At 39.5% G+C, this 115343-nt stretch carries 107 protein-coding genes and 1 tRNA gene (1 of these 108 running past the window's edge); 25 read left to right on the forward strand and 83 right to left on the reverse strand.

Annotation, left to right across the window (positions count from 1 at the left end):
• From GM920_RS11425 to sucD, 8 genes are all read right to left on the reverse strand, one after another.
• On the reverse strand, positions 1-900 hold the 5' portion of the coding sequence (locus GM920_RS11425) for an agmatine deiminase family protein (protein ID WP_182957199.1). Its footprint begins 153 nt before the window's first position; the window shows 900 of its 1053 coding nt (coding positions 1-900); it begins with the start codon at positions 898-900; the stop codon falls past the left edge of the window.
• Complete coding sequence (locus GM920_RS11430; protein ID WP_182957202.1) at positions 884-1759, reverse strand: carbon-nitrogen hydrolase; 876 nt, start codon at positions 1757-1759, stop codon at positions 884-886. The genes GM920_RS11425 and GM920_RS11430 overlap by 17 nt, the downstream gene beginning before the upstream one ends.
• Positions 1760-1840: 81 nt before the next feature.
• Complete coding sequence (locus tag GM920_RS11435; RefSeq protein ID WP_182957204.1) at positions 1841-2044, reverse strand: cysteine-rich CWC family protein; 204 nt, start codon at positions 2042-2044, stop codon at positions 1841-1843.
• 526 nt (positions 2045-2570) lie between these two features.
• On the reverse strand, positions 2571-4949 hold the full coding sequence (locus GM920_RS11440; protein WP_182957206.1) for a ribonucleoside-diphosphate reductase subunit alpha: 2379 nt from the start codon (positions 4947-4949) through the stop codon (positions 2571-2573).
• A 108-nt stretch (positions 4950-5057) separates the two neighbouring features.
• Positions 5058-6032: a ribonucleoside-diphosphate reductase small subunit gene (locus GM920_RS11445; protein WP_182957209.1), complete on the reverse strand. Its 975-nt coding sequence runs from the start codon at positions 6030-6032 to the stop codon at positions 5058-5060.
• Positions 6033-6416: 384 nt separating this feature from the next.
• The gene (locus GM920_RS11450; RefSeq protein WP_235964504.1) at positions 6417-6914 is read right to left on the reverse strand and encodes a septal ring lytic transglycosylase RlpA family protein; all 498 of its coding nucleotides are present in this window, start codon (positions 6912-6914) and stop codon (positions 6417-6419) included.
• A 10-nt stretch (positions 6915-6924) separates the two neighbouring features.
• Positions 6925-7410, reverse strand: coding sequence for a methionine-R-sulfoxide reductase (locus tag GM920_RS11455; RefSeq protein WP_182957583.1), 486 nt, complete (start codon positions 7408-7410; stop codon positions 6925-6927).
• Between the two features lie 141 nt (positions 7411-7551).
• Positions 7552-8424 carry a succinate--CoA ligase subunit alpha gene (gene sucD, locus GM920_RS11460; protein ID WP_182957212.1) on the reverse strand — a complete coding sequence of 291 codons (873 nt, stop codon included), beginning with the start codon at positions 8422-8424 and terminating at the stop codon, positions 7552-7554.
• Between the two features lie 238 nt (positions 8425-8662).
• Between sucD and GM920_RS11465 the strand changes: the two genes are divergently transcribed.
• The gene (locus GM920_RS11465) at positions 8663-9094 is read left to right on the forward strand and encodes a hypothetical protein (protein WP_182957214.1); all 432 of its coding nucleotides are present in this window, start codon (positions 8663-8665) and stop codon (positions 9092-9094) included.
• Between the two features lie 195 nt (positions 9095-9289).
• On the opposite strand, the gene GM920_RS11470 is transcribed toward GM920_RS11465, so the two are convergent.
• Positions 9290-11062 carry an ABC transporter ATP-binding protein gene (locus GM920_RS11470; protein ID WP_182957217.1) on the reverse strand — a complete coding sequence of 591 codons (1773 nt, stop codon included), beginning with the start codon at positions 11060-11062 and terminating at the stop codon, positions 9290-9292.
• 1 nt (position 11063) lies between these two features.
• Positions 11064-11831 carry a tRNA pseudouridine(38-40) synthase TruA gene (truA, locus tag GM920_RS11475; protein ID WP_235964505.1) on the reverse strand — a complete coding sequence of 256 codons (768 nt, stop codon included), beginning with the start codon at positions 11829-11831 and terminating at the stop codon, positions 11064-11066.
• 84 nt (positions 11832-11915) lie between these two features.
• Here truA and GM920_RS11480 point away from each other — a divergent pair, with 84 nt between their 5' ends.
• Both GM920_RS11480 and GM920_RS11485 read left to right on the forward strand, forming a co-directional pair.
• A complete protein-coding gene (locus tag GM920_RS11480; protein WP_182957223.1) occupies positions 11916-12377 on the forward strand; it encodes a DUF4293 domain-containing protein in 462 nt (153 codons plus the stop codon).
• A gap of 84 nt (positions 12378-12461) precedes the next feature.
• Positions 12462-14369 carry a DEAD/DEAH box helicase gene (locus GM920_RS11485; protein WP_182957226.1) on the forward strand — a complete coding sequence of 636 codons (1908 nt, stop codon included), beginning with the start codon at positions 12462-12464 and terminating at the stop codon, positions 14367-14369.
• A gap of 81 nt (positions 14370-14450) precedes the next feature.
• Here GM920_RS11485 and GM920_RS11490 read toward each other — a convergent pair whose 3' ends face one another.
• The 4 genes from GM920_RS11490 to GM920_RS11505 all read right to left on the reverse strand — a co-directional run bounded on the left by GM920_RS11490 (position 14451) and on the right by GM920_RS11505 (position 18745).
• Positions 14451-14774 carry a hypothetical protein gene (locus GM920_RS11490; protein WP_182957229.1) on the reverse strand — a complete coding sequence of 108 codons (324 nt, stop codon included), beginning with the start codon at positions 14772-14774 and terminating at the stop codon, positions 14451-14453.
• Positions 14775-14825: 51 nt separating this feature from the next.
• Positions 14826-15824, reverse strand: a complete 999-nt coding sequence (locus GM920_RS11495) for an NAD(P)H-dependent glycerol-3-phosphate dehydrogenase (RefSeq protein WP_182957231.1) — start codon at positions 15822-15824, stop codon at positions 14826-14828.
• 75 nt (positions 15825-15899) lie between these two features.
• Positions 15900-17246, reverse strand: a complete 1347-nt coding sequence (locus tag GM920_RS11500) for an efflux RND transporter periplasmic adaptor subunit (protein ID WP_182957234.1) — start codon at positions 17244-17246, stop codon at positions 15900-15902.
• A gap of 44 nt (positions 17247-17290) precedes the next feature.
• Positions 17291-18745, reverse strand: coding sequence for a TolC family protein (locus tag GM920_RS11505; RefSeq protein WP_182957236.1), 1455 nt, complete (start codon positions 18743-18745; stop codon positions 17291-17293).
• 85 nt (positions 18746-18830) lie between these two features.
• On the opposite strand from GM920_RS11505, the gene GM920_RS11510 reads away from it, so the two are divergent.
• Positions 18831-19448: a polysaccharide deacetylase family protein gene (locus tag GM920_RS11510; RefSeq protein ID WP_182957238.1), complete on the forward strand. Its 618-nt coding sequence runs from the start codon at positions 18831-18833 to the stop codon at positions 19446-19448.
• 276 nt (positions 19449-19724) lie between these two features.
• Positions 19725-22001, forward strand: a complete 2277-nt coding sequence (locus GM920_RS11515; protein ID WP_182957241.1) for an aconitate hydratase — start codon at positions 19725-19727, stop codon at positions 21999-22001.
• A 171-nt stretch (positions 22002-22172) separates the two neighbouring features.
• Here GM920_RS11515 and GM920_RS11520 read toward each other — a convergent pair whose 3' ends face one another.
• Both GM920_RS11520 and GM920_RS11525 read right to left on the reverse strand, forming a co-directional pair.
• Positions 22173-23510, reverse strand: coding sequence for a GH1 family beta-glucosidase (locus GM920_RS11520; RefSeq protein ID WP_182957242.1), 1338 nt, complete (start codon positions 23508-23510; stop codon positions 22173-22175).
• A gap of 103 nt (positions 23511-23613) precedes the next feature.
• Positions 23614-25428 carry a MutS-related protein gene (locus GM920_RS11525; protein ID WP_182957244.1) on the reverse strand — a complete coding sequence of 605 codons (1815 nt, stop codon included), beginning with the start codon at positions 25426-25428 and terminating at the stop codon, positions 23614-23616.
• Between the two features lie 130 nt (positions 25429-25558).
• On the opposite strand from GM920_RS11525, the gene rlmH reads away from it, so the two are divergent.
• Complete coding sequence (gene rlmH, locus GM920_RS11530; RefSeq protein WP_182957246.1) at positions 25559-26032, forward strand: 23S rRNA (pseudouridine(1915)-N(3))-methyltransferase RlmH; 474 nt, start codon at positions 25559-25561, stop codon at positions 26030-26032.
• 332 nt (positions 26033-26364) lie between these two features.
• Here the strand turns inward: rlmH and GM920_RS11535 are convergent, their stop codons facing one another.
• Both GM920_RS11535 and GM920_RS11540 read right to left on the reverse strand, forming a co-directional pair.
• On the reverse strand, positions 26365-26904 hold the full coding sequence (locus tag GM920_RS11535; protein ID WP_182957248.1) for a DUF5606 family protein: 540 nt from the start codon (positions 26902-26904) through the stop codon (positions 26365-26367).
• Between the two features lie 26 nt (positions 26905-26930).
• The gene (locus GM920_RS11540; RefSeq protein ID WP_062550399.1) at positions 26931-27392 is read right to left on the reverse strand and encodes a peptidylprolyl isomerase; all 462 of its coding nucleotides are present in this window, start codon (positions 27390-27392) and stop codon (positions 26931-26933) included.
• A 200-nt stretch (positions 27393-27592) separates the two neighbouring features.
• On the opposite strand from GM920_RS11540, the gene GM920_RS11545 reads away from it, so the two are divergent.
• Positions 27593-28819: an asparagine synthetase B gene (locus GM920_RS11545; protein ID WP_235964506.1), complete on the forward strand. Its 1227-nt coding sequence runs from the start codon at positions 27593-27595 to the stop codon at positions 28817-28819.
• 86 nt (positions 28820-28905) lie between these two features.
• Here GM920_RS11545 and GM920_RS11550 read toward each other — a convergent pair whose 3' ends face one another.
• From GM920_RS11550 to lpxK, 3 genes are read right to left on the reverse strand one after another with little or no spacing between them, the layout of a single operon-like run.
• Positions 28906-30951: a putative porin gene (locus tag GM920_RS11550; RefSeq protein WP_182957252.1), complete on the reverse strand. Its 2046-nt coding sequence runs from the start codon at positions 30949-30951 to the stop codon at positions 28906-28908.
• Positions 30951-31766 carry a purine-nucleoside phosphorylase gene (locus GM920_RS11555; protein WP_182957254.1) on the reverse strand — a complete coding sequence of 272 codons (816 nt, stop codon included), beginning with the start codon at positions 31764-31766 and terminating at the stop codon, positions 30951-30953. Before GM920_RS11555 ends, GM920_RS11550 begins: the two co-directional genes overlap by 1 nt.
• Positions 31738-32799, reverse strand: coding sequence for a tetraacyldisaccharide 4'-kinase (gene lpxK, locus GM920_RS11560; protein ID WP_182957256.1), 1062 nt, complete (start codon positions 32797-32799; stop codon positions 31738-31740). The genes GM920_RS11555 and lpxK overlap by 29 nt, the downstream gene beginning before the upstream one ends.
• Before the next feature lie 112 nt (positions 32800-32911).
• On the opposite strand from lpxK, the gene pruA reads away from it, so the two are divergent.
• The gene (pruA, locus tag GM920_RS11565; RefSeq protein ID WP_182957258.1) at positions 32912-34546 is read left to right on the forward strand and encodes an L-glutamate gamma-semialdehyde dehydrogenase; all 1635 of its coding nucleotides are present in this window, start codon (positions 32912-32914) and stop codon (positions 34544-34546) included.
• A gap of 119 nt (positions 34547-34665) precedes the next feature.
• Here the strand turns inward: pruA and can are convergent, their stop codons facing one another.
• The 3 genes from can to GM920_RS11580 form a co-directional block, all read right to left on the reverse strand.
• Positions 34666-35346, reverse strand: a complete 681-nt coding sequence (gene can / locus GM920_RS11570; RefSeq protein WP_182957260.1) for a carbonate dehydratase — start codon at positions 35344-35346, stop codon at positions 34666-34668.
• A gap of 6 nt (positions 35347-35352) precedes the next feature.
• Positions 35353-36957 (reverse strand): SulP family inorganic anion transporter, encoded by a 1605-nt coding sequence (locus GM920_RS11575; RefSeq protein ID WP_182957262.1) that lies wholly within the window; start codon positions 36955-36957, stop codon positions 35353-35355.
• A 79-nt stretch (positions 36958-37036) separates the two neighbouring features.
• Entirely contained in the window at positions 37037-37378 is a 342-nt protein-coding gene (locus GM920_RS11580) for a hypothetical protein (protein WP_182957264.1), read from the reverse strand.
• 198 nt (positions 37379-37576) lie between these two features.
• Between GM920_RS11580 and GM920_RS11585 the strand changes: the two genes are divergently transcribed.
• The 7 genes from GM920_RS11585 to GM920_RS11615 all read left to right on the forward strand — a co-directional run bounded on the left by GM920_RS11585 (position 37577) and on the right by GM920_RS11615 (position 45984).
• The gene (locus GM920_RS11585; protein ID WP_182957266.1) at positions 37577-38815 is read left to right on the forward strand and encodes a porin; all 1239 of its coding nucleotides are present in this window, start codon (positions 37577-37579) and stop codon (positions 38813-38815) included.
• A gap of 158 nt (positions 38816-38973) precedes the next feature.
• Positions 38974-40515, forward strand: a complete 1542-nt coding sequence (locus tag GM920_RS11590; RefSeq protein ID WP_182957268.1) for an acyl-CoA carboxylase subunit beta — start codon at positions 38974-38976, stop codon at positions 40513-40515.
• 2 nt (positions 40516-40517) lie between these two features.
• A complete protein-coding gene (locus GM920_RS11595) occupies positions 40518-41681 on the forward strand; it encodes an MFS transporter (RefSeq protein WP_202986092.1) in 1164 nt (387 codons plus the stop codon).
• A 5-nt stretch (positions 41682-41686) separates the two neighbouring features.
• Entirely contained in the window at positions 41687-42106 is a 420-nt protein-coding gene (locus GM920_RS11600) for a GNAT family N-acetyltransferase (RefSeq protein WP_182957269.1), read from the forward strand.
• An 80-nt stretch (positions 42107-42186) separates the two neighbouring features.
• The gene (locus GM920_RS11605; RefSeq protein ID WP_182957271.1) at positions 42187-43299 is read left to right on the forward strand and encodes a M42 family metallopeptidase; all 1113 of its coding nucleotides are present in this window, start codon (positions 42187-42189) and stop codon (positions 43297-43299) included.
• Between the two features lie 133 nt (positions 43300-43432).
• Complete coding sequence (locus GM920_RS11610) at positions 43433-44983, forward strand: helicase HerA-like domain-containing protein (RefSeq protein WP_182957273.1); 1551 nt, start codon at positions 43433-43435, stop codon at positions 44981-44983.
• 101 nt (positions 44984-45084) lie between these two features.
• Positions 45085-45984 carry a nucleotidyltransferase family protein gene (locus GM920_RS11615; protein WP_182957275.1) on the forward strand — a complete coding sequence of 300 codons (900 nt, stop codon included), beginning with the start codon at positions 45085-45087 and terminating at the stop codon, positions 45982-45984.
• Between the two features lie 177 nt (positions 45985-46161).
• On the opposite strand, the gene dnaK is transcribed toward GM920_RS11615, so the two are convergent.
• Both dnaK and GM920_RS11625 read right to left on the reverse strand, forming a co-directional pair.
• A complete protein-coding gene (gene dnaK / locus GM920_RS11620; RefSeq protein WP_182957278.1) occupies positions 46162-48072 on the reverse strand; it encodes a molecular chaperone DnaK in 1911 nt (636 codons plus the stop codon).
• A gap of 179 nt (positions 48073-48251) precedes the next feature.
• A complete protein-coding gene (locus tag GM920_RS11625) occupies positions 48252-49463 on the reverse strand; it encodes a class I SAM-dependent methyltransferase (RefSeq protein ID WP_182957280.1) in 1212 nt (403 codons plus the stop codon).
• A gap of 57 nt (positions 49464-49520) precedes the next feature.
• On the opposite strand from GM920_RS11625, the gene GM920_RS11630 reads away from it, so the two are divergent.
• Positions 49521-50078 (forward strand): 2'-5' RNA ligase family protein, encoded by a 558-nt coding sequence (locus GM920_RS11630; protein WP_182957283.1) that lies wholly within the window; start codon positions 49521-49523, stop codon positions 50076-50078.
• A 56-nt stretch (positions 50079-50134) separates the two neighbouring features.
• On the opposite strand, the gene rplQ is transcribed toward GM920_RS11630, so the two are convergent.
• The 31 genes from rplQ to GM920_RS11785 form a co-directional block, all read right to left on the reverse strand.
• Positions 50135-50644 carry a 50S ribosomal protein L17 gene (rplQ, locus tag GM920_RS11635; RefSeq protein ID WP_182957286.1) on the reverse strand — a complete coding sequence of 170 codons (510 nt, stop codon included), beginning with the start codon at positions 50642-50644 and terminating at the stop codon, positions 50135-50137.
• Positions 50645-50736: 92 nt separating this feature from the next.
• Positions 50737-51729, reverse strand: coding sequence for a DNA-directed RNA polymerase subunit alpha (locus GM920_RS11640; protein WP_062550419.1), 993 nt, complete (start codon positions 51727-51729; stop codon positions 50737-50739).
• 78 nt (positions 51730-51807) lie between these two features.
• The gene (rpsD, locus tag GM920_RS11645) at positions 51808-52416 is read right to left on the reverse strand and encodes a 30S ribosomal protein S4 (RefSeq protein ID WP_062550420.1); all 609 of its coding nucleotides are present in this window, start codon (positions 52414-52416) and stop codon (positions 51808-51810) included.
• A 63-nt stretch (positions 52417-52479) separates the two neighbouring features.
• Positions 52480-52869 carry a 30S ribosomal protein S11 gene (rpsK, locus tag GM920_RS11650; protein ID WP_041878538.1) on the reverse strand — a complete coding sequence of 130 codons (390 nt, stop codon included), beginning with the start codon at positions 52867-52869 and terminating at the stop codon, positions 52480-52482.
• A gap of 21 nt (positions 52870-52890) precedes the next feature.
• Positions 52891-53268 carry a 30S ribosomal protein S13 gene (rpsM, locus tag GM920_RS11655; protein ID WP_062550421.1) on the reverse strand — a complete coding sequence of 126 codons (378 nt, stop codon included), beginning with the start codon at positions 53266-53268 and terminating at the stop codon, positions 52891-52893.
• 81 nt (positions 53269-53349) lie between these two features.
• Positions 53350-53466 carry a 50S ribosomal protein L36 gene (gene rpmJ, locus GM920_RS11660; protein ID WP_073232286.1) on the reverse strand — a complete coding sequence of 39 codons (117 nt, stop codon included), beginning with the start codon at positions 53464-53466 and terminating at the stop codon, positions 53350-53352.
• 1 nt (position 53467) lies between these two features.
• A complete protein-coding gene (gene infA / locus GM920_RS11665) occupies positions 53468-53686 on the reverse strand; it encodes a translation initiation factor IF-1 (protein WP_008244555.1) in 219 nt (72 codons plus the stop codon).
• A 71-nt stretch (positions 53687-53757) separates the two neighbouring features.
• On the reverse strand, positions 53758-54543 hold the full coding sequence (gene map / locus GM920_RS11670) for a type I methionyl aminopeptidase (RefSeq protein WP_182957289.1): 786 nt from the start codon (positions 54541-54543) through the stop codon (positions 53758-53760).
• A gap of 8 nt (positions 54544-54551) precedes the next feature.
• On the reverse strand, positions 54552-55889 hold the full coding sequence (secY, locus tag GM920_RS11675) for a preprotein translocase subunit SecY (RefSeq protein WP_182957291.1): 1338 nt from the start codon (positions 55887-55889) through the stop codon (positions 54552-54554).
• Between the two features lie 13 nt (positions 55890-55902).
• Positions 55903-56349 (reverse strand): 50S ribosomal protein L15, encoded by a 447-nt coding sequence (gene rplO / locus GM920_RS11680; protein WP_182957294.1) that lies wholly within the window; start codon positions 56347-56349, stop codon positions 55903-55905.
• Positions 56350-56457: 108 nt separating this feature from the next.
• Positions 56458-56637 carry a 50S ribosomal protein L30 gene (gene rpmD / locus GM920_RS11685; RefSeq protein WP_062550424.1) on the reverse strand — a complete coding sequence of 60 codons (180 nt, stop codon included), beginning with the start codon at positions 56635-56637 and terminating at the stop codon, positions 56458-56460.
• A 4-nt stretch (positions 56638-56641) separates the two neighbouring features.
• The gene (gene rpsE / locus GM920_RS11690) at positions 56642-57160 is read right to left on the reverse strand and encodes a 30S ribosomal protein S5 (protein WP_062550425.1); all 519 of its coding nucleotides are present in this window, start codon (positions 57158-57160) and stop codon (positions 56642-56644) included.
• Between the two features lie 18 nt (positions 57161-57178).
• Positions 57179-57532 (reverse strand): 50S ribosomal protein L18, encoded by a 354-nt coding sequence (rplR, locus tag GM920_RS11695; RefSeq protein ID WP_062550426.1) that lies wholly within the window; start codon positions 57530-57532, stop codon positions 57179-57181.
• Between the two features lie 5 nt (positions 57533-57537).
• Positions 57538-58095, reverse strand: a complete 558-nt coding sequence (gene rplF / locus GM920_RS11700) for a 50S ribosomal protein L6 (RefSeq protein WP_182957297.1) — start codon at positions 58093-58095, stop codon at positions 57538-57540.
• Positions 58096-58113: 18 nt separating this feature from the next.
• Positions 58114-58512, reverse strand: coding sequence for a 30S ribosomal protein S8 (gene rpsH / locus GM920_RS11705; RefSeq protein WP_062550428.1), 399 nt, complete (start codon positions 58510-58512; stop codon positions 58114-58116).
• Positions 58513-58626: 114 nt separating this feature from the next.
• On the reverse strand, positions 58627-58896 hold the full coding sequence (gene rpsN, locus GM920_RS11710) for a 30S ribosomal protein S14 (protein WP_055130472.1): 270 nt from the start codon (positions 58894-58896) through the stop codon (positions 58627-58629).
• Positions 58896-59465, reverse strand: coding sequence for a 50S ribosomal protein L5 (rplE, locus tag GM920_RS11715; protein ID WP_182957299.1), 570 nt, complete (start codon positions 59463-59465; stop codon positions 58896-58898). Before rplE ends, rpsN begins: the two co-directional genes overlap by 1 nt.
• A complete protein-coding gene (gene rplX, locus GM920_RS11720; protein ID WP_202986093.1) occupies positions 59465-59803 on the reverse strand; it encodes a 50S ribosomal protein L24 in 339 nt (112 codons plus the stop codon). The genes rplE and rplX overlap by 1 nt, the downstream gene beginning before the upstream one ends.
• A gap of 1 nt (position 59804) precedes the next feature.
• Positions 59805-60173: a 50S ribosomal protein L14 gene (gene rplN, locus GM920_RS11725; protein ID WP_062550431.1), complete on the reverse strand. Its 369-nt coding sequence runs from the start codon at positions 60171-60173 to the stop codon at positions 59805-59807.
• A 1-nt stretch (position 60174) separates the two neighbouring features.
• Complete coding sequence (rpsQ, locus tag GM920_RS11730) at positions 60175-60429, reverse strand: 30S ribosomal protein S17 (protein ID WP_048907439.1); 255 nt, start codon at positions 60427-60429, stop codon at positions 60175-60177.
• Positions 60430-60442: 13 nt separating this feature from the next.
• Positions 60443-60655 (reverse strand): 50S ribosomal protein L29, encoded by a 213-nt coding sequence (rpmC, locus tag GM920_RS11735; RefSeq protein ID WP_182957301.1) that lies wholly within the window; start codon positions 60653-60655, stop codon positions 60443-60445.
• A 75-nt stretch (positions 60656-60730) separates the two neighbouring features.
• Positions 60731-61153: a 50S ribosomal protein L16 gene (rplP, locus tag GM920_RS11740; protein WP_062550433.1), complete on the reverse strand. Its 423-nt coding sequence runs from the start codon at positions 61151-61153 to the stop codon at positions 60731-60733.
• A 38-nt stretch (positions 61154-61191) separates the two neighbouring features.
• The gene (gene rpsC / locus GM920_RS11745; protein ID WP_062550434.1) at positions 61192-62040 is read right to left on the reverse strand and encodes a 30S ribosomal protein S3; all 849 of its coding nucleotides are present in this window, start codon (positions 62038-62040) and stop codon (positions 61192-61194) included.
• 5 nt (positions 62041-62045) lie between these two features.
• Positions 62046-62408: a 50S ribosomal protein L22 gene (rplV, locus tag GM920_RS11750; protein ID WP_062550435.1), complete on the reverse strand. Its 363-nt coding sequence runs from the start codon at positions 62406-62408 to the stop codon at positions 62046-62048.
• Positions 62409-62415: 7 nt separating this feature from the next.
• The gene (gene rpsS, locus GM920_RS11755; RefSeq protein WP_182957304.1) at positions 62416-62682 is read right to left on the reverse strand and encodes a 30S ribosomal protein S19; all 267 of its coding nucleotides are present in this window, start codon (positions 62680-62682) and stop codon (positions 62416-62418) included.
• On the reverse strand, positions 62682-63506 hold the full coding sequence (gene rplB, locus GM920_RS11760) for a 50S ribosomal protein L2 (RefSeq protein WP_182957306.1): 825 nt from the start codon (positions 63504-63506) through the stop codon (positions 62682-62684). The genes rpsS and rplB overlap by 1 nt, the downstream gene beginning before the upstream one ends.
• 21 nt (positions 63507-63527) lie before the next feature.
• Entirely contained in the window at positions 63528-63818 is a 291-nt protein-coding gene (gene rplW / locus GM920_RS11765; RefSeq protein WP_062550438.1) for a 50S ribosomal protein L23, read from the reverse strand.
• A gap of 1 nt (position 63819) precedes the next feature.
• The gene (gene rplD, locus GM920_RS11770) at positions 63820-64449 is read right to left on the reverse strand and encodes a 50S ribosomal protein L4 (RefSeq protein ID WP_182957309.1); all 630 of its coding nucleotides are present in this window, start codon (positions 64447-64449) and stop codon (positions 63820-63822) included.
• 4 nt (positions 64450-64453) lie between these two features.
• A complete protein-coding gene (gene rplC / locus GM920_RS11775; RefSeq protein ID WP_182957310.1) occupies positions 64454-65071 on the reverse strand; it encodes a 50S ribosomal protein L3 in 618 nt (205 codons plus the stop codon).
• A gap of 182 nt (positions 65072-65253) precedes the next feature.
• Complete coding sequence (locus GM920_RS11780; protein WP_182957313.1) at positions 65254-65649, reverse strand: DUF1634 domain-containing protein; 396 nt, start codon at positions 65647-65649, stop codon at positions 65254-65256.
• Entirely contained in the window at positions 65646-66482 is an 837-nt protein-coding gene (locus GM920_RS11785) for a sulfite exporter TauE/SafE family protein (protein WP_182957316.1), read from the reverse strand. Before GM920_RS11785 ends, GM920_RS11780 begins: the two co-directional genes overlap by 4 nt.
• Before the next feature lie 173 nt (positions 66483-66655).
• Here GM920_RS11785 and GM920_RS11790 point away from each other — a divergent pair, with 173 nt between their 5' ends.
• On the forward strand, positions 66656-67258 hold the full coding sequence (locus tag GM920_RS11790) for a hypothetical protein (RefSeq protein WP_182957318.1): 603 nt from the start codon (positions 66656-66658) through the stop codon (positions 67256-67258).
• A 100-nt stretch (positions 67259-67358) separates the two neighbouring features.
• Here the strand turns inward: GM920_RS11790 and rpsJ are convergent, their stop codons facing one another.
• From rpsJ to GM920_RS11815, 5 genes are all read right to left on the reverse strand, one after another.
• Positions 67359-67664 carry a 30S ribosomal protein S10 gene (gene rpsJ / locus GM920_RS11795; protein ID WP_008244591.1) on the reverse strand — a complete coding sequence of 102 codons (306 nt, stop codon included), beginning with the start codon at positions 67662-67664 and terminating at the stop codon, positions 67359-67361.
• Between the two features lie 59 nt (positions 67665-67723).
• On the reverse strand, positions 67724-69838 hold the full coding sequence (gene fusA, locus GM920_RS11800) for an elongation factor G (RefSeq protein WP_182957320.1): 2115 nt from the start codon (positions 69836-69838) through the stop codon (positions 67724-67726).
• Positions 69839-69856: 18 nt separating this feature from the next.
• Complete coding sequence (rpsG, locus tag GM920_RS11805; RefSeq protein WP_062550444.1) at positions 69857-70324, reverse strand: 30S ribosomal protein S7; 468 nt, start codon at positions 70322-70324, stop codon at positions 69857-69859.
• A gap of 16 nt (positions 70325-70340) precedes the next feature.
• Positions 70341-70754 (reverse strand): 30S ribosomal protein S12, encoded by a 414-nt coding sequence (rpsL, locus tag GM920_RS11810; protein ID WP_029278631.1) that lies wholly within the window; start codon positions 70752-70754, stop codon positions 70341-70343.
• 447 nt (positions 70755-71201) lie between these two features.
• Positions 71202-71423: a VF530 family protein gene (locus tag GM920_RS11815; protein WP_182957323.1), complete on the reverse strand. Its 222-nt coding sequence runs from the start codon at positions 71421-71423 to the stop codon at positions 71202-71204.
• Positions 71424-71531: 108 nt separating this feature from the next.
• Here GM920_RS11815 and GM920_RS11820 point away from each other — a divergent pair, with 108 nt between their 5' ends.
• The 3 genes from GM920_RS11820 (at position 71532) to GM920_RS11830 (ending at position 74734) form a co-directional block, all read left to right on the forward strand.
• Complete coding sequence (locus GM920_RS11820) at positions 71532-72173, forward strand: hypothetical protein (RefSeq protein WP_182957327.1); 642 nt, start codon at positions 71532-71534, stop codon at positions 72171-72173.
• A 159-nt stretch (positions 72174-72332) separates the two neighbouring features.
• Positions 72333-73391 (forward strand): PQQ-dependent sugar dehydrogenase, encoded by a 1059-nt coding sequence (locus tag GM920_RS11825; protein WP_202986094.1) that lies wholly within the window; start codon positions 72333-72335, stop codon positions 73389-73391.
• Between the two features lie 71 nt (positions 73392-73462).
• A complete protein-coding gene (locus GM920_RS11830; RefSeq protein ID WP_182957333.1) occupies positions 73463-74734 on the forward strand; it encodes a mechanosensitive ion channel family protein in 1272 nt (423 codons plus the stop codon).
• Between the two features lie 83 nt (positions 74735-74817).
• Here the strand turns inward: GM920_RS11830 and GM920_RS11835 are convergent, their stop codons facing one another.
• The 3 genes from GM920_RS11835 to GM920_RS11845 all read right to left on the reverse strand — a co-directional run bounded on the left by GM920_RS11835 (position 74818) and on the right by GM920_RS11845 (position 77998).
• A complete protein-coding gene (locus tag GM920_RS11835; protein ID WP_182957335.1) occupies positions 74818-76776 on the reverse strand; it encodes a M1 family metallopeptidase in 1959 nt (652 codons plus the stop codon).
• A gap of 81 nt (positions 76777-76857) precedes the next feature.
• Positions 76858-77583, reverse strand: coding sequence for a hypothetical protein (locus GM920_RS11840; protein WP_182957338.1), 726 nt, complete (start codon positions 77581-77583; stop codon positions 76858-76860).
• Positions 77584-77650: 67 nt separating this feature from the next.
• Positions 77651-77998, reverse strand: coding sequence for an arsenate reductase (locus tag GM920_RS11845; RefSeq protein WP_182957341.1), 348 nt, complete (start codon positions 77996-77998; stop codon positions 77651-77653).
• Positions 77999-78214: 216 nt separating this feature from the next.
• Between GM920_RS11845 and GM920_RS11850 the strand changes: the two genes are divergently transcribed.
• From GM920_RS11850 to GM920_RS11860, 3 genes are read left to right on the forward strand one after another with little or no spacing between them, the layout of a single operon-like run.
• The gene (locus GM920_RS11850) at positions 78215-81688 is read left to right on the forward strand and encodes a hybrid sensor histidine kinase/response regulator (protein ID WP_182957344.1); all 3474 of its coding nucleotides are present in this window, start codon (positions 78215-78217) and stop codon (positions 81686-81688) included.
• Position 81689: 1 nt separating this feature from the next.
• Entirely contained in the window at positions 81690-82517 is an 828-nt protein-coding gene (locus GM920_RS11855) for a CheR family methyltransferase (RefSeq protein ID WP_182957347.1), read from the forward strand.
• Between the two features lie 35 nt (positions 82518-82552).
• On the forward strand, positions 82553-84139 hold the full coding sequence (locus GM920_RS11860; RefSeq protein WP_182957376.1) for a response regulator: 1587 nt from the start codon (positions 82553-82555) through the stop codon (positions 84137-84139).
• 23 nt (positions 84140-84162) lie between these two features.
• Here GM920_RS11860 and pth read toward each other — a convergent pair whose 3' ends face one another.
• From pth to GM920_RS11880, 4 genes are all read right to left on the reverse strand, one after another.
• A complete protein-coding gene (gene pth, locus GM920_RS11865; protein WP_182957379.1) occupies positions 84163-84723 on the reverse strand; it encodes an aminoacyl-tRNA hydrolase in 561 nt (186 codons plus the stop codon).
• A gap of 111 nt (positions 84724-84834) precedes the next feature.
• The gene (locus tag GM920_RS11870; RefSeq protein WP_182957382.1) at positions 84835-85413 is read right to left on the reverse strand and encodes a 50S ribosomal protein L25/general stress protein Ctc; all 579 of its coding nucleotides are present in this window, start codon (positions 85411-85413) and stop codon (positions 84835-84837) included.
• Between the two features lie 25 nt (positions 85414-85438).
• Positions 85439-86380 (reverse strand): ribose-phosphate pyrophosphokinase, encoded by a 942-nt coding sequence (locus GM920_RS11875; protein WP_182957385.1) that lies wholly within the window; start codon positions 86378-86380, stop codon positions 85439-85441.
• A gap of 71 nt (positions 86381-86451) precedes the next feature.
• Positions 86452-86522, reverse strand: a tRNA-Gln gene (locus tag GM920_RS11880).
• A gap of 473 nt (positions 86523-86995) precedes the next feature.
• On the opposite strand from GM920_RS11880, the gene GM920_RS11885 reads away from it, so the two are divergent.
• Positions 86996-90025, forward strand: coding sequence for a glycosyltransferase family 117 protein (locus tag GM920_RS11885; protein WP_182957388.1), 3030 nt, complete (start codon positions 86996-86998; stop codon positions 90023-90025).
• 167 nt (positions 90026-90192) lie between these two features.
• Here GM920_RS11885 and GM920_RS11890 read toward each other — a convergent pair whose 3' ends face one another.
• The 10 genes from GM920_RS11890 to GM920_RS11935 all read right to left on the reverse strand — a co-directional run bounded on the left by GM920_RS11890 (position 90193) and on the right by GM920_RS11935 (position 106693).
• A complete protein-coding gene (locus tag GM920_RS11890) occupies positions 90193-91155 on the reverse strand; it encodes an acetyl-CoA carboxylase carboxyltransferase subunit alpha (protein WP_182957391.1) in 963 nt (320 codons plus the stop codon).
• A gap of 128 nt (positions 91156-91283) precedes the next feature.
• On the reverse strand, positions 91284-92633 hold the full coding sequence (locus tag GM920_RS11895; protein WP_182957394.1) for an MFS transporter: 1350 nt from the start codon (positions 92631-92633) through the stop codon (positions 91284-91286).
• Between the two features lie 13 nt (positions 92634-92646).
• The gene (locus GM920_RS11900; protein WP_235964507.1) at positions 92647-94416 is read right to left on the reverse strand and encodes an alpha-amylase family protein; all 1770 of its coding nucleotides are present in this window, start codon (positions 94414-94416) and stop codon (positions 92647-92649) included.
• A gap of 11 nt (positions 94417-94427) precedes the next feature.
• Positions 94428-96743 carry a glycoside hydrolase family 65 protein gene (locus GM920_RS11905; RefSeq protein WP_182957396.1) on the reverse strand — a complete coding sequence of 772 codons (2316 nt, stop codon included), beginning with the start codon at positions 96741-96743 and terminating at the stop codon, positions 94428-94430.
• Between the two features lie 141 nt (positions 96744-96884).
• Complete coding sequence (gene pgmB / locus GM920_RS11910; protein WP_182957399.1) at positions 96885-97553, reverse strand: beta-phosphoglucomutase; 669 nt, start codon at positions 97551-97553, stop codon at positions 96885-96887.
• Positions 97554-97571: 18 nt separating this feature from the next.
• Positions 97572-99416, reverse strand: a complete 1845-nt coding sequence (locus GM920_RS11915; protein ID WP_182957402.1) for a glycoside hydrolase family 13 protein — start codon at positions 99414-99416, stop codon at positions 97572-97574.
• A gap of 81 nt (positions 99417-99497) precedes the next feature.
• On the reverse strand, positions 99498-100514 hold the full coding sequence (locus tag GM920_RS11920) for a SusE domain-containing protein (protein ID WP_182957405.1): 1017 nt from the start codon (positions 100512-100514) through the stop codon (positions 99498-99500).
• A 19-nt stretch (positions 100515-100533) separates the two neighbouring features.
• Positions 100534-102045 (reverse strand): RagB/SusD family nutrient uptake outer membrane protein, encoded by a 1512-nt coding sequence (locus tag GM920_RS11925; protein ID WP_317171541.1) that lies wholly within the window; start codon positions 102043-102045, stop codon positions 100534-100536.
• Between the two features lie 86 nt (positions 102046-102131).
• Entirely contained in the window at positions 102132-105113 is a 2982-nt protein-coding gene (locus GM920_RS11930; protein WP_182957410.1) for a SusC/RagA family TonB-linked outer membrane protein, read from the reverse strand.
• A gap of 566 nt (positions 105114-105679) precedes the next feature.
• Positions 105680-106693, reverse strand: coding sequence for a LacI family DNA-binding transcriptional regulator (locus GM920_RS11935; RefSeq protein ID WP_182957413.1), 1014 nt, complete (start codon positions 106691-106693; stop codon positions 105680-105682).
• A gap of 183 nt (positions 106694-106876) precedes the next feature.
• On the opposite strand from GM920_RS11935, the gene GM920_RS11940 reads away from it, so the two are divergent.
• The gene (locus GM920_RS11940; RefSeq protein ID WP_182957416.1) at positions 106877-108043 is read left to right on the forward strand and encodes a fatty acid desaturase family protein; all 1167 of its coding nucleotides are present in this window, start codon (positions 106877-106879) and stop codon (positions 108041-108043) included.
• Between the two features lie 9 nt (positions 108044-108052).
• Here GM920_RS11940 and GM920_RS11945 read toward each other — a convergent pair whose 3' ends face one another.
• The 4 genes from GM920_RS11945 to GM920_RS11960 all read right to left on the reverse strand — a co-directional run bounded on the left by GM920_RS11945 (position 108053) and on the right by GM920_RS11960 (position 115246).
• Entirely contained in the window at positions 108053-108961 is a 909-nt protein-coding gene (locus GM920_RS11945) for a glycerophosphodiester phosphodiesterase family protein (protein ID WP_182957418.1), read from the reverse strand.
• Between the two features lie 80 nt (positions 108962-109041).
• Entirely contained in the window at positions 109042-110457 is a 1416-nt protein-coding gene (locus GM920_RS11950) for a calcineurin-like phosphoesterase C-terminal domain-containing protein (protein WP_182957420.1), read from the reverse strand.
• Positions 110458-110460: 3 nt separating this feature from the next.
• Complete coding sequence (locus GM920_RS11955; protein WP_182957422.1) at positions 110461-111921, reverse strand: SusD/RagB family nutrient-binding outer membrane lipoprotein; 1461 nt, start codon at positions 111919-111921, stop codon at positions 110461-110463.
• 64 nt (positions 111922-111985) lie between these two features.
• Positions 111986-115246 (reverse strand): SusC/RagA family TonB-linked outer membrane protein, encoded by a 3261-nt coding sequence (locus GM920_RS11960; RefSeq protein ID WP_235964508.1) that lies wholly within the window; start codon positions 115244-115246, stop codon positions 111986-111988.
• Positions 115247-115343 lie beyond the last annotated feature (97 nt).

Genomic DNA, 115343 nt, shown 5'->3' on the forward strand with positions numbered 1-115343 from the left:
GATCACTGCGGCATTGGCAATATAAAAGTTAGCATAAGAAGCCGGCAAGCGCGTATCCTCATGAATCACTGGCGAAGGCATCGGTAATTTCACAATGTTCAACGGTCTGCCGTCTAACAATCGCATCTCTTTTAATGCTTCCAGGTTTTCCTGTAAAAGGATATAATTTTCATCCAATGGATTACTTTCTACCACTGTAAGCACGGTATCTTCATTTACAAAGCGGGTAATATCATCGATATGACCATCGGTATCATCACCAACAATACCATCGCCTAACCAAAGGATTTGTTCCGCACCATAGAACTCCATTAAATATTGTTCTATTTGTTCTTTCGTCAAATGCGGGTTTCTGTTCTCATTTAACAAGCAAGCAGTGGTCGTTAAAATTGTTCCTGCACCATTAAATTCTACCGATCCACCCTCCATTACTATTTCAGGAAGATAAAGTGGTAAGTCAAAATGCTTGGCAATCTTGGTTGGAATCACATCATCCAGGTCAAATGGCGGATATTTACCACCCCAGGCGTTATAGCCCCAATCCACTACCACTTTTTGATCTTTTGCTTCGTTCAATAAAAAAGCCGGGCCATGATCTCTGCACCAGGCATCGTTAGTTGGGTTCATAAAAAACTCCACCTGACTTAAGTCTGCGCCTACTTTTTCCAGTTCAGCAATGGCAAAAGCTTTAGTTTCTTCATCGTTGATGTTGATTCTTACCTTTTCGCCTGTGGCTACTATTTTGATAAACTCGCAATACGGACGGTAAATGGTTTCCAGTTTACCTGGCCAGGAGGCTTCCTTATGTGGCCAGCTCAACCAGGTTGCTTCGTGTTTTGCCCATTCTGCAGGAAAACTGAATCCTGCTTTTTTCGGGCTATTGTTAAATAGATTCGTCATCTATATATCTTTTGGTGATTTGTGAATAACTATCGATACGTCTGTCGCGTAAAAACGGCCAATGCGTCCTGTAGCTGTCAGATTTTGACAAGTCAAGTTCAACAACTTTCAGTTCTTCTTTACTATGGTCTGCCTGATACAACAAGGTTCCGAAAGGGTTGGATACGAATGATCCGCCCCAGAAAGCAACGCCTGCCTCTTCACCTACGCGGTTGATGCTCACTACAGGAACACCGTTTGCGATCGCATGAGAACGCTGAATCATTTGCCATGCATTGTATTGTTCTACATTGGTGGCTTCATCCTGTGTGGTTGCCCATCCGATTGCCGTTGGGTAAACCAGGAAGTCTGCACCCATTAACGCAGTTAAGCGGGCAGCTTCAGGATACCATTGATCCCAACAGATCAATACCCCAATTTTAGCAAATTTAGTTTTGAATACTTTATAGCCTAAATCACCAGGCGTAAAATAGAACTTCTCATAAAATCCTGGATCATCCGGGATGTGCATTTTGCGATATTTACCCAGGTAAGCACCATCTGCATCTAATACTGCAGTGGTATTGTGGTAAAGGCCTTCTGCTCTTTTCTCGAATAAAGAGGCAACGATGACTACATTTAACTCTGCAGCTACTTTCGAGAGCACATCTGTTGATGGGCCTGGAATAGCCTCTGCAAGCTTAAAGTTCTCATAATTCTCTTCATCGCAGAAATACAATGAAGTAAATAATTCCTGTAGACACACAACCTGTGCACCCATAGCGGCGATTTCCCTGATCTTAACGATCGCCTTATCTAAATTCTCTTGTTTATTACCGGTACAACTCATCTGCACCAATCCAACCTGTACTTTAGCCATTCTATGAAATTTTGTGATACAAAGTTAACAGAAAATAATTTCTGCTCTAATTGTTATTTGAAAGATATGTGGGCCATGAAATTAAGCAGATACGATCTCCTTATATTCCTGCTGAAGTTCGAATAAACATTTGGCGCAAAGACAGCTTTCAAACTGTTCGCTGATGTATTGTACTTCATTCAGGTTCAATTGCACCACGCTACACTGACATTTTGTGTAGGAGTTGGCCTTACACTCTATAGGTGTACCGCAACGCTCGCATGGAATTATTTCGTGTTTGGCCATTATTTGACAAAGATACGAGATCGTATATTAAGGTGTATAAACGTTAATAAATATGACAAATGACTTATTTACAAGCAAAAAGCATGTGGATAACCCTGTGTAGAACCTGTGGGAAACCCGTTAGTAACCTGTTAATAGACCGTGGAAAAGCTGTTTGTAACCCATAGCACTGCTGTGGGAAACCTGTGAGCAACTTTTTATCTTGGTGGATAAGTTGGCATCAGCTGTGGGAAACACGTGGATAACTAAGCATACAAACCTCCATGCCTACCCTCTTTTATGTGGATAACCCTGTGTAAAACCTGTTGGTAAGCTGTGGGTAACACGTTAGGAACCTGTGGGAAATCGATCAGAAAACGTGGACAACAGTGGATAATGGCGGTTCAAATGTGTAAAACAACGTCATAACCTGTGGACAAGCTGTGCAGAACCACAAATAAAAATGTGGATAACCCTACAAAAAAGGGCATTAAAAAAGGGGCAGGAATGAACCTTACCCCTTATGGTTTATGCGTTTAGATTGGAATTAACCAGAGCAACTAATGCAACCTTCTTCCATTGAACAAACCGGACCATCAGTAATTTCTTCTACAACCTGATCGATATGCTCAGGAATTACTGGCTCCATGTTTTTACCGGCTTGATTCTCTACTGTAAATTTAACCGCTTGAGAAGCAGCTTGTGTACGTAAGTAGTACATACCGGTTTTCAATCCTTTTTTCCATGCATAGAAGTGCATTGAAGTAAGTTTCGAAGTATTTGGTGCATTGATAAACAAGTTTAGGGATTGCGATTGACAGATGTAAGCACCTCTATCGGCAGCCATATCAATGATGCTACGCATTTTGATCTCCCAAACTGTTTTGTACAATTCTTTGATATAATCAGGAATCTCAGCGATGTCCTGAATCGAACCATTCGCTAGAATAATTCTGTCTTTCATTGCTGGAGTCCATAGTCCTAAAGCAACAAGGTCTTTCAATAAGTGTTTGTTTACCACAACGAACTCACCACTCAATACCCTTCTGGTGTAGATGTTAGAAGTATAAGGCTCAAAGCACTCATTGTTTCCTAAGATCTGAGAAGTAGAGGCCGTAGGCATTGGAGCTACTAAAAGCGAGTTATATGCCCCATTTTTAACTACATTCTTACGTAGTGATTCCCAATCCCAACGGTTGCTGTCTGGTTTCACATTCCATAGGTCGAACTGGAACTTACCTTTAGACAAAGGAGAACCTTTGAAAGTCTCGTAAGGACCATTCACTACCGCAAGATCATGAGAAGCAGTCATGGCCGCGAAATAAATCGTTTCGAAGATTTCTTTATTCAATTGACGAGCACCCTCACTTTCGAAAGGTAAACGCATTAAGATAAAGGCATCTGCTAATCCCTGAACACCCAGTCCAATTGGTCTGTGACGCATATTAGAGTTCTGAGCTTCAATTACAGGGTAATAGTTATAATCGATGATCTTGTTCAGGTTTAAAGTTGCCTGATAAGTAACATCATATAATTTCTGGTGGTCAAACTCACCATTAATCACGTATCTAGGTAATGCTAAGGAAGCTAAGTTACATACGGCAACCTCATCTTTAGAAGTATACTCAATGATCTCTGTACACAGGTTAGAACTCTTAATCGTTCCCAGATTTTGCTGGTTAGATTTGCTGTTTGCAGCATCCTTATACAAAAGGTAAGGCGTACCTGTTTCGATTTGTGAATCCAGGATGGCGAACCATAGTTCCTGAGCTTTGATCGTTTTACGTGCTTTTCCTTCTCTTTCATAACGCTCATAAAGCGCATTAAATTCTTCGCCAAAGCAATCTGCTAAACCTGGTGCTTCATGTGGACAGAATAAACTCCATTCCCCATCTTCTTCCACACGTTTCATGAATAAATCACAAATCCATAGTGCATAGAACAAATCACGCGCACGCAACTCTTCTTTACCATGGTTTTTACGCAGGTCAAGGAAGCTGAATACATCTGCATGCCAAGGCTCTAAATAAATCGCAAAGGCACCTTTACGTTTACCTCCACCCTGATCTACATAACGTGCAGTATCATTGAATACTTTTAGCATTGGAACGATACCATTACTTGTACCGTTTGTACCACCGATATAAGAACCTGTAGCACGTATATTGTGAATGCTTAGTCCAATACCACCAGCACTTTGAGAAATTTTAGCCGTTTGTTTCAACGTATCATAAATTCCTTCAATACTATCATCCTGCATCGTTAATAAGAAACAAGAAGACATCTGAGGTTTTGGTGTAGCGGCATTAAACAAGGTTGGTGTAGCATGTGTAAACCAACGCTCACTCATTAGGTTATATGTTTTGATCACACTGTCGATATCCCCTTTATGAATACCAACAGAAACGCGCATGAACAAATGCTGAGGACGTTCCACGATCTGACCTTCGATTTTCAACAGGTATGATTTTTCCAGTGTTTTAAAACCGAAGTAATCGAAACCAAAATCTCTGTCATAGATAATGGTGCTATCCAGGATATCAGCGTGTTCTTGAATCACTTCCCACACATCATCTGCGATCAGGGAAGCGGATTTTCCAGTTTTAGCATCGATATACAAGTATAAACTTTCCATCGTTTTTGAGAACGACTTCGTCGTGTTTTTATGTAGGTTCGATACCGCAATACGAGAAGCTAGCAAAGCATAATCAGGATGTTTCGTAGTTAAAGATGCGGCGGTTTCTGCTGCAAGATTATCCAGTTCAGAGGTAGTTACCCCATCATATAAACCTTCAATTACCTTTTTGGCAACATCAATCGGATCTACCAGTTCGACATTAAAACCATAACATAACTTCTCAATCCGAGCCGTTATCTTATCAAATCTAACCGCTTCTTTACGGCCATCTCTTTTTATTACAAACATATTTTTCAGCTTTTTAAAGGTGCTGATCGGGAGGTGGTAAAGATCCCGGCAAAGGCACCGAATTTCAATTATTTATTTAGGTCACTTTCTGTAAAAAGCAGAAAGTATTTAAAAGTCGTCATCTAAAGAGAAAGCTGCTGCTTTATCTTCTGCTGAAGTCAGGACACCGCTCTTTTGGTAATCACCTACTCTTTTTTCAAAGAAATTGGTTTTTCCCTGTAGAGAGATCATCTCCATAAAATCGAATGGGTTAGTGGCATTATAGATTTTGGTATAACCCAATTCCTGCAACCATCTATCTGCAACGAATTCTATGTATTGAGACATCAGTTTGGCATTCATTCCGATCAGTGCTACCGGCAAAGCATCCGTTACGAATTCTTTCTCGATTTCTACTGCATCACGAATAATCCCATGTACCTGTTCTTCGCTTAATCTGTTTTTCAACATACCGTACAACAGACAGGCAAACTCACAATGCGATCCTTCATCCCTGGAAATCAACTCATTACTGAAAGTCAACCCTGGCATCAGGCCACGTTTCTTTAACCAGAAGATCGAACAGAAGCTACCACTGAAGAAGATACCTTCTACTGCTGCGAAAGCAACTAAACGCTCTGCAAAGCTACCATTTTCGATCCACCTTAACGCCCACTCTGCTTTTTTCTTCACACAAGGAACGGTATCAATGGCATGGAATAACCTGTCTTTTTCTTCAGGATCCTTGATATAAGTATCGATTAGAAGCGCATAGGTTTCGGAGTGAATGTTTTCCATCATGATCTGAAAACCATAGAAGCAACGTGCTTCCGGAAGTTGCACTTCACTCATGAAGTTTACAGCAAGGTTTTCATTAACAATACCATCACTGGCGGAGAAGAAGGCTAAAATATGAGAGATGAAATGTCTTTCGCCATCATTGAGGTTGTCCCAGTGTTTCTGGTCATCAGAAAGATCGATCTCTTCCGCAGTCCAGAAGCTGGCTTCACTCTTCTTATACATTTCCCAGATTTCAGGATATTTAATCGGCAAAAGAACAAAACGATCTTTGTTTTCTCTTAATAATACTTCTTCTTCTTGCATGAGCATCTTTTTAATAAGGATAAATGTATAGAATAATTTAAAAGCGTTCCTAGGCTCCAACCGCCAGATAATCCATACTTAGTTAAAGAAAGATGAAAAAGAAAAATAATCCTAACAACCTTAAACTACTAAATATTAAACATTTAACTGAAAATTCGGATGTGATTCACTAAAGAACTCTGCGTTAACAAATATAAAGTTTGGCGCTAGGATTTGGTTACAATAGTTGTTAACAAGCGGTCATATTTATCAACACGCGGAGAAGAAATTGACACACTAATTACCTTGAATTTTGATTTTAATTTCTTTTTATCGATTAATAAGTTAGCTGACTATGTTAATAAATAGACCTGAACTTATTTCAATCGGGAGATTTTACTTGCTTTATTCTGAGTACAACTGATAGCTGATTTCTACTTTTGAATGTCCTTTGCTGTAAAAGCCTAATTTTTTGGCTGCGCCGGCGGAAAGATCGATGATGTATTTTTTACTGTGAGGACCTCTGTCGTTGACCTTCACATCTACAGTTTTACCGTTAGATAGGTTTTTTACTGTGACAATTGTACCGAAGGGTAAGGAAAGGTGGGCTGCTGTCATTTTATGTGCCCGGTACCTGGTACCACTGGTGGTACGGCGTCCTTCAAATCTCCTGGCATAATACGTAGCATAACCTGTTTTTGTGCGTACCGTTGTATCCGCTTTTATTGTTTCGTTGGGGTTATCTACCTCGGCAGAAATGCCTGTGAAAGACAACATCAAACATAAAAATAAGCAATACTTCATATTTACAATTGTTGGTGAAGCGACAAACATAAGCAAACTCTTTCCGGATAAACAAGAAATGCCCAGCAAGTTATCACTGAGCATTATAGTAATTTCCAAAAAAATTCGATTATTTCTTATCAGGAACAAAGGCCATAGAAATTGAGTTCACACAGTTCCTGGTATTTTTGCTGGTGAAGCCTTCGCCAATAAACACGTGACCTAAATGTGCCTTACAATTTGCACATACAATTTCGGTACGCATTCCATCTGCATCAGGAATTCGCTCTACCGCTCCTTTGATTTCATCATCAAAACTTGGCCAGCCACATTCTGATTCAAATTTATTCTCCGACCGGAACAAAGGGGCACCACAACGCCTACATACATAGGTTCCTTTTTCTTTATTATTCAGCAGTTTTCCAGTCCCCGGATATTCCGTTCCTTTACGAACGATCACATCTTCTTCTTCTTTGGTTAATTTGTTCCACTCCATAGGATTTTTGCTTGTTTTTGGGAATACTTGTTCTTTTTTATCTTTTTGCGCGCAGGCGGCTAAGCTAGTGATCACTAACAAGCCTGCCAATATAAATGTTTTATTGATCAGGGCTTTCATATGCATCTCCTCTATTTTATACAATATACGGCTAAATGCATTTTAAAGTTTTCCTTTAATGCCATAATACGGTCATTGTTAAATAAAAAAAGCTCCGATGAAAAATTCACCAGAGCTTTTGATTTATACAAGAAGATCTTATTATTTCTTCAATAAAGCAGCCATTGCTTCACCGATTTCAGCAGGACTTTCTACTACACGGATACCGCATTCAGCCATAATTTTCATCTTTGCAGCAGCAGTGTCATCTTCACCACCAACGATTGCACCAGCATGCCCCATTCTACGTCCCGGAGGCGCAGTTTGACCAGCGATGAAACCAACAACAGGCTTAGTACCATGTTCTTTGATCCATAGCGCAGCTTCAGCTTCCATACCACCACCAATTTCACCAATCATGATGATACCTTCAGTTTCTGGATCGTTCATTAACAATTCAACCGCTTCTTTAGTAGTTGTTCCGATGATTGGGTCACCACCGATACCAATAGCAGTAGTAATACCTAAACCTGCTTTCACTACCTGGTCAACTGCTTCATAAGTTAAAGTACCAGATTTTGAAACCACACCTACTGTACCTTTTTTGAAGATAAAGCCTGGCATGATACCGATTTTTGCCTCATCAGCGGTAATGATACCTGGACAGTTTGGACCGATTAAACGGCAATCTCTGTCAGAAATATATTCTTTTACCTGAATCATATCCTTTGTAGGGATACCTTCAGTAATACAAACGATCACTTTAATACCTGCTTCAGCAGCTTCCATAATGGCATCTGCAGCGAAAGCTGGCGGAACAAAAATGATAGATACATTAGCACCGGCTTTATCAACCGCATCCTTTACCGTATTAAATACGGGCCTTTCCAAATGAGTCTGGCCACCTTTGCCTGGGGTTACACCACCAACAACGTTAGTTCCGTAATCTATCATTTGAGAGGCATGATAAGTACCCTCATTTCCAGTAAAACCCTGAACAATAACTTTTGAATCCTTATTTACTAAAACACTCATGTATCTAATTTTTTTTGTGCAAATCTAAGCTAATTGAAATGGATTGTCAAATTCATTACCATATTTATTACAATCGTTTTTGATTTTATCTGACAATCTATTTTCTTTTCTTTTGAAACATCAAATAAACAACATTTCATAGCTAATAAACGACAATTAATCCCAGAAACTCATCATTGTCACAAATTTTTTGTTAGTCATCACAATTACCCCTTTCTTTACAAAAAACAATCAGTTCATGAAGCCACTTAGTATCATTTTCAAAATCACAAACATCGGAAATGGAAAATTCCAGACCAGCAAAAACGAAGTAAGCAACCTGATTGTCGACCTGATCAATAGAAATCCCACGCAGCCTTCTTCTATCTTAAGGCAACTGGCCATTAAAGAATTCCAAGAGGCACCTGCAGCAAAAAAGGTATTGACCAGCAATGCATATTTTTTCATTGACCGGATCAGTGATGTAGAAATTGCGATTACCTATTTACCTCAGGAAAAAGAGCTTGCAGAGCAATTTTACACCCAATGGAGATTTGTGCAATGTTCAGAACCCTACAGGCTCATCCAATACTTAGACGAGAATAAAGTAGTGGTATACAGCGAGAGGACAAAAGTAATCCATACCATTAAACTGGATAAGACCATTAGTGTGGTCGTAAACGAAGATTAACAACGCTTCAAAAACGCCTGAATGATCGCTCGTACTCCTCAGCCTTATCGGTAATTTTATAAAGCTCTGCTCAACCCTTTAGGGGCTTCCCCTTGGGCACCAAAGCGAACCAGGGGCCTAGATGAGCCCTAGCAAGGCCCTAGCAATGCTGCTGCACCCTACTTCAGAATAGAACCTATTACATTTTATTTCAACTTAAGCGGATACAATTCCGCCGGAGTTGAATTGAAGATCGTACAGGCGTTTATAATAGCCATCTAATTTCAATAATTCCTGATGCGTTCCCATCTCTTTAATCTCCCCTTTATCCAGCACCAGAATCTGATCTGCTTTTTGGATGGTAGACAAACGATGCGCAATCACGATAGAAGTTCTTCCTTTCATCAGGTTCTCTATGGCGCGCTGGATCAGCATTTCTGTTTCTGTATCTACAGAAGAGGTGGCTTCATCCAACACCAAAATTGAGGGGTTATAAACTAATGCGCGGATAAATGAAATCAATTGTGCTTGTCCGGCAGAAAGCGTTGCTCCCCTTTCCATTACATTATATTGATAACCACCTGGCAGTCGTTCGATGAAATCATGGGCGCCTACTTTTTTAGCTGCATCAATCACTTCATCCATTCCGATTTCGGGATTGTTTAAAGTGATGTTGTTAAAGATCGTATCGGAAAACAGGAAGACATCCTGTAATACCGTAGCAATATTCTTCCTTAGGAAATCCAGTTTATAATCCTGAATCCTTCTCCCATCAATTTTAATTTCGCCTTTTTGAATCTCATAAAACCGATTCAGAATATTAATCGTAGAAGATTTTCCAGCACCGGTAGCCCCCACAAGTGCAATGGTTTTTCCTGCTTTTACTTCAAAAGAGATGTCTTTCAACACATAGTTTTCATCCGTATAGGCAAACCACACCTTTTCAAAAGAAATAGCTCCAGACATTTTTGCTGGTGCATAAGTCCCTTTGTCCTCGGTTACTTCATCTGTATCTAAAACTTTAAATACCCTCTCTGCACCTACCATTCCCATTTGCAGGGTATTGAATTTATCAGCAAGCTCTCTGATCGGGCGGAACAACATACTTATATACAGAATAAATTCCGCAATGGTACCCGGAGTGACATCCATTGGTTTCGCCAAAATACTCTTAGAGCCATACCAAACGAGTAAACCTAATGACATGGCGGAAATGATCTCCACCACTGGAAAAAATATAGAATAATACCAGTTAGAACGAATGTTGGCATCACGGTAACGTGCATTAATCTTAATGAATTTTTTATACTCTTGTTGTTCTCTGGCAAAATACTGGATGATAGAAACACCGGAAATGTGCTCTTGCAAATACGTATTCAGGTTTGAAACTTCTGTTCTGATTTCTTGAAATGCAGATTTGATTGCTTTTTGAAAAACTGAAGTTGCAATCATCAGCAAAGGCATCGGTAGCAGCACCACAAAAGTAAGCGACCAGTCCCTGTAAATCATGACAGCAATAATTACGATCACCATCAGGATATCGCCAATGATGACAATTAATCCTTCGGAAAAAATCTCAGCAATGGTTTCCAGGTCGGATACCGTACGGGTGATGAGCTGTCCGATTGGGGTATTGTCGAAATATTTTAACCGCAATTTAGTAATGTGGTTGAACACATTGATCCTTAAATCTCGGATCGCCGATTGCCCCAATGTATTTGTCAGTAGCGTTTGGGAAAACTGAATCCCAGCCTGTACCACCAGCAACACCAACATCAGAATGGTCATATTGAGCAAACCACCGTACTCCCCTTTCATGATGTAATGGTCTAGGGTATATTGGATCAGAAAAGGTCTTGCCGGCGCAATTAAGGCTAGTAATATCGTGAGTATAATTGCCCAGATAAAGATATTGCGGTAAGGTTTTACATATTGAAAAACTCTTTTCAACAGGCCAACATTTAACGCATCACCACTTATTTTAGACATATCAATAGGTTACATAAGGATAAACAACACTGACGAGGTATAAGCCACAGGCAGGAACCGACTGCCCGGCATTACTTCTACTTTTTTGTTCCATAATTTCCTGAAAATCTTGCTTGTTAATTTCTTTCTTTCCCACTCTGATTAAAGTACCAACTACTGCACGCACCATATTTCGGAGAAAACGATCTGCAGAAATGGTAAATTTCAGTCCCCCTGGTATTTCTTCAAAATAAGCAGCAGTTACTTTACAATTGTTGGTAAAGGTTTGGGTATTCGATTTACTGAAGCAAGAAAAATCAGTATGTTCCAGAATCAGCTTTGCGGCATCATTCATAGCAGCAACATCCAATTCGCCTTTAAACAACCAGGAACGATCCAATTTAAACGGATCTTTATGAAAATGGAGGTAATAATGATAAGCTCTTTGAGTTGCGTCGAAACGGGCATGTGCGTCCGCTGCAACCGCAAAAACCCTTTTAACTGCGATTTGATAAGGCAGTAAAGAATTGATTCCGGCTATGGATTTTTCCACATTGACAGGTTTCTCCGGAAGGATTTCCAGGTCAAAATGAGCAAAAAATTCCGTTGCATGAACGCCTGCATCGGTACGTCCGCAGCCTAAAGAAGCAATCGGCTGTCGGAAATACACGGATAATGCTTTATCCAGTCGTTCCTGTACAGTGATGGCATTCGGTTGGATCTGCCAACCGTGAAATGCGGTCCCGTTATAGGACAGTTCAATAAAATATCGTTGTATGTTCGGTTTCAATAGGGCAAATTTAATCTTTTGAATCAAGATATTGATTGGTAAGTATAGCCCTTTTAATATATTTGTTGAAATTATTGAACTGATATGATACAAAGAGTACAATCTATCTGGCTCCTATTAGCGAGCTTAACTATATTACTTTTATTGTTTGTGCCAATTGTGAACAGCCACCAGCCTGATGGTTCGGAATATTGGGTCCTTGCGACTGGCTTATACTTGAAATCGGATAGTCTTTCCGGAAAAGTAACTTACTTCCAACCTTTATTTCTAAATACAGTGGCGGTATGTATGTTGTTATTTGCGACGATATTCACTTTTAAAAAGAGATCGGGACAAAAGCGATTAATTATTTTCGCGATGATTTCGACGCTTTTTTTGGGCTTCTGGATCTTCGATGCAGCTAAAAATATACCTGGTGGAATTGCTTCGGTAAACCTAGGTGTTGGTGCATTCCTTCCCCTTATCAGCCTAATATTTTGCGCATTAGCACTCCGTGGAATCCAAAAAGATGAGCAATTACTGAGGTCTGCCGACAGGCTCCGATAATTAATTACCTGATTATTATTTGGTTACACACCTGTGAAATGCCAATAATTAACTGTATCTTTGCGGCTTAATTAATATATATACATGATAAACCCATTTAAATTATTGGGGATAAGTGATGACGTTGTTAATGCTGTAAAGGATTTAGGTTTCGAAAATCCAACACCTATTCAGGAACAAAGTATTCCTGTACTGTTAGAGGGCAATAACGATTTTGTTGGTTTGGCCCAAACAGGAACAGGGAAAACAGCCGCATTCGGCTTGCCGCTGTTAGAATTGATAGACTTTAAAAGCAATAAGCCTCAGGCATTGATTTTATGCCCTACGAGAGAGCTTTGCTTGCAGATTACTAATGACATCAAGAATTTCTCAAAAAACATCTCTGGTGCTAGTGTAGTTGCCGTTTACGGTGGCGCTAACATTATGCAACAGTTGCGTGAGATTAGAAACGGTGTACAAATTGTTGTGGCTACACCTGGTCGTATGTTGGACATTATTGGCAGAAAAGCTATTGATTTCACGAATGTGAAATACGTAGTTTTAGATGAAGCTGATGAGATGTTGAACATGGGTTTCCAGGAAGACATCAACGACATTTTGTCTACCACTCCTGACGACAAAAAAACTTGGTTATTCTCCGCTACTATGCCTCCTGAGGTTAGAAGAATAGCGAAAAACTACATGGACTCTCCAGTAGAGTTAACCATGGGTACCAAAAACACAGGTAACGTAAATATTGAGCACGAGTACTATATTGTACGTGCTAGAGATAAATACGCTGCTTTAAAACGTATCGTAGATTTTAACCCTGAGATCTTTGCGGTAGTGTTCTGTAAAACCAAAATGGATACACAGGACGTTGCTGAGCACTTGATCAAAGATGGTTACAATGCGGATGCTTTACACGGAGATTTATCTCAACAACAACGTGATAAAGTAATGCAGCGTTTCCGTGAACGTAACATGCAATTGTTAATTGCTACTGACGTTGCGGCACGTGGTATTGATGTTCAGAACGTGACACACGTAATCAACTATTCATTACCTGACGAAATTGAAAGTTACACCCACCGTTCTGGTCGTACTGGCCGTGCTGGTAAAACAGGTGTTTCTATCTGTATCGTTAACTCTAAAGAACTTGGAAAAATCCGTCAGATTGAAAGAATCATTGGTAAGCAATTTACTAAAGCTTCTTTACCTACAGGTTTTGACGTTTGTGAGAAGCAATTATTTGCTTTGGTACACAAGGTTCACAATGTAGAGGTTAACGAATCACAAATTGAGCAATACATCCCTAGAATTATGGATGAGTTCGCTGAATTGAGCAAAGAAGAAGTGATCAAACGTTTTGCATCTTTAGAGTTTAACCGCTTTTTAGAGTACTACAAAAACGCTCCAGATCTGAATTCTTCGGCTGATGATCGCGGTGAGAGAGGTGAACGTGGCGAGCGCGGTGAAAGAGGTCCTAGAAACAGTGAAGGTTACACACGTTTGTTTATCAACTTAGGTTCGGTAGATGACTTTACAAGAGGTGATTTATTATCTTTTGTTTGTAACAACGGTAAAATCAGTGGAAAAAGCATTGGCAAAATCGACTTAAAAGGTGTGTATTCATTCTTTGAAGTAGAAGATGCAACTGTAGAATCTTTATTCAGTAACTTCAAAGGTGTTGAATTCAACAACCGTGGTGTTAGAATCGAGAAAACTGCTGATGGAGACGGTGGCGGCGAACGTCGTGGTGGCGGTGAGCGTCGTGGCGGATTCGGTGGCGGTGGCAGACGCGAAGGCGGAAGTTACGGTGGCGGAAGAAGCGGCGGTGGCGATAGAAGAAGCAGCGGTGGTGGCGGCAGACGCGAAGGCGGAAGCGGCGGCGGTGGTTTCAGAGATTTCTCTGGAAGAAGTCGTGACGATCGTGGTGGAAGCGCTGGTGGTGCAGGCAGACGCGAAGGCGGAAGCGGTGCTGGTAGCGGCGACAGAAGACGTAGATCTTAATCCCATATCATACGAAAAAGGCGGTTTCTATATAGAAACCGCCTTTTTTTTTGAACAGGTTTTTCAACCTTTATCTTTAGCCTATTTGTGTTTCTTTTCAGGTCTGTTTCTGATTTGTGATTCTTTCAGATAAATCCTATTTCCTTTTTTATTAATATAGTATTTTTTGTTTTCACCATTGATGTATACATCAGTACCATCTGGTGCTATCTTTCCTTTGTAGGTCTTATCTGCAACCTTTGAAGCTCCTTTTACAGCTACCTCTGCTGTTTTATTACCTACTTTTTTTGCGGTTTTACCAATGGCCTGTCCAACGGATTCCTTTTTTTCCTGTGCCCCGGCATTAAACGCGAATGCAGTGAAGCATGCCAATGCAAACCCGGCAACTAAAATTTGTTTTCTCATAGCGCTATATAGTTGTTATAAACTGATAACAAGCGTTTTGAAAAATTGTTTTTAATTGAGATGTTCAGTCAGTAAGGCCATTTCCTGCTGTGGAGAATGCTGTTCATAAAGAATCGCATATACTGCCCTGCTGATTGGCATATCCACTTTATACTTTAGGTTGATGTGGTGCATACATTTCACCGCATAGTAACCTTCAGCAACCATGTTCATTTCCAGCTGCGCTGACTTAACGGTATATCCTTTCCCTACCATATTCCCAAAAGTCCGGTTTCTACTGAACTGTGAATAGGCCGTGACTAATAAATCACCCAGATAGGCAGATTCTTTAATATCACGATCTATAGGATGTACGGCATCTACAAACCTTTTGATCTCTCTGATCGCATTAGAGATCAATACAGCCTGAAAGTTATCCCCATAACCTACGCCATGACATATGCCACTGGCTACTGCATAAATATTTTTCAATACCGCAGCATACTCCGTTCCGAAAATATCGTCAGACACATTGGTTTTGATATATCTATTTCGAAGTAATCCAGCAAAATAGGCAGATAGCTCCTCCTCTAAACAGGCAATCGTCAGGTAAGATAATTTTTCCAGTGCCACTTCTTCTGCATGACAAGGCCCGCTAATCACGACGATATCCTTCAATGGCACCTGATATTTCTGTTGCAAGAATTCCCCTATAATCTGATTCTCATCCGGAACAATCCCTTTGATGGCAGAAATCACCTTCTTTCCTTTTAAAAGTTCTGGTGTAACCTCTTTCAGCGTTTCTTTTAAAAATGCCGCAGGTACGTTTAAAATGATATAATCTGATTGTTGAATGATATGTACGATATCATTTGAGATATGACTATCCGGAAGTCTGATTTCTACAGAACTCAGGTAGTTTGGATTGTGTTTGTATTTTTTTAAGTGATCGATGGCTTCCTCATTGCGCATCCACCAATAGATTTCTTTTGGTGTCTCATTGTCTGAAAGCATTTTTACAATAGCAGTAGCCCAACTACCCCCACCAATCATTGCAACTTTAGGTATCATACAGTATTAAATAAAAAAACCCCGGTTATTGTTTTAACCGGGGCAATTTACTCATTTAAAAATGATTGAAAAAGTTTACTTTTTATCAGGGTTGACAAACAATTGATCTTTAGTCGTTTTCTCTACTTTCATGCCATCTTTCAGTTTATTCTGAATGGCAGAGTATGGACCAGACACCACTTCTTGTCCAGCTTTAAGACCCGTTTTAATAATGATATACTGATCATCTTGAATTCCGGTAGTTACTGCTACCTTTTTCACGGTTCCATTATTGAAAATATAAACGAATTGTTTAACCGTTTTATCCGTCAATTTAGTTTTCTGTTTATCAGTACTCTCTTCATTGCCACTGGTTTTATCATCGGACTTTTTGCTTTCTGTAAATACCGACTGGATTGGAACGGCCAGGCCTTTTTCCGACTGACTTTGAATATCTACTGTAGCCGATAAACCTGGTCTGAATGGAGAAGGAAGGTCTTTCGCCCCACCTTTAACACCTTCATAAGAATCCGCAAGAATTCTGATTTTCACGACGAAATTGGTTACCTGGTCTACAGAGGTAGTGGTAGATCCTATATCTTTAGAAGAACTGGCGATTTCTGTAACTACTCCTTTGAATTTTTTATCTGCAAAAGCGTCTACTTCAATTTTAGCGCTATCGCCAACATTTACTCTGTTAATGTCGTTCTCATTTACATCTACGTTTACTTCCATAGTTGTCAGGTTGGAGATCCTCATGATTTCCGTTCCTGCCATTTGTGCAGTACCTAAAATACGATCGCCCAACTCTACAGATAATTTCGAGATCACGCCATTAACCGGTGCGTAAATCGTTGCTTTAGCTAGGTTGGCATTAGCTTCCTGCACGTTTGCTCCGGATTGTTCCAATTGGAATTTAGCCGCAGTATAGTCTTCTTTAGACCTGGCAAGGTTTGTTTTTGCAGTTAAGTAAGCAGCTTTAGCGGCGTCAAATTCTGAAGCAGAAATTACTTTCTTTTTGAAAAGTTCTACATTACGTTTATAAGTTGCATCTGCATTTACAAAATTACCTTCATTCTGTTTCATCACCTGCAAGGCAGAAGCCACACTTGCTTTTTGTGAGCTGTAAGAAGCTACGGCTCTATCATAACCCGATTTCAATACATCCGGACGAACTTTAATCAACAACTGGCCTTTTTTAACCACGTCGCCTTCTTTCACTAATAGTTCAGTCACCTCACCGGAAACCTCAGAACTTAATTTCACTTCGGTTTCAGGCTGCACCTTTCCACTGGCTGTTACCGTTTCTGTTACGGTACGTTCTGCAGCTTTCTCGATCGTCACTTTTTCAATCTTCTCACCACCAATAACGCCCGTAAGCTTTAAAATAACTACAACAGCAATCAGGATGCCTAATGTAATGAGTATGGGTTTTAGTTTCATTTGTTTTTGTTTATATATTTATATCAATCGGGTCTTGTGATGGTCTAAAAAACGATCTGTTTTCCCAGGTAGTAATCAATTACTTTGGCTCTGAATATTAAGTCATATTTCGCCTGGATCATGTCGACCTCAGCTTTATTCATATTGGATTGCGAGGTACTGAAATCTAAAGAATTCACCAAGCCAACTGCATAACGTTGTTCAATTACATGAAAGGCATCTTTTTGAGCAAGGAAAGTATTGGTTGTCGCACTTAAACGGCCTTCCGCAGCTTTCAAATCGGCCACAGCCTGATAAATCACTTTGTTCAGGTTATTTTTTGCCAATTGCTCGGTAGCAAGGCTTTGTAAATGGCTAATCTTTGCTTTTCTTACAGATGATCTCGCCTGGAAGCCATTAAAGATTGGTATTTGAAGAGAAACACCAACATATTGACCAAAGTTATCACGAAGCTGATCACCAAAATGATATTTCTCTGTGATATTTCGGTATATCGGTGTATTTACGATCGCACCAGTACCTTCCACTACCCCAACTGGCAACAGTCCAATCACTTCACTAGTACGCGTGGATTGCAGTCTACCACTTGACCAGTTTGTATTCAAACCCGCTCCAAAAGACAGGGTAGGAAAGTAGTTTCCTTTAGCCACCTCAATACTTCTCGCTGCAGCCTCGGCGCGTAAAGTTGCCAGTTTAATATCTGGAAAAAGCTTCATTGAAGACTCATAAATTTCCTCGGCATTGCCATTTGAGGCAGCAGGGGTAATCATATTAGACAATGGCGCCTGGACTTCATATTGTGTTGCAGAAGGCACATCCATCAATTGAGCCAGCGTTAAGTAAGAAATACTAAGCGCATTAACAGCATTAGTCACCGTCAAATCAGCGGTAGCCAATTGAGATTTTGCCTGGGAAAGATCTGCAAGGGTTTTATTCCCTACATCCAATAATTGTTGTTCTCTATCCAACTGTATTTTAGCTACTGATTGTTGCTCTTTTGCGGCCTTTAAGAGGTCTTTGTTGTATAGAATCTGAAGATAACCAGTGACTACTTGTAGAACCAGGTCATTTTTAATTTTTTCGGTATTGGTTTGATCAGCACTTAGCAATAGTTTATTTTGCTTGATCTGATTCAACTTCTGAAAGCCTTGAAAAACATTCACTCCTGCGGATACCCCTCCATTTAAAGAAGAGAACTGGGAGCTATTGAAAGCGTTTGTGGATGGATCCACGCTACGTCCGAAGTTGATATTGTAACTGCTATTACTATTTAAAGTAGGCAGTAAAGCATATTTAGATTGCTTCAAATTCTCTTCAGATAAACTCTCACTAAATTTAGATTGTTTTACTTGAAGGTTGTTATTCAAAGTCTTTTCAATCGCATCCTGAATGGTGATCACTTCCTGCGCATCAGAGTTTTGCACGAAACCTGTAATCAATGCTAATGAAAAAACTAAGCTGAGCTTGGGTAACGCATTAAAAGTGGTAAACTTTCTCATAATTTTAATTTCACAATAATAATATAAACAACTAACTGATTTTGCAAAAAATCAGATACAACAAAGTATTTTTCTACTTTTGGGCATGTATCTGGTTAAATCTCCGTTATTATTGAAATGGTATTATCCATCTCTGGTTTGGCACAAAACCCGAGCTCAAAGTGTTGTTTATTTAACCTTTGACGACGGACCCATACCGGATGTTACAGACTTCGTACTAAAAACTTTAAAAAGCTTCAATGCGAAAGCCACCTTTTTTTGTATTGGTGACAATATTCAAAAGCATCCAGCGATCTTCGATCAGTTGAAAGCGGATGGGCATCGCATCGGCAACCACACCTTTAACCACTTAAAGGGTTGGAAAACGGATGATGAGACTTACCTTGAAAATTTCCGACAATGTCAGAAACTCACCAATACCAATTTATTTCGCCCACCTTACGGCAGGATTAAAAAATCACAAATCGCGAGCCTTCGGGCGGAGTTCCCTGAGCTTGAGATTATCATGTGGGATGTGCTGAGCGGCGATTTCGACGTCCAGCTCGCTCCCGAAAAATGTTACGAGAATGTGATTAAACACACCCGTAACGGGGCCATTATTGTTTTTCATGATAGCCTGAAGGCTTTTGACCGCCTGAAATATACTTTACCTCGTGCTTTACAATATTTCAGCGAACAGGGCTATCATTTTGCAACTTTATAATGCTTGCTCCTTATTAAGCCAAGCTTAGGCCAAGAATAAAATCTGGAGTATTTCGCTGTTTATCTGCAACTTATTAAAGATTTTATTTTTTCTACTGTTCATTACCGAACAGCGTTGTTCATAAATGACCAGTATCGGGTATTGGTCGGATCGCTTTACATTATTTAGAATATGTATAAATAATATAATGATCCACAGATGATGACTAGCACCTGTTTTTTTTCGTAAATTCGCTACAAATAATAAAAATACTTACCCTTTTAACACATATTATCAATGGCTTTTGATATAGAAATGATCAAAAAGGTGTATGCAAACTTTGGCCCCCGTGTAGAGGCGGCTCGTAAATTAGTAGGCAGACCTTTAACACTTTCAGAAAAAATTCTTTACACCCACCTTTGGGATGGTAATACAAATACTTCTTACGTAAGAGGTACTGATTATGTAGATTTTGCTCCTGACCGTGTGGCCATGCAAGATGCTACTGCACAAATGGCTTTATTGCAATTTATGCAAGCGGGAAGACCAAGAGTAGCTGTTCCTTCAACAGTTCATTGCGATCACTTAATTACTGCAAAATATGGTGCTGAGGTCGATTTACCAGCAGCAAATACAGAAAGTAAAGAGGTTTTTGACTTCCTTGCTTCAGTTTCAAACAAATATGGTATTGGCTTCTGGAAACCAGGTGCTGGTATTATTCACCAGGTTGTATTAGAAAACTATGCTTTCCCAGGTGGTATGATGATCGGTACTGACTCTCACACTGTAAACGCAGGTGGTTTAGGTATGGTGGCGATTGGTGTAGGTGGTGCTGATGCATGTGATGTAATGGCAGGCTTACCATGGGAGCTTAAATTCCCTAAATTAATCGGTATCAAATTAACCGGTAAATTGAGTGGATGGGTTTCTGCGAAAGATGTTATCCTTAAAGTTGCGGGTATCCTTACTGTAAAAGGTGGTACTGGTGCAATTGTAGAATATTTTGGTGAAGGTGCCAGCAGCATGAGCTGTACTGGTAAAGGAACCATTTGTAATATGGGTGCTGAAATTGGCGCAACAACCTCTACATTCGGTTATGATGAGAGCATGGAGCGTTATTTACGTGCAACCAACAGAGCAGATGTTGCTGATGCAGCAAATGCAATTAAAGAACATTTAACAGGTGATGCAGAAGTTTATGCAGAGCCGGAAAAATATTTCGACCAGATCATTGAGATCAATTTATCAGAACTTGAGCCTTATTTGAACGGCCCTTTCACTCCGGATTTGGCTACACCAATTTCTAAAATGAAAGAAGTGGCTGCTGCAAACGGATGGCCAATGAAAATTGATGTTGGTTTGATCGGTTCTTGTACGAACTCTTCATATGAAGATATTTCTCGTGCAGTGAGTATCGCGAAACAGGTTGATGAAAAAGGCTTAACAGCAAAATCAGAATACTGTATCAATCCAGGATCTGAGCAAATTCGTTTCACAATTCAACGTGATGGTTTCTTAGACGTATTCGAGAAAATCGGCGCTAAGGTATTCACGAATGCTTGTGGACCATGTATTGGTATGTGGGACAGAGTTGGTGCTGACAAACAAGAGAAAAACACAATTGTTCACTCTTTCAACAGAAACTTTGCGAAACGTGCAGATGGTAACCCAAACACTTTTGCTTTTGTAGGTTCTCCTGAATTGGTAACTGCATTGGCTATCGCTGGTGATTTGAGCTTTAACCCATTAACAGATACATTAACGAATGCGAATGGTGAACAAGTTAAATTAGATCCACCACAAGGATTTGAATTGCCTCCAAGAGGATTTGATGTGGATGATGCAGGTTACCAAGAGCCAGCTGCCGATGGTAGTGGTGTTGAGGTATTGGTTTCTCCAACTTCTCACAGGTTGCAATTGCTTGATCCATTCAAAGCTTGGGAAGGTACAGACCTTAAAGGCTTGAAGTTATTGATCAAAGCAAAAGGCAAGTGTACAACGGATCACATCTCTATGGCTGGTCCATGGTTGAAGTTCCGTGGTCACCTGGATAACATTTCTAACAATATGTTGATCGGTGCGGTGAACTATTTCAACGAGAAAACTGACAACGTTAAGAATGAATTGACAGGCGAATACGGTCCTGTTCCAGCAACTCAACGTGCTTATAAAGCAGCAGGTATCGGTACTATTGTGGTTGGTGATGAAAACTATGGTGAAGGATCTAGTCGTGAGCACGCGGCAATGGAACCTCGTCACTTAGGTGTTCGCGCGGTATTGGTGAAATCTTTTGCCCGTATCCATGAAACCAACCTTAAAAAACAAGGTATGCTTGGTTTGACTTTCGCAAACAAAGAAGACTACGATAAAATTCAGGAAGATGATACTATTGATATCGTTGGATTGACAACTTTCAGTCCTGATGTTCCATTGACATTGGTATTAAACCATGCAGATGGCACTAAAGAAGAAATCGTTGTTAACCATAGCTACAATGCTCAACAGATTGAATGGTTCAAAGCAGGTGGTGCATTAAACATCATCCGTAAGGAAGCAGCAGAGAAAAACGCTTAGTTTTCTAGCTTAATATAAAACGGGCTGGTCATTTCAAATGATCAGCCCGTTTTTTTATATGTTAATTTTATGGTTTTATACTTCTTGGTTGTTATTCATCAAGTTCATGCCCACAGTCTAAACCATGATCGATTTAATACCATGAAAATAAGTTAAGGACAATTTGAGGTTTTAACAAGTTAAGAATTGCTGCCACCAATAGCCAGAATCTTTTATCGTTCTGGTTTGTGTTTTAAAATCATTGTGAACGAGTCCAAACCGGGCATTAAAGCCTTCAGCCCATTCGAAGTTATCCATTAATGTCCAGGCCATATAACCACTGATGTTCAGTCCTTCATTTTTAGCTTTGAGTACAGCCGCCAGATATTCCTGAAAATAAGCGATACGTTCGGGATCATGTACTGCTCCGTCCGTAATTTTATCTGCAAAAGCAGCCCCATTTTCCGTGATCACTATGCTTTTAATCTTTGAATAAGCTGCAAATTGCTTGAGAATTTGATATAGCCCATTTCCATTGATCTCCCAGCCCATCGCTGTATAAGGTACTTTACGGCTTTTGGCTTTTACCTCCCAGGCTTGTATCACCGGAATAAATGCGTTGTATTTAATGGTGAGGGGAAAGTAATTCTGAATTCCGATAAAGTCGAAATCGAAACTTAGGCGTTCAGTATGTCGCCAGGTGGAGTGTTGAATAGAGAATTTCTCCATGACTTCCCAATCGGTGCCAGGATAGCCCATCCCTAAAGTTGGTTCTATAAACAAACGGTTCATCAGGCAGTCTACACGCTGTGCGGCCAGTAAATCGGATTCACTTTGGGTATAGGGGATAACTTCGCAACAGGAAAAACTAGTTCCGATATTGGCATTGCTCACTTCTGCCCTCAATATCCTTCCGCCATCGGCTTGTGCAATAGCCGCATGGTGAACAGCAGAAAAGAAGTTGGTTAGTCCGGTTTTACCGGGCGCATGGATACCCAGCATATAGCCCAAAGAAGTAAAGCCGAAAGGTTCGTTGAGTACGATCCAATTTTTCACTTTATCTCCATAAGTTTTCGCGCAGATATGGACAAAGGCATTAAAGGCGCTATTGATTCCAAAGGCTGTCCAGCCTCCCTCCGCTTCCAATGCTTCAGGAAGGTCCCAATGATATAAGGTGATGTATGGCGTAATCCCCTGTCTCAGGCATTCGTCAATCACTTCATGGTAAAAACGAATACCTTCTTCATTGACCAGGCCTTCCCCGTAAGGTAAAATTCTTGGCCAGGAAATAGAAAAGCGAAACACAGAAAAGCCCAGTAGTTTAACCAATGCAATATCCGTTTTATACTGATGATAAAAATCACAGGCAATGGCTGGTGTATGTCCTTTTTTTATTTTACCTGAACGAAGAGAAAAGGTATCCCAAATGGAGGGTCCTTTACCATAGGTGTCTGCTGCACCTTCTATTTGAGCCGCAGCGGTTGCCACACCCCAGGAAAAATCTGGTCCAAAATCTGATGCTTTAATCATAGTTTTCCTTTAAGAGGTTCTCCGTATTTCCATTGAAACAAGAAATAAATAAGGATTTCAGTTGAAATCCTTATTTAATAAAGGCTAATATGGTGATAAGCTATTAATTTAACGTTAAGCCTATCTGCTTTAATAGTAAAGCGGCATTAAAAGTGGTACAAGGGCCGTGTTTTAATTTATAATCAAAGTTCATTTCTCCTTCATTGATCTGAATGTCAAAATGATAATTTCTAACCTGCTCTGGATAATCGGCAATCATCTCTGAAAGTTGTAAATCATGGGTAGCGAATAAGGCCGGTGTTTTTTGTTCGATTAACTTTTCAATGAAAACCTTAGAGCCAAGGTATTTGTCGCGGCTATTGGTTCCTCTTAGCATTTCATCAATCAATACAAGTGCATTTGAAGAAGTAGCGATGCCATCAAGAATCATTTTCAGCCTGTTCAGCTCTGCTTTAAAGGTAGAGGTCTGATCATTTAAAGAGTCTTTAATGCGCATGTAAGAAAGCAAATTGAAAATGGAAAGTGACATTTTATCTGCGCATACCGGAGCTCCTGCAAAGGCAAGCACCATATTGATACCCACTGTTCTAAGAAATGTGCTTTTTCCGGCCATATTAGAGCCTGTTACAATATCTACTGTTGGTTGGTTGTTTAACTGAAAATCGTTTAACACGCGCGTGCTTTTAGGGATTAGCGGATGTCCAAGTGCCTTGGCCTCTAAATGAAAACTATCTGCCAACACAGGATACGTCCAATCGGGCTGATTATAGGCCAGGGTGGCGCATGAAATCAGTTCTTCAAATTCACTAATACGCGTTAGTCCTTTCAGCACAGGTGTTGAATATTGACTGTGCCATTTACTGAGGTACATGCAGCATTTCAGATCCCATAAAAAGAATAGGTTTAGCAGTGTGCCTAACAGCACATTTAAACGCGCATCGAAGGCCTGAATAATTTTTACCAATTGTTTAATTTGGCCGCTTACAGGCAATCCGTCAGCTTCTTCTGTAAACAGGTTTTTAATGTAGACGCTGTTCCATTTCACTTCTTCCGTCCATTTGATAGTTCCAGAGAAGGATGCTAAAAGGTTTGCCCCACCCGTAAAACCATGATAAACCTGATTGATACTTTTTAAGTTCCAGAACGTTAGTCCAGCGTGAAAAACAGCATACAAGGCAAAGATCTGCCATATCGCTCCGCCAACAATAATCGCAGTTGCCAACAACACCATCGATAGATAAGGAACTACTTTTACATAAGCCTTTAGCAAGGAGTTATTCGTAAAATGTAACTGTTCCGGTAAACTATGGATGAGTTTTCGTTCAATTACGCGCAGCAGTTCTGACTCATGGTTTTGAAGTTCCGCTCTAAAATGGAAAGTCTGATCGATGTGACTAGTCAGCTCTTTAATCGCTTCCTGACGAGCTAAAATAGTCGCCTTATCATTTGGTTGACCCAGGTTTTCAGCCAAAAGATTTAATCCTTTTTCAGTTTTACAACGGTTTATAAATGCGTATAAAGAACCTGCGCCATAAATATCCAGGTCTGAGGCGTAAGGATGTTGTTCGTCTTGATAATGTTCGCCGCTATCATAACCATTCTTTCCGCTTAGGATCTGATTGGCTTCATTCTGATAGACCCATAAAAGCTGTCCGGCATAAGTTAGTTCTCCCTGAACGGCACTTTGCTTCTTTACCAGTACCAGGAACAATAAAAATGGAATCACTAATAGGCCAGTTAACACGGCGTTAAAACCAATATTGATGATCGCCGCAATGATCAGAATCTCTGCGAGAAATAAGCCTAATCTTGAAAAAGAGATGTTGTTGAGTTTCTTTTTAAGGCTCGAAATCCGTGTTTCCTGAGCCGCGATGTTATTTTGGTACTCCTTTAAAATACTATTTTTTGTTTTTACCATTATCTTTGGATGTTCTCTTATTGGATAAATATAGGGAATAGTAACATACACTAAGGAAGGCAAGCGCAGAACAAATCAAAATGCGATGGCAACTGTATGGCTTTCATGAAGATAAAACAAGGTTAAGCGAATGAAAATTACATTACTGGTTGTAGGAAAAACCGAAGACAAATACCTGATCGAAGGGATTGATAAATATCTGAAAAGGCTAAAACATTATATTGGCTTCAACCTGGTTGTGATTCCCGATGTTAAAAACACAAAAAACCTAACGGAAGCACAACAGAAAAGCAAGGAAGCGGAGCTTATTTTGAAGCAGGTAAGTAATTTGGACACCGTGATTCTGATGGATGAGAAAGGAAAAAAATACACTTCGGTTTTATTTTCCAATTACCTGAATAAACAGATGATCGGCAGTGTGCAGCATATTATTTTCATTATTGGCGGTCCTTATGGCTTTGATGATAGTGTATATCAAAGAGCAAATGGTAAGATATCTTTATCTGACATGACGTTTTCTCATCAGATGGTACGCCTTTTCTTTGTAGAGCAATTGTACCGTGCTTTTAGCATTTTAAAAGGAGAACCTTATCACCACGAGTAAATCAAACCGATTTATGGAAATCCAGTTTGTTCATCATCATTATAAAAAGTAGTTATTATGCAATTGCCAAGTGATTTTAAGAGAAAATACAAATACAAAAGCAATCCTAGAAAGGATCGTTTGAATTACATCATTGCGATCATCATCTCCATTGCTGCATTTCTTTATATATGGTTCTATTTGTAGATTTTGTCCAATAGCGCATTCTATTTCAGCTGGAGTAATGGTAGGGTTAGTCCATTACATTTAATATAAATGAACCTATTAAAAAGCAAAAGCCGGATCTGTTAAAGATCCGGCTTTTGTATAACAAATTTCGTTCAATATAAAGACTAAACGCCTTTTTTGCTCGTCATGTTGGCTTTTTTAGCCGGTTGAGCAGTTTTGCTTGGGGCTTTAGCATTAGATGGTTTCGGGCTGGCTTTCACCTTTTTCTCCGATTTATCTTCAATTTTAACACCATCCTGGTCTACTACTGCTTCTGGAGCCGCTTCACTGAAAAGAGGAAGTTCCTTTAACAAGTGGTACCAAGAAACAATTTTCTTCATATCAGAAGTATAAACTTTTTCCTGATCATGACCTGGAGCTACTTCTAAAAAGAAAGCTTTCAAATCTTTTGCATCAGCTTTTGTATCAGGAACATTTCCTTTAGCAGCAACGATATTTGCAAAAACATCCAATAACTTCAAATCGTCATCTTCGCCGTATACGGTAATGTCTTCTAATGACGCCAGTTTAGTTGTAGTAATGTTGGCTACAATTTTAACTTTTTGAGCATCCAGACTTTCTAAAACGTATCCGCCTTTATTTTGTCCTACCAGCTTAAATAGACCTGGTCTTCCAGATACTGCAACGATTCCTCTTAAATTCATAATATTTTGTTTTTGAGAAGTAAGAACTAGTCTTCAATTACTTCTATCCCTATAATCTTATCTCCTTGTTTGATATCGTCAACAATATCAACATTTTCTATTACTTTTCCGAAACAAGTGTGTACTCTATCTAAATGAGCCGTATTATCTCTACTGTGACATACAAAGAATTGTGAACCACCAGTGTTTCTACCAGCATGTGCCATAGACAATACACCACGATCATGGTATTGGTTTTCACCTGTCAACTCACAATCAATTTTGTAACCTGGGCCACCAGTACCTGCTAAATGTGCTTTAGATGGGTCTTTAGAGTTTGGACATCCACCTTGGATTACGAAATTAGGAATTACCCTGTGAAAAGTAACGCCATCATAGAATCCTTCTGAAGCTAATTTCTTAAAGTTAGCAACGGCATTAGGTGCATCCTGATCGTAAAACTGAACAGTCATGTTACCTTTATCTGTTTTTATTATTGCTTTGCTCATGATAATTTTTTGTAAATGCCAAATTTAGTAAATTGAAATGACTCCTGAATATTAATTACTGCTAAAAAAGCCATGGATACTGATTATCGTCTATAAACGTTTATTCAGTACAATAATTTTATTATAGGTTCAAAAAAATTACATTCGCATATACACAGAAAAGTATGTCCCTGAAAAAAGTATACCTCTTGTCATGTTTAATGGTTTTAAGCATAGGCTTAAAGGCTTCTTCTATTCTTGTTTATATGGATGAGGACCAGAAGAACCACCTTAAAGCTTATGGAATTGCATATTGGAGCATCCAACAAAAGGCAGAGGTAAGTTGGTTACTAAACTATCGCGGCGGAAGTTTTCTGCTGCAGTATCATAAAAATATCGAAGATGAGTGTAAAACACGTGGGGTTTCGTATCAAATACTGGCAGATGGCAAGGTAACGGCTATCCTCAACGAGATTAGCGATCCGGAAGTAAATATGGAGGTGGTAAAGTTGGAAAAATCTCCAAAAATCGCAGTGTACTCCCCTAAAAGCAAATTGCCATGGGATGATGCGGTGACGATGGTACTTCGCTATGCGGAAATCCCTTATGAAGTAGTTTATGATGATGAGGTGTTAAAAGATAAGCTTTCGGGTTATGACTGGTTGCATTTACACCATGAAGATTTCACCGGCCAGTATGGGCGTTTCTGGAGTAGTTTTCGCAATGCAGGTTGGTACCGGGAAGATGTTAAAAATCAAGAGGCTACCGCCAAAAGAAATGGTTTTACTAAAGTATCAGAAATGAAACTAGCGGTGGCTAAAAGAATTAAGGAGTTCTGTGCTGGTGGCGGTTTCTTATTCGCTATGTGTTCCGCAACGGACAGCTATGATATTGCTTTGAGTGCCGAAGGTGTAGACATTTGTGAAAGTATGTTTGATGGCGATGCTGCGGATCCACAGGCACAATCAAAATTAGACTACAACAAAACCTTTGCTTTCAAGAATTTCAAATTGGATACCAATCCCAATAATTACGAGTTCTCAGATATTGATGCCACACAGACCAGAACGTTAATCCAGAGCAACGATTTTTTCACGCTTTTTGATTTTTCTGCAAAATGGGATCTGGTTCCTAGTATGCTTACCCAAAACCATGAAAAAGTGATCAAAGGATTTATGGGCCAAACCACATCTTTCCGGAAATCAGTAGTGAAGCCAAACATTACTGTATTGGGAGAAAACAAAGGGGCGGAAGAAGTAAGGTACTTGAATGGGGAAATTGGAAAGGGGCAGTTTACTTTTTATGGTGGTCATGATCCGGAAGATTACCAGCATGCGGTAGGTGATCCGCCAACAGACTTGAATCTACATCCCAATTCACCGGGCTATAGACTCATTCTGAACAATGTGTTGTTTCCTGCGGCAAAAAAGAAACCGCAGAAAACATAAAGCGGTGATTAAAAAACAGAACCCTTGTAAAAAGGAAGATTCATTCCCCCTTTACAAGGCCACGTTTTGACAAAGAAACATTCAGCTTAGTCGTAGAAACTCCAGCTTACCCCAAATTTGATCAACACTCTGTCCATCATAGGATAACGGTTTACCGAATAATATCCTTTAGACAACAGCCCTTGATTGGCATAATCAGTTTTCACGAATATATTGGCTTTTCTCAAACTGGCTTTCACCCAAACGTCCAGAATTGGTGTGGAATCAAAAGTTGTACCTTGTCCGACATAAAACTGTCCTGCAGGTGCAGAATAAGAATAGTTTTTATAGGGCGTATTGTAACGGACATCAAACCCTACATTTGTTTTTAAGGCTTTAAAGAAGGTATGATCCAGGAAGAAACTGGCAAAGGCATACAACTCTGGTGTCCTCAAAATATTCGGATTGTCAGTTTTTTGATAAACCAGGTAACTATCTAGATTAAATTTTCCAAATTTCAACTTTTTACCTACGGTAATTTTCAACAGGTTAATACTCCCAAGTTGTGCTGGTACAATATTATTTGCATTTAATGCGTAGAAAGCACTATCAAGGACTCCATTATCTGGAGTTGGTGTTGTGAAATATAAGTAATCACTGATTCGGAAATATTCTGCTCCAGCTTCAAAATTCAATCGGTCATTCAGGTATTTAAAAGAAAGGTTAATGGTTTTTGTACGGTTAAAATCTCTTTTCCAATTGTAATGGTTTCCAAAATACCGGGTAAAAACTTCCTCTGGTGATTTATTCTGAAAATACCCTCCCAAAACAATCCGTCCTACCGATTTACTCAATAAAACATTACTTTTTGCTTCGTATAAAAAATCGCCACTGTTTCTTCCTTGAAATATTTGCTGTAAATCTACATTGAGGTCTACACGATTACTAAACCTATATCCTGCAGATCCTAGCAGCGTTACGTTTTGAAAAGTGGAGTTATAATCGTAATAAGTGTCTACTTTATTTGGATAATATACACCTTGATGGTACTTATAAAAGTCATGTCTGATTCCAGCATCCAATTTTAACTCATTCTTGATGATAGAATTGCCTTTTCCACGAAGAAAAAAGCTATACATAAATTCATTCTGCACATTCATATAGCGGGTACTGTCATAAGTAAATGACAAATCTGCTATACCTGAAGGAATAGCCGTATGATCATCCGCTGAGGTTTTATGAAAAGTGTAGGAGTTTACATCATATTTAAATGTATAGGCTATTTTATTAGTAGGTAAAATCTTGTCTGAAATCTCCTGAGCCAGACTATCAATCCTACCAACAAAATAAGTTTGCTTGATCATGAAAGAATTTGAACGGTAGATATGTCCTGCATCCACTAGTCTAACTGGCTCTGATAAATGGTCTAATCCAACCGCTGTCTGAGGTACATTATCATATATTTTTGTATTATAGATAGACCCATTCTCACGGGCTTTTAGGGTATTAAAAATTGCAGCAACCCATAAATTATATCGTTTATTCGGGCTTTGATACCAAGAAAAAATATCTGCATTTAAGTGATCACCTCTTTGCCTTGGATAATACCCATTGGCACCAATTCTATTGTAATTAGCGCCAATATTCCAGTTTCTTTTGATATTCTGAGAGTGGGTAACTTTAAAGATTGCCTCAGTTTCTCCTGCGGAAATAAAATAGAGATTGGTATATGGGGTTCTGGCCTGATAATATTTGATATCATTCTGACCAATGGCATAAAAATCCAGGGAATGAAATCCAGCATCAAATCCAATTGTTTTTGAAGGTTCAAACAGCATTGGCATCGCTGCCAAACCAAGGTTTCCTGTACCGACAGTTGGTCTTCTCGGCTGAGCAATCATACTGAAATTCTGGAAACCAGCGAGCGTGGTATCTAAAGGTAGGGTTTGAATACTATCTTTAGTAAGCTTCAAAGTGGTATACCTGATAAATTTGGAAGTAAAAATAACAGAATCCAATCCTGCTTCTTCTTTCTTTCTTAACGAATCCAATAATTTATTATCATTTACCGTCGTCTTTAAATCTTGGGCAAAAGACTGCCCACTCCCCAATAGGAAAAAGCAAAAAACAAATAAGGCAATGCTTTTATACATTATAAAGTAGAGATTAATTGGCTCAGTATTTTTGTCATTCTTGGCTCTGCAATTCTTGCCGTTTCAATGATCTCTTCCAGACTCACTGCTTGTAATTCTTCTGGAAAACCTTCATCAGTTAATACGGAAATGGCAAATACCGGGATGCTCATGTGTTTGGCTACAATGACCTCAGGAACGGTACTCATTCCAACTGCATCACCACCAATGATGCGTAAGTATTTATATTCTGCTTTAGTTTCCAAATTTGGACCAGTAACCGCAACATATACCCCTTGATGGCAAACAATATCATTGTCTTTTGCAATTTCTAAGGCGGTTTTAATCAAAGATCGTTGATATGGCTGACTCATATCCGGGAAACGGGGTCCCATATCAGCATCATTTCTTCCCCTAAGCGGACTTTCAGGTTGCAAGTTAATATGGTCGTTGATGATCATCAAATCGCCCTTTTTGAAATCAGGGTTTAAAGACCCAGCTGCATTAGAAACGAAAAGATGCGCAATTCCTAGGGCTTTCATCACCCGTATCGGAAAAGTAATCTGCTGCATGTTATAACCTTCATAATAGTGAAGTCTGCCTTGCATGGCAACTACCTTTTTTCCGTTTAATGTACCAAATATCAATTTACCTGAATGAAATTCCAAGGTAGAGATTGGGAAATTAGGAATATTAGAATACATCAACTGATGTGCTATTTCTATTTCACCCACCAATCCACCTAGACCAGTTCCCAAAACGATGCCAATTTCTGGTTGGAAATCATTCGTTTTACGTTTAAGATATTCAACGGTTTCGTGTATGACTTGAAACATAAGCTATAATTTTTTGATCAAATATAATTTTATCTTTTGCGCTTAACCCAATTTTCACAGGTAAATAAAAGATTGGTAAATTTAACAGTAATTCTTTTAAAGTACCACCTAATAAACGTTGCGCATCCTTTTCTGTTGTGATGATTATTTTTTCTGGAGCAGGGTCTTTTTTAAAGGCCTTTACCAGTTCCTGAATATCTGCAGTGGTAAAGCGGTAATGATCCGGATAGTCATGGTGTTGAATGTTATCGGTATATGCCCCTAAATACTGCAACAGTGGCTTTGGATTGGCTATTCCAGTTAACAAAAACACGCTTGTATCTTTAGTAATCGAGTTACATAATCGGTCTTCTCCCAAGATCATCGGGACCAAAGATTGGTAAACCAGACCAGAAAACAAGGCATTTTCTTTCCATTTATCCTCAAATTTATTTAAACACTTTTCGGCCATTCCCCCTGGGATTACTTCCGGAGATTTAGTAATCAGGATTGATTCTGCTCTTTTATATCCAGAAAAACTTTCCCTCAGGTTTCCTGCAGGCAATAGAAACTGTGGTTTCAATAACTTTTCAAATTCAAATAAGAGAATATGATATCCGGCACGAATAGCGCGGTGCTGATAGGCATCATCCAGAATAATCAGGTCATGATCTTTCTGTAACTTCCTTGCCCCAACTACACGATCTTCACAAACAGCGACGGTAATTTGGGGGAATTTTCGATAAAACTGCATCGGTTCATCACCAATCGTTTCAGCTGTTGCCTGATTATCCGCCAAGATAAAACCTTTGGTTTTACGGCCATAACCTCTGCTCAATATGGCAATTTTACGGTCTGGAAAAAGACGCACCAGGTATTCCGTCACCGGGCTTTTACCTGATCCACCAACCACCAAATTCCCAACACAAATCACCGGAATATCAAAACCAATAGCTTTAAACATACCGATATCATATAGCTTGTTTCTTACAAAAACTACGATGCCATAAAGGATGGAAAAAGGAAATAACAGATAGCGTAAGTATTTTATCATGTTGCGCTTCAAAAATAAGAATTATAGCGCGTAATGCATGAAGTTTATACATATTGAGGGTTACCGGGCAACAAAATAAAAGGCTATCTTTGTACAAACAATATTTTATATCATGCTTAAAGGATTTTTTAACGTACCAACTCCGGTTAATGAGCCTATTTTAGGTTACGCCCCGGGAAGTAAAGAACGTGAACTTTTGAAGGCCGCAATTGCCGAAGCCCGCTCTAAAAAAATTGACATCCCGATGTACATCAACGGAAAGGAAGTTCATACTGAAAATAAAGGAACCACAACTCCTCCTCACGACCATCAGCACATTCTTGCTGAATACAGTAAAGGAACGAAGGAACATGTTAGTCAGGCTATTGATGCTGCTTTAGCAGCGAAATCAAAATGGGAAAATTTAGCATGGGAACACCGTGCAGCGATCTTCCTGAAAGCAGCTGATCTTATTGCAGGTCCATACCGCTATAAATTAAACGCAGCTACAATGCTGGGTCAATCGAAAAATGCTTACCAGGCAGAGATTGATGCTGCTTGTGAGCTGATCGACTTCCTTCGTTTTAACGTAAGTTATATGTCGGAAATCTATAAACAACAACCTCCGGTTTCTCCTAAAGGTTCATGGAACAGAGTAGAACAACGCCCATTAGAAGGTTTTGTATTCGCTTTAACGCCATTTAACTTTACTGCAATCGCTGGTAACCTACCTACTTCAGCAGCAATGATGGGGAACGTAATCGTTTGGAAACCTGCAAATACACAGATCTATTCTGCGAATGTATTGATGCAGATTTTCAAAGAAGCTGGTTTACCTGATGGGGTTATTAACTTAGTATATGTTTCCGGACCGGAAGCAGGTGAAGTAATCTTTAACCATCCTGATTTCGCTGGTATCCACTTTACAGGTTCTACTGGCGTATTCCAGGACATCTGGAAAACGATCGGAAATAACATTCATAAATTCAAAACTTACCCACGTATTGTTGGAGAAACAGGTGGTAAAGATTTTATCCTTGTTCATGGTTCAGCGGAAGCAGAATCTTCCAGCACAGCGATCATCCGTGGTGCATTCGAGTACCAAGGACAAAAATGTTCGGCAGCTTCACGTGTTTACGTGGCAAAGAGCATCTGGCCTAAAGTAAAAGAATACATGCTCCGTGATCTTGCTGAATTCAAAATGGGCGGTACTGAAGATTTCGGTAACTTTATCAATGCGGTAATTGATGGGAATTCTTTCGACAAATTAGCGAAATACATTGATGAAGCTAAAAAAGATAGCAGTGTAGAAATTATTGCTGGTGGTAACTACGACAAATCTAAAGGATACTTTATTGAGCCTACTGTATTGGTAGTTCAAGATCCTAAGTACGTAACAATGTGCGAAGAATTGTTCGGCCCGGTATTGACCTTATTTGTTTATGATGATGATAAATTCGATGAAATTTTAGACATCGTTGACAGCACTTCAATTTATGCCTTAACAGGTGCCGTAATTGCACAGGATCGTTATGCAATTGAAAAAGCAACACAACGTTTGAGAAATGCAGCAGGTAACTTCTACATCAATGATAAATGTACAGGTGCCGTTGTTGGTCAGCAGCCTTTCGGTGGCGCCAGAGGTTCTGGTACCAATGACAAAGCAGGTTCAATGATCAATCTTCTTCGTTGGGTTTCTCCACGTACGATCAAAGAAACTTTCGATCCACCTAAAGATTTCCGTTACCCATTTTTGTCTAACGACTAGTCTTACTTATTTTGATCGATCTGTGGATCGATCAAACGATCATAAAAAAAGCGGAGGCCCTGAAAAGGAGCCTCCGCTTTTTGTGATCACAAACTGCTCATCACAGCCAGTTGTTCTAGCTATTTCAATTTTTCAATCCCATCCATTCTGAACACAGAATTCATGTTGCTGTTGTTGTCACAGGTAACACCAAGATCTGAAATAAAGCCATTTTCCAGACTATAAGCCCAGCCATGTAAGCCTAGCTTTTTACCATTAGCCCATCTGTTCTGAACGATAGATGTTTTGCTCAGGTTAAAAACTCCCTCAATTACATTCAGCTCAACTAGTCTTTCGCTTCTCTTCTTTTTATCAGAGATCATATCCAGTTCATGGTAATGCAACCTGTAAGTATCTTTAATATTTCTTAACCAGTTGTCGATAATTCCATACTGCTTATTACCCATAGCTGCTTCAACTCCACCACAACCATAATGACCACAAACAATCACGTGCTCTACTTCTAATACATTAACCGCATAATCGAGTACACTTAACATGTTCATATCAGTATGTACCACTACATTGGCAATGTTACGGTGAACAAAGATGTCTCCAGGATTGGTATTCGTAATCTGATTTGCAGGAACACGACTGTCAGAACAACCTATCCATAAGATTGGCGGTTTTTGTCCGGCTGATAAACGTTCGAAAAATTTAGGATCTTCTGCTAAAGTGGAAGCCACCCAGTCTTTGTTTCCTTGTAATAATCCTTCGTAAGTAATTTGACTGCTATCTTGTTTTTCTAATTTTGCGCACATAATAATTTAATTATTAATTTCTTCTATAATTTTACTGTCCAACTTTGGCACAGTATACTGTTTCTTAATGTTCTCTAATATTACTATCGTTCCTTTTGTAAAAGCATTGTGCTTAAAGTTGAAAATCGTTTCCAACACATCCGGATCAATATATCGGGAATTTGTTCCATCGATAATGACAGTTGTTTCTTTAGGGATATTATTCAGCATGACCTGAATGGCTGCTTTATTTAAAAATGAAACCTCTTCCGCTAATTTGATGCGAAGATTTTTCTTGGTTCCTTCCTCCTGAATTTTGTAAAAGAATGGATTACGCATATTGGTACGTAACAGGTAGAAAATAGAGAATAACATTCCTACTGCCACACCTTTTAACAGGTCAGTCAATAACACGGCAATAATCGTAATCACAAACGGTACAAACTGGTCCCAGCCTTTATGGTACATATGTTGAAATAAAGCAATACGTGTTAATTTATAACCGGTTACCAATAAGATTGCTGCCAAACAGGCTAATGGAATCATATTGATGACACCTGGAATAAATAAGAAGGACAAAAGTAACCATACGCCGTGAAAAATCGCAGACATTTTAGTTCTTCCTCCTGCATTTACGTTTGCAGAACTCCTTACAATTACTGATGTTAGGGGTAAACCACCTAGCATACCGCTAGCCATATTACCTACACCCTGAGCTAATAACTCTCTATTTGTTGGAGTCGTTCTTTTTATCGGGTCAATTTTATCTACCGCTTCAATACTCAATAAAGTTTCTAAACTGGCTACTACTGCAATTGTCGCAGCAACAATCCAGACTTTACTATCGGTGATCGCAGAAAAATTTGGCATAGTAAATAAGCCAGTCAATTCCGACCATCCATTAACCACAGGAATTTCCACCATTTGCGTTGCATTCAATGCATACCCTGTCCCCTGGAAAGCGATACTTAATATAATACCTAAGGCTACCACGATAAGTGGCGCAGGAATTACATTCACTTTTTTCAACTTCGGCCAATACAATAACACCGCAATAGACAATCCACTGATCACAATCGCTGCTAGCGTAAAATGACTAAAGGCATTTCCTATAGCTGAAAACGTATTTTGGTTGTCCGTTTGAAAAAAACTCATATCTCCAAAGAAATCTGAATCTACACCTAAGGCATGAGGGAGTTGCTTCAGGATTAAAGTAACCCCAATTGCGGCCAACATTCCTTCGATGACGCTGGAAGGGAAGTAATTACCGATCATACCACCTTTCAATAATCCCAATACGATCTGCATAGCCCCAGCCAGCACTACTGCCAGTAAAAACGTCTGATAACCGCCTAATTGACCAATCGCACCAAGCACGATTGCAGTTAGCCCAGCGGCAGGACCACTCACACTCAATTGAGAACCACTAAGACTTGCAACGACAATACCTCCAACAACACCAGTTACTAGACCGGCAAACAACGGTGCACCTGAGGCCAGGGCCACACCTAAACATAAAGGTAAAGCCACCAAAAATACCACGATACTGGAAGGCAAATCACGCTTTAAGTTCTTTTTTAATATATACTTCTTCACTTCCAATCTTGAAAAGATTGAGTTCCCATTTTGCATAAAACAATGTTTTAATTCTTGTAAACTAATTTAAAAAATTGCACAGCTATCCTTACAACAGGTTAGTTATGCGAATAAATTAGACCAAGTTAGGAGGAGGTGTAGGAACGGAAGGATGGAAAGGATCGACATGTCTCTTAAAGTGATCAATATAACTGTTGCTGATACCAAAATGGCTCAAGACAGCATTAAAGTCCATGGTATAAGGAAAATCAATCATTTTATAATCCAGGAGGTTCACCTTGGCCTTACCACTCTCGCCGTCGGCACTGTGTTCAACTTCGATCTGCATGATCACCAATTGAATACTTTCCTTCTGGATATCACTAAAAAATACGGGTGCGCCAGAAATCATCATCTTTACACAAAAGATGCCTAAAAAGGTAATGATGATTAAAAGACGGTATTTCCGTAATGACATTTTGATTATTTAGTTCATGCTTAACTGTTCAAAAATAACTCCAAAATAGCCGAACTAGCAAATTGTCATGTAAAAAAAATGTAATTTAGTTCATATTCAACTAAAAAACAGGCTCTTAAATTTAAAACCAAACCTATTTCATAGAAAAACGAAGCATTAAACGTAATTTAGGCCACTCAAAATACCCTTACCTTATTCATGAGAAAATTATTACTATTTATCGTCATGCTGGTTCCTTTCTCGGTTCTAGCGCAAAGCAATAACGCCCCCTCTTCTTATGCTCCGCATGAAATAAACATCACCGGATATCTTCAAACGCAATTTCAGTGGGCACAATCTGCAGGAATAAATTCTTTTTCAGGTGGAGATTTCAGCAAGAATTCTGACTCTCGTTTTATGATTAGAAGGGGCCGTTTGAAGATAGACCGTGCCGATAAATATTCTAGTATTGTCTTCCAGATTGATGCCACACAAAATGGGGTAAATTTGATGGATGCCTTTATCCAGTTTCACCAGGAAAACACCAAGCAATTTCTTTTTACTGCCGGATTATTTAACCGACCATTTGGGTATTCCATCGTATATTCTTCGGGATACAGGGATTTTCCAGAACGTGCAAGGGTATTTCAAACCTTAATGCCTAGAGAACGTGACCTTGGCGCAATGATCTCATTTAAACCAGATTATAAACCTTTAAGCTTTTTAACCGCAGATATTGCAGTAATCAATGGAAGTGGATTAACCGCCAGAGATTATGACTCAAAAAAAGATATTGTTGCAAGCTTAGGTTTCAAATTTGACAGCCTTTCTAATAAAAAATTAAACTTGGGTTTCGGGGCTTCCTACTATAAAGGTTACGTACGCAGTGACACAGAAACATTTTTTGTCAAAAATGGCAGTGGTTTTGTCAAAGACACCAATCCAAGTCATGTGAATGCATATGCTAATCGTGATTATTATGGCGCCAACCTACAAGTACAGTATGACAATTCCTTTGGTACAACCTCATTTAAGGCAGAATATGTAGCGGGAAAACAACCTGGAATAGCCGCTACTGCAGACATCACTGGCCCTGTTGCCAGCACAAGCTTCTCTGCTCAACCAAAAACAGACCTTTACCTGCGTGATTTTAATGGCTATTATTTTTGGCTAACTCAACGAATTGGAAAATCTAAGTTTAATGCTTTGCTTGCTTATGATGTTTATGATCCAAATGTTCATGTGTCAGAAAAAGAAATCGGTGCGCCAAACAGCAATACTACTGCCGGAGATATTAAGTTCAGTACCCTGGGTTATGGACTTACTTATATGGTGAATGGACGTCTAAAATTTACCTTGTATAACGAGCATGTAGTTAATGATGACACACAGCTACCACAATACACCAAAGACATTAAGGATGATGTATTTACTGCCCGCCTACAGTATCGCTGGTAATTAGGATCTATTTAATAAATATTGCTATTTTACGAAATCATTATAGCGGAATCACAATCTCAGTTAAATGATGACCTTAAAATCTACATTTAACTGAGATTGTGCTTTCCGGCCAACCCAAAAGACAATCAACCATACGAAAAACCAAAAATATTCTAATGAAAACCAAAATAGAGTTACTTCAGGATAAAGTTAAACAAGCGCATACTGGTGGTGGAGCTGTAAGAATCGAAAGCCAACATAAAAAAGGAAAACTGACTGCAAGAGAAAGAATTCACTTCTTAATGGACGAAAACTCCTTTGAAGAAATCGGCATGATGGTGACTCATAGAAGTACCGATTTTGGGATGGAAAGAGAAAAATATCTTGGCGATGGTGTAGTGACGGGATATGGAAATATCAATGGTCGTTTGGTCTACGTGTTTTCCCAGGATTTCACAGTTTTTGGTGGCTCGCTTTCAGAAACTCATGCCGAAAAGATCTGCAAGATCATGGATATGGCCATGAAAAATGGTGCTCCGGTAATCGGCTTAAACGATAGCGGTGGCGCACGTATTCAAGAAGGTGTCGTTTCCCTGGGCGGTTATGCCGATATCTTTTACAGGAATGTGCAGGCTTCAGGGGTAATCCCGCAATTGTCTGCCATTATGGGGCCATGTGCTGGCGGCGCAGTGTACTCTCCTGCCATTACCGATTTTATCTTGATGGTAGAAAACACTTCATATATGTTTGTAACCGGCCCTAACGTGGTAAAAACAGTGACACATGAAGTGGTGACTTCTGAAGAATTGGGTGGTGCAAGTACCCATGCAACCAAATCTGGTGTCACTCACTTTGCTTGCAGCAATGAACTGGATGCCATCAACCATGTTAAAAAACTACTGAGCTATATGCCTCAGAATTGTGAGGAGACACCGGCCTTACTTCCTTATGAAACGACAAATGAGGAACGTATTTCATTAAATACGCTGATGCCTGTAAATGCTAATCAACCTTATGATGTAAGAACTGTGATTGATGAAGTAACAGATGCAAACAGCTTCTTGGAAGTACATAAAGAATATGCAGAGAATATTGTGGTCGGTTTTGCACGTCTGGCGGGAAGAAGTCTTGGTATTGTTGCCAATCAGCCTGCCTACCTTGCTGGTGTATTAGACAACCATGCCTCAACTAAAGCAGCCCGTTTTGTTCGCTTTTGCGATTGTTTCAACATCCCTTTATTGGTATTTGAAGATGTCCCAGGTTTCCTTCCAGGTACCGATCAGGAATGGAATGGAATTATCAATAATGGAGCAAAATTGCTATATGCCTTTAGTGAAGCAACTGTTCCACGGATTACAGTGATCACCAGAAAAGCTTACGGTGGCGCTTATGATGTGATGAATTCCAAACACATCGGAGCGGATATGAATTACGCCTGGCCTACTGCAGAGATTGCGGTAATGGGTGCTAAAGGGGCCGCTGAAATCATTTTCAAGAAAGAAATCTCTACCGCAGAAAATCCGGAAGAAAAATGGCTGGAAAAAGAAAAGCTCTACTCTGATACTTTTGCTAATCCTTACCGCGCCGCTGAACGTGGTTTTGTAGACGAGGTAATCGAGCCTGCGCAAACCAGAATAAAATTGATCAAAGCATTTAAAATGCTGGAAAATAAAGTGGTGAACGCACCACGTAGAAAACACGGAAATATACCCTTATAATAATGAAATTGAGTCGTACAGATGTCTTGCTCATGGCCTTTTGTACTGGTCTTATTGTAGCAAACATTTATTATTGTCAGCCACTGGTGATTCTGGTGGCCCAAGAATTTAAAGTAACGGAAAGTCATGCTGGTATGATCACTTACCTTACCCAGGCAGGTTATGCACTGGGTTTATTTCTAGTGGTTCCACTCGGTGATATGTTTGAGCGCCGGAAACAGATCTTAATGATTACCGGGTTAGCGGTAGCATCCTTACTCCTTGCCGCCATGTCTTCTAGTTTTTTATGGTTACAAATCGCCAGTGTGCTGATTGGTGCAAGTTCCGTTGTTCCCCAATTAATTTTACCGATGGCTGCCAATTTAAGCTCAGACGAAAAACGTGGAGAAACAATAGGCATCATTACAAGCGGCTTACTGATAGGAATTCTGGCTTCCCGATCCATCAGTGGCAGTGTTGGCTTTTTATGGGGATGGAGAAATATGTATTTTATCGCCGCCGGTATCTGTGCACTGTTAATGCTGCTGATGGCAAAACGTTTCCCGCTAAGCAGGCCTTCGTTTACAGGAACTTACCGGGAATTGATGGCTTCTATGTGGCATTATGTAAAAACTGAATCTGTATTGAGAGAAGCTTCCATGATCAATTTCCTGGCTTTCGCGGTGCTTAGTGCATTCTGGACAACCATGGTCTTGTTTCTGGCAAACCCACCCTTCAACTTTCAAACCATGCAAATCGGTCTGTTTGGAATTGCCGGCGCTGCGGGGGCCTTAGCTGCTCCCTTGGTTGGCAAATTGAGTAGTGGCCAAAATCCCCGTAAAAATATTTTGATCGGCCTGATATTACAAGTTGGAAGTCTAGTCGCTTTTTACTTTACCGGTAGTCAATTATACCTATTTGTAACAGGGATTATTTTAATTGATATTGGCCAGCAGGCCATTCATGTAACCAACCAGACCCGGATTTATGCCTTAATACCTGAAGCGCGCAATCGCCTCAATACGGTGTTTATGTCGTTCAGCTTTGTCGGTGCAGCTGTTGGATCTGCAATTGGATTATGGCTTTGGGATAAAGGACAATGGCCAGTGTTTTGTATTGGAACGACTGCGATAATCCTACTCAACATTTTCATCTATAAATTTTTCAGTAATAAGGTCAGAAATTAAACCCGATGGAAAAAATTCATATTGAACAGATCAGACCTGACCTTACCTGGCGAATCAGGCATATGGCAATGTATCCGGAGCTGCCATACCAAACCATAAAGCTAGAAAACGATCATGATGGCCTCCATTTTGGCTTATTCGCCGGTGATCAATTAGTTTCTGTTGTTTCTCTATTTAATGAAGAAACGGTTTACCAGTTTAGAAAGTTTGCGACCATACCCGAATTTCAGGGAAGAGGTTATGGCAGCCTACTGCTTCAACACCTAATCAATTATGTGAGTCCATTGGGAGCCTCCATGCTATGGTGTAATGCCCGTAGTACTGCCATAACATTTTATGCGAAGTTTGGCTTTTCAGAAACTGAGGATCGCTTCAGCAAAACCGGCCTGGAATTTGTCATCATGCAGTTACAACTCAACAATTAACTTGTTGCTTCCACCCGAGTTTATATATTTGTTCTGGTAAAGCACAATACAGCTTATTATACGTTTTAAAGAAACATTAAATGACAAAAAAGAAAGACGATAAACAGAAACACGTTTCTGTAGTTACTAAAAAGTCACTCCAATTTTTTGAAGAATATATCAATAATCCATCGCCTACAGGCTTCGAATATCCTGGTCAAAAGTTATGGTTAGACTACCTAAAACCTTATATTGATGAAAGTTTCATCGACAATTACGGTACTGCAGTAGGTGTAATTAACCCTAAAGCAGAATACAGAGTAGTAATCGAAGCTCATGCTGATGAAATCTCCTGGTTTGTAAATTACATTACTCCGGAAGGTTTAATCTATGTGATCCGCAATGGTGGATCTGATCACCAGATTGCTCCGTCGAAAAGAGTGAATATCCATACCGATACGGGAATGGTAAAAGCAGTCTTTGGATGGCCAGCAATCCACACCAGAAGTGGTGAAAAAGAAGAAGCTCCAGCATTAAAAAACATTTTCCTTGACTGTGGCTGTACTTCTAAAGACGAAGTGGAAGCATTGGGTATCCATGTAGGTTGTGTGATCACCTATGAAGACGAATTCATGGTGTTAAATGACCGTTACTATGTGGGAAGAGCGCTAGACAACAGAGCTGGTGGTTTCATGATCGCAGAAGTTGCCCGCTTATTAAAAGAAAACAAACAAAAACTTCCTTTCGCTTTATACATTGTTAACTCTGTGCAGGAAGAGATCGGTCTACGCGGCGCCGAAATGATTGCCGACAGGATTAAACCACATGTAGCCATCGTTACAGACGTTACACATGACACCAGCACGCCGATGATCAATAAAATCACACAGGGTGATTTAGCTTGCGGTAAAGGACCTGTCGTTTCTTATGCCCCAGCGGTACAAACCAACCTGAATAAATTACTGATTAAAACGGCAGAAAAAAATGATATTCCATTCCAACGTCAGGCTTCATCAAGGTCTACCGGTACAGATACGGATGCATTTGCTTATTCTAACGGTGGTGTTCCATCTGCTTTAATCTCTCTACCACTGCGCTATATGCACACTACAGTGGAAATGATTCATAAGGAAGATGTAGACAATGTGATCAGCTTGATTTACCATGCTTTATTGAACATCGAGAAAAACCACGATTTCAAATACAATAAATAAATTCTTTCCATTTTTGCGATAAAGCTAAGGGGTGTCTGCTAAAATCAGATACCCTTTTGTTTTGCTTTAAATTTCCTATTTTTAGGAAAGTATGGGGAGCAAATCCAGCTCAACACCTATAAATTTTCTAACTATGAGCGATCAAACCCAAAATTTTATAGAAAAAGTCAAAGCAGCATACCCAGCCCAAGGAGCCTACATTTATTTAGGCGCCGGAATTTTAAATGCTGAAGTATTGGCAGATGCTGAAGTAAATCTCTATTTACACATGATGAACCGTCATGGGCTCGTTGCAGGAGCTACAGGAACTGGAAAAACCAGAACGTTACAACTGCTTGCTGAGCAACTTTCGGATGCGGGAGTCCCTGTTTTTATGCTGGATGTAAAAGGTGATCTTTCCGGCTTATACCAGCCAGGAGAAAGCAACCCGAAAATTGAAGAAAGAGCAAAAATACTGAACAGACCCTTTGTACCAACTGCATACCCTATAGAACCATATTCGCTTTCTGGGAAATTAGGGGCACAAATGAGAGCAACCATTCTCGAGTTCGGACCTACTTTACTCGCAAAAATTTTGGATCTAAATGATACCCAGACTGGTGTGTTATCAGTAATTTTCAAATATGCTGATGACAACAAGCTTCCTCTTATCGACCTGAATGATCTGAAAAAACTAATTTCCTACCTGTCTGATGGTCCTGGAAAAGACGAAATAAAAGCCGATTATGGGAGTATATCTTCATCAACCTCGGGAACTATCTTAAGAAAAATTGTCACCATAGAACAACAGGGACTCAGTCAGATTTTTGGAGAACCATCTTTTGATATCGAAGACCTATTGCAGAAAACAGATGGAAAAGGAACAATTTCCCTTTTAAATATCTCAGACGTTCAGAACCAACCGAAATTATATTCCACTTTTTTACTCAGTTTATTGGCCGAACTTTTCTATAATCTACCTGAAGTAGGTGACCTGGATCAACCTAAGCTAGTATTCTTTATTGATGAGGCTCATTTGCTATTTAAAGAGTCTTCAAAGGCCTTTTTAGAGCAGATTGAAACAATTATCAGACTCATCAGATCCAAAGGTGTAGGCGTCTTCTTTTGTACGCAGTCGCCTACAGATATCCCTGAAAGCGTTCTTTCGCAATTGGGAAACCGTATCCAGCATGCACTAAGGGTATTTACACCTAATGATGCAGACGCCTTAAAGAAAACAGTGAACACCTACCCTACTTCTACCTTTTATAAAATTGATAAAGTACTCACCTCTTTAGGGACGGGACAAGCGCTGATTACGGTATTAAATGAAAAAGGAATTCCGACCGAAGTCACGGCCACCATGCTTACGCCACCTAAAGCGGTAATGGGACCTTTAAATTCATCCGACTATGAGCAACTGGTTTTGTCCAGTCCGATGAACAAAAAGTACGGAACTACCATTGATCCGGAAAGCGCTTATGAAATATTAACCAAACGACTCAATGATCAGCAGTCTGCCCCATCATCAGTAACAAAATCCTCAGAAACGAACAGTAAGAAAGAAGAAAAAAGCGTGATCGAACAAATCATGGGCGCGAGCATCACCAAACAGATTGGCAAGGAAATTGTACGGGGGCTGTTCGGAATGTTAAGCGGCAAAAAAACCAGAAATACTGGCGGAAAGGGAATATTTGGATTCTAAATCAACCATAATCTACCTATAATTCGGGATATTGCTGTTTAAATTTGAAAAAACACCCATTTTCTTACCTTGAATTTAAACATATTAATTATTTTAGTCCCATGAAACCAACCTTATTAATCTTAGCAGCTGGTATGGCGAGTCGCTACGGCAGCATGAAACAAATTGACGGGTTCGGCCCGAACAACGAAACTATTATTGATTATTCTATATATGATGCTATAAAAGCCGGATTCGGTAAAGTTGTATTTATTATTAAAGAAGAGTTTTTAGAGGATTTCAAAGAAATTTTCGAAGCAAAGTTAAACGGAAAAATTGAAACAGATTACGTTTTTCAGGACTTCAATATTAAACAATTTGGTGTAGATATCGAAATTGAAAGATCAAAACCTTGGGGAACTGCACATGCAATTCTTGCTGGTAGAACAGCTATTAATGAGCCTTTCTGTGTGATCAACGCAGATGATTTCTATGGTTTAGATGCTTATCAGAAAATGGTTAAGTTTTTAACTACAGAGGTTAGCGACAGTAATTATTCAATGATCGGATACGAAATCGGCAAAACATTGTCTGAGTATGGATCTGTTTCCAGAGGTGTTTGCCAGGTTAATGCTGACGGTATCTTAGAAGAAGTTGTAGAACGTACAAAGGTATTAAAGAACGGTGACGCGATTGTTTTCGAAGAAGGCGACACTCAATATCCTTTAACACCAGATACACGTGTATCGATGAACTTCTGGGGCTTTACTCCTGCAGTATTTAAAATTGCAGAAGAACTATTCAGAGATTTTGCTGTTCAAAATAAAGAAAATCCTAAATCGGAATTTTTCATTCCATTAGTAGCGGAATACCTGGTAAAATCAAGAATTGCTAATTTCAAAGTAATTCCTACAGATAGCCAGTGGTTCGGTGTAACTTATAAAGAAGATAAACCGATTGTTCAGGCGAGTATTGATCAATTGATCAAAGACGGAGCTTACCCTTCAAATCTTTGGGATTAAGTATCCTCAAATCATTTAAACAAAAAAGGGATTCACAATGTGGATCCCTTTTTTGTTTAACAAGGCCTATACAGACGCGCTAGGCTTAATTAAACCGTTCAAGACAATAAAATAGCCTGTATAAAAAAAGGTGTTCTGAATTAACAGAACACCTTTTCTTTTAAATAAGCTTAACGCTTATTTTTTATCATCTTTCACTTCTTCGAAGTCTACATCGGTAACGTCGTCACCACCTGCAGGTGCATCTTGTGAAGCACTAGCAGCACCTTCTGGTTGAGCACCATCTTGTCCTGCTTTGTACATATCTTCAGAAGCTGCATTCCATGCATTTTGTAATTCTTCTTGAGCTGCATCGATATCAGCGAAGTTTCTAGCTGCATGCGCATCTTTCAGTTTTTTCAAACCTTCTTCGATAGGCGCTTTTTTATCCGCTGAAATTTTCTCACCAAATTCTTTCAATTGTTTCTCAGTAGAGAAGATCAAAGCATCAGCACCGTTGATTTTATCAGCTTCTTCTTTAGCGATTCTATCAGCATCTGCATTTTGCTCAGCTTCTTCTTTCATCCTTTTGATTTCTTCGTCAGTTAAGCCTGAAGAAGCCTCAATACGGATTTTTTGCTCTTTACCAGTAGCTTTATCCTTAGCAGAAACATGTAAGATACCGTTTGCATCAATATCAAATGCTACTTCTACCTGAGGAACTCCGCGTGGAGCTGGTGGAATACCATCTAAGATGAAACGACCAATCGTACGGTTTTGAGCAGCCATTGGACGCTCTCCTTGTAAGATATGGATCTCTACTGAAGGCTGGTTATCAGCTGCTGTAGAGAAAGTCTCTGCTTTTTTAGAAGGAATAGTTGTATTGGCTTCAATTAATTTAGTCATTACACCACCCATAGTCTCAATACCTAAAGAAAGAGGAGTAACATCTAATAACAATACATCTTTAACTTCACCTGTTAATACACCACCTTGGATTGCAGCACCGATTGCTACTACCTCATCAGGATTAACACCTTTAGAAGGGTCTTTACCGAAGAAAGCTTTAACAGCATCCTGGATAGCAGGAATACGAGTTGAACCACCAACTAAGATGATCTCATCGATATCGCTAGTTTTTAAACCTGCATTTTTCAATGCTGATTTACATGGGTCAATAGTACGTTTAATTAAATCAGCAGCCAATTGCTCAAATTTAGCACGGCTTAAGTTTCTAACCAAGTGTTTAGGACCAGTTGCATCAGCAGTGATGTAAGGTAAGTTGATCTCAGTTGAAGTGGTGCTTGAAAGCTCAATTTTAGCTTTCTCAGCTGCTTCTTTCAAACGTTGTAAAGCCATTGGATCTTGATTCAAGTCCATACCATACTCGTTTTTGAATTCAGCTGCTAACCAATCAATAATAACGTGGTCAAAGTCATCACCACCTAGGTGAGTATCACCGTCAGTTGATTTTACTTCAAATACGCCATCACCTAACTCTAATACTGAAACGTCATGAGTACCACCACCACAGTCAAACACAACAATTTTCATGTCTCTCTGTGCTTTATCCAAACCGTAAGCTAAAGCAGCTGCAGTTGGCTCATTGATGATACGTTTCACTGTTAAACCAGCAATTTCACCAGCTTCTTTAGTAGCTTGACGTTGTGCATCATTGAAATAAGCAGGAACAGTAATAACTGCTTCAGTTACCTCATGACCCAAAAAGTCTTCAGCTGTTTTTTTCATTTTCTGCAAAATCATCGCAGAAATTTCTTGTGGTGTGTATTTACGGTCGTCAATTTCTACACGTGGTGTATTGTTGTCGCCCTTAACTACTTTATAAGGTACACGACCAGCTTCTTTAGACACTTCAGCAAAGCTGCTGCCCATAAAGCGTTTGATCGAATAAATTGTTTTTGTTGGGTTAGTAATTGCCTGGCGTTTTGCCGGCTCACCTACCTTGCGCTCACCATTCTCTGCAAAAGCAACAATGGATGGCGTAGTACGCTTACCCTCACTGTTGGCTATAACTACAGGTTCGTTACCTTCCATTACGGATACGCAAGAATTTGTTGTTCCTAAGTCTATACCAATAATTTTTGACATGCTATTTATCTCTATTTATGTTTATGAATCTTATTATTTATTTCTAATTATTTCTTGTTTAACAAGCAATGTGCCAATTAAGTTTTGGCAGAATTTTTTGTTATTTGTCCAGTATAAAGTAATTTTCTGTCCGAATCTTGTTACAAAAATGTGACAGGATGACAGAATTACGATGTCTTTTACTGATCCAACTTCAGTAAACGTTCCAAATGGTGGTAGCCAATTCCAAAATAGGCTTTAGTTTCTTGGAGCTTCTGCTTAATTTCTGCTTGTTTCTGTTCCAATGCTTTTGTTGAAACATTAGCCGACTTCAGCCCTACTACCAATACATTTTTAGGCGTATGTGCATCAGAAATAAATTCAAAGACTTTCGTCTTATAACCAAAATATTCCAGGATCAACGCACGAATCGCGTCAGTTACCATTTCTGCCTGTCGTTCCATAAAGATACCATACTTGGTCAATACCGAAACTTCATTTCTAACCTTATGTTTATCCATTTCACGTCTAATCTGTTTATGGCAGCAAGGAGCTACAACAATTAAACTCGCATTCGCCTTTATTCCTTTATAAATAGCATCATCCGTTGCTGTATCACAGGCGTGTAAGGCGATCAACAAATCAATAGTGTCTACCTGATAATCTTGAATCGTTCCAGGCACAAAATCCAGGTCAATAAAGCCTGAGCTTTTCGCAATCCCATTACATAAACTCACCAAGTCATCCCTGTATTCTACCCCTGTAACTTTCGTTTCCAGTTTCAATACCTGATGTAAATAATCATACAAAGCAAAGGTCAGATACCCTTTTCCAGAACCCATATCCACTACTTTCTTAATGCTATTTTCCGGCAATTCTTTAATCAGGGAACTCAGGATCTCTACATACTGGTTGATTTGTTTATACTTATCCTGGGCGTTTTTAAATACATTTCCCTCCCCGTCAGTAATCTTCAATTCTTGCAAATAAGGCTTACCAGCAGGCTGAATCAGTCGCTTCTTCTCCTTATTATGCGCTAAGCTAGGTACTGTTTTACCATCACCATTCAAGATTCTTTCCCGCATTGCGATCACATGATTCTTACCGTGCTCCAAAATCACTTCCTTCTCCGTAGTGAACAAAGTACAGGCTTTAAAATCATTACTGATAAAATGAGTAACCATCGTGATTCCATCTGGAATCGGAAAATTCTTAACGATGTCTCTGGTCTTATTGCGGTAGGTAAAAGAAAGCATATCTGCTCTTTTAATTTTCACCCTGCGGACGTAAACATTTTTTAATTCTTTATCATTTCCCTGATAATTGCCCAGGGAAACTTTTAGAAAAGTATTCGAGGAAAGACTTTCCGCGAGTTGTTCTTGAAAACGCTGTAAATGGAGTTGATTTGACATGAAATTGAATTACGACACAAAGATACCCTTTTGAAAAAGGAATAGTAAATTAGCTTTATGAAACATCGTTATTTAATTGCCATTCTTCCGCCAAAAGAGCTGGCCATTGAAATTGATAACATCAGACAACTGTGTTCCCACAGGTTCAATGTATTTAAGGCGTTGAGACCGCCAGTCCATATCACACTAAGGTACATTGATGAGCTTGAAGAAAGCTATGAACCAAAACTGATAACCAGCCTTTCAGCAGCCAGAAATTTTAAACCTTTTATCCAGCATCTTCACAATTTTTCAGGTTTCCAGAAAGCTAAAGCTATCTATGTCGCAGCAACGGCAAACAAACAAATTGACAATTTGTACACGCAAATAATAAACCATACTAAACCTTTCTGTAAAAATGCAAGTGGCGGTCGAACACCACATATAACGATTGCCTACAGAGACGTTACGCCAGACCTTTACCTTGAAATAATGGAATACTATAAAAAACAAACCTTTCAGGCAGATTTCGAAGTTAATCAATTCAGTTTGTTAAAGCATGATGGTATCCGTTGGAATGTACTAAAACATTATCATAGTCTACCAGGTTCGGAACAATTACAAATTCCCCTATAAAGAAAAAACCCCATCCAAAACGGACAGGGTTTTCCTTATAATGATGAGGGAATAAATTATTCTCCTTTATCTTCAGTTTTAGTTTCAACTGCTGCTTCTTCAGTAGCTGGAGTAGCTGCAACTGTAGTATCGTCAGCTTTTTTAGCTTTAGTTCTACCACGACGTGTAGTTTTCTTCTCAGCAGATTCCACTTCTTTACCGTAAACTTCATTGTAATCAACCAATTCGATTAAAGCCATTTCAGCGTTATCACCTAAACGGTTGTTTAATTTAATGATCCTTGTGTAACCACCTGGACGATTTGCAATTTTAGCTGCAACATCACGGAACAATTCAGTAATGATTTCTTTATCTTGTAAGTAACTAAAAACGATACGACGAGAGTGTGTAGTATCAGTTTTAGATTTAGTCAAAAGAGGCTCAACATACATACGCAAAGCTTTTGCTTTTGCTAAAGTAGTTTGAATTCTCTTGTGTTTAATTAACGATGAAGCCATGTTAGCCAACATCGCCTTACGATGTGAATCTGTTCTTCCTAAGTGGTTATTTTTTTTACCGTGTCTCATTTTGATTTTATTCAGTGTATACCGTCTCGTTGATTATTATCTGAGGGAATTATACACGATTAACAATATTGTTATTTAAGGGTAGTATTGGTTTACTCTTCGTCAAGTTTGAATTTCGATAAGTTCATACCGAAAGATAAGCTTTTAGATTTCACCAATTCCTGAATCTCAGTCAATGATTTTTTACCGAAGTTTCTGAATTTTAACATATCAGCAACATCATAAGAAACCAGGTCAGCTAAAGTACGGATATCAGCTGCTTTAAGGCAGTTTAATGCACGCACAGAAAGATCTAAATCAACCAATTCAGTTTTAAGAATTTTACGCATATGCAAAATTTCTTCATCTACTTCTTTAGTTTCTTCTTTAGCTTGAGATTCTAATACTAAATTCTCATCAGAGAACAACATAAAGTGCTGGATTAAGATTTTCGCAGCTTCTTTTAGTGCTTCTTCAGGGTGGATAGATCCATCTGTAGAGATATCTAGAATTAATTTTTCATAATCTGTCTTTTGTTCAACACGATAATTTTCAATCGAGTATTTTACATTTTTCATTGGGGTAAAAATCGAATCGATTGCGATTACACCAACTACAGCATCATTGATTTTATTTTCTTCAGCTGGAACATAACCGCGTCCTTTATTGATAGTTAATTCTACCTCTAAAGTCACTGTTTTTTCCATGTTACAAATAACGAAATCAGGGTTAAGAACCTCGAAGTTGTTAGAGAATTTTGTAATATCTCCAGCGGTAAACTGATCTTGCCCGTTTACTAAAATGAAAACTTTTTCAGAATCACCAGAATCACCAACTTTCTTAAAACGTACTTGTTTCAAGTTAAGGATGATTTCCGTCAAATCTTCTACAACACCTTTCATTGTAGAAAACTCGTGAGATACGCCAGAAAAACGAATACTTGTAATGGCATAACCTTCTAAAGAAGAAAGTAAAATTCTTCTTAGGGCATTACCAATTGTTACACCGAAACCGGGCTCTAAAGGACGAAATTCAAATATACCATCGAAATCTGTTGATTTCTGCATGATTACCTTATCGGGTTTCTGAAATGCTAAAATTGCCATTTATAATGTTTTTAGATCGTTATTAAAATTATGTAATGAAATAAAGTGAATTGCCCAGAAGGCAATTCACTAAATATATTACTTAGAGTATAACTCTATTATAAGGTTCTCTTTGATATTTTCTGGGATCTCATCACGGTTAGGATAAGTTAAGAACTTACCTGACAATTCACTTGCATTCCAGTCTAACCAATTGAATTTATTGATTACTCTGCCTGCTACTGAATTAGTAATCGCTTCTAAAGTCTTAGACTTTTCGCGAACTGCAACAACATCACCAGCTTTTAATTGATATGAAGGAATATTTACTACTTCACCGTTAACTGTTACGTGTTTATGGCTAACTAACTGACGTGCAGCTGAACGTGTTGTAGCAATACCTAATCTGTATACTGTGTTATCTAAACGAGCTTCTAATAATTGCAATAAGTTATCACCAGTGATACCTTCACGAGAAGATGCTTTAGTGAATAAGTTACGGAATTGACGTTCTAATACACCATAAGTATATTTAACTTTCTGTTTTTCCATTAACTGTACTGCGTACTCGGATTGTTTACCTCTTCTTTTGGAAGCACCGTGCTGTCCAGGAGGATAATTTTTTCTATCTAATACCTTATCAGGGCCGAAAATTGGCTCTCTGAATTTACGGGCGATTTTGGACTTTGGTCCTGTATATCTTGCCATTGTTTTTTGTTTAAAGTATCGTGTAGCCTTAAGCTACAGACTCTTAGCTTTAAAAATTAATTATTATACTCTTCTCTTTTTAGGAGGACGACATCCGTTGTGCGGAAGCGGAGTGATATCTTTGATAGAGGTTACTTCGATACCTGAAATCTGCAATGTTCTAATTGCTGACTCACGACCTGAACCTGGACCTTTAACAAAAACTTCTACTTTACGAAGACCTAAGTCAAATGCTACTTTACCGCAATCAGATGCTGCTTGACCTGCTGCATAAGGAGTGTTCTTTTTAGAACCCTTGAATCCCATTTTACCTGCAGAAGACCATGAAATAGTTTGACCGTTGTTATTTGTTAAAGTAACAATGATATTGTTAAAAGTAGCATTGATGTGCGCCTGACCAACAGGCTCAATTACAACAATACGCTTTTTGGTAACTTTTTTACTCTTAGCCATAATTCTTATTCAGTACTAATTTTATTTAGTAGCTTTTTTCTTGTTAGCAACTGTTTTTCTCTTGCCTTTACGTGTACGAGAGTTGTTCTTAGTACGTTGTCCACGTACCGGCAAACCTTTTCTGTGACGTAATCCACGGTAACAACCGATATCCATTAAACGTTTAATGTTCAACTGAACTTCTGAACGTAAAGCACCTTCTACTTTTACGCCGTCGTTGATGATGGTACGGATAGCCGATAACTCATCGTCAGACCAATCCTGTACTTTCTTGTTAAAATCGATACCTGCTTCCGTTAAAATACGTTGAGCAGTTGATCTACCTACTCCGAAGATGTACGTTAGACCAATTTCGCCTCTTTTGTTTCTTGGTAAATCAATACCTGATATCCTTGCCATATTTGTACTAAATGTTTGATTAACTGAATGAACGAGATTGAGTATCCTGTACATTCAATCTTCATCACAATCAATAATTTCTTAACCTTGACGTTGCTTATATTTTGGATTTTTCTTGTTAATCACGAAAAGTTTACCTTTACGACGAATAATCTTGCAATCAGCGCTACGTTTTTTAATTGATGACCTAACTTTCATTTTATTTATATCTATAAGTAATCCTGCCTTTTGATAAATCGTAAGGCGACATCTCTAATTTGACTTTGTCTCCAGGTAAAATCTTGATGTAGTGCATCCTCATTTTACCCGAAATATGAGCTATTATCTCATGACCATTCTCTAGTTCCACTCGGAACATGGCATTGGATAGTGCTTCTCTTATTACACCGTCTTGTTCAATTGAGGCTTGTTTAGCCATATAATATTGATATTTACTTAATTAGCTGCTACTAAACAGGGTTGCAAAATTAAATAAAAAAATTTAATAAATTACCTTTTTTTATTTAAAACTTCCTCAATAACTGAAAAAGTTGATAAAACATCTGCATTACCCTTTTTAACTGCCACCGTATGCTCAAAATGAGCTGATGGCCTATTGTCCTTACTGGTTACTGTCCAGCCGTCCGACCAGAACTTAACACCCGCTGTACCTGCATTGATCATAGGCTCTATAGCGATCACCATTCCCTCTTCCAGTTTAATTCCACTTCCCCGCTTACCATAATTTGGTACTTCAGGTTTTTCGTGTAATTGAACGCCAACTCCGTGACCTACTAATTCCTTCACTACACCAAATCCATTCGCCTCCGCATGCGCCTGTACAGCATAGCCTACATCTCCGATCCTTGATCCTACGACAGCCTTCTCTATGGCAAGTCTTAAACACTCTTTAGTCACCTCTACTAACTTCTGTTTCTCTGCGTCTACTTCTCCAATAGAAAAAGTATAAGCCGAGTCACCAAAGTATTTATTTAGAATGACCCCACAGTCGACGGAGATCAAGTCCCCCTCCTGTATCACATATTCACCTGGAAAGCCATGAACAACTTGCTCATTTGGCGAAATACATAGTGAATACGGGAAGCCGTTATAGTTTAAAAAAGCCGGGATTGCTCCGTGGTCTTTAATAAACGTTTCAGCCAGGTCATTCAATTTTTTTGTAGTGATGCCCGGACCAATCACTTTAGCTACTTCAGCCAAAGTTTTAGATACGAGTAAAGAACTCTCTCTTATTAACTCGATCTCCTCAGGAGATTTGTAATAGATCTTAGACATACTATATTTTAGATCACTGCGTTGCTACCAGTTGTTGCAGCAGGAATTCCTGTGCGACCGGTAACTCTACCTGTTTTCATTAAACCATCATAATGACGCATTAACAAATAACTTTCAATTTGTTGCAAAGTATCTAATACTACACCTACCAGGATCAACAAAGAAGTTCCACCATAGAAATGGGCAAATTCTGACTTGATACCGAATTTAACGGCTACTGAAGGAAGTACTGCGATGATGGCAAGGAAAACTGCACCTGGGAAGGTGATCTTCGAAATTACATCATCTATGAAGCTTGAGGTAGCCAAACCTGGTTTGATACCAGGAATAAATCCACCGTTCTTCTTCATGTCGTCCGACATTTGTGTAGGGTTAACGGTAATTGCAGTATAAAAGAATGTAAATGCAATAATTAAAAATCCAAAAGTTAAGCTATACGCTAATGAAGTATAGTCACTGAACTGAATCAACCAGGTGTTCTGTAAAGAAGGAAAGAACTGAGGAATGAATCCAGGGATAAACATCAATGCCTGAGCAAAGATAATCGGCATAACACCGGCAGCATTCACTTTTAAAGGAATGTACTGTCTTACCCCACCAAATTGTCTGTTACCAACAATCCTTTTTGCATATTGAACTGGTACTTTACGTACACCTTGAACAATCATGATGGTAAACATCACTACTGCAAATAAGGCCACAATCTCAAGAACAAGGGCGATTAAGCCACCTTCCCCAACGAACCTAGAAGTAATCTCCTGGTATAAAGCGATTGGTAATCTGGCAATAATACCAACCATAATGATTAGTGAAATACCATTTCCAATACCTTTATCGGTGATTTTCTCACCCAACCACATCACGAATAAAGTACCTGCTGCCAACACGAATGTTGCCATCACATAAAATAAAGCATGATCAATAACAATTGCTTCTGTAGGAACTTGTGTTTTAACATAACCAACAGCTTGAACAGCGGTAATGGCTACGGTTAGATAACGCGTAATCTGATTTAGTTTCTTCCTGCCACTTTCACCCTCCTTTTGCATTTTCTGGAATGAAGGAACAGCAATACCTAATAGCTGAACTACAATTGAGGCAGAAATATAAGGCATAACACCCAAGGCAAGGATAGATACCCGTGAAAACGAACCTCCGGCAAACATATCCAAGAGACCTAAAAGACCAGACTTTTCATTATTGCCTAAAAGAGTTGCGTCAACACCTGGTAGCACCACATGAGATACAAATCTATAAACCAAAAGAATCATGAGCGTAAATACAATACGCTCTTTCAATTCTTGAATTTTCCAAATATTACTTAAAGTAGTAAACAGCTTCTTCATTAATTACAATTAATTACAATTTTTCGATTGAGCCTCCAACAGCCTCAATAGCTTGTTGTGCGGTAGCAGAAAAGGCGTGTGCTTTAACTTCTAACTTCGCTTTAACTTCACCACGAGCAAGGATTTTTACCAGGTCATTTTTGTGAGCTAAACCATGGTCTTGCAATGTAGCAAAATCAATTGTAGTTAAGTTAAATTTCTCAGCTAGTTCTTGTAATACGTCTAAGTTTACACTTACGTATTCTACGCGGTTAATTGGTTTGAAACCAACCTTTGGTACGCGACGTTGTAATGGCATCTGACCACCTTCAAAACCAATTTTGGTTTTGTGACCAGAGCGAGATCCAGCACCTTTGTGACCACGTGTTGATGTTCCGCCACGTCCAGAACCAGTACCACGACCAATTCTTTTTACATTTTTTGTAGAACCTTTTGCAGGTTTCAGATTACTTAAGTTCATTTTTTGAAACTTATGTTGCCCTTCGCTTTCACTAATCAGGGCAACGGTTAAACATATTTAAAGGTTGCAAATGTAATTATATAAACCACATTTACAACCTTTAAAAATTTATATACTCTCTATAGCAACTAAGTGATTCACTTTTCTCACCATACCGATGATGGCAGCGTTAGCTTCCACTTCTACACTTTGGTTCATTTTAGTTAAACCTAATGCTTTCATCGTTCTTTTTTGGCGTTCGCTTCTATCGATAATGCTTTTTACCTGGGTTATTTTGATCTTAGCCATAATATTATCCGTTAAAAACTTTATTTAAATCAATACCACGTTGTTGAGCGATGGTATAAGCATCACGCATCTTAGTTAAAGCATCTACTGTTGCTTTTACCACGTTGTGAGGATTTGATGAACCTTTAGACTTTGCTAATACGTTGTGTACACCAGCACTCTCTAGAACTGCACGCATTGCACCACCAGCAATAACACCTGTACCTACTGCAGCTGGTTTGATTAATACAAAACCACCAGAGAATTTACCGATTTGCTCATGAGGAACAGTACCGTTTAATAGAGGAACTTTTACCAAGTTCTTTTTAGCGTCATCGATACCTTTAGCGATTGCTTCAGTTACCTCTTTTGCTTTACCTAATCCGTAACCTACGATTCCGTTTTCATCTCCAACAACCACAATGGCTGAGAAGCTGAAAGTACGTCCACCTTTGGTTACTTTGGCAACACGTTGTATGCTAACTAAACGATCTTTTAATTCGATCTCGCTAGTCTTAACTCTTTTTATATTGATAGTTGACATTCTTATCCTATTTTCAGATTAAAATACTAAACCAGCTTCGCGAGCACCTTCTGCCAACGATTTAACACGTCCATGGTACAAATAACCATTTCTGTCGAAAACTACTTCTTTAATCCCAGCTGCAATAGCTTTTTCAGCTACTAATTTACCTACAGCTACTGATTGTTCAGATTTGTTTCCAGTTCCAGAAAAGTCTTTTGATAAAGACGAAGCTGATACAATTGTATTACCGGTTACGTCGTTAATGATTTGAGCATAAATTCCTTTATTGCTTCTATATACCGATAGACGTGGACGGCTTTCAGAACCTGTTAATCTTTTTCTGATTCCTTTTTTTATACGATCTCTACGAGATAATTTTTTTCCTGCCATTTTGATTATTTTTTAGAAGCTGATTTACCTGCTTTTCTTCTTAACACTTCACCTACAAACTTGATACCTTTACCTTTGTATGGCTCAGGAGTACGTAACGAGCGGATTTTTGCTGCTACCTGACCGATCAATTGTTTGTCAATACTTTCTAAAATGATTTTAGGAGTCTGACCTTTTTCTGAGGTTGTTGTTACCTTAATTTCTTCCGGTAATTGGAATACATAGTGGTGAGAGTAACCCAAAACTAAGTCTAAAGTGTTGCCTGTGTTTGTAGCACGGTAACCAACACCTACTAATTCTTGAGAGATCTTATATCCTTCTGTAACACCAACAACCATATTGTTTAGCAATGAACGGTATAAACCGTGTAATGCTTTGTGTCTTTTCTGCTCTGAAGGACGAGTTACAGTAACTACGCCGTCTTCCTGATTTACAGTGATATCAGAATCAACTGCTTGAGTCAATTCTCCTTTTGGTCCTTTAACAGTTACTACGTTATCGTTAGATACAGTAATTGTTACACCTGAAGGTACATTAATTGGGGCTTTTCCTATTCTTGACATTTTGTTATCCTCCTTTAATTAATAAACGTGACACAAAACTTCGCCACCAATGTTCAGTTTGGCTGCTTCTTTATCTGTCATAACACCTTTAGATGTAGACAAGATTGCGATACCTAAACCGTTTAATACTCTTGGCATATTTTCTACGCCGGCATATTGCCTTAAACCTGGTTTGCTGATACGGGTTAATGTACGGATTGCAGGAATTTTAGTGATCGCATTGTATTTCAAAGCGATTTTAATCGTTCCTTGAACCGTAGTGTCCTCAAACTTGTAATTAGCAATGTAACCTTTGTCAAAAAGAACTTTAGTAATTTCTTTTTTAAGGTTTGATGCAGGAATTTCTACAATTCTGTGATTTGCCTTGATGGCATTTCTTACTCTTGTAAGGTAATCTGCTATTGGATCTGTATTCATTTTTATTTAATTGTGACGGTGGTTTCCTTCCTATTTCATTCGGGACGACCTTCCATCGGTTAATTTTTTTGTTTCTAGCCTTGGGACTGAGCCCTTAGCATAAAGAAAGCTGTTTTACCAGCTTGCTTTTCTTACTCCAGGGATTTTACCTGCTAATGCCATATCACGGAACAATACCCTTGATATACCGAAAGTACGCATGTAACCACGAGGACGTCCAGTTAATTTACAACGGTTGTGTAAACGTACTGCAGATGAGTTTTTTGGTAACTTATCTAATCCTTCATAATCACCAGCAGCTTTAAGTTCTGCACGTTTGTCAGCATACTTAGCTACCAATTTTTGGCGCTTAATTTCGCGAGCTTTTACACCTTCTTTTGCCATTATGAATTTGTGTTATTTTGGTTTTTAAATGGTAATCCGAATTGTTTTAAAAGTTCTAATGCTTCAACATCAGTAGTAGCACTAGTAACAAATGTAATATCCATACCTAAAATCTTGCTGATTTTGTCGATGTTGATCTCTGGGAAGATGATTTGCTCAGTAACTCCTAATGTGTAGTTACCTTTTCCATCAAAACCTTTATCATTGATACCTTTGAAATCACGGATACGAGGTAAAGCTACAGAAATTAAACGATCTAAAAACTCATACATGTTGTTATCACGTAAAGTAACACGCACACCAACTGGCATACCTTTACGTAATTTAAAGTTTGAGATATCTTTTTTAGACTTAGCGCCTACTGCTTGCTGACCAGCGATAGTAGTCATCTCTAAAATAGAGCTGTCCATAATCTTCTTGTCAGTTACAGAGAAACGTCCAACACCTTGGTTGATCGCGATTTTCTCTAACTTAGGAACTTGCATTACGCTTTTATAGTTGAACTTATCTTTAAGTGCAGCTACGATTTCCTCTTTATATTTACTTTTTAATCTTGGTACGTAAGTCATTATTTGATCTCCTCTCCTGATTTTTTACTAACCCTAACTAATTTCCCATCAGCATTAAGCTTTCTGCCAACGCGAGTAGTTGCACCTGTTTTAGGATCAACTAATGCTACGTTAGAAATATGAAGAGCAGCCTCTTTTTTAATGATACCTCCGTTTGGATTAGCAGCATTTGGTTTTGTATGTTTTGATACAAGGTTCACACCTTCTACAAGAATTCTGCTTTTAGAAATTAATACAGAAAGCACAGTGCCTTGTTGGCCTCTTGAATCGCCAGCGATTACCTTTACTAAATCTCCTTTACGGATTTTAATCTTTGGTGTAGTTACTTTATTTTTCATTTTATAATACCTCCGGTGCTAATGACACAATTTTCATGAATTGTTTTTCACGCAGTTCTCTTGCTACCGGGCCGAAAATACGTGTACCACGCGGCTCATCTTGTGCATTTAATAATACTGCTGCATTGTCGTCGAAACGGATGTAAGAACCATCTTTACGTCTGATCTCTTTTCTCGTTCTTACAACTACTGCTTTAGAAACTGTTCCTTTCTTGATGTTACCAGAAGGCAACGCGCTTTTAACGGTTACAACGATTTTGTCACCAATAGAAGCGTATCTCTTTCCAGTACCACCAAGCACACGGATAACCAATACTTCTTTAGCGCCGCTATTGTCGGCTACGTTTAATCTTGATTCCTGTTGTACCATGTTATTTAGCTCTTTCTAAAATTTCCACTAATCTCCAGTTCTTGTTCTTACTCAGCGGACGAGTCTCCATGATCAGTACTGTATCACCAATACCGCAATCGTTTTTCTCGTCATGAGCCATAAATTTGGTAGTTTTTTTAACAAACTTACCATAGATCGGGTGTTTCACTTTACGTTCAACCGCTACAACAATAGATTTATCCATTTTGTTGCTTACTACCAACCCGGTTCTTGTTTTTCTTAATTGTCTTTCCATTTCGACTCTAAAGTTATTTTGTTTCAGTAGCAGACTCAGCTAATTTGCGCTTCGTCACTTCAGTGTTTAATCGGGCGATATCTTTTCTTACCTTTTTAATACGGGTAGGATTTTCGATAGCCGAAATTGTATGTGCAAATTTCAACTTTACTAAATTTTCAGTTTCTTCTGCAATCCTGGCTACTAGTTCTTCTTTTGAAAGCCCTGTGATTTCTGAGTTCTTCATTTTATTAATTTTAATGCCTTGGGTCTAGCGGTTGTAATAACAAGTTACTTACAACATTGAACCCAAGAACTTTTTTTATGCTTCTACGTAATCTCTACGTACTACAAATTTTGTTTGAATCGGCAATTTTTGAGCCGCTAATCTCATTGCTTCTTTAGCTATCGCTAGAGGAACACCTTCGGCTTCAAAAATAATACGTCCAGGTCTAACAACGGCAACCCAGTATTCTGGAGCACCCTTACCTTTACCCATACGAACTTCAGCTGGTTTCTTAGTTACCGGTTTGTCCGGGAAAATTCTAATCCACACCTGGCCTTCACGTTTCATGAAACGAGTTACCGCAATACGGGCTGCCTCTATCTGGCGACTTGTAATCCAAGTCGACTCTAAAGATTTGATCCCGAAAGACCCGAATGATAATTCAGCACCACGTGTTGCTAAACCCTTCATTCTGCCTTTTTGCATCTTTCTGAACTTCGTTCTTTTTGGCTGTAACATCTTATTCTAATATTATCGTTAAACGATCTGTTAACTAATTATTTACGAGGACCTCTGTTAGGAGTATTTCCGCCTCTATTATCTCTTCCTGCACCTGGAGCACCTTGACCTGGACCTCTTCCGCCACGACCTTTATTGTCGTTTCTTCTGTCGCCACCGCCACGGTTATCTCTGTCTCTTCCACCACCGAAAGCACCTTCTGGTCTGCCACCTTTACCTGGAGCATTGCTCACAGAACCGATGTTTGGAGAAAGATCACGTTTACCGTAAACTTCACCTTTACAGATCCAAACTTTAACACCTATTTTACCATAAGTAGTTAAAGCTTCTGCTAATGCATAGTCAATGTCAGCACGGAAAGTATGCAAAGGAATTCTTCCTTCTTTATACTGTTCGCTACGAGCCATTTCAGCACCACCTAAACGACCAGAGGTCATAATTTTGATACCTTCAGCACCCATACGCATCGTTGATGCAATAGTAGATTTCATTGCTCTACGGAATGAGATCCTTGCTTCTAATTGTTTTGCAACACCTTCTGCAACTAGTTGTGCATCAAGCTCAGGACGTTTGATCTCAAAAATGTTGATTTGAATTTCCTTTTTAGTCAATTTCTTCAACTCTTCTTTGATCTTGTCAACCTCAGCTCCTGCTTTTCCGATCACAATACCCGGACGTGCAGTGTGGATAGTTACCGTGATACGCTTTAACGTACGCTCGATTACTACTTTCGCTACACCGCCTTTTGCGATACGTACAGAAAGGTATTTTCTTATTTTTTCGTCCTCAACTAATTTATCAGCATAGTTGTTGCCACCGAACCAGTTAGAATCCCAACCTTTGATGATTCCTAACCTGTTTCCTATTGGATGTGCTTTTTGTCCCATTTCTGTTAATTAGTTTGAGTTTCAACGTTTTTACTATCTACTACCAAAGTTACATGGTTAGAACGCTTACGGATTCTGTAACCACGTCCTTGAGGTGCTGGTCTAAGTCTTTTTAATTGACGACCACCGCCTACCATTATCGTTTTCACGTATAACTGGTTTTCTTCAGGGCGAGAACCTTCATTTTTAGTTTCCCAGTTTTTGATAGCTGACAATAAAAGTTTTTCAACTCTGATTGCTGCTTCTTTATTGGTAAACTTTAAAATGCTTAAAGCTTTCTCTACACGCTCACCTCTGATAAGATCTACAACCAAACGCATTTTACGTGGTGAGGTTGGACAATTGTTTAATTTCGCTACTGCTTCCATCTCTTAATTATTTTTTCTTTTCAGAGTGACCCCTAAATGTTCTGGTTGGAGCAAACTCTCCCAGCTTGTGACCAACCATGTTTTCTGTTACGTATACCGGAATAAATTTATTTCCGTTATGAACTGCAAATGTATGATTCACGAAATCTGGTGAAATCATTGATCTGCGAGACCAAGTTTTAATTACAGACCTTTTACCTGATTCATTCATAGATACTACTTTCTTCTCTACGTTATGGTCAATATACGGTCCTTTTTTTATCGAACGAGCCATTATTTCTTCCTTTTCTCTATGATGAAACGATTTGAGTATTTTTTAAGTGAACGAGTTTTGAATCCTTTCGAATACAATCCGTTTCTTGAGCGAGGTTGACCTCCTGATGAGCGACCCTCACCACCACCCATTGGGTGATCGACTGGGTTCATCGCTACCGGACGAGTTCTAGGACGACGTCCTAACCAACGTTTACGACCTGCTTTACCTAATACTTCATTTGCGTGATCCGAGTTCGAAACAGCTCCGATTGTAGCTAAACAAGTAACTAAGATAGATCTTACTTCACCTGATGGCATTTTAACAGTTGCATATTTACCATCACGTGCTGCTAATTGAGCATAAGCACCTGCGCTACGTGCCATTTGAGCACCACGACCTGGTTGAATTTCAATGTTATGTACAATCGATCCCAATGGGATGTTTGATAATGTTAAAGCATTTCCAACTTCTGGAGTTGCTGTATCACCCGAAACTACTGTTTGTCCTACTTGCAATCCTTCCGGTGCAATAATGTAACGCTTCTCTCCATCTGCGTAATGCAATAATGCAATACGAGCGGTACGGTTTGGATCGTACTCAACAGTAGCTACTGTTGCAGGAATGTTAAACTTATCACGTTTAAAGTCAATTAAACGGTAAGATTTCTTGTGACCACCACCCATGTAGCGCATAGTCATCTTTCCTGTATTGTTACGTCCTCCTGATTTCTTAGAAGATACAACCAATGATTTTTCGGGCTTGGTTGCTGTAATCTCCGAAAAGCTGGCACCTACTCTAAAGCGGGTTCCCGGAGTGACTGGTTTAAATTTTCTTAAGCCCATAGTTATAAATTATTCACTTTATTAAATATTCGCGTAATAATCAATTGTTTCACCTGCTGCCAGGGTTACAATCGCTTTTTTGTATTTTGGGCTACGACCCGTAACTAATCCACCTTTAGTGTTTCTGGACTTCACTTTACCATTTACAACCATTGTATTAATGGCTAAAATGTTAACGTTGTACATTTTCTCTATGGCTTGCTTAATCTGCAATTTATTTGCTTTGTGTTCTACTTTAAAAGTAAAGCGATTAGACTTTTCTGTTAATGCAGAAGCTTTTTCTGTTAATATTGGTTTCTTTAAAAATTCCATATTACTTGGCAAATGCCTCCTCCAATGTTTTAAGAGAATCAGCAGTTAACAAAAGCTTGCCACAGTTTAATACATCATATGTATTCAACTGATCTGCAGTAATAACTTTCGCTTTCTGAATGTTTCTGCTTGATAAATAGATATTGTTATTTTGTGAAGGTAAAACCAACAATGTCTTTTCGCCAGCTAAGTTTAATGCGCTAACTAAATTCAAGTAGTTTTTAGTTTTGATTGAATCAAAAGCAAAGTCTTCTAAAACAACAACGTTGTTATCTTGCGCTTTGTAAGTCAATGCTGATCTACGAGCAAGTTGCTTTAACTTTTTGTTCAATTTGAAACTATAATCACGTGGTTGAGGACCAAACACACGACCACCACCATTAAACAATGGAGATTTAATACTTCCGGCACGAGCACCACCAGTACCTTTTTGTTTGTAAAGTTTGCGGGTTGAACCTGCAATTTCGTTACGTTGCTTAGACTTGTGAGTACCTTGACGTTGATTAGCCAAATACTGTTTTACATCTAAATAGATCGCGTGGTCAACAGGCGTAATGCCAAATACTGACTCAGGAAGTTGCACCTTGGCACCTGTCTCTTTTCCTGAAATGTTTAATACTTTAACTTCCATCTGCTTACTTATCTAAGATTACGTAAGAACCCTTAGCTCCTGGAATGGAACCACTAACTACAACAAGGTTTTGATCAGCATAAACTTTCAAAACTTGTAAGTTTTGAACTTTTACTCTGTCACCACCCATTCTACCCGCCATACGCATACCTTTAAATACACGAGCTGGATAAGACGCAGCACCTAATGAACCTGGTGCACGCATTCTGTTATGCTGTCCGTGAGTTTGTCCACCAACACCAGCGAAACCATGACGTTTTACAACACCCTGGAAACCTTTACCTTTTGAAGTACCAACAACATCCACGAAATCACCTTCATTGAAAATGTTCACAGTTACCGTATCACCTAAGTTCAACGATTCTTCGAACGGTTCAAATTCAACCAATTTACGTTTTGGGGTTGTGCTTGCTTTCGCAAAGTGGCCTTTAAGAGGCTTGGTAGTGTTCTTTTCTTTGGCTTCGTCGAAACCTAACTGAACGGAAACATAACCGTCTTTCTCTTCGGTCTTTACCTGTGTAACAACACAAGGTCCAGCTTCAATCACCGTACATGGAATGTTCTTTCCATCGGCGTCGAATATGCTGGTCATTCCTACTTTTTTTCCAATAATACCTGACATTTTCTTTTTTTAATTTAACACCCATCGAAGCAGTAGGGCTTCGTTCAAGGTGGATACAATTCCCTTTAAGGGAGGGCAAAAATACGAAAGAAATCTTAATTTTCAAATAGTTAGCTAATTATTTTTTCAAATAAGCGCTATTTATTTTTGGGGAAGGGGGAATAGATTGAGTTATTAAGTTTTTAACCAACCAACTTGTCACTCAGGCTATACAAGATCACTAACAAAACGAATGATCCGATCAAAACATACAAGTAATCTCGTTCAATCAGGAAGCTGAAGATCGAGAAAACAACCCTGGCTACTGGCGTAAAAATCAACAATAAGGTGCCAAACTGGATAATCGCTTTAGGATCCAATTCTCGCAATCCGATAAAAATGGCTGGAATTGAAGATAATCCCGATTTGTTTGGGTTAAAAACGCGATAATCTATTTGCATGGCATGATCAGATAAAAGATAAAGGAAGCCTCCCACCAGCACCACAGACATAGATGCAATTACGCCAACACGAAGCAATGTTCCTAAAATAAGCTGAATGTCGCGATCCGCAAAGAAGTTTTTTCGTATTGAACTCATAGCTTTCCGGATAAACCGTTATAAATCATTTGCAATGCAAGAAAAGTGACCACAACTGCAAAAACTACTTTTAATTTATCAGTTTTAGTACGAACCAGGATTTTTGAGCCGATCGTTGCACCGGTCAGCACACCTATGGTCACTGGCATCGCTATTCCTGGATCAATCTGACCCCGGTGTAAGTACACTATGGCACTGGCAGCAGCCGTTACTCCCATCATAAAATTACTCGTCGTCGTAGATACCTTAAACGGGATTCTCATGATATTGTCCATCGCAATCACTTTTAAAGCACCGGAACCAATACCTAGTAAACCGGAAATGATCCCGGCAAAAAACATCATTACAAAGCCCCCTGCAACCCGGTGAACTGCATAGTTTTTAGCTCCGTTTTCTGTAGGATAGGTTCCGTTCAGTTTAAGAAATACTGCCAGTTTCCCAGAAGTATCGTTATCCGAACGATCTACTTTCTTAATGACCATCATTGCCGCAGAGAATAAAAGAATCAGCCCAAAAACAACCGCAATAAAACCTGGATTCAGATAAACGGTGATCACAGCACCAATAACCGCACTCACTGTAGTGGCCACTTCGAGAAACATGCCAATTCGGATATTGGTGATTCCTTCTTTCACATAAGCTGCTGCAGAGCCGGATGAAGTTGCAATTACAGATACAATAGAAGCACCAATCGCATAATGAATATCGACACCCAATGCCAGTGTCAATAGCGGAATAATAATCACTCCACCTCCTAGACCAGTCAGCGAACCAACCAATCCAGCTAAAAAAGCACCTGCTAGAACTATAAATGTAAATAGTAATACCGACATTGCTACAAATATACTATCTATACATAGAACACAATAAAATTCACAAATGATTGTTAGATTAAACAGGGTTTCCCTTCAACATCATTTAATAAGCTTTATATTTTTGGTGAAACCTACAGAACTAAACACGATCATAGCCAACTAACAATAGTATTCCTTAAAACAAATCCCTTATGAAAAAACTGTTATTCTCGATTATAGCGTTGCTCTTCTTAAATTTAAATACGCAGGCACAATTAGTTCCAGACAGTGCGAAAGTTGACCCTAGTCTGAGGGGACAGTACCAGCTCATGATAGCTAAATCTAAAACCATTAATGGTTACAAGCTTATCAATCCAGCCAGGCTTGGCGCATTCTGGAAAAGTGTATCCGACTCGATCAACTACAACCGAAAACAACTGATCTCGATAAAGGTCAAACTTGCCGAACAAGAAAAAGCTGTTGCTACCTTGAAGGCACAGATTTCAGGCTCAGAGAACGCTTTGGCTAGCTCCAATGCAAAGTTGGATGAAATTAGTTTTCTCGGCATCTCCTTTACTAAAAGCAAATACAATGTCATCGTATGGAGTCTGATCCTGGTCTTGGCTGCTGCACTTGCTATTGTCATCCTGCGCTCCGCTAAATTCATCCATGAAGCAAAATACAGGAGTTCATTATATGAAGAAATCGCTCAGGAATATCAAAACTACAAGACCAAGGCGAATGATAAAGAGAAAAAATTAGCGAGAGAATTGCAAGACGAACGCAATAAGCTTGACGAACTTAGAAAGAAGTAATGCCTTAAAAAATACAACGTTCCTTCTTAAAAAAGGAAGTTCAACAAAAAAGCCTTCCGAAAATAAATTCGGAAGGCTTTTTTGCTATTCGTCTAAAAAGTTAAACTTTGATTTCAACTTCAACACCGCTAGGTAGTTCAAGTTTCATTAAAGCGTCAACCGTTTTAGAGTTAGAGCTATAAATGTCTAACAAACGTTTGTAAGCGCACAATTGAAACTGCTCACGTGCTTTTTTGTTAACGTGTGGAGAACGCAAAACAGTGAAGATTTTCTTTTCTGTAGGCAATGGAATTGGTCCACTAACTACTGCACCCGTAGGTTTAACAGTCTTAACGATTTTCTCAGCAGATTTATCTACCAAGTTGTAATCGTAAGATTTTAATTTAATTCTGATTCTTTGGCTCATCTTATATATGTATTAAGGCTGCCGGTTAGAGCTATTAATAACCGGCTGCCGATTTATTACTATTCTGCAGATTTGATTCTACCTTTTGATTTAGCAACTACTTCATCCTGTACGTTTCTTGGTGCTGGTGCGTAGTGATCAAACTCCATTGTTGAAGTTGCACGACCAGAAGTGATGGTACGTAACTGAGTTACATAACCAAACATCTCAGAAAGAGGCACAGTAGCTTTAATTACCTGAGAACCATTACGCGTGTCCATACCTAAAAGTTGACCACGACGACGGTTCATGTCACCGATAACATCACCCATGTTTTCTTCAGGGGTTAAGATTTCGATTTTCATGATTGGCTCCATCAATACTGGATTACATTTTGGTAATGCTTCACGGTAAGCCATTTTAGCTGCAAGTTCAAATGATAAAGCATCTGAATCGACTGCGTGGAATGAACCATCAATTAAGCGAACTTTCATGTCTGGTAGTGGATAACCAGCCAATACTCCATTAGCCATAGATGCTGCGAAACCTTTCTCAACTGAAGGGATAAACTCACGAGGGATTGAACCACCTGTGATTTCATTCACAAATTGTAAACCACCTTTTTCGTAATCCGCATCGATTGGAGAAATAACAACTTGGATATCCGCGAATTTACCACGACCACCTGATTGTTTTTTGTAAGTCTCACGGTGTTGAACCGAACCATTAATTGCTTCTTTGTAAGCAACTTGTGGCGCACCTTGGTTAACCTCAACTTTAAACTCACGTCTTAAGCGGTCAATCAAGATATCTAAGTGAAGCTCACCCATACCAGAGATTACAGTTTGGCCAGTTTCCTGATCAGTCTGAACTCTAAATGTAGGATCTTCTTCAGCTAATTTAGATAAACCAATACCTAATTTATCAATGTCAGCTTGAGTTTTAGGCTCAATAGCTAAACCGATAACCGGTTCTGGGAAATCCATAGATTCTAAAATAATTGGATTTTTCTCATCACAAAGTGTATCACCTGTTTTGATATCTTTAAAGCCTACTACTGCAGCAATATCACCAGCACCTACATTAGGAATTGGGTTTTGCTTGTTCGCGTGCATTTGGAAGATACGAGAGATACGCTCTTTGTTCTCAGAACGTGCGTTGTAAACGTATGAACCAGCGTCTAAGTTACCTGAGTATACACGGATAAAGCACAAACGACCTACGAAAGGATCGGTTGCAATTTTAAACGCTAATGCTGCAAACGGCTCATTAACATCTGGTTGACGAGTTACTTCTTCACCTGTTTCTGGGTTGGTACCAGTGATACCATCCACATCCATTGGCGAAGGCAACAATTCCATTACCAAATCCAACATAGTTTGAACACCTTTGTTTTTGAAAGATGAACCACAAACCATAGGAACGATTTTAGCATCTAGAGTTGCTTTACGCAATGCATCAAGAATTTCACGCTCAGTGATTGAGTTTGGATCCTCGAAGAATTTCTCCATTAAGGACTCATCATAATCAGCAACAGCTTCTAATAAATTCTCTCTCCATTCCGCAACTTCGTCTAACATATCTTCTGGAATTGGAACTTCAGTAAAGGTCATACCTTTATCTTCTTCATTCCAAACGATACCACGGTTGTTGATTAAATCAACTACACCTTTAAAGCTATCTTCACCACCGATAGGTAATTGTAAAGGAACTGCATGGCTACCCAACATTTCTCTTACTTGCTTCACAACTTTTAAGAAGTCAGCTCCTGAACGGTCCATTTTGTTAACGAAACCAATACGTGGAACTGCATAGTTGTTAGCTAAACGCCAGTTAGTTTCAGATTGAGGCTCAACACCATCAACTGCTGAAAATAAGAATACCAATCCGTCTAAAACACGAAGTGAACGGTTTACCTCTACGGTAAAATCCACGTGTCCTGGAGTATCGATAACGTTTACCTGGTATTTATTACCGCGGTAAGGCCAGAATACCGTTGTAGCTGCAGACGTGATCGTAATTCCACGTTCTGCCTCTTGGATCATCCAGTCCATCGTAGATGCACCTTCGTGTACCTCACCAATTTTGTGATTTACTCCGGCGTAATAAAGGATACGCTCAGTTGTTGTGGTTTTACCCGCATCAATGTGAGCCGCGATTCCAATATTTCTTGTAAATTTTAAATCTCTTGACATTTTATAATTCTCTATAAATTAGAAACGGAAGTGAGAGAACGCTTTGTTAGCCTCAGCCATTTTATGCGTATCTTCTTTTTTCTTAACGGCTGCACCTTCACCTTTAGCTGCTGAAACGATTTCACCTGCTAATTTTTCTTTCATGGTTTTTTCACCACGTTTACGAGCGTAAGAAATTAACCATTTCATGCCTAAAGCAATCTTACGGTCAGGTCTTACCTCTGTAGGTACCTGGAAATTTGCACCACCTACACGACGAGATTTAACCTCTACTGCAGGCATTACATTTGTTAAAGCACGTTTCCACACTTCTAGACCGTTCTCACCTGCTTTTTTCTCAGCAAGTTCAACAGCATCATAAAAAATACTATATGCGATAGATTTTTTTCCATCGTACATCATATTGTTTACAAAACGGGTCACCTGAACATCGTTAAATTTTGGATCAGGAAGGATAATTCTTTTCTTTGGTTTTGACTTTCTCATTTGTTTTTCCTCCTAATTATTTCTTTTTACCTTTTGTTGGTGCCGCTACTACTTGACCTGGTTTAGGACGTTTAGTACCGTATTTTGAACGACGTTGGTTACGACCAGCAACTCCTGAAGTATCTAACGCTCCACGGATGATGTGGTAACGTACTCCTGGTAAATCTTTAACACGACCACCACGGATCAATACAATGGAGTGCTCCTGTAAATTGTGACCTTCACCTGGAATATAGGCATTCACCTCTTTACCATTGGTTAAACGTACACGGGCAACTTTACGCATTGCTGAGTTTGGTTTTTTAGGGGTAGTGGTATATACACGTGTACATACACCTCTTCGCTGTGGACAGCTGTCCAACGCAGGAGACTTACTCTTGAACTCCAGTGCTACTCTACCTTTTCTAACTAATTGTTGAATGGTTGGCATTGTTCTTTTTGTTTTCTATTAATATTTAAAAACTTTACCCCTATAATAAGGGACTGCAAAGGTAGGATATTACATTTTATAAATCAAGGGCTTAACGCAAAAATAATTCTAAGCTAAGATTGCTTAAAATCAATAGGATCAGAAGGTTTAGCCGTCATGTAATTGCTATTGAATTTTCAAACTCTAGTATAAAGTACCTGAAACCTAAATTCAAAATGAGTTCAGAACGAGCTCAACATCTAAACAGATTTATTTAACCTTTAATAAAGCTTTTCCAGGGCTCTTCTAGGGCTTTGATAGGGCCAATTGACCTTTCAAAACCGGGATAATAGCCTTGTAAACATGTTAAAGTCCTCAAGATATATCGAACTCATCCAGTCTCCTGGTCAAACTCCGCTTGAGGTCAGAAAATAGTATTAGTATAACAAATCTATAAGATTAACTATATCAGTGGAAAGTGTCTAAGTAAAGTTTCTCTACTTTCTTTCTGGCCCAATCCGTCTTACGTAGAAATTTCAAGCTGGACTTTAAACTTGGATTATTCAAAAAACATTCAATACGAATCAATCTACCCAATTCTGGCCAGTCGTAATGCCACACCAATTGTTTAACAATAAACTCCAATGTTTTACCATGTAAAGGGTTATTTGGCTGTGCTGATTCTGTCATGCTACAAAAATAATAAGAATTTCCGGCTCCTAAATGTCATCCGGATAAAAAGACTCTAATTAGTAATGACTAAATTTGTCCTATTCAGTTTTACTTAATTCCTACCTCATGCAATTTAAATTAGGAGATTTTGTTCGTTTCGTGGACGAAAATATAGAAGGTTATATCACCAGAATAATCGATAAAGACATGCTTGGTGTGACCGATTCGAATGATTTTGAAATTCCCGTACTCGCTTCTAAAGTGACTTTAGTTCATGACGAAATCCCTGAAAGTGATATCGTTTCTAACCGTCCAGCTGTAGTGATTCCAGAAGCACAATTTATTAAAGACGGAGTTTATCTGGGTTTGATTACTGATCAACACAGTACTTCGGTAGCCCATTTCCATTTGGTAAATGAAAGCTCTTTCCAATTATTAACCAGCTTAACCACAGAAAAAGGTGACCATTATAAAGGGGAATTTGCGGCTATTATTCCTGCCCATTCGACCAAAAAGATTTACTCTGCTCAATTGGGAGACATTCAGATCTGGCCAAAGTTCAAACTGGAAATTTTATTCCATACCCCGGCAGATGTGGAACCTAAAGCGCCCATCATTTACCATGAACGCATCAAAGGAAAAGATCTTTCTGTAGCGAAAGTAGACATCGCATTACTGAAACAAAAAGGCTGGTTAATCCGCCTGGACGCTCCGGAAGCTTTGATTGATGCAGAAAAATTGAAAGAAAGTTTTTTTAAAGCACGATAACAGCTAGGTACCAGGCAAGGATGCCAATTAAGTACCAAACAATTACAGGAATTCAGGCGTTATCCCTTAACACCATTCCATAATCCGATGAAATACTTAGCTCCTATTTTTTGCCTAATGCTATGCATTCCACTGTTGGCGGTTACTTGTAACCGCCCAATGGAAAAACTAGAAGAACCCAGACTTAAAGACATCAAGCTTCCTGAAGGCTTCAAAATTGAGGTTTTTGCAAAAGTGGACAATCCAAGATCCATGGCTTTAGGTGCAAATGGAACCGTATTTGTAGGTAACCGTGATGGGGATAAAGTCTACGCCCTGGTAGATGAAAATAAAGATGGTATCGCCGAAAAAACCTATATCATCGCCCAAGGTTTAAAAGATATGCCCAACGGTGTTGCCTTTAAAGATGGTAACCTATATGTAGCAGAAATCAGCAAAATCTGGCGTTATGATAATATTGAAAAACACTTAGCAAATCCGCCTAAGCCAGTACTGGTTTACGATAAACTTCCGACAGATACCCACCATGGTTGGAAATACATTGCTTTTGGTCCCGATGGAAAACTCTATGTGCCTATTGGCGCCCCCTGCAATATTTGCGATAATACAGATAAAGATAAAAGATATGCCTCCATCACCCGGATGAATCCCGATGGCACTGGCTTTGAAATTTTCGCCAATGGCGTCAGGAACTCTGTAGGTTTCGACTGGAATCCACTGACCAAAGATCTTTGGTTTACTGACAATGGAAGAGATATGTTAGGCGATGATATCCCAGCAGATGAACTCAACCGTGCAGAAAAGCCTGGAATGCATTTTGGCTATCCATTTGTCCATGCAGGAGATCTATTAGATCCAGAATTTGGTAAAGGAAAAAACCCTAAAGACTACACTCCTCCTCAGGCAAAACTAAACGCACATACCGCTGCATTGGGTATGAAATTTTATACAGGCGATCAGTTCCCGAAAGCTTACAAAAATCAAATCTTCATTGCAGAGCATGGTTCGTGGAACAGAAAAGAACCTACAGGCTACCGCGTAACCCTGGTTAAATTGGATGGGAACAAAGTGATCAGCTATGAGCCCTTTGCCTCCGGCTGGCTGAAAAACGGAAAAGCATGGGGAAGACCTGTTGATGTGCTGCAGCTAAAAGATGGCTCGCTCCTCGTTTCTGATGACTTTGCAAACCTTGTTTATAGAATCACTTATGATAAATAATTTTTCAAGCCTGAACATCGTCTTTCCGGGATATTTTTTGTAACCTGCCGAAATCAGTAAAAATACCGGAAATGAGATTTAAAGATTACGAATTTGACTTCACTGACATTAGCCGCAGTACCTATAAGATCCTTATAAAATGGGGTGTTCCAGAAAGCATTGCAACTTTCGTCAACCTATTTATCCTGTTAACTGCGTTGATCATCGCAGTATATTTATTGCATAACGTACTCAGACGCTTATTGAGGATTACTTTAATCCGCATCGTTAAGACGACAAGACTTGATTTCTTTTTGCACCTGCTAGAAAATCGATTTGCACATTATATTGCCTTACTCGCTGCAGTCTCCTTGATCAGAAATGCCTTGCCGGCAGTTTTCCATTCTTTTCATACGTTGACAAAAGTATTGATTAAACTGACCGATGCTTATCTGGTGATCCTGATCATCTGGGTGCTCATGACATTCATCAAATCTGGCGCTGAATCTTTAAGAAAAAGAGCCACTTTTCGCTCTAAACCGATAGAAAGTTACTTACAGGTAATCCGGATTATATTCTACCTGATCGCAACCGTGATTATCTTTACCATCCTTACCGGAAAAGACCCTACTGTTGCTTTTACCGCAATGGGGGCCGCTTCCGCAGTACTATTGTTGATGTTTAAAGATACCATCATGGGATTTGTAGCCAGTATACAAGTCAGCACCAATGATACAGTACGCATTGGCGACTGGATCACGATGCCCAAATATGGTGCAGATGGTGATGTGATGGAGATCAACCTGACTACCGTAAAAGTGCAGAACTTTGACAAGACCATTACCACAATCCCTACTTATTCCTTAGTCTCTGATTCTTTTCAAAATTGGAGGGGAATGAGCGAATCCGGTGGTCGAAGAATTAAACGCGCTATCTTTATCCGCCAATCCACTATACGTTTCATCAACCCGGAAGAACTAGAGGAATTTAGAAAAATCCAATCATTGACCGCTTACATAGACCACCGTCAAAAAGACATCAATAAAAACAATGAACGTGTTGGGGCAGATAAAACTTTACTGATCAATGGAAGAAACCTGACCAATGCCGGTCTCTACAGAAAATATATAGATAACTATATTTCCAACCATAGTGGCATCCATAAAAAAATGACCATGATGGTGAGGCAACTCGCCCCTACTTCAACAGGTCTGCCGATAGAAATTTATGCCTTTACCGGAACTACCAAATGGATTGATTATGAATACATCATGGCCGACATATTTGACCACCTTCTGGCTTCCGCCAAATTCTTTGACTTACAGATCTATGAGATGGAGGTTTTAAATCCTGATCAGGAATAAAAAAAGGCTTCCAGAATTATCTCCGGAAGCCTTTTAAGAATTATTTACCTTTAAACAGTTTCTAATGTAAAAACATTATTGGATTATTTTTTCCAACTGTTATTAGTCTCATTTACATCAGGAAGCACTTTTTCTGGATCTAATGTTACCGAAACCACTTCTTCTGTAGTTGGGTAGTTAACCGTCCAGCTGGTATTTCTCATCCAAACATCAACAGGTAATTTAATGATATCCGTCTTACCACTTTTAGTTTTCACTTCAATGATGACCGGCATCGGCATTTTCTCCAGATTGGTAATCTGAATGTTATACCCTACAATTGCACCATCTTTGTTTACCTCTTTAACATCTGTAATGGCCTGGTCTGTTTTCCAATTCTCCAGGAACCATCCTTTCCAGAACCAGGAAAGATCTTCTCCTGCCCCATTTTCCATAGCACGGAAAAAATCAAATGGTGTAGGGTGTTTGAAAGCCCAGTTCTCAATATATTTTTTAAAGGCATAGTCGAAACGATCTGCACCCAATACCTGATCTCTTAAAATATTTAGGCCAACACCTGGCTTAAAATATAGGTTAGTGCCAATATTTGCTTCTTTCATCGCATCTGGCATTAACATCACATATTCAAGTTTGTCATTCGCCATTGATTTACCAATAGCCTGTATATTACTTGGTTTGCGTTTATACTCTCCCTTATTGAACTCGGCAGCAGACAAGCCATTGATGAAAGTATTGAAACCCTCATCCATCCAACCGTATTTACGCTCATTGCTACCCACAATCATTGGGAACCAGGTGTGTCCAAATTCATGGTCAATTACACCCCAGGCGCTACCATTTTTAGCTTTCCAGCCGCAAAAAACAATACCAGGATATTCCATACCACCCACATTACTCGCCACATTGACTGCCATTGGATATGGATATTCGAACCATTTTTTAGAATAATATTCTATAGAAGCTTTCACATACTCTGCACCACGACCGTAACCATCTTTGCCATTACTTTCTACTGGTTGAGCAGAAACTGCCAAGGATTTCTTACCACTTGGCAGGTTTATTCTTGCAGCATCTAATACAAATGCTTTTGAAGAAGCCCATGCCACATCGCGTGTATTTTTGATCTTAAACTTCCAGGTTAATTTCCCTGTCCCCGGGCGCGACTTAGGATTGGTCACTTCTTCTTCCGTACGAATGGTTACTGTTTTATCGCTTTGTTTAGCGGCATTCCAGCGTGACAATTCCGTTGGGGTAAAAACTTCCTGTGGATTTAACAATTCACCAGAACCCATTACAATATGGTTTGAAGGAGCTGTAACATCGAAATCAACATCGCCGTATTCACAGTAAAACTCTCCGGCACCCCAATATGGAAGCGTATTCCAGCCCAGCACGTCATCATAAACAGCCATTCTTGGGAACCATTGTGCAATGGAAAAAATCTCCCCGTTTTTGGTAGTCAAGTGTCCCATGCGGTCTGAACCATTAATAGGAATGATAAAAGAAAAATTCATTTTGATGGTGATCACGTCTCCATTTGCAGCCAATGGCTGATCCAGACGGATCTGCATCCTGGTATCTTCGGTAATCGAAGTAAACTTCACTGGCTTTGCTTTTTGAGCCAGACTCAGTCCTTCAATTTTATAGCCACCATCAACTTTCTCCCCTCTGGCACCGTATCGGCTACCAGCAGCAATCAAAGAGTTCCCTCTTGAATTTTCAGAGAAAAGATTTTGGTCCATTTGCAACCATAAGTAAGGTAGCTTATCCGGACTGTTATTTTTATAGGTAATCGTAACCGTACCTGTTACTTGGTTTTTGGCTTCATCAAGGTTCGCTGTGATTTTGTAATCAGCACGGTTTTGCCAGTATTTAGGCCCTGGATAGCCACTTGCAGAACGGAACTCATTCCCATTCTGGGTGTAAAACAATGGGTTAAATGCAGCATGAGGGTCATAGTTACCAGTAGCTTGTTGCGCCATGGAACTAAAACCAAATGCGCATAACAATACCCCTAACAAGGTAAACTTATTCTTCATCATATGTTGTTTGGTTATAGATTCGAACTAAAGATATAAAATGAATATTTATACCTAACCATTGTAACGGTTTTATTAGTTCGGCTATAACTTCGGCATCGGCGGCAATTTGCGCTGATCTGCAGGAAGTTTTTTCCAGGTATTGTAGGCTTTCGCGATATAGTATTTATAATTAAAAGGGCGTTCACTCATCACCAGAGCTACATTTGGACGAAACATTACGATAAAATCTTTCAACTCCTGACCGTCTAATTTGACTAATTCCGTAATGGTTTTTTCATTGAAATTATTCCTGATTTCTGTCTCATATGCATCTCTTTCTTCCAGGAAACGAATCTTTTCTCTTTCTCTTTTCATTTTGCCATAGCCGAGGTTCACAATTAATCCTCCGGCTTTGTCCGTATTCTTTTTACCCTCCAGACCATCAGTCATGATCCTTTTAACCGGTTTTCCTGTTCCATCAACCAGCACATCAGGATTCACCTTTGCCCCTTTAATCTCTACGCCTTTTAACTCATTCGCGATGACTGGTAAATAGATAATTTTCGGTTTCAGGTCAATTAAATATAAAGTATCTGTATGGAAACCTGGATGAGAGAACTCGATTAAATCCCCAACTTTAGCAGGTAGGCTAAACTGTCCTGCGGCCTTAGTTTTTATTGACTTCTTATTGTCCAGATTTCTAACGAGCACATCCTGCATCGGGAAAGACTTATTGTCGAAGTCATAAACCGCACCGGTGATTGATGATTGTGCCCACAAACCTAAAGGAGCAATACTAACGAAGAATAAAAATAAATATTTAACCATACTCAAATGTAACACTGTTTCTTTCTATATGAAACTGTTTAACAAAAATTAACAGCAAAAGATTTAACTATTTTAATATTGTTTCGTAAGCTGCTTCATCAAAGCCAATCAGTATCGCTTTGCCATTCAATTCTACCACTGGTCTTTTGATTGCACTCGTATGGTTTAATAGCACTTCAATGGCACTATTTTGATCCACTACATTGCCTTGTTGCTCCGGGCTCAACTTTTTCCAGGTTGTTCCTTTTTTATTCAACACCTTTTCCCAACCAAAAGTACTGCACCATTCATCTAATTTTTCTACCGTAATTCCTTGCTTTTTGAAGTCATGAAATAATGGGTTAAATCCTTGTTCCGCCAGCCAGGTTCTGGCCTTTTTCACTGTGTTACAATTTGGTATTCCGTATATAATCATAAGCACAAAAATAAAATTTATTATCGTTAATATTGTCTTGATTTTATCTAGCTCTGTGGGGGAGCGATATGAAATTGCAAAAATTAACAACAAAAAGTACAACACTAACCTTATTCTCCTGTAAAACAGGGATTAGAAGGCTCATTGTATCCCGACTGCATTTTCAATTCCCCCTGCAAATCCGGATAATTCCCCCATACTTAATCGTTCTATTTTATGTTTAAACTAACTTTTAAACAACAAGTATTAACAGGATTTACTGTTTCCTTATTGTTTGTACTTGTCTCTGCCATCACCTCCTACCTCAGTGTAGAAAAACTGAAAGACGACACACAATGGCAAAGTCATACTTACGAAGTCATCAACTTACTTAAAAATACAGAGGTTCAGGTACTGAATTCAGAAAGCTCATTAAGAGGTTTTATCATTTCTCAAAAAAGTGATTACCTCAGACCATACAATAAAAATGCGCCAATGATATTGGAAACCGTTCAGGATCTAAAAAAATTGCTATCTGACAATCCAGACCAAATAGAACGGGCAGATTCTCTAGACTATTTTACGCATAAAAAGGTAGCAGAAATGCAGGAAGTCATCCGCATTTATGACAAAGAAGGTGCGCTGGCGGCTGCAACACGTGTACAGGATGGCGACGGGCAATTTTACAAGGACAAGATACTTTCTTTCAGCCGAAAAATGATTGAAGTAGAGTTCAAGCTCCTCAATCTACGCAAGGAAAACACGGCCATCAGCAGTCAACGGAGCACATGGATCATTTCACTAAGTGCATTGGTCATATTCGGTTTAATTTTATTCCTGTTTACTTATATCAAAAAAACCTTTGATCAACAGAAAGAAACGGAAGGTCATATCAGGGAATCCAATTTAAAATTAGAAAAAATCTCCGCAGAGAATGAACAAAAGAACTGGTTGCTTTCCGGTGCATCTGAGGTAAATGATGCCATGCGGGGAGAGCAAGAAGTGGAAGAACTTTCGGCAAATATTATCACCCGGATTAGTAATTATATTGGAGCCCCGGTTGGCGCATTTTTCTTATTCAGTAAGTCGCGAAATGTATTCCGCTTTAGTGGTGGTTATGCCTATAAGCCTCATAAAGGAGAAACCAGTCAGTATCAATATGGAGAAGGCTTGGTTGGGCAGGCAGCTTCAGAAAAGCAAGCTAAATTATTTAAAAATGTGCCGCTTGATTACCTGAAAATTCGCTCTGGTTTAGGCAGTACACTTCCGCAAAGCATCTACCTCCTTCCAATCGTATTTGAAGAGGAAACATTGGCCGTGATTGAGCTTGGTTTACAGGAGGATCCTGATGAAAAAACCATCTTATTCTTAAATACCATCGGTGAAAGCATTGGCTTAGCAGTAAACAGTGCAGTCGCCCGTGTCAAATTAAGAGACTTATTTGAACAAACGCAACAACAGGCAGAAGAGTTGGCCAGTCAGCAGGAAGAATTAAGGACAACCAATGAGGAGCTGATGTACAAAACAGATCAGCTACAATCTTCAGAAGAGGAACTGAGGGTGCAACAGGAAGAACTACGCCAAACCAATGCCGAACTGGAAGAAAAAGCACAGCAGCTGGAAGAGCGTAACATCTCTATAAACCAAGCCAGGGAAGCCATCAGCTTAAAAGCGGAAGAACTGGAGATTTCCAGTAAATATAAATCGGAGTTTTTAGCCAATATGAGTCATGAACTGAGGACACCATTAAACAGTATTCTGATCCTGGCTAGAATATTAAAAGAAAACAGACCAGAAAACTTAAATGAAGACCAGATTAAATACGCGGGTGTTATTCACAACGCAGGTAACGATTTATTGAGCCTGATCAATGATATTCTCGACTTGTCGAAAATTGAATCTGGAAAGGTAGACCTGAGCATAGAAAAGGTGAAACCGATCGCCATCAGCCAGAGTATGGAATCCCTGTTTAACGAGTTGGCCAGAAGTAAGAAAATTGACTTCCAATCCGTTTTAGCTGAAGATCTTCCTGAACACATTGTAACTGACCAGTCCAGAGTTGAGCAAATTGTGAAAAACCTGTTGTCTAATGCATTTAAATTTACACCGGAATATGGTCATATCACTTTAACAATCAGCAGACCGGATCAACATGTGAAATTTTATGCAGATCGTCTTAAAAATGCCAAAGAAGAAATCATTGGCATTACCGTTAAAGATTCTGGTATTGGCATTCCAGAAGACAAGCAGAAACTGATCTTTGAGGCCTTCCAACAGGCGGACGGCTCTACCAGCAGAAAGTTTGGTGGCACTGGGCTTGGTCTATCCATCAGCAAAGAGCTTGCTTATCTGTTGGGTGGAGAAATTCAAGTAACCAGTAAACCCAATGAAGGCAGTACGTTTACCTTGTATATCCCAAGAAATAATGATTTTCAGTTACCGGAGCAGCTAAGCCCTGTTCATCCGGAGTCTTATACCGCTGCCACTCCTGTATTTGAGTACGGGACCCAAGATGAAAAACATGCCGATCAGGCACAAACGATTCTGATTATTGAAGATGATGAAGTTTTTGCCGATGTACTGAAGGACTATGCCATAGAAAAAGGTTTCCATCCGATCCTTGCACATAGCGGAGATACTGGCTTAGCGATGGCATTTGAGCATTTACCAGATGCCATTGTTCTGGATATTATGCTACCCATAATGGATGGATGGACCATTCTTAAAAAGCTAAAAGCAGATCCAAAAACCAAACATATCCCAGTCCACATGATGTCGGCAGGAAATGAAAAAGCAAGCAAAGCAAAAAAAGAAGGGGCAATTGGCTTCCTTAAAAAGCCAGTGGAGAAAGAACAGCTGGACGAGGCTTTTAATTTACTCAGTGCAGCCTATTTAAAATACAATTTCAAGAGCGTTCTCGTGATTGAAGATCAGGAACTACAAAGTAGGGCGCTGACCGAACAACTCACAGAAAAAGGAGTAGATGTGAAACAGGCGTTTACCGGTAAGGAAGCCCTTGATCTTTTAAATGACCAAATCTTTGATTGCATTATCCTGGATTTAAAGCTTCCTGATATTTCCGGATTCGACTTATTGGATCAGATTAAGTCTCAGACTTTACATGCGCATATTCCGGTAATCATCAATACTGCAATGGAACTTGATCAGGAAAAGATTGCGCATATCATGAGGTATACCGATGCGATGGTTTTAAAATCCAACAAGTCCAACGACCGCCTGATTGACGAGGTGAGCTTATTCATCAATAAACTGAAACAGGATGGTCCGGCAAAGCCCAACCTTGGAAAAGGGAAAAGTGTGTCTACGATGGAAAAGGTATTGAAAGACAAAACCATCCTCATCACCGATGATGACATGCGAAATATTTTTGCACTTTCCAGTGCTTTACAAGTATATGACCTGAAAATTGTCATTGCCAATAACGGAAGAGAAGCTTTAGAAAAACTCGAAGAATCTGAACAGATCGACCTGGTATTAATGGACATCATGATGCCCGAAATGGATGGTTACGAGGCGATGAAAGCCATTAGAAAAGAAAAACGCTTTGCCAAACTTCCAATCATTGCTTTAACGGCAAAGGCAATGAAAAATGATCGGGAGCGTTGTATTGAAGCCGGAGCCAACGACTACATTTCTAAACCTGTTGACATGGATAAACTGTTATCGATGTTAAGAGTCTGGTTAAGTTAATATGCAGAACGAAGAAGAAGATTACATCAGCTATGATCAGTTAGCAGAACTAATTGATTTTATAAAGAATATTCACGGCTTTGATTTTAGCGAGTATTCCCCAGCCTCTTTAAAAAGGAGGGTGACCAGAATCATGCAGTTGCAAAAACTAAGTCTTTTTGACTTACGTACTTTACTAACAAATGATCATGATTATTTTGAGAATTTCCTCATTGAAATTACAGTGAATGTAACCGAAATGTTTAGAGACCCCTCATTTTATCATTCGGTGAAAGAAAACATCATTCCTTACCTACGTTCCTATCAGCGCATCAAGGTATGGAATGCTGGCTGCTCCACAGGAGAGGAAGTGTACTCCTTTGCCATCCTGTTTTCAGATGAAGCACTTTATGACCGGAGCTTTTTTTATGGCACAGACATCAACAATGATGTGCTGGATTTCGCCAAAAATGGCATTTATGATTTACAGAAGATGAAGCAATTTTCAGAAAATTATCAAAAAACCGGAGCGATCCACACCCTTTCTGACTATTACACAGCCAGGTATGAAGCTGCATCCATCAACCATTCTTTAAAAAAGAATTTGCTGTTTTCGGCACATAATTTAGCTTCAGATGGTGTCTTTAACGAATTTCAACTGATCTCCTGTCGCAATGTACTCATCTATTTCAATACAGACTTACAGAAGAAAGTTATCGAATTGTTCTACAACAGTTTAGCGAACTTCGGTTTCCTATGTCTGGGCGCCAAAGAAACCTTAAGAAGCACCGAAACCGGTCGCTTCAAAATCATAGATAAGAAACATAACATTTACCAAAAAATAGCTTAAGGAGCTTTAATTACTATCCCTGAGCAAAACTTAATATGGAAAAGATTAATATATTAATTGTTGATGACAGACCAGAGAACATTATTGCGCTAGAAGCATTATTGCAACGGAAAGACATCAATATCATTACCACTACCAACCCGAACGAGGCGCTTAGGATATCCTGGGAGAAGGATATTGCGATTGCAATGGTGGATGTTCAAATGCCGGAAATGGATGGCTTTGAGTTGGTAGAAATCTTAAAAAGTAACCCCCGGACTAAGGAAATCCTGATCATATTTGTAACGGCCATTTCCAAAGAAACCAAATACGCGGTAAAAGGTTTGAATTCAGGTGCCGTAGATTACCTGTACAAGCCATTAGATCCTTATGTGACCTCTGCAAAAGTAGATTCCTTTATCAGACTGGTGAGAACCGAACGCGAGATCAAAAGGAAGAACCAGGAGTTGATGGCCTACCAAAAAGAATTGATCAAAGCGAAAGAGCAGGCAGAACAAGGTAAACGAATCAAAGAAAATTTCCTGGCCAATATGAGTCATGAAATCCGTACGCCTATAAATGGCATCATCGGACTGGCGAACTTATTGAGTAAAACCAACCTAAGTCCAGAGCAAAAGGAAATGGTAAGCCTGTTGGAGATTTCATCGGATTCACTTTTAGGAGTGATTAACGACATCCTAGACTTATCGAAAATCGAATCTGGAAAGTTCAAAATCAACCGTTCTGAAACTGACCTTGCTAAAATATGCAATTCAGTAGTCAACCTGCTACGCATCCGTGCAATGGAAAAGCAATTGAGTCTGACCATGGAGTTAGATCCTGACCTTCCAAACTTAGTACTGGCAGATTCTCTACGCTTGAATCAGATTTTAATGAACCTGATTGGTAATGCGATTAAATTTACCATTCAAGGCAGTGTGCATTTAAAAACCAAAATCCTGGATAGAAAGGGTAACAATGTCCACATCAGGTTTTCTGTGACTGATACAGGTATCGGCATTGCCAAGAATAATATCGATAAGATATTTGAAACCTTCGAACAGGCTGATGAGCAAACCACGGTAAAATTCGGAGGTACGGGTTTGGGTCTCTCTATTGTTAAAAATCTGGCAAAGTTAAAAGGTGGTAGTTTAGAAGTTTCCAGTGAAGAAGGAGTCGGCAGTACTTTCTCTTTCAGCAATTGGTACGAAATTTCGAAAGATGCAATTCTGGTCAAAACGATGGCCAAGCCTTCTTTAGATCATTTCCCTGGCTTAAGGGTACTCGTTGCAGAAGACAATCCCATCAACAAATTTCTGATCATCAAAATCTTAAAAGACTGGCAGGTCATTCCTGATGTAGTTGAAAATGGAAAGGATGCTTTAACGCAATTAAATGAAGCAGACTACGACTTGATCTTAATGGACACTTTCATGCCGGTTATGAATGGCTTGGACGCGATTAAGCTCATTCGTGAAGGCTTTGTCAAAGGCAAAGAGAACATTCCAATTATCACCTTTTCGGCGGCAGTTTTAGAAACTGATAAACAAACTGCCATTGATGCAGGTGCAAATGATGTAGTGAGTAAGCCTTTTGAATTGGATGTACTCCATCAAAAAATTAAAAAATATACGTCTAAATAATAGGCTGTTTTATTAAGCAGGTATTATTTGTTAAAGGCAGTCATTGTTAAAGCGGGGCCAATGGTCACAAAACTTTTGATCAGGTCCACGCTTTTGCTAATCAGTGCTGGAAGTTCAGGTTGTTCATCTTTATCAAAGGGCGCCAATACATAATCCGCCTGTCTCCCTTTTGCAAAATTATCACTAATGCCAAAACGTAACCTCGGGTAGGCTTGTCCCCCGCAAAGCTCTTCAATGCTTTTCAATCCATTGTGTCCTGCGCTACTCCCCTGCATTTTCAGACGGAGTTTACCCAATGGCAATGCCAGGTCATCCACAATCACTAGTACGTTTTCCAATGGAATTCTCAATTCCCTCATATAATAATTTACCGATTTTCCACTCAGGTTCATATAAGTGGTTGGCTTAATCACATGCAGCTTCTTCCCTTTGAAAGAAACTTCCGAATAGTAAGCCAAACGGATATTAGAAAATGTGCCTCCGAGTTCTTTTACCAGCTCATCAGCGATATCAAAACCAATATTATGACGGGTATGTGCGTATTCCGGACCAATATTCCCTAAACCAACAATTAAGTATTTCATCTCTTGCAAATATAATAGTTTAGCTGAGAACAGCTATGGAATCATTTTATCCGACAAAAAAAAAGCAGTACCGTTGCCGATACTGCTTTTTTAGATTGGACTAAAAAGAAATTATTTCTTGTTAGCTTCGTTCTCAGCTTGTTTTAAAGCTCTTGACATTCCAACAGAAACGATAGTGTCTTCTGGAGTGTTAGTGATTGTGTAATCTGCTTTCGCGATATCACGTACACGGAACAAGTTACCAACTTCTAATTTTGCAATGCTAACTTCAACTGTTTGAGGCATATCTTTTGGAAGTGATCTCACACGAAGTTTACGTAATTTTTGTACTAATTTACCACCCATTTTAACACCTGGAGAAGTACCGGTCAATTTAACTGGGATTTCCATTAAGATTTCTTTGTCATCAAATAACTGAAGAAAATCTACGTGTAATAATAGGTCAGTAAGTGGGTGAAATTGTAATTCTTTAATGATAGCTTTAGTTTTAGTACCATTAATGTCAATTTCAACAAAGTTTGCTTCTGGAGTGTAAATAGCATCCTTTAATTCAGTAGTAATTACAGCAAAGTGTTTTTGCTCTGTACCACCATACAATACTGCAGGAACTTTACCTTCATAGCGAAGCTCTTTAGCATCGCGTTTCCCTACGTTCTCTCTTGGAGAACCGCTAATTGCGATTGTTTTCATTTTATATTTATTTATTGTTAGTATATTAAACTCTAAACAGGTCACTGATTGAACCGTGCTCATTTACATTAGCAATCGCTTTTGCAAATAGCTCAGCAGTACTCAATACCCTGATTTTATCACTCTGACGTTTCAAAGGAATGGTGTCTGTCACGATCAACTCTGCTAACATAGAGTTTTCTACCGTTTCATAAGCCTTACCTGATAACACCGGATGCGTACAAACTGCACGCACACTTTTCGCTCCTTTTTCCATGATCAGCGCTGCTGCTTTGGACAAGGTACCTGCAGTGTCGCAAATATCGTCAATTAAAACGACATCTAAGCCTACCACATCACCGATGATAGACATCGACTCAATTTCATTGGCACGTTTACGTCTCTTATCACAAATTACCACTTCTGCATTGAAGAACTTTGCAAAAGTACGTGCTCTGTAAGAACCTCCCATATCCGGTGAAGCAATCGTTAAATTCTCCAGGCCTAAGCTTTTGATATAAGGCACGAAAATCACTGAACCATCTAAATGGTCTACAGGGATATCGAAGAAACCTTGGATCTGAGCAGCATGAAGGTCCATCGTCATGATCCTGTGGATACCTGCCGATTTTAACAAGTTGGCAACCAATTTGGCGCCTATCGCTACACGTGGCTTATCTTTTCTATCTTGTCTGGCCAGGCCATAATAAGGAACTACTGCAGTGATGTAATGAGCAGATGCACGTTTAGCGGCATCAATCATTAACAACAACTCCATTAGATTATCATTAGGCTGGTAAGTAGAATTGATGATGAAGACATCGCAACCGCGTACTGTTTCATCGTAAGAAGGTTGAAATTCGCCGTCGCTAAACCTGTTCAAGGTGACATCACCCAAAGGTTTGCCGTAGCTGTCGGCAATTTTGATTGCTAATTCTTTTGTACCTGTTCCGGCAAAAAGTTTAACTGGATTAAACTGCAATGGCATGATTAGAGGTGTATCAATGCTGGTTAAAAAAAATCGGATTGTGAAATGAACCACAATCCGAATATGTTTTGTTGCCCGACCAGGATTCGAACCTAGACAAACGGTACCAAAAACCGTTGTACTACCTTTATACTATCGGGCAATCTTTCAATTTTAATTTCGAAGCGGATAACTGTTGCTCTGAAATCTGATGCAAATGTACGCACATTTTTGATATCTGCAAATCCTGCCGCAAAAAAAGTTTAAAAAAAATCAGCCGTACAATCCAGAAAGGAAATAATCTATTTAAAATGAGGAAGTTGCTCTGGATAAAAAAAATAACTTTTTTTTCAAAAAAAATTAGTGCCAGCGAGATTTTTAGAAAAAGCAGTTCCATTTATACCTCAGTCAGGATAAAAATATTTTAAAATAATTAGAAATGGGGCAAAACTCAAGGATCTAAAACCAGGAGGAACTGTAATATATAGACTCCCTGGAATTGAACAACAGAAAAGATACCTTACAATAGGAGGTTAAATTTGTTAAACTCCCCCTTACTTTGTTAGTTTATCAATCTTATTCTTTATTTTCGGCTGCATTTAATTAGCGCGACTTTAATAACTATTTAATTAAGAAATGAACTATTCAAAAATCAACAACCTTACCGGCTGGCTTTGTTTTCTGATCGCTGCAGTGACCTACATTCTAACATTAGAACCCTCAGTGAGCTTTTGGGATTGCGGTGAATTTATCGCCTCTGCCTTAAAAATGCAAGTAGTACACCAACCGGGAGCCCCCCTATTCTTAATGATACAGCGCTTCTTCTCCCTATTTGCTATGGGTGATGTTAATAAAATCGCTTACTTCATGAATGTAGGCTCGGCCATTGCCAGTGCCGCAACAATCCTTTTCTTATTCTGGACCATCACCGCGCTGGCGAAAAAAGTCCTGGTTAAAGAAAATGAAGAAGTGAGTCAATCAAATCTGATCTCGATTATGGGTGCAGGTATTGTAGGTGCTTTAGCTTATACCTTCTCAGACAGTTTTTGGTTCTCTGCAGTAGAATCGGAAGTATACGCGCTTTCCTCTTTATTTACCGCAATCGTTTTCTGGGGTATCTTAAAATGGGAAGCCCATGCAGACGAGCCTCGTGCAGACCGTTGGTTGTTGTTTATCGCTTATATCATGGGTCTATCCATCGGGATTCACCTCTTGAACTTATTAACAATTCCGGCTATTGCCTTTGTATACTACTTCAAGAAAACTAAAAATCCAACTACTGCAGGAATCATTAAAGCAGGTATTGTTGGGATTCTGATCCTTGCCGTAGTGCAGTATGGTATCATTCAATATGTGGTATCATTCGGTGCTTACTTCGATCTATTCTTCGTGAATACCTTAGGAATGGGCTTTGGTACCGGCGTTCTTGTTTTTGCAATCTTGCTGATTGCTGCTTTCGTTTGGGGAATCAGGTATTCCATTAAACATGAGAAAAAGATCCTGAACCTGTCCTTGCTTTCTGCATTGCTAATCCTTTTCGGATATAGCTCTTTCTCGATGATCATCATCCGCGCAAAAGCAAATCCTAATTTAAATAACAGTGCTCCTGACAATGTATTCTCTTTCTTAGGCTACCTGAACAGGGAGCAATATGGCGACAGACCATTGTTATTCGGTCCTAACTATAATTCACAAGCTGTAAACTCAGTAGAAGGAAAAACATTATATAGAAAAGGTGCAGAGAAGTATGAAGTAGCCGGTAAAAAATCCGATTACGAATACGATAGAATTACACCTTTCCCACGTATGTACAGTGATGATGCTGGTCACGTTGCCTACTATAAAGACATGATGGGCTTTAGTGATGATCACTTCCCAAGCTTAATAGACAATATCGGCTTCTTGCTTTCGTACCAAACCGGACAAATGTACATGCGATATTTCCTATGGAATTTTGTGGGTAGACAAAATGACGACCAGGGACAAGGTAGTTTATATGAAGGTCAGTGGTTAAGTGGTATTAAACCAATTGATGCATTACACCTGGGTAGCCAGAAAAACCTCCCTCCTTCTATTACGGAGAGCAATGCCTACAACCGCTTCTTCTTCCTTCCATTGATTATGGGCTTATTGGGTGCCATCTGGCATTTCAAAAGAAATCAAAAGGATGCAGGAATTGTGGCCTTATTATTCTTCTTTACTGGTATGGCGATCGTATTATACCTAAATCAGAAGCCGATGGAACCAAGGGAACGTGATTATGCTTATGTAGGATCATTCTATGCCTTTGCCATCTGGATTGGATTTGGTGTTCTCGCCCTGCGTGAATGGGTATTTAAGAAATTAACCCCGGCTACCGGTGGTATTTTAGCTACAGTGATCGGTTTATTTGCCGCCCCTGTGCTTATGGCTGCTCAAGGATGGGATGACCATGATCGTTCTACTAAAATGGTTGCGCATGATATCGCAGTAGATTATATGCAGTCCTGTGCCCCAAATGCCATTCTCTTTACTTATGGTGATAACGATACTTATCCACTATGGTATGCACAAGAGGTGGAAAACATCAGACCAGACATTAGGTTAGTCAACCTGAGTTTATTTGATACCGATTGGTACATCAATGGTATGAAACGTAAAATGAACGAATCTGAACCACTTCCGATCTCTATGAACGAGTCACAGTATGTTCAGGGCGTTAGAGACGTCATGTATTACCAAAATGCCGATATCGCAGGAAATATAGAATTGAAGAACATTCTTGAGCTTCTGCTTTCTGAAAACAGTGAAGATAAATTACCTTTGAATGATGGTAGAAAAGTAAACTTTATTCCTACTAAGAACTTCAAGATTACTGTAGATAAAGAAGCCGTGATTAAAAATGGGGTCGTTGCCGCAGCTGATTCTGCCAAGATCGCTCCTGCAATGGAATGGACATTCAACAAGAACTATGTAACGAAAGGTACATTGGCCATGTTTGATATTCTGGTTCATAACAACTGGAAAAGACCAATCTATTTCGCAAGTACAGTGCCTTCAGAGCAATACAATGGCCTTGATAAGTACCTTTACAATGAAGGTTTAGCACTACATTTAATGCCATTAAAAGTAGATACTGCTGTTTCAAGAAATGAACTGATCAATACGCCGGTATTGTACAACAATGTGATGAACAAATTTGTATGGGGTAACGTAAAGCATGCGAAATACCTGGATCCACAATCTTCAGATGACATTTCTATTTTCACCAATGTATTCAACAATACCATTAGTGGTTTATTGAAAGAAGGTAAAAAAGCAGATGCAGAGAAAGTAGTGAACCGTTATTTTGAAGTGATGCCAGAGAAATTCTATGGTATGCGGTCAATGATGGGTGCTTACTTCATGGCAGAAAATCTATATCAACTAGACGATAACAAAAGAGCAAATGCACTGATCGAAAAATCAGCGGATTATATCATGAAAGAACTGACTTACCTGGCCGATGTTTCTGAAAGCAAAGGAAGGTTTGTAGGTGGACAAAATGTACAGTTAGGCTTATCCTTCCTGAACTCTATGGCCAGAACTACCGCAGAGAATAAACAAACAAAACTAAGCAAGGAGTTAACAGATAAATTTAATCTGTTAGAAGCGAGATTCTCTCCTTTCTTCCCGGCACAACAGTAAGCTCCGGAAAATAGAAAACGAGCATCCCCAAAAAGGGTGCTCGTTTTTTTATGCCCTGGATTTTGTAGCACCTGCTCTTGCGGCAGGATAGGCTTTACGAAATACCGCACAAAAGAAAAGGGTTGCAATTTATGTTGCAACCCTTTTCTTTTTATTTCTATATGATTTTACTCATTCACCACACCCATTGCACAGAATTTATCAATTCTCTTGGTGATCATGGCATCCGTTTTTAACTTCTTAATCTCTTTAAGATCGCTTAAAATGCGTTCTTTAATGGTTTCACCCATAGCCTCAGGATTTTGGTGTGCACCTCCTAGTGGTTCTTTAATGATGCCATCAATCAATTGATTTTTGTACATATCATCAGAAGTCAGTTTTAGACATTCTGCTGCTTTCTCTTTAAAATCCCAGCTGCGCCATAAAATAGACGAGCAAGACTCCGGAGAAATTACAGAATACCAGGTATGCTCTAACATATATACACGATCACCGATACCGATACCCAATGCACCACCTGATGCACCTTCACCAATGACGAAACAAAGGATTGGTACTTTTAGAACAGACATTTCTAATAGGTTACGCGCAATTGCCTCCCCCTGTCCGCGCTCTTCTGCTTCCAGTCCGGGATAAGCACCCATCGTATCAATAAAAGAAATCACTGGTTTATTGAATTTTTCAGCAAGACGCATTAAGCGCAATGCTTTTCTATATCCTTCAGGATTCGCCATACCGAAGTTACGGTACTGACGTTCTTTGGTGTTCTTACCTTTCTGGTGTCCGATCACCATTACCGTTTCACCGGCAATCGTAGCAAAACCACCAATAATAGCTTTATCGTCTTTTACGGTTCTGTCGCCATGCATCTCTATGAAATCATCACAGATCATACTGATGTAATCCAAGGTTTGTGGCCTTTCCGGATGACGGGACATCTGAACTTTCTGCCATCCTGTAAGATGGTTGTAAAGCGTTTGCTGTGTGTCAGCTAACTTCTCTTCCAGTTCAGTCAAGGTAGCAGACATATCTACTTTCGTTTTATCGGCAACCTGTTTAACCTTTTCAATCTGCTGAGCTAATTCAACTAAAGGTTTTTCGAAATCAAATGATGTTTTTATCTGTTCCATAAGTGGGCTGTAAAAATAGGCATTTTATTTAAAACTTTGCAGACCGCTGGATTTTAGGTAAAAATTTTAATCCAATTTTCACAATATACCCGTATTTCCGCCGTTTGAGCAGAATTTACCGCTGATTTTTAGGCCTCTTTTTCTTGATTACTCTGGATATATAACACTGAAATTGCCCCTAGGATCATAAAAATCCCCGCCAGTACAATCGCATAAATCGCTTTCCCGTCGTAGAATTTCTCAACAATCATTCCTCCAAAAAAGCCATTTATGATTTGAGGCATCGTGATAAAGAAGTTGAAAATTCCCATATATACCCCCATTTTTCGTGCTGGAATCGAGCTGGATAAGATTGCATAAGGCATAGAAAGGATACTTCCCCAAGCCAGTCCTACGCCAATCATAGCATAGATGAGTAGCTGTGGATCTGTAATGAAATAAATGGACAATAAGCCCAATCCTCCTGCTGTTAATGAAAAAGCATGGGCAATTTTCCTGCTGGTTAGCCGGGCAATAGACGGCAATAAAAGCGCGTAAATGGCAGAAACCCCGTTATAAACCCCAAAAAGAATCCCTACCCAGTTTCCTGCATCGGCAAACTGTACCGAAGAAGTATCGCCTGGAGCTACCTTATATATATGTTGTGCAATGGCTGGAGTGGTAAATACCCACATAGAAAAGAGGGCAAACCAGGAGAAAAACTGCACCAGGCCCAACTGCTTCATCGTTAAAGGCATTTTGGAGAAATCTGTAAAAATAGACATGATGCCCTTTGTTTCTTCCGTCGCAGCACCATCATGGTAACTTTCCATTTCTTCTGGTGGATATTCCTTGGTCGTGATGACGGTCCATAAAATAGTCCCCACCAATACCGCAGCACCTACATAAAAGGAATAAATCACATTGAGTGGGACTTGTCCAACAGCAGCGACTTTAGAGACCCCTAAATATTCGGAAAGGATATAAGGCAACCAGGAACCAGTAATCGCTCCTGCGCCAATCAGAAAGGTCTGCATAGAAAAGCCAAAACTCCTTTGGCTTTCGGGCAGCTTATCCGCAACCAGGGCGCGGAAAGGCTCCATCGCTACATTAATAGAAGCATCCATGATCATGAGCATCCCGGCACCAATAATGATCGGTGGCAAAAAACTAGCCATTGCCGCAGAGTTTGGCATTAAAATCAATGCAATGGCTGTCAACACGGCTCCAATCAGGAAGTATGGTCTTCGTCTGCCAAATCGATTCCAGGTTTTATCACTATAATAACCAATGATGGGCTGTACAATCATCCCCGTTAAAGGTGCTGCTAACCAAAAAAGCGACAAATGTTCCACATCTGCTCCATAAGTTTGCAGGATTCGGGAAGCATTTCCATTTTGTAATGCAAATCCAAACTGAATCCCGAAAAAGCCGGCACTCATATTAAAGATCTGTAGGGACGACAATCTTGGTTTACTAAGCGTGATTTTCTTTTCCATCAGGTATTAATAATTAAAATTCAATAATTTGAGCAGTCCCAGGTAATACTTTTAAATATAGAGATTGTGGGGTATTTTTTACTTTAAGCCCAGACAATAAATCTGTGCTTTCTTTTATCGGACGGTTTTTCAAAAGAAGGCCTGGAATTTCAAGGTTTGTCTCCAGTGTTTTTGTCCTGTCGAAATTGGTCACAATCAGCAAACGCTGACTTTCTGTATACCTCAAAAAAGCATATATACGCCCTTCTCCTAGCGGAACATCTAGGATTTCTCCTTTATTAATTGCCACGGACCTGGCCGTTATGTTCATCAGCTGCTTGTAAAAACCTCTCAGTTCTCGTTGTTTCGAATCCAATAAAGCACCATCAAAAGCCCCGTTATTCATCCATTTCTGATGTTCCGGGACACCCCAGTAGTCGAAAATTGTAGTTCGGTTATCTTCTTTTCCAAAACCTTCAACTCCCGCTCCTGGTTCCCCAACTTCTTGTCCGAAATACAACATCACCGGACCTGCAGATAGCGTTGCAGAAACGACCATTGCGGGAATCCCATGAATCGCATCCCCTGCAAAACCGGAAGAGGCAATTCGTTCTTCATCATGGTTCTCCAAAAAACTCAACATCCGTTCCCCAAATCCAGCAGTTTGTACCTGCCATACTTTTGAAATTTCTTTGACATCCGCCTCCGGCTCATTCCTGATCAACTTTTTTAAACCATCATATAGACCAACCTTATCATATAAGTAGTCGAAATGCCCATTGTTCAGATAGGTATAATAGACCGCCGGATTATAAGCTTCCCCGATAAAAATCAGCCCCGGATACTTCTTTTTCAATTCTGGAATTACCCATTCCCAAAATGCAACAGGCACCATTTCTGCCATATCACAGCGAAAACCATCCACTCCTTTAGCAGCCCAATAACTAAGAATATCCCTCATCTTAAGCCATACGGCAGGAGTTAGGCTAAAATATTGTTTTTCTCCATGGGCATAATCCAGTCCATAGTTCAATTTTACAGTTTCATACCAATCGTCTTTTGAAGGGCTGGCAGAAAACACATTATTTCCGGTTGCTTTGGCAGGACTTTCCTTGAATTTCTGATCTTCCAATCCTGTTAAAGCATTTGTTGATTCGTTTTTTAAGGGAACGACAAAGTCTTTTCCTGGAATATAATAGTAATCATTAGTCGAACTAAAGCTTTTACTCCGATCATCAGTTGCTCCAAAATCCTTTATTCCTTTCGGCTTTGCGAATGAATGGTAACTCCGTGCCACATGGTTCGGGACAAAATCAATGATGACTTTCATTCCTTTCCCCTTTGTTCTCGCAATTAAAGCTTCAAACTCCTTCATTCGGTTTTTTACGTCAACTGCCAGATCAGGATCTACATCGTAGTAATCCCTAATCGCATATGGGGATCCTGCACGGCCTTTTACAACATCTGCATCATCCACAGGAATACCAAAAGCGCTATAGTCGGTTAAACTGGCATGGGCAATAACACCGGTATACCAAACGTGGCTTACCCCTAGTTCTTTAATACCATCCAGCGCCTTGTTGTTGATATCAGCAAATTTCCCGGAACCATTCTGCTGAATGGTTCCATAAGGGATATTCTGACTTTGTTTATTCCCAAATAACCTGGGCAATAACTGATAAATAATAGGTTTACTTTGGGCCATACTCTGACTAGAAAATCCGGCAACTGTAACCCCTGTTAAGAGGATGCCGAAGAAAACGTTTCTTTGATCGGTTAAAACTTTACTGAACATACTTTTCATACCAAGGGCTGTTATACTAAATACCCCTTATAAGCAATCGTTTTCTCGCCTGGAGAGACCGTATACAGTTGTTCAAAAACCTTCAGTTCTAAGCTCTCCGAAGAGTTGTTTCTGATGATCAGCTCTGATTCATTGATCTGAACTTTCAACTGCAGCCCTCTAAAGCCTATTGTAAAAGAGAATCCGGTCCAGTTTTTCGGTAAGAAAGGCTGGAAACACAACTTTCCATCACGCACACGCATACCGGCAAAACCTTCAACCACGCTCATCCAGGTACCAGCCATCGAAGTAATGTGTAGTCCATCCTCGCTATCATTGTTATAATCGTCCAAATCTAAACGGGCGGTGCGCAAGTAAAATTCATACGCTTTTTCCTCATCATTTAACTTTGCCGCCAGGATACTGTGAACACATGGCGATAATGAACTTTCATGAACTGTTCTACTTTCATAGAAATTAAAGTTCCTTTTTAAGGTTTCCAGGTCGTACTCCTCTTCAAAGAAATACATTCCTTGTAACACATCAGCTTGTTTGATATAACAAGAACGTAAAATCCTATCCCAGCTCCATTTTTGATTCAGTGGGCGTTGATCCGCAGGTAAGTCTTTCACCAGGATCTGTTCTTTATCCATATACCCATCCTGTTGCAGGAATACATTTTCGCCTTCATGAAAAGGATAGTACATCTGACTAGCCACCGAATTCCAGTCCCTAAACTCCGTAAATTCATTAAGATTTGTCTTTTCAACAATTTTTAAATATTGTTCTGGGGCTATTGCTTTAACTTTTTCCGCGGCTTCCATCGCATAGGTTAAACACCAAGCGGCTAATTTATTGGTGTACCAATTGTTATTGATGTTGTTTTCATATTCATTGGGTCCGGTAACGCCGAGCATTACAAACTTATTTCGCTCTGCACTCCAGTTTACCCTTTGCTTCCAGAATCTGGCAATACCGATGAGCACTTCCAAACCATAATCTGCCAGGTGACGCTCGTCTCCGGTATAGCGGATATAGTTGAAAATCGCAAAGGCAATAGCGCCATTTCTATGAATCTCCTCGAAAGTAATTTCCCATTCATTATGGCATTCTTCGCCATTCATGGTCACCATTGGATACAAAGCGGCACCATGATTAAAACCTAATTTAACGGCATTTTCTATGGCTCGATCCAGGTGTTTATACCGGTAAACCAACAAATTCTTCGCCACCTCCTGAGGGGCTACCGACAGATAAAAAGGAATACAATACGCTTCAGTATCCCAATAAGTAGAACCTCCGTATTTTTCTCCGGTGAAACCTTTCGGTCCGATATTTAAACGAGCATCCTTACCAGTATAAGTCTGATTAAGTTGGAAAATATTGAAGCGGATGGCTTGTTGCGCGGCTACATCACCCTCAATAACAATGTCTCCTTCTTCCCATTTTTTAGCCCAGGCCACAGCCTGCTCCTGTTTCAATTGCTCAAAGCCTTTTTCCTCAGCTTTCAAAATTGTTTCTTTTGAAATACGCAACAGCGCTGCTTTATCATAATTCTGAGAAGATAAATTGGCTACAAGCTTATAAACATCCAGCACCTCATTTTTGCTCAGGGTAAATGAGGCCTGTTGTCCCAGGTATTTTTCTTTGGCAACAGCTTTCAGCTCCTGCAAACTGCCATTTTTGAAAATAGTAGTCTGACTTACCGTAGCAACCTCAAACTCCGTTTTCTTGGTCCTCAGTACCAGGTAATCTGTATTTGCTTCCTGCTTCTTTGCCACCTCTTCCCAGAATTTCTCATCATAATTAGCATCCTGGTTTTTCACGTCTCCATCTATAAAAGAAATGATGCTGATCTGTCCTTCAAAATTTAAGGCAGTCAGGCGGTAATGTAAGGCGGCTACTTCATCATCTACAATACTACAAAAACGTAAAGCCTCTACTTTTACAATTTTCCCACTATTCAATTTGGCGATAAACTGGCGACTTAAAGTTCCTTCTTTCATATTCAGCACCCGTTTAAAATCGGATACTTCAGCCGTATTCAGGTCTAATATTTCCCCATCAATCTGGATATGGAGACCAATCCAATTGGTTGCATTCAGTACTTTGGCAAAATACTCAGGATAACCGTTTTTCCACCAGCCTACACGGGTTTTATCCGGATAATATACCCCTGCCACGTAATTTCCCTGCAAAGTTTCTCCGGTATAATCTTCTTCAAAATTGGCACGTTGTCCCATTCTTCCATTACCGATACTGAATAAACTCTCTGATACTTTATTTAGATGAGGATCAAAACCTTCCTCAATAATATTCCACTCGTCTGCTTTTATATAATTTTTCATGGTATATGCTGCGATGTTATTCCGGCGGTTGATGTAACCGGAATACGTTATTCTATTGTTATTCTTCCGACCTCATTTTCTAAACAAGGCCCTGTTTATGATTTACCTATCCTGTTTATTGAATGCTTTAGAGAACGCTACTTACCGTTTTCTCAATTCTTCAATTTCGCGAATAGAGATCTCTGATAAGTCATTAATGACTACTTGTGCACCCGGTAAATTCTCCGGCTTCCCGATTCCTACCACCATCATATTGGCTGCAATAGCAGCCTGCACACCTGCAGCAGCATCTTCAAATACCACGCAATTTTCTTGTGCGGTATTCAACAATTCCGCAGCCTTCAAAAACACTTCCGGATCCGGCTTAGAGCTACTCACAGAGTTTCCATCTACGATGGCATCAAAGAAATGAGCCAATGCTGTACGCTCTAAAATGAGGGCGGAGTTCTTACTGGCGGAACCCAGGGCAATCTTTATCCCTTCTGCTTTTAGTGCCGTTAACAAATCCAATGCACCTGGCAATACTTCTGCTATGGTCATTTTCCGGATCATCGCCACATACTGTTCATTCTTTTGGGCTGCCAGTATTTCTTTCTCTCCAGCTGATTTCTCAATTCCTCCCCATTGAAGGATCATATCTAAGGATCGCATTCTATTCACGCCTTTCAGCTCTTCGTTTTGCAATTCCGTAAAATCAAAGCCTAAGGAATTTGCCAGCTGTTTCCAGGCTTTATAATGATAAACAGCGGTATCTACCAATACGCCGTCCAGGTCGAAAATACAAGCGATAGGTTCTGTAGTCTGTTGCATCTATGTATATATATTGTATTAAATTAGTTCTAACACCAATGTGGTCTTTGCAGGCACAGCAATGGTTTTTAAGGCATTTATTTTTTCTTTAGTGATCACGTTGGTGGCAGAACTAGCCTGGCCTATCCTTTCTTCAAATCTTGAAGTTTCCAGGGTTTTCGCCTGATCATCCGTATTCACGATCACCATAACGGTTTTACCACCTTCCGGCAGGTATCTGAAATAAGTATACATCCCATTTTCCGGCACATACTGCATCATTTTTCCATGTTGTAAAGCGGGACTGTTTTTCCTATAATTGGCTAGGGTACGGACAAAGTTCCAGGCTTCATTCTCTTGTGCACTACGTCCGGCAGCACTAAACTTATCGGTTTTATCTGCTGGCCATCCACCAGGGAAATCTGAACGGACCAGGCCATCTGGATCAGAATAGTTCTTCATCAGGATTTCTGTACCGTAATACATTTGCGGAATACCTCTTAGCGTTAGTAATAAAGCCATTCCCGATTTATACTTATCAAAATCTTCTTTCACCATGGAGTAGAACCTGCTCATATCATGGTTGTCCAGAAAAATCACATTGCGGCTGGCATCCTGGTAAAGGAAATCTTGTGCAACGGTGGTATACAACCTAAAAATTCCATCTGTCCAGCCTGATTTTCCATTCAAAGCTTCATAAATTGCATTTTTGAGTACGGCATCTGTCACACCAGGTAATTCAGTATCGAAACCTCTACTTACGGTATTTCCTCCGGTAAAAAATGCTTGTGCGGCTGCAGAATTCACTAATGTTTCTCCAAAAATTGATAATGTTGGAAACTCTGCTTTTATCTTGATCGCCCAGTCTCTCATGTAATCCGGGTCGTTGTATGGATAAGTATCTAACCTTAGTCCGTCAATACCTGCGTCCTCTACCCACCAGATGTGGTTTTGCGTCAGGTAATTCTGTACATAAGGATTTCTTTGATTGAGGTCTGGCATGCTCGGTACAAACCATCCATCCAGCATTTTCTTTTGATCTGCTTTAGAAGCATGCGGATCCATTACCGGCTCATCGCGGTAGCTGGTCTGCGTATAAACCGGCCATTGGTTTACCCAATCTTTCATTGGCATATCTTTATAGAACCAATGTCCGGTACCCACGTGGTTGTGTACAATATCTTTAACTACTTTCATTCCTTTTTCATGTACCTTATCTACAAAAGACTTATACAATTCCAGGTTTCCGTAGCGTGGATCTATTTTATAATGATCCGTTGCAGCATAGCCATGATAAGAAGCGTTAGCCATATCATTTTCAATCTCCGGAGTCATCCAGATGGCGGTAACGCCTAAATCTTTCAGGTAATCCAATTTATTAATCAGTCCTTGTAAATCACCACCATGACGGAAGTACATCGAATCTCTGTTTAACTTTGTCTCCTGCATTCCTTTGACCACATCATTTTTAGGGTCGCCATTAGAAAAACGATCTGGCATCAACAGGTAAATCAAATCCGAACTATTTACTCCTTGTATCCTTTCTGCCTTGGTTGACTTTTGCTTTAGCTCATAAACATGTTGCAGCAGCTTCTTTCCAGCTTTTGTGAATACAATTGGGAATTTCCCCGCAGCGGCGGATTCAGAAATTTCAAGATCCAGAAACAGATAATTTGGATTTTCTACTTTGTTAATGGCCACAAGTTTTACACCCGGGTAATTTAAAGTTACACCCAGATCAGCGATACGATCCCCATGAACCAACAATTGAAGCTTAGGGTTTTTCATACCTACCCACCAGTACATAGGCTCTATGCGCTCCAGTTTTTGGGCAAAAGCAGTTGCAGAAATACTCAGGAGGAGTAAAAGGATGATTTTTTTCATAAGCAAAAATTAAAGATTCGGATTTCAAAAGAAACAGGTTTCTTTCGGGTTATGAAAACCTGAGAGAAACCTGTTCTGGTATTAATTTTTAACGAGGGTATATTTTAAGTTTGGAATATCGAAAGTAATGGTATAGTTCCCTGCTTGGGCGACTGGAATATTAGTGCTGGAATTAAAAACAAGATTGCCTCCACTTCCACCATAATTGGAACCGTAATCATGATTCTTTCTGAATTTTAGCTCTCCTGCCAACAGGTCTGCGGTTACTTTCCAGGTTTTTTTTCCGTCATTAATGAATTTCATATCGATGTCACTACCCCAGCCCAGTGGCGTAGCGCTACCAGTCATAGACCATAAATCGGCTTCTACAATAGAAAATGTTTTAGTATTCAGATCTACACTAATCAATTGAGTACCGGCTTTTGGTACCGCCAGATTACCTGCGCTTCCGTCACTGCTGAGCAGGCCGCCTAGCACGCCATAAGAAAAATCCCAGCTCTTTTTAGGAGTAATTTTAAACTGAAGTTGATCGGTAGGAAAGTTAATAATCCCCGTGTATTTACCATCACTATCCGGAGAAACCAAACTATCGGCAGTTGCCACTCCCCAGCCATTATAAGCCCCCGGAGCATAAACCCATGAAGCCGCAAAATAAGGCGTTGCTTTCAAGGTCAGCACATTCGAATAAGTGATTGCATTTGGTGCCGGAGCAGATTTTAACCGGACTTCTATTTCTGCAGGAACCTCTGCTTTAAATCCAAAGCCAAGTAAGATGGCATTGATCTCGCTCACTTTTGGTGCATAGCTGGCGGTCGTCACCACAACTTCCGTAGGATTAGAAAAATCTTTACCTTTTCTATCTATCTGAATGGTGGTGGTCACCGGGATAATTACCCCGGTAATAACAGGAGCAGGAAAACTAAGGGTTACTGCGGTATTCGCTGCATTGGCTAAAGATAAGTCCAATGCGCTGGTACTCGCAGTTAAGGTCCCTGCCGGGCTCACATTTGACACGAGTTCTGTTCCATCCTTTTTACAAGACCACAATCCTATGGCCACTAAAACCAAGGAAATATATTTTATGATATTTGATTTCATCTGAATTTCTTTCTTAGGGTTAATAACCAGTATTTTGAGCCAGATTTCTATTGGCAATCAGGTCTGCTAATGGCAATGGATAGATGTTGCGTGTTGCAGCTACTCCAGCACCAGATTTTACCCCACCTTTATAAGGCCATAGATATCCAGCTTCGGTAAACTTTTTGTAACGGACTAAATCTGTACGGCGGAAACCTTCCCAGTACAATTCTCTACCACGCTCATCCAGGAAGAAATCAACATTTATAGTGGATACATTTCCTGAAGCATTGCCGTAAGCACGCTGACGTAAATTATTCACATACGTTAATGCTTGTCCGACAGAACCACCGGAACCACCACGTGCTACCGCCTCACCATAGATCAGGTATTGCTCTCCAAGACGGAATAGCGCGAAATCTAAAGAGCTGAATTTTCCTTCGATAGAAGGTGCTGGCACCCCTTTGGAATCCACATTTCTAAACTTTACTACCCTCAAACCATCGGTAAAAGTATTCACGTCATCATTTTCCAGTTTAGTACCAAAAAACAAGGCTCTAGTATCAGTAGCACCGCTATAATCCGTAAATAATTTAGGCAGGTTAATGCGACTTCGGTTACCGCCCCAACCACCAGTTGGCACACCAAATTCCCCAGGTTTCATATCTCCATTAATCGCAGCATTGATCAGGTAAGTTGTTCCACCATCATTTTGAGTATGTAAACCATCATAATTGATCGTCAAAATATTTTCTTTGCTGGTGCTACGGTTGTCTGTCAGGAACAAGTTTTTATAAACTGTTGACAAGGTATAACCGCCATTGATCACTTTACTAGAATAAGTAATGGCATCAGTATATCTGGCTGTACCTGTATATACTTCTGCATTCAGGTATAATCTGGCTAATAATGACCAATCTGCACCTTTATCTGCACGTCCATATTCATTAGTCATTGGATCAGCCAACTCCCCTTCAATTGCTTTCAACTCAGACTCCACATATTTGAAAAGGTCTGCTCTCTGAATTTGTTTAGGTGCCACTTTTCCGATCAGGTCATTTTCCGTCACGAAAGGAGGATTGCCATAACCATCCAACAATACCCAATATTGGAATGCACGTAGGAAACGGGCTTCCGCACGGTAACGTTGAACATTTGTTGCATCCTGACCTGTGATGCCGCGACTTGCCAATTTTTCTGGTGTACTTTCTCTCAGGAAATCATTACAAACTGTAATCTGATAGATACTTCTCGAGTACAAGCCTCTGATAAAGATATTTTCTGAAGTCCAGGTCATCTTGTCTAATTCCGGAATTCCGTCATCATTCCATCCGCAGATGGCTTCATCTGTTGGCAATTCCTGCGACATCCAGAATAACCTCAGGAAATCTGTAAAGCCTGGGTTTAAACCGCCAATGTCACTTTCCCCAGTCGCGCCACTTGGGTGCGTTAAGGCATAACTCGCATATAATTTTACCAGTTGGCTTTTATAACCTGCTGGATTGGCATAAGCCTGGTCCGCTACTAAATCATTAGTAGGTCGTAAGTTCAAGTCTTCTTTTTTACATGAGCTTATAAAAACCAGTAAAACGCTTGATATGGTGAATATTTTAAATAAATTTCTCATCCTGATAAAAATTAAAAGCCAACATTTAAGCCCAACGTATAAGTTCTAGGTCTTGGGTATAAGTTATAATCAATACCTGAAGTGATTTCAGGATCCAGTCCTTTGTACTTCGTCCATACAAACACATTCTGCACATTTGCCGAAATACGAATTGTTGTATTTCCATTTCTAGAGATTTTGCCTAAATCATATGCCAATCCTGCATTGTCCATTTTCAGGAAGGAAGCATTTTTCATGTAGTAATCACTTAGGTATTCGTTATTCGTGAAATTGGTTTTGTAAACATCAACATTGGCATTATTGATCAATCCACTCGGACTTAAGATATTGCTTCTCACCCCAAAATTTGAAGACACGTTATCATACACGTAATTACCGATATTGGCTCTCATTACTGTGCTTAAGGTCCATTTCTTATAGCTGAAAGCACTGTTAAAGCCAAATGTGAATTTCGGATCAGGAGAATGAAAGAAATATTTATCATCCGCATTCACCACACCATTACCATCAAGGTCGGCGTATACGCCCTGTAAAGGCATTCCACTTGCATCATAGATCTGTTTTTTCACGAAGAAAGATCCTGGAGCCTGTCCAATTGCATTATACTTGATGTTGTTTCCAGTACCACCGGTAATTCCACCAGCATCGATCTTGAAATTAGGATCCGAATCAAGTGTAAGGTTCGTTACCTCTCTTTTATTATAAGCCATATTCATCCCGATTTCCCAGCTGGTATTTTCAGTTTTAATTGCTAAAACATTGATGCTGGCTTCCAGACCACGAACATCCATATTACCCACATTGGTGAGTAAACGGTTGTTGTAATTTGTTCCTGAAGGAATGTCGATCGTAGATAAAAGATCTTTAGTTTTCTTGTAATACACATCTACACTACCATAAACTCTGTTTTTAAAGAAGCCATAGTCTAAGCCTACGTTATAAGAAGAAGTGGTTTCCCATTTCAGATCAGGCTCATAGGCTGCCGGTGTATAGTAATCATAAAGGGCATCACCAACCTGGTATTGTCCCTGATTGGTATTTCTGAAATATTTAGCCATGTAGTTATAGTTACCGATACCATCTTTATTTCCGGTCTGGCCATAACTCAATCTCAGTTTCATATCAGAAAACACTTTACTCTCTTTCATGAAATCTTCGCCGATTACTCTCCAGGTAAAACCTACAGAAGGGAAATATCCCCAACGGTGGTCTGCTCCGAATCTCGAAGAACCGTCAGAACGCATGGTAGCTGAAAGAATATAATTATCTGCGTAAGTATAGATTAAACGACCATAAAAAGATTCCAGTTTTTCTCTTTCCACATTAAAAGGAAAGGCTGGTGTTCTGGTGACTGAGGTACCATCAGCTCTATATTCTTCAAAATTGTAGCCGGTGCTTTTATTGTCATAATAACCATAACCGGCAGTTACATCAATTCTACTTTTTAGGCTGGCGATGTCTTTTGCATAGTTCAGGTAAAACTCTGCGATTTTATTATTTTGAGTGTCTTGTGAACGGCCTTGAAAACCTTGTGTTGAGGCATTTTGTGCGGCATAAGCCGGAACAAAGATTCTACCGTATCCTTTAGAGACATCATATCCAAGGTTTAAGTTGGCATGTAATTCCGGAAGAAAGTGGAAGGAATAGTCAAATCTTGCATTACCGAAACTTCTTTCTGTCTTCCCGGTATTGTTGCGTAGTTCTGCTAAAGCAACCGGGTTACGTGGTGCATTCGGGTTAGGTACACTGCCTTTGATCCATTCGAAATAATTGCCAAACTGATTATCGGCATGTAGTGGTTGTGTAGGGTCAAACTGAATTGCCGAAGCTCTGGCAGCCTCATTAGCAAACCTTGCTTCTGATAATGATCCTTTTAAACTCAGATCAATTTTCAAATGATCGGTAAATAACCTCGGTGCAATGCTGAAAGTACCGGTTGCACGTTCAAACTTATCTGTGATTAACAAGCCTTGTTTGTCCAGATAACCTGCAGAAACGCGGTAAGGAACATTTTTGAAGATACCGCCGATACTTAGCGTATTGTCCGTTGAAAAGGCATTTTTATAGATTTCTTTCTGCCAGTCTGTATTGGCATTCCCCAATAAAGCTTTGTAGGTATGATCTGGATTGTCGTCATAGCTCTTATTTCCGTACTGATTCACGTAAGCACGAATTTGATCTGCCGAAAGTACATCGACTGTTTTAGCGATGGTTTCAAAAGAGTTGTTGGTGTTAAAATTAATCACAGGTTCAGCAGAGCTTCCTTTTTTCGTCGTGATTAAAATAACTCCGTTGGAAGCTCTTGATCCATAAATTGCTGTTGCGTTCGCATCTTTTAGAATAGTGAAGGTCTCAATATCATTTGGATTGATCAGGGAAAGTGGACTAGGTGCGTTGTTCACCGTGTTACCACTGAATGGAACCCCATCAATCACCACTAGAGGATCATTGCTGGCATTAAGAGAAGCACCACCACGAATACGGATTGTACTTCCTCCACCTGGCTGACCACCATTAGAGATGACATTTACGCCGGCAACTTTACCTTGAATCAATTGATCTGGTGAAGTAATGGCTCCTTTTTGGAAATCTTTAGCGCTCACTGTAGCGATGGAGCCTGTTAAATCTTTCTTTTGTTGGGTACCATAACCGATCACGACCACTTCATTCAAATTCTGGGCATCTGGTTTAAGGGTTAAATTTAAAACCGTATGACCAGAAATGGTTACCTGCTGCGTTAAAGCAGTATAGCCAATGTAATTTGCGGTAACAGTGGTTGCACCGTTCGGCAGTCCAGTTAGACGATACTTTCCACTGGCATCTGTCATGGTACTCTTATTGATATTTTTGATTTGAATAGACGCACCGGGAAGTGGCAATCCGGTCTCATCTAAAACTGTTCCAGTTAGTGAACTGGTTTGTGCCTGAGCTGTCAATGTTGCGAGAACAAGGAACAGCAATAAAAAAGGCTTCAGCAGGTAAAATACTTTCATATTTATAGCTTGTTTTTAGGGTAAATATTTGGTTAGTGTATGGTGCTTATAATGCTCATGGTAAATAAGCGAAGCGTACCTGATAAATCAAAATATTATATGTTATTTTTTTTTAACACCATATTTTATACTTCAAAAAGTAAAAACAGAGATAATAAATTTGTTTTTGTGTTTTTGAAAATCTACACTTAAAAAATATTAAGATCTAATTATCAACAAGTTACAAAAGAAAATAGCTTTAGAAAGTGTATTTTTTACACTTTGCGATTTTAACTAAGTTTTTCGGGAACGATACCGGGAACGTTCCCGAAGTTATCAACAGCTTTTGGAAACCTTGTGGAAAGTCGGAGGTCAAATTCTGCGTAAAATCCCAAAACCCACTAAACTTTTTTCAAAAAACACGTGTTTTAGATGACCTAAAAAACCGGTTATCCAGAGGCTAAAAAGACAAAAAAAATGCCCTTCTTTTCTGAACAAAAAAAGGGCGATTTACCGATCATAATCCTGAGGGACAGCAACCGTTTTCGAAGCCATTATAAAGACGATTGCCTTGTAAAAAGCAAGTATTAAATTTGCTCCGTCGACCGTCTTTTTATCAATTTAGAATTGAGTACTATCTTTTGATTTGGATTCACCTCTTCCGGATCTTCCAACATCCTAAATAAAAGATTGGCAGCCTCAATTCCTATTTTCGTAGCAGGTTGTGTAACCGTGGTTAAAGAAGGGTTTAGTAAAGGGGCAATTTCTAAACTTGAGAAACCAATCACCATTAAATCTTCAGGAATAGAAATCTTCAAGTCATAACAAGCGTAATAGGTGGCAAAAGCCAATCTTTCTACGGAAGTAAAAATCCCATCCGGTTTTATATCCAGCAACAATCGCTTTAAAATCAACGAATTTTTTGCGTAGCTGTTGGTACAGTCCACCACCAGGTGATCTTCGAAAGGAATTTTATATTTCGCCAATGCATCAATATAGCCTTGCATTCTAAACTTACCAATAGACAGATTTTTGTTGATCACCAGGTAGGCAATCTTCTTACAGCCTTGCTTGATCAAATGTTCCGTAGCAGAAAAACTACTGTCATAATCATTGGTGATCACTCTAGGGGTAATGATATCTTCATATACCCGATCAAAAAACACCAATGGCAAGCGTTTCTGACTCAGTTCATTCAGATAAGTATGGTCATTTGCTTCTCCAGACACCGACATAATGATCCCATCTGCTCTACCATTGTGTAAGTGCCTGATGAAAGAAACTTCTTTTTCATAATCATCATCTGTTGCATAAATCAGAATATGGTATCCCTTTCCTCGGGCAATTTTTTCAATCCCATTAATTGCCTGTGAGAAAAAGTTATTTGCCAATTCCGGAACAATCACCGCAATGGTTTTACTTTTTTGCTCTCTCAGATTACTCGCATAATGATTGGGCTGATAGTTTAATTCTTTCGCCTTTGCCAGGATTTTCTCCTTTGTTTCCTTACTAATGTCACTATTATCTCTGAAAGCTCGGGAAACCGTTGAAGTAGATAAATTCAGGGCTTTAGCTAATTGCTTGATATTGATGCTCTCCATCTATGTTCCAATAATGGTTGATATAGAACCATTAATTGAGGGTAAATATAGATGAAAATCTAAACTGCTCGTATTTTCATAACTAAATAATAATATAAGAAAGTGACAGGTCCGTATTAATTGTGCTACATTAGCTAAAATTACCTAGGGGAAAGCCATACATTTAGTACGGAAAAACAATTTATGGCGAGAAAGATTAAGTTTACAAACACCAATAAATCAACATTTTACATTACAGTCCGAAAGAGAGTTGATGCCTATTTTACAGCAAACAACACCACTACTTATGCCAATCCGGCCATGTGGTTCAAAGTTTTTTTCTTCCTTACTGGCTTAACGAGTATCTATTTGTTGCTGTTACTGGGCAACTTCAGCATACCAATCATGCTTGTATTGACAGTTCTTTTGGGGATGTTCGGTGCTTTTGTAGGATTTAATGTTTGCCATGATGCCATTCATAAAGCACTATCTCCGAATCCTACCATAAATAAAGTCTTCAGCTTTATTTTTAACCTGATCGGAGCCAGTCCCTATGTATGGAACATCTGCCATAACATTGTACACCATACCTATACAAATATTGCGGGGCATGATGAAGATATTGATGTGGCACCAGGTTTAATCCGATTTTCAACTTCTGAAACCGTAAACAGGGTACAACAATACCAGCATTTTTATGCTTTTGCGCTCTATAGTCTGGCGATGCTTTCCTGGGTTTTCAGAAAAGATTATAAGAAATTCTTTCAGAAAAAAATTGGTGAGCATGTCTTAAACCACCCTAAAATTGAATACTTCAACCTGTTTTTTTATAAAGCCATTTATTATTTCCTTTTCATTGTCCTTCCTTTAATGGTGATGAACATTACCTGGTGGCAGTTTATTATTGGTTTTCTGGTGATGCAATTCGCGCAGGGATTAGTCTTGGGACTGGTATTCCAATTGGCACACGTGGTAGAAGCTACAGAATTTCCTTTTCCCAATGAGGAAGGTAATATCGAGGAAGCATGGGCAGCACACCAATTGCAAACCACAGCTAACTTTGCCGTAAACAGTTCCCTTGCAGCATTCCTGTGTGGCGGCTTAAACAGACAGGTAGAACACCACTTGTTTCCAAAAATCTGTCATATTCATTACCCAGCAATCAGTAAAATTGTCAAAGAAACCGCAGCAGAATACAACCTGCCTTATAATGAATGTCCGACTTTCCTGGATGCCTTGAAATCCCATTATAAGATGTTAAAGAAGCTTGGAAAAGAGACCTATAAAACAGACCGATATGTGAACAGGGAGATTATTCCATTTCCCGAGCCTGTTTTTCTGGCTGCTGAACCGGTCTCTTATCGCAACTAAGGTGATCTATTATGGCACCAATAAATTAGGATAATCAGAAATGATACCGTCTACCTTCAAATCTTTAAGGGCTTGGATGTCTTTTTCCGAATTTACCGTCCAGGGAATCACTTTGATTTCCAGATCATGGCATTTCTTTACGAGTTCAGCATTCACCATTTTATAAGCCGGGCTCAGGATGAAAGGCGTAAAACCAAGGTCTGCAAGGTTTTCTTCCAGGCTTTTCTGGTTGGATACCAAATAAGAAGTCCTTACTTCCGGGTATTTTTCATTTAATACTTGTAAAGTCCTTTTATCAAAAGATTGAATCACCACAAATGGCGCTATTCTTTTTTTCTCTACTACTGCCATCAACAGCCTCACAAAAGTTTCGGGATCAGGGTTCAACAAGCCATCTCCTTCAGGACTGCATTTCGTTTCTATATTATAGAACACTTGCTTTTTACCTGTTTTTTTTAAGTAATGTTGTACAGAATCAATCAATTCCTCCAGACGAGGAATAAATGTTTTTATCTTTTCTTGCTGAGGGAATGCTGCATAGTATTTTGAACCCAGGTCAAACGCTTTCAATTGCGGGTAAGTCATTTGATATACCGGGTATTTTTTAGCATCCGCAGATAACAATTCATTTCCCTGAGCATCTAACATAAAGGCCGGGCTTAAGTAGTCATCATGCGTTACTACTACTTCCTGATCTTTGGTGATGTGGGTATCCATTTCCAGTGTCGTTACCCCAATATCGATTGCTTTTTTCATAGCTAAGATACTGTTTTCAGGCATTAGTCCACGGGCACCGCGATGGCCTTCGGTACTAAATACCGGATATTTTGCCAAAGAGATCACTTTTACTTGTGCCTTCAGCTCAGACGAATATAATCCGATCACAGCGAGGCCAATCAATAAGGAGTTAATTTTCATGAATTATAGTTTATACTTATTAGGTGATAATTTATACCAATCAAAGTGATGATCATTTTATGCGCTATATATATCCAAATCTAGGAACATGCCATTTCCATAAGATACTCGTTCCCAAAGCGGTCAGTAGCCAATACCTTTACCTTTTTTACTGAAGGTGCAAAATGTGCAGTAAACAGGTGATCCATTTTCTGTGGTTCAGCAAAGGTTCTACCTATTGGCAGCTGATCTCCAAGGTACAGTTTAACCGCTAAAGGATCAAAGCCCTTTTGCTGTTCCATAATCCCCATTGGACGATCATCCAGGAAATAAATAACTTTCCACTCCGGATCCCAGTTCCAGACATTGGCAATAACCCGGGTCTGGTTGGTTAACTGATCCACATAAATACTCATCTGCTCTTTTTTATCCTTTCCGGTTGATTTATAATACCATTTCAACTCATTTCCATCAACCTCATAAACACCGTAGCCTCTTGGTGTCCCATCACTACAGATTGGCCCGGTCCACCATGCGCCACAAACCGTCCCATGATTGTGTTCATAAATACCATCCTGAATGTGATTGGCATTGTAATGGGTATGTCCCGACATGATGTGTACATTTTTATAACCCGCTAATAAAGCATAAAAGTCAGCGTTATTCTTCACAGAATTATATACCGGAATATGCAAATTGATAATCAACAGCTGATCTTTTGGGACTTGCTGTAAGTCTTTTTGCAGCCAGGCCAATTGGTTTTCTGAGATAAAGCCATCGTATTCTCTTTCTTTACCCAGGTAACGCACATTGTCCAAGACCACATAATGTGCCTTCCCCCTATTGAAGGAGTAATAGGTAGGGCCATAAATTTCTTTAAAAGTACGGTCGGAAGTTTCATCTCCGCCCATTCTATAGTCCATATCATGGTTTCCTAATGCCTGGAAAAACGGAATGTTCATTTGTGCAACCGCGGCATTGTAATCTGCAAACAATGCATGATTGTCCCAAACCAGATCTCCAACCCCAATTCCATGGATCAATGCATCTTCCCCTAATGAAGCAACCAATTCCTGAACATCTGGAACAGCTGTTTCCATCATTTGAGCCACATCTTTTTTATTCTTTACCTGCGGATCCGCCCAGATGATAAAGCCATGTTGCTGATCGTCCTTTTTTAGGCGCTTCAGGTCGAAATCGTACTCATTTCTACTCCCCAGAAGATGATAATGACTCGCCAAACTGGCTTTCGTTGGAAACTCATAACCGGCCGGCGTACTCAACCAGACTGTTGATGCCATTGGATCAGTCTTGATTTTATAATTTCCTTTGGCATCCGTCCTTACCACAGAGTAGCCATCAGAAACCACTATATTGGCCAGTCCTTTTTTACCAGAGGTCACCCTTCCTTTGATGGTATTTCCTCTTTGCAATGCAGCGAAGGCATCATTATTCAAGCTGACCACCAAACCGGTAGTCAGCATGCTAAAATTCTGTATAAATAATCTTCTGTTCATCACTTATTTCTCCCACCAAACTTTAGTCATCACGTTGTCTCCACCGATACGATCGGCAGCAATTCTATAATTTTCCGGATTAAATCTACGCACATCATTATGGTACATAAAGCGTGTAGGCATCTCTCCATTATGCAACATAAAAGCTGTTTTTGGCAATTTAGGAAAACCGGTACGGCGATATTCAAACCACTGCTGGTAGTCATTAAAGAACAAAGCCAAATACTTCTGATTCATAACCTGTTCTAGTGTTCCGTTAAAAGCAGCATTAGGGTTGCTAAAATAATCGGCAGGCATTACTCCATTCGGCCATTGCGTAACCGCAGCGGCTACTCCTTTTTCATAAGCGGTTTTTGCTGCTGGCAAATCGCCGGTTACTAATGCCACTTCCGCTTTAATAAATTCTACTTCCGCATAGCTCATGATCACCTCATTAATTGCTGTACCTACTGCCGCCGGGAACATTAAATCTCCGTTAGGTCCGCTTGGCGTAAAGCCAAATTGTGAATCTTGCCCGGAATGACCAGCAGTATATCCTTTAAAGCCTATATCTACAGGTTTTTTATCTACAATTTTAGAGGCTTTAGTCATAAACAATGCTCTTCTAGGGTCATTAACACCATTCAACATGTCTACAAAAAATTCTCCCATGGCTTCAGAATTCACATAATCCTGACGTCTGCCCCAGGCATAATCATAAGGTGCAATTCCGGAAACCTTAACAATTGCAGCTTCTGCATTACTGGTAAATACCGGATATTTCACAGGATCAGCAATCATCGCCTTTAAACGTTCATAACTTTTGAACTCCGTTCTTTTAGAGAGACGTAACAGCATGCGCATCAATAAGGAGTTATTGAACTTCTGCCAGTTTTCCTTCTTATTAGCATATAAAAAGTCATTGCCAGACATCGCTCCTTTTTCCGTAGCATAAATGGTGTTTGCTTCTTCCAGCTGTTGGAGTAAGGAAACATAAATTTCTTCCTGTGTATCAAAGCGGGGCTGAGTAATCTTTTCTTCTGCGCGCATTGCCTCAGAAAAGGGCACATCACCAAAGCTATCGGTCAGGATTCCACTGATATAAGCCTTCATTGTAGTTGCCACCGCCTTGTAAACCGGCATATTAAACACCTTTGCCGAAGCTTCCATCTCTTTTACATTGCGCAAATACTTATAGCAATTGTTCCAGGTCCCATTTCCTTCAGATTCCTGAACATCATAGCGGTGAATACCAGCAGAAAGACTAGGGTTAGGCAAGCCTACTTGCATGATCTGCCAGGTAAAGTTGTAACTTCTCACCGTAAAGTAAGTACTCATACCATACATGGTAGGTGTTAATAAACTTCCCGGAACAGCAGTTTGCACCAAATTAGGATTGGTATTCAGTTCTTCAAAATCCTTCGTACAAGAAGAAAAAACCATCAGATTCACCAAAGCAAGAATGGCTGTTATCTTTATTTTCATTTGATTATATTTTTGTAACCTTTTATATTTTATGGCCAATGGCCGTTTTGTTCTTTTACTCCAATTATAGTTGTAGCCTTAAATTCAATCCAAAAGTTCTGGTGCTTGGCAACTGGCCCATTTCAACACCTGGCATCACCGTTGAACCATTTAATGCAGCTGTTTCCGGATCAAAAGCAGGGAATTTAGAAATCATTGCCAGATCTCTGCCATATAGGGCAATTGTAGCACCGGTAATATTCATTTTTTTGATCCATGTTTTAGGCAAGCGGTATTCAATTCTAGCCTCTCTTAATTTCAAGTAAGAAGCATCAAAGCTATTTGTCTCTACGTTTGCGCGACGGTAATAATCGGCATACCAGGTCGCCACTGGTACTCTGGTGGTGTTCGGAGAAAAGCTGCCATCAGTATTTTGCACAACTCCTTCGCCAATTACACCTCCTTCTTCCCTGCCAAGAAGCGTATGTGTTAATTTTCCTTGTTCTGTCATTTTATGGTGTGTTTGAGAATACACAATACCACCAAACTGACCGTCAACCAATACGCTTAATGTAAAATCTTTATACCTGAATTCATTGTGGAAACCACCGCGCCAGTCTGCATACGCATTACCGATTTTCTTCATGTCTGTAGGACGAACCGCAAAACCAGTCTTTTTATCAAAAATTACATCACCATTGTCGTTGCGAACTAGTCCATAACCCCATAAGTCACCAGTAGTCCCGCCAACTGTCGCGATAATCGAAGCAGCACCAGAACCACTTTGTGCAATAATCTGCTGTGCACTCAATACATCCTTACTCAACTCGAGGATTCTGTTTTGGTTTTTCGACCAAGTAACGGTAGAAGTCCAGGTAAAATCACCAGAAACGACTGGTTTGCCACTCAACATCAATTCTACACCTTTATTACGCACCTTACCCCCATTCACAAAACCTTTAGAATAGCCAGTCGTGATGTCTAATGGCACCAATAAAACCTGATTGCTGGTAGTTGACATATATAAATTCACATCGGCCGTGATGCGATTCTTTAGAAAAGCAACATTGGCACCTGTTTCCCAGGAAGTAGACATTTCTGGTTTCAGGTTGTCATTATATAAGGTTCCTGGTGCTTCTGCCGAACCAGGAAATAACGAAGAGCCATAATATTTTTGAGTACGGTAAGGTTCTGTATCCGAACCAATCTGCGCCCATGAAAGTCTTAATTTCGCAAAAGAAACTGCTTTAGGCATTTTGAACATATCCGATAAAATATAACTGGTACTTACAGAAGGGTAGAAATAAGAGTTATTGCCTTTTGGTAAAGTAGAAGACCAGTCATTTCGTCCGGTAATATCCAGATAGATTTTCTTATCCCAATCCAGATTGATCAAACCGAAAGCACTTTGCGTCTCCCGCTTAATCAGTTCATTTTCAGCAAGTGCATTGGTTAATGCATTCGACAACTTATACACTCCTGGTGATAGTAAGCCGCGTGCAACAGAATTATTCTCCTTTAATGTTCTTCTCATTAAGTTTCCACCAAAGGAAGCGCGCAAGCCTAATTTAGGTGCCAGGCTTTTGGTATAACTCAGTAAAGCATCCGTATTGTATTCCTGGAAGTTCACATCCTGTTGCTTGTAATATCCCAATGGAAAATTCGAGGTATCGAATGTGCGGCGTTGTTCGCGAGCATCCACACGCATATTTAGTCCGGAACGCACCATCAACTCCCATTGGTCATTGAAAGTATAAACCCCTTGCAGGTTTCCTTCCAGATTGGTACTATTCAGGCTGTTTGTCATTTCATTGGCAATCAGAAATGGATTTTCTATGTAGGAGCTAAAAGGGTGAATCTGTTTCAACTGCTCCAGACCTTTCTTCCACATCGGTTTATACCAATTCAAATCCACATTTGGATTTTGGAAGATCATAAAGTAACCAATCGACTGACCGTTGTATCCAGTCCCCGGAAGGTTATCACTGGTTTTATTGGTGTAACTGATTTTTCCATTCAGTTTCATTTTCTTTGAAATCTGCATACTGGTATTCAAGGATGCGACCAATCTTTCAAAGCCTGTATTTGGCATGATCCATTCATTTTTGGTATGTGTGATGGAAGCTCTGGCAGTAAAGTTATCTGTACCACCATCCAGAGCAACACCATTCTGAAGCGTATAACCGGTACGCCAGTATCCTTTAATATTGTCTTTATATGGAACCCATGGTGTACGTGTTAAACCCTGACCTTCTAAATTGGGATCATATTGAAAATAACTCTGACCATTAAACTTCGGACCGAATGCGCTGGAGGTGGCACTGGTACTTACTCCATCCGCAGAGGCGCCATAAGAGTAATACAATTCACCCGCAGCATTTCTATTGTCATTTCCCTGACCATATTCATACTGGTAATCCGGCCAGCGCAATACATCATTGATGCTCGTATTAGAGTTGAAAGTAATACCCAATCCTTTTTCTCTTTTAGCACCTGATTTAGTGGTGATGATCAATGCCCCATTTTGTGCCCTGCTACCATAAAGCGCGGCCGCAGCTGCACCTTTTAATACCGTTACTGAAGCGATATCATCCGGATTAATATCGGAGATCCCATTTCCAAAATCGATTGGAATGTCTTTATCGGCACCGGAAGAACCTGCACCGTAAGCATCATTTACACCAGAACTCGCCGCACGGGTCAAGATAGGCACCCCATCTACCACAATCAATGCCTCATTATTACCACTCAGGGAGCGATCACCACGAAGATTAATTCTCGCACTATTAATCGGTCCTGAGCCTGTTTGCGTCAACATCATTCCCGGTACTTTACCTTTTAAGGCATCAGACCAGTTATTAGAAGGTGCATCAGAAATATCTTTCCCAGTCACCACGGTCGCGCCGAAGCCCAGGGATTTTGCTTCACGTTTGATTCCCAACGCAGTCACAACGACCTCATTTAGCTCATTACTCGACTCCGCTAAAGAAATTAGCACCTGACTTTGGTTTTCATTAAATGTTTTTGTAGCTACATTGTAGCCAATCATATTAAAGGATAATACAGTTCCTTTCGGAATGATCAGGTTAAAAGCACCTTCAGCATTTGTAGCAGCGATTACTTTTCTATGCTGATCCGTAATGGTAACCCCAGGCAATGGCTGTCCGTCCTTTTGATCTTTCACTATCCCCTTAACTGTAACCTGCTCTTGTAAAATACTACGCGATTTAACTACAGGCGTAGCAGCCAATATTTCGCCGGCAGGCACAATCGCCATGGCCAGGAAAATTGCCCTGTACTTGAAAAATTTCGTAAACCGTTGATGATTGGTAAAAGTTTTCTTCATTATCGTTATCAATTGTGTGTGTTTAACATGCTGGAACCCTCACATTTCGTTTCATTTCCATTTTGCGTTTCGCCGCAAATATCTCCCTATTACTATT

The sequence above is a fragment of the Pedobacter gandavensis genome (assembly GCF_014172405.1).
GTDB classification, from domain to species: Bacteria; Bacteroidota; Bacteroidia; order Sphingobacteriales; family Sphingobacteriaceae; genus Pedobacter; species Pedobacter gandavensis.

Coding starts and splice junctions, on each gene's coding strand:
- GM920_RS11430 (WP_182957202.1), bottom strand. CDS start 1,759: ATGGCTAAAGTACAGGTTGGATTGGTGCAGATGAGTTGTACCGGTAAT.
- GM920_RS11435 (WP_182957204.1), bottom strand. CDS start 2,044: ATGGCCAAACACGAAATAATTCCATGCGAGCGTTGCGGTACACCTATA.
- GM920_RS11440 (WP_182957206.1), bottom strand. CDS start 4,949: ATGTTTGTAATAAAAAGAGATGGCCGTAAAGAAGCGGTTAGATTTGAT.
- GM920_RS11445 (WP_182957209.1), bottom strand. CDS start 6,032: ATGCAAGAAGAAGAAGTATTATTAAGAGAAAACAAAGATCGTTTTGTT.
- GM920_RS11455 (WP_182957583.1), bottom strand. CDS start 7,410: ATGAAAGCCCTGATCAATAAAACATTTATATTGGCAGGCTTGTTAGTG.
- sucD (WP_182957212.1), bottom strand. CDS start 8,424: ATGAGTGTTTTAGTAAATAAGGATTCAAAAGTTATTGTTCAGGGTTTT.
- GM920_RS11465 (WP_182957214.1), top strand. CDS start 8,663: ATGAAGCCACTTAGTATCATTTTCAAAATCACAAACATCGGAAATGGA.
- GM920_RS11470 (WP_182957217.1), bottom strand. CDS start 11,062: ATGTCTAAAATAAGTGGTGATGCGTTAAATGTTGGCCTGTTGAAAAGA.
- GM920_RS11480 (WP_182957223.1), top strand. CDS start 11,916: ATGATACAAAGAGTACAATCTATCTGGCTCCTATTAGCGAGCTTAACT.
- GM920_RS11485 (WP_182957226.1), top strand. CDS start 12,462: ATGATAAACCCATTTAAATTATTGGGGATAAGTGATGACGTTGTTAAT.
- GM920_RS11490 (WP_182957229.1), bottom strand. CDS start 14,774: ATGAGAAAACAAATTTTAGTTGCCGGGTTTGCATTGGCATGCTTCACT.
- GM920_RS11495 (WP_182957231.1), bottom strand. CDS start 15,824: ATGATACCTAAAGTTGCAATGATTGGTGGGGGTAGTTGGGCTACTGCT.
- GM920_RS11500 (WP_182957234.1), bottom strand. CDS start 17,246: ATGAAACTAAAACCCATACTCATTACATTAGGCATCCTGATTGCTGTT.
- GM920_RS11505 (WP_182957236.1), bottom strand. CDS start 18,745: ATGAGAAAGTTTACCACTTTTAATGCGTTACCCAAGCTCAGCTTAGTT.
- GM920_RS11510 (WP_182957238.1), top strand. CDS start 18,831: ATGTATCTGGTTAAATCTCCGTTATTATTGAAATGGTATTATCCATCT.
- GM920_RS11515 (WP_182957241.1), top strand. CDS start 19,725: ATGGCTTTTGATATAGAAATGATCAAAAAGGTGTATGCAAACTTTGGC.
- GM920_RS11520 (WP_182957242.1), bottom strand. CDS start 23,510: ATGATTAAAGCATCAGATTTTGGACCAGATTTTTCCTGGGGTGTGGCA.
- GM920_RS11525 (WP_182957244.1), bottom strand. CDS start 25,428: ATGGTAAAAACAAAAAATAGTATTTTAAAGGAGTACCAAAATAACATC.
- rlmH (WP_182957246.1), top strand. CDS start 25,559: ATGAAAATTACATTACTGGTTGTAGGAAAAACCGAAGACAAATACCTG.
- GM920_RS11535 (WP_182957248.1), bottom strand. CDS start 26,904: ATGAATTTAAGAGGAATCGTTGCAGTATCTGGAAGACCAGGTCTATTT.
- GM920_RS11540 (WP_062550399.1), bottom strand. CDS start 27,392: ATGAGCAAAGCAATAATAAAAACAGATAAAGGTAACATGACTGTTCAG.
- GM920_RS11545 (WP_235964506.1), top strand. CDS start 27,593: ATGGTTTTAAGCATAGGCTTAAAGGCTTCTTCTATTCTTGTTTATATG.
- GM920_RS11550 (WP_182957252.1), bottom strand. CDS start 30,951: ATGTATAAAAGCATTGCCTTATTTGTTTTTTGCTTTTTCCTATTGGGG.
- GM920_RS11555 (WP_182957254.1), bottom strand. CDS start 31,766: ATGTTTCAAGTCATACACGAAACCGTTGAATATCTTAAACGTAAAACG.
- lpxK (WP_182957256.1), bottom strand. CDS start 32,799: ATGATAAAATACTTACGCTATCTGTTATTTCCTTTTTCCATCCTTTAT.
- pruA (WP_182957258.1), top strand. CDS start 32,912: ATGCTTAAAGGATTTTTTAACGTACCAACTCCGGTTAATGAGCCTATT.
- can (WP_182957260.1), bottom strand. CDS start 35,346: ATGTGCGCAAAATTAGAAAAACAAGATAGCAGTCAAATTACTTACGAA.
- GM920_RS11575 (WP_182957262.1), bottom strand. CDS start 36,957: ATGCAAAATGGGAACTCAATCTTTTCAAGATTGGAAGTGAAGAAGTAT.
- GM920_RS11580 (WP_182957264.1), bottom strand. CDS start 37,378: ATGTCATTACGGAAATACCGTCTTTTAATCATCATTACCTTTTTAGGC.
- GM920_RS11585 (WP_182957266.1), top strand. CDS start 37,577: ATGAGAAAATTATTACTATTTATCGTCATGCTGGTTCCTTTCTCGGTT.
- GM920_RS11590 (WP_182957268.1), top strand. CDS start 38,974: ATGAAAACCAAAATAGAGTTACTTCAGGATAAAGTTAAACAAGCGCAT.
- GM920_RS11595 (WP_202986092.1), top strand. CDS start 40,518: ATGAAATTGAGTCGTACAGATGTCTTGCTCATGGCCTTTTGTACTGGT.
- GM920_RS11600 (WP_182957269.1), top strand. CDS start 41,687: ATGGAAAAAATTCATATTGAACAGATCAGACCTGACCTTACCTGGCGA.
- GM920_RS11605 (WP_182957271.1), top strand. CDS start 42,187: ATGACAAAAAAGAAAGACGATAAACAGAAACACGTTTCTGTAGTTACT.
- GM920_RS11610 (WP_182957273.1), top strand. CDS start 43,433: ATGAGCGATCAAACCCAAAATTTTATAGAAAAAGTCAAAGCAGCATAC.
- GM920_RS11615 (WP_182957275.1), top strand. CDS start 45,085: ATGAAACCAACCTTATTAATCTTAGCAGCTGGTATGGCGAGTCGCTAC.
- dnaK (WP_182957278.1), bottom strand. CDS start 48,072: ATGTCAAAAATTATTGGTATAGACTTAGGAACAACAAATTCTTGCGTA.
- GM920_RS11625 (WP_182957280.1), bottom strand. CDS start 49,463: ATGTCAAATCAACTCCATTTACAGCGTTTTCAAGAACAACTCGCGGAA.
- GM920_RS11630 (WP_182957283.1), top strand. CDS start 49,521: ATGAAACATCGTTATTTAATTGCCATTCTTCCGCCAAAAGAGCTGGCC.
- rplQ (WP_182957286.1), bottom strand. CDS start 50,644: ATGAGACACGGTAAAAAAAATAACCACTTAGGAAGAACAGATTCACAT.
- GM920_RS11640 (WP_062550419.1), bottom strand. CDS start 51,729: ATGGCAATTTTAGCATTTCAGAAACCCGATAAGGTAATCATGCAGAAA.
- rpsD (WP_062550420.1), bottom strand. CDS start 52,416: ATGGCAAGATATACAGGACCAAAGTCCAAAATCGCCCGTAAATTCAGA.
- rpsK (WP_041878538.1), bottom strand. CDS start 52,869: ATGGCTAAGAGTAAAAAAGTTACCAAAAAGCGTATTGTTGTAATTGAG.
- rpsM (WP_062550421.1), bottom strand. CDS start 53,268: ATGGCAAGGATATCAGGTATTGATTTACCAAGAAACAAAAGAGGCGAA.
- rpmJ (WP_073232286.1), bottom strand. CDS start 53,466: ATGAAAGTTAGGTCATCAATTAAAAAACGTAGCGCTGATTGCAAGATT.
- infA (WP_008244555.1), bottom strand. CDS start 53,686: ATGGCTAAACAAGCCTCAATTGAACAAGACGGTGTAATAAGAGAAGCA.
- map (WP_182957289.1), bottom strand. CDS start 54,543: ATGTCTAAGATCTATTACAAATCTCCTGAGGAGATCGAGTTAATAAGA.
- secY (WP_182957291.1), bottom strand. CDS start 55,889: ATGAAGAAGCTGTTTACTACTTTAAGTAATATTTGGAAAATTCAAGAA.
- rplO (WP_182957294.1), bottom strand. CDS start 56,349: ATGAACTTAAGTAATCTGAAACCTGCAAAAGGTTCTACAAAAAATGTA.
- rpmD (WP_062550424.1), bottom strand. CDS start 56,637: ATGGCTAAGATCAAAATAACCCAGGTAAAAAGCATTATCGATAGAAGC.
- rpsE (WP_062550425.1), bottom strand. CDS start 57,160: ATGTCAACTATCAATATAAAAAGAGTTAAGACTAGCGAGATCGAATTA.
- rplR (WP_062550426.1), bottom strand. CDS start 57,532: ATGGCAGGAAAAAAATTATCTCGTAGAGATCGTATAAAAAAAGGAATC.
- rplF (WP_182957297.1), bottom strand. CDS start 58,095: ATGTCAAGAATAGGAAAAGCCCCAATTAATGTACCTTCAGGTGTAACA.
- rpsH (WP_062550428.1), bottom strand. CDS start 58,512: ATGAATACAGATCCAATAGCAGATTACCTTACAAGAGTAAGAAATGCC.
- rpsN (WP_055130472.1), bottom strand. CDS start 58,896: ATGGCAAAAGAAGGTGTAAAAGCTCGCGAAATTAAGCGCCAAAAATTG.
- rplE (WP_182957299.1), bottom strand. CDS start 59,465: ATGACTTACGTACCAAGATTAAAAAGTAAATATAAAGAGGAAATCGTA.
- rplX (WP_202986093.1), bottom strand. CDS start 59,803: ATGAAAAATAAAGTAACTACACCAAAGATTAAAATCCGTAAAGGAGAT.
- rplN (WP_062550431.1), bottom strand. CDS start 60,173: ATGGTACAACAGGAATCAAGATTAAACGTAGCCGACAATAGCGGCGCT.
- rpsQ (WP_048907439.1), bottom strand. CDS start 60,429: ATGGAAAGACAATTAAGAAAAACAAGAACCGGGTTGGTAGTAAGCAAC.
- rpmC (WP_182957301.1), bottom strand. CDS start 60,655: ATGAAGAACTCAGAAATCACAGGGCTTTCAAAAGAAGAACTAGTAGCC.
- rplP (WP_062550433.1), bottom strand. CDS start 61,153: ATGTTACAGCCAAAAAGAACGAAGTTCAGAAAGATGCAAAAAGGCAGA.
- rpsC (WP_062550434.1), bottom strand. CDS start 62,040: ATGGGACAAAAAGCACATCCAATAGGAAACAGGTTAGGAATCATCAAA.
- rplV (WP_062550435.1), bottom strand. CDS start 62,408: ATGGAAGCAGTAGCGAAATTAAACAATTGTCCAACCTCACCACGTAAA.
- rpsS (WP_182957304.1), bottom strand. CDS start 62,682: ATGGCTCGTTCGATAAAAAAAGGACCGTATATTGACCATAACGTAGAG.
- rplB (WP_182957306.1), bottom strand. CDS start 63,506: ATGGGCTTAAGAAAATTTAAACCAGTCACTCCGGGAACCCGCTTTAGA.
- rplW (WP_062550438.1), bottom strand. CDS start 63,818: ATGGAATTTTTAAAGAAACCAATATTAACAGAAAAAGCTTCTGCATTA.
- rplD (WP_182957309.1), bottom strand. CDS start 64,449: ATGGAAGTTAAAGTATTAAACATTTCAGGAAAAGAGACAGGTGCCAAG.
- rplC (WP_182957310.1), bottom strand. CDS start 65,071: ATGTCAGGTATTATTGGAAAAAAAGTAGGAATGACCAGCATATTCGAC.
- GM920_RS11780 (WP_182957313.1), bottom strand. CDS start 65,649: ATGAGTTCAATACGAAAAAACTTCTTTGCGGATCGCGACATTCAGCTT.
- GM920_RS11785 (WP_182957316.1), bottom strand. CDS start 66,482: ATGTCGGTATTACTATTTACATTTATAGTTCTAGCAGGTGCTTTTTTA.
- GM920_RS11790 (WP_182957318.1), top strand. CDS start 66,656: ATGAAAAAACTGTTATTCTCGATTATAGCGTTGCTCTTCTTAAATTTA.
- rpsJ (WP_008244591.1), bottom strand. CDS start 67,664: ATGAGCCAAAGAATCAGAATTAAATTAAAATCTTACGATTACAACTTG.
- fusA (WP_182957320.1), bottom strand. CDS start 69,838: ATGTCAAGAGATTTAAAATTTACAAGAAATATTGGAATCGCGGCTCAC.
- rpsG (WP_062550444.1), bottom strand. CDS start 70,324: ATGAGAAAGTCAAAACCAAAGAAAAGAATTATCCTTCCTGATCCAAAA.
- rpsL (WP_029278631.1), bottom strand. CDS start 70,754: ATGCCAACCATTCAACAATTAGTTAGAAAAGGTAGAGTAGCACTGGAG.
- GM920_RS11815 (WP_182957323.1), bottom strand. CDS start 71,423: ATGACAGAATCAGCACAGCCAAATAACCCTTTACATGGTAAAACATTG.
- GM920_RS11820 (WP_182957327.1), top strand. CDS start 71,532: ATGCAATTTAAATTAGGAGATTTTGTTCGTTTCGTGGACGAAAATATA.
- GM920_RS11825 (WP_202986094.1), top strand. CDS start 72,333: ATGGAAAAACTAGAAGAACCCAGACTTAAAGACATCAAGCTTCCTGAA.
- GM920_RS11830 (WP_182957333.1), top strand. CDS start 73,463: ATGAGATTTAAAGATTACGAATTTGACTTCACTGACATTAGCCGCAGT.
- GM920_RS11835 (WP_182957335.1), bottom strand. CDS start 76,776: ATGATGAAGAATAAGTTTACCTTGTTAGGGGTATTGTTATGCGCATTT.
- GM920_RS11840 (WP_182957338.1), bottom strand. CDS start 77,583: ATGGTTAAATATTTATTTTTATTCTTCGTTAGTATTGCTCCTTTAGGT.
- GM920_RS11845 (WP_182957341.1), bottom strand. CDS start 77,998: ATGATTATATACGGAATACCAAATTGTAACACAGTGAAAAAGGCCAGA.
- GM920_RS11850 (WP_182957344.1), top strand. CDS start 78,215: ATGTTTAAACTAACTTTTAAACAACAAGTATTAACAGGATTTACTGTT.
- GM920_RS11855 (WP_182957347.1), top strand. CDS start 81,690: ATGCAGAACGAAGAAGAAGATTACATCAGCTATGATCAGTTAGCAGAA.
- GM920_RS11860 (WP_182957376.1), top strand. CDS start 82,553: ATGGAAAAGATTAATATATTAATTGTTGATGACAGACCAGAGAACATT.
- pth (WP_182957379.1), bottom strand. CDS start 84,723: ATGAAATACTTAATTGTTGGTTTAGGGAATATTGGTCCGGAATACGCA.
- GM920_RS11870 (WP_182957382.1), bottom strand. CDS start 85,413: ATGAAAACAATCGCAATTAGCGGTTCTCCAAGAGAGAACGTAGGGAAA.
- GM920_RS11875 (WP_182957385.1), bottom strand. CDS start 86,380: ATGCCATTGCAGTTTAATCCAGTTAAACTTTTTGCCGGAACAGGTACA.
- GM920_RS11885 (WP_182957388.1), top strand. CDS start 86,996: ATGAACTATTCAAAAATCAACAACCTTACCGGCTGGCTTTGTTTTCTG.
- GM920_RS11890 (WP_182957391.1), bottom strand. CDS start 91,155: ATGGAACAGATAAAAACATCATTTGATTTCGAAAAACCTTTAGTTGAA.
- GM920_RS11895 (WP_182957394.1), bottom strand. CDS start 92,633: ATGGAAAAGAAAATCACGCTTAGTAAACCAAGATTGTCGTCCCTACAG.
- GM920_RS11900 (WP_235964507.1), bottom strand. CDS start 94,416: ATGAAAAGTATGTTCAGTAAAGTTTTAACCGATCAAAGAAACGTTTTC.
- GM920_RS11905 (WP_182957396.1), bottom strand. CDS start 96,743: ATGAAAAATTATATAAAAGCAGACGAGTGGAATATTATTGAGGAAGGT.
- pgmB (WP_182957399.1), bottom strand. CDS start 97,553: ATGCAACAGACTACAGAACCTATCGCTTGTATTTTCGACCTGGACGGC.
- GM920_RS11915 (WP_182957402.1), bottom strand. CDS start 99,416: ATGAAAAAAATCATCCTTTTACTCCTCCTGAGTATTTCTGCAACTGCT.
- GM920_RS11920 (WP_182957405.1), bottom strand. CDS start 100,514: ATGAAATCAAATATCATAAAATATATTTCCTTGGTTTTAGTGGCCATA.
- GM920_RS11930 (WP_182957410.1), bottom strand. CDS start 105,113: ATGAAAGTATTTTACCTGCTGAAGCCTTTTTTATTGCTGTTCCTTGTT.
- GM920_RS11935 (WP_182957413.1), bottom strand. CDS start 106,693: ATGGAGAGCATCAATATCAAGCAATTAGCTAAAGCCCTGAATTTATCT.
- GM920_RS11940 (WP_182957416.1), top strand. CDS start 106,877: ATGGCGAGAAAGATTAAGTTTACAAACACCAATAAATCAACATTTTAC.
- GM920_RS11945 (WP_182957418.1), bottom strand. CDS start 108,961: ATGAAAATTAACTCCTTATTGATTGGCCTCGCTGTGATCGGATTATAT.
- GM920_RS11950 (WP_182957420.1), bottom strand. CDS start 110,457: ATGAACAGAAGATTATTTATACAGAATTTTAGCATGCTGACTACCGGT.
- GM920_RS11955 (WP_182957422.1), bottom strand. CDS start 111,921: ATGAAAATAAAGATAACAGCCATTCTTGCTTTGGTGAATCTGATGGTT.
- GM920_RS11960 (WP_235964508.1), bottom strand. CDS start 115,246: ATGAAGAAAACTTTTACCAATCATCAACGGTTTACGAAATTTTTCAAG.